Annotated in this window: 97 protein-coding genes, 2 tRNA genes and 1 pseudogene (1 of these 100 running past the window's edge); 60 read left to right on the forward strand and 40 right to left on the reverse strand. The window is 44.8% G+C overall.

Going from position 1 to position 115,343, the window contains the following annotated elements; translation table 11 throughout:
* A pseudogene (locus KIV41_RS20765) lies at positions 1-1,600 on the reverse strand (hypothetical protein); the annotation flags it as partial.
* 402 nt (positions 1,601-2,002) lie between these two features.
* On the opposite strand from KIV41_RS20765, the gene KIV41_RS20770 reads away from it, so the two are divergent.
* The 4 genes from KIV41_RS20770 (at position 2,003) to KIV41_RS20785 (ending at position 6,539) form a co-directional block, all read left to right on the forward strand.
* Positions 2,003-3,313 carry a TolC family outer membrane protein gene (locus KIV41_RS20770; protein WP_038884146.1) on the forward strand — a complete coding sequence of 437 codons (1,311 nt, stop codon included), beginning with the start codon at positions 2,003-2,005 and terminating at the stop codon, positions 3,311-3,313.
* Positions 3,314-3,315: 2 nt separating this feature from the next.
* On the forward strand, positions 3,316-3,930 hold the full coding sequence (locus tag KIV41_RS20775; protein WP_252042056.1) for an OmpA family protein: 615 nt from the start codon (positions 3,316-3,318) through the stop codon (positions 3,928-3,930).
* A gap of 109 nt (positions 3,931-4,039) precedes the next feature.
* Complete coding sequence (locus KIV41_RS20780) at positions 4,040-4,393, forward strand: DUF2750 domain-containing protein (protein WP_045385867.1); 354 nt, start codon at positions 4,040-4,042, stop codon at positions 4,391-4,393.
* 178 nt (positions 4,394-4,571) lie between these two features.
* Positions 4,572-6,539, forward strand: a complete 1,968-nt coding sequence (locus tag KIV41_RS20785; protein ID WP_252042055.1) for a tetratricopeptide repeat-containing diguanylate cyclase — start codon at positions 4,572-4,574, stop codon at positions 6,537-6,539.
* On the opposite strand, the gene queC is transcribed toward KIV41_RS20785, so the two are convergent.
* Both queC and queE read right to left on the reverse strand, forming a co-directional pair.
* Positions 6,496-7,194 carry a 7-cyano-7-deazaguanine synthase QueC gene (queC, locus tag KIV41_RS20790; protein WP_182026899.1) on the reverse strand — a complete coding sequence of 233 codons (699 nt, stop codon included), beginning with the start codon at positions 7,192-7,194 and terminating at the stop codon, positions 6,496-6,498. The two genes, KIV41_RS20785 and queC, sit on opposite strands and share 44 nt — an antisense overlap.
* A 14-nt stretch (positions 7,195-7,208) precedes the next feature.
* A complete protein-coding gene (gene queE, locus KIV41_RS20795) occupies positions 7,209-7,859 on the reverse strand; it encodes a 7-carboxy-7-deazaguanine synthase QueE (RefSeq protein WP_285337672.1) in 651 nt (216 codons plus the stop codon).
* A 165-nt stretch (positions 7,860-8,024) separates the two neighbouring features.
* Between queE and KIV41_RS20800 the strand changes: the two genes are divergently transcribed.
* The gene (locus tag KIV41_RS20800) at positions 8,025-8,834 is read left to right on the forward strand and encodes a Cof-type HAD-IIB family hydrolase (protein ID WP_045385877.1); all 810 of its coding nucleotides are present in this window, start codon (positions 8,025-8,027) and stop codon (positions 8,832-8,834) included.
* Positions 8,835-8,900: 66 nt separating this feature from the next.
* On the opposite strand, the gene KIV41_RS20805 is transcribed toward KIV41_RS20800, so the two are convergent.
* Entirely contained in the window at positions 8,901-10,334 is a 1,434-nt protein-coding gene (locus tag KIV41_RS20805; RefSeq protein ID WP_285337599.1) for a bifunctional NUDIX hydrolase/phosphatase PAP2 family protein, read from the reverse strand.
* 493 nt (positions 10,335-10,827) lie between these two features.
* Between KIV41_RS20805 and KIV41_RS20810 the strand changes: the two genes are divergently transcribed.
* The gene (locus KIV41_RS20810) at positions 10,828-11,691 is read left to right on the forward strand and encodes a universal stress protein (protein ID WP_252042053.1); all 864 of its coding nucleotides are present in this window, start codon (positions 10,828-10,830) and stop codon (positions 11,689-11,691) included.
* Positions 11,692-11,726: 35 nt separating this feature from the next.
* Positions 11,727-12,668 (forward strand): CorA family divalent cation transporter, encoded by a 942-nt coding sequence (locus KIV41_RS20815; RefSeq protein WP_045385885.1) that lies wholly within the window; start codon positions 11,727-11,729, stop codon positions 12,666-12,668.
* Positions 12,669-12,802: 134 nt separating this feature from the next.
* Here KIV41_RS20815 and KIV41_RS20820 read toward each other — a convergent pair whose 3' ends face one another.
* The 8 genes from KIV41_RS20820 to KIV41_RS20855 form a co-directional block, all read right to left on the reverse strand.
* The gene (locus KIV41_RS20820) at positions 12,803-13,279 is read right to left on the reverse strand and encodes a GNAT family N-acetyltransferase (protein WP_285337600.1); all 477 of its coding nucleotides are present in this window, start codon (positions 13,277-13,279) and stop codon (positions 12,803-12,805) included.
* Positions 13,280-13,439: 160 nt separating this feature from the next.
* Positions 13,440-15,320: a propionyl-CoA synthetase gene (locus KIV41_RS20825; protein WP_045488473.1), complete on the reverse strand. Its 1,881-nt coding sequence runs from the start codon at positions 15,318-15,320 to the stop codon at positions 13,440-13,442.
* 61 nt (positions 15,321-15,381) lie between these two features.
* The gene (prpF, locus tag KIV41_RS20830) at positions 15,382-16,569 is read right to left on the reverse strand and encodes a 2-methylaconitate cis-trans isomerase PrpF (RefSeq protein WP_285337601.1); all 1,188 of its coding nucleotides are present in this window, start codon (positions 16,567-16,569) and stop codon (positions 15,382-15,384) included.
* Between the two features lie 23 nt (positions 16,570-16,592).
* Positions 16,593-19,190: a Fe/S-dependent 2-methylisocitrate dehydratase AcnD gene (acnD, locus tag KIV41_RS20835; protein ID WP_285337602.1), complete on the reverse strand. Its 2,598-nt coding sequence runs from the start codon at positions 19,188-19,190 to the stop codon at positions 16,593-16,595.
* Between the two features lie 132 nt (positions 19,191-19,322).
* On the reverse strand, positions 19,323-20,465 hold the full coding sequence (prpC, locus tag KIV41_RS20840) for a 2-methylcitrate synthase (protein ID WP_009704402.1): 1,143 nt from the start codon (positions 20,463-20,465) through the stop codon (positions 19,323-19,325).
* A 119-nt stretch (positions 20,466-20,584) separates the two neighbouring features.
* Complete coding sequence (gene prpB / locus KIV41_RS20845; RefSeq protein ID WP_020197566.1) at positions 20,585-21,481, reverse strand: methylisocitrate lyase; 897 nt, start codon at positions 21,479-21,481, stop codon at positions 20,585-20,587.
* Between the two features lie 95 nt (positions 21,482-21,576).
* A complete protein-coding gene (locus KIV41_RS20850; RefSeq protein ID WP_049536121.1) occupies positions 21,577-22,329 on the reverse strand; it encodes a GntR family transcriptional regulator in 753 nt (250 codons plus the stop codon).
* A gap of 277 nt (positions 22,330-22,606) precedes the next feature.
* Positions 22,607-23,497: a hypothetical protein gene (locus KIV41_RS20855; RefSeq protein ID WP_005426534.1), complete on the reverse strand. Its 891-nt coding sequence runs from the start codon at positions 23,495-23,497 to the stop codon at positions 22,607-22,609.
* Positions 23,498-23,631: 134 nt separating this feature from the next.
* Here KIV41_RS20855 and KIV41_RS20860 point away from each other — a divergent pair, with 134 nt between their 5' ends.
* From KIV41_RS20860 to KIV41_RS20950, 19 genes are all read left to right on the forward strand, one after another.
* Complete coding sequence (locus KIV41_RS20860) at positions 23,632-25,614, forward strand: type VI secretion system Vgr family protein (protein WP_285337603.1); 1,983 nt, start codon at positions 23,632-23,634, stop codon at positions 25,612-25,614.
* Positions 25,614-26,222 carry a hypothetical protein gene (locus KIV41_RS20865; protein WP_252042045.1) on the forward strand — a complete coding sequence of 203 codons (609 nt, stop codon included), beginning with the start codon at positions 25,614-25,616 and terminating at the stop codon, positions 26,220-26,222. Before KIV41_RS20860 ends, KIV41_RS20865 begins: the two co-directional genes overlap by 1 nt.
* The gene (locus KIV41_RS20870) at positions 26,219-26,521 is read left to right on the forward strand and encodes a PAAR domain-containing protein (protein ID WP_005426629.1); all 303 of its coding nucleotides are present in this window, start codon (positions 26,219-26,221) and stop codon (positions 26,519-26,521) included. Before KIV41_RS20865 ends, KIV41_RS20870 begins: the two co-directional genes overlap by 4 nt.
* A gap of 201 nt (positions 26,522-26,722) precedes the next feature.
* On the forward strand, positions 26,723-28,192 hold the full coding sequence (locus KIV41_RS20875) for an ImpA family type VI secretion system protein (protein WP_285337604.1): 1,470 nt from the start codon (positions 26,723-26,725) through the stop codon (positions 28,190-28,192).
* Between the two features lie 33 nt (positions 28,193-28,225).
* The gene (locus KIV41_RS20880; protein ID WP_005426582.1) at positions 28,226-28,747 is read left to right on the forward strand and encodes a type VI secretion system tube protein Hcp; all 522 of its coding nucleotides are present in this window, start codon (positions 28,226-28,228) and stop codon (positions 28,745-28,747) included.
* Between the two features lie 20 nt (positions 28,748-28,767).
* The gene (gene tssB / locus KIV41_RS20885) at positions 28,768-29,271 is read left to right on the forward strand and encodes a type VI secretion system contractile sheath small subunit (RefSeq protein WP_005443648.1); all 504 of its coding nucleotides are present in this window, start codon (positions 28,768-28,770) and stop codon (positions 29,269-29,271) included.
* Positions 29,271-30,749 (forward strand): type VI secretion system contractile sheath large subunit, encoded by a 1,479-nt coding sequence (gene tssC, locus KIV41_RS20890; protein ID WP_005426542.1) that lies wholly within the window; start codon positions 29,271-29,273, stop codon positions 30,747-30,749. The genes tssB and tssC overlap by 1 nt, the downstream gene beginning before the upstream one ends.
* Before the next feature lie 68 nt (positions 30,750-30,817).
* On the forward strand, positions 30,818-32,212 hold the full coding sequence (locus tag KIV41_RS20895) for a type VI secretion system contractile sheath domain-containing protein (protein ID WP_285337605.1): 1,395 nt from the start codon (positions 30,818-30,820) through the stop codon (positions 32,210-32,212).
* Entirely contained in the window at positions 32,212-32,634 is a 423-nt protein-coding gene (gene tssE, locus KIV41_RS20900; RefSeq protein ID WP_005451929.1) for a type VI secretion system baseplate subunit TssE, read from the forward strand. Before KIV41_RS20895 ends, tssE begins: the two co-directional genes overlap by 1 nt.
* Entirely contained in the window at positions 32,627-34,378 is a 1,752-nt protein-coding gene (gene tssF / locus KIV41_RS20905; RefSeq protein WP_285337606.1) for a type VI secretion system baseplate subunit TssF, read from the forward strand. Before tssE ends, tssF begins: the two co-directional genes overlap by 8 nt.
* A 12-nt stretch (positions 34,379-34,390) precedes the next feature.
* Entirely contained in the window at positions 34,391-35,329 is a 939-nt protein-coding gene (locus tag KIV41_RS20910) for a type VI secretion system baseplate subunit TssG (RefSeq protein ID WP_285337607.1), read from the forward strand.
* 57 nt (positions 35,330-35,386) lie between these two features.
* Positions 35,387-37,993 carry a type VI secretion system ATPase TssH gene (gene tssH / locus KIV41_RS20915; RefSeq protein ID WP_285337608.1) on the forward strand — a complete coding sequence of 869 codons (2,607 nt, stop codon included), beginning with the start codon at positions 35,387-35,389 and terminating at the stop codon, positions 37,991-37,993.
* Between the two features lie 12 nt (positions 37,994-38,005).
* Positions 38,006-38,809 carry an ABC transporter substrate-binding protein gene (locus KIV41_RS20920; protein WP_041060152.1) on the forward strand — a complete coding sequence of 268 codons (804 nt, stop codon included), beginning with the start codon at positions 38,006-38,008 and terminating at the stop codon, positions 38,807-38,809.
* Positions 38,810-38,812: 3 nt separating this feature from the next.
* Complete coding sequence (locus KIV41_RS20925) at positions 38,813-39,751, forward strand: type VI secretion system-associated FHA domain protein (protein WP_285337609.1); 939 nt, start codon at positions 38,813-38,815, stop codon at positions 39,749-39,751.
* Positions 39,751-40,233 (forward strand): type VI secretion system lipoprotein TssJ, encoded by a 483-nt coding sequence (gene tssJ, locus KIV41_RS20930; RefSeq protein WP_285337610.1) that lies wholly within the window; start codon positions 39,751-39,753, stop codon positions 40,231-40,233. Before KIV41_RS20925 ends, tssJ begins: the two co-directional genes overlap by 1 nt.
* A gap of 26 nt (positions 40,234-40,259) precedes the next feature.
* Positions 40,260-41,591 (forward strand): type VI secretion system baseplate subunit TssK, encoded by a 1,332-nt coding sequence (gene tssK, locus KIV41_RS20935; RefSeq protein WP_009704391.1) that lies wholly within the window; start codon positions 40,260-40,262, stop codon positions 41,589-41,591.
* Between the two features lie 6 nt (positions 41,592-41,597).
* Positions 41,598-42,851: a type IVB secretion system protein IcmH/DotU gene (icmH, locus tag KIV41_RS20940; RefSeq protein WP_285337611.1), complete on the forward strand. Its 1,254-nt coding sequence runs from the start codon at positions 41,598-41,600 to the stop codon at positions 42,849-42,851.
* Entirely contained in the window at positions 42,848-46,237 is a 3,390-nt protein-coding gene (gene tssM, locus KIV41_RS20945; RefSeq protein ID WP_285337612.1) for a type VI secretion system membrane subunit TssM, read from the forward strand. The genes icmH and tssM overlap by 4 nt, the downstream gene beginning before the upstream one ends.
* Before the next feature lie 2 nt (positions 46,238-46,239).
* Positions 46,240-46,962, forward strand: coding sequence for a protein kinase (locus KIV41_RS20950; protein ID WP_285337613.1), 723 nt, complete (start codon positions 46,240-46,242; stop codon positions 46,960-46,962).
* A 23-nt stretch (positions 46,963-46,985) separates the two neighbouring features.
* On the opposite strand, the gene KIV41_RS20955 is transcribed toward KIV41_RS20950, so the two are convergent.
* Together KIV41_RS20955 and KIV41_RS20960 are read right to left on the reverse strand one after the other, a co-directional pair.
* Positions 46,986-50,156 carry an HD domain-containing phosphohydrolase gene (locus KIV41_RS20955; protein WP_285337614.1) on the reverse strand — a complete coding sequence of 1,057 codons (3,171 nt, stop codon included), beginning with the start codon at positions 50,154-50,156 and terminating at the stop codon, positions 46,986-46,988.
* Between the two features lie 299 nt (positions 50,157-50,455).
* The gene (locus tag KIV41_RS20960) at positions 50,456-52,474 is read right to left on the reverse strand and encodes a methyl-accepting chemotaxis protein (protein ID WP_285337673.1); all 2,019 of its coding nucleotides are present in this window, start codon (positions 52,472-52,474) and stop codon (positions 50,456-50,458) included.
* 149 nt (positions 52,475-52,623) lie between these two features.
* On the opposite strand from KIV41_RS20960, the gene KIV41_RS20965 reads away from it, so the two are divergent.
* A complete protein-coding gene (locus KIV41_RS20965; RefSeq protein ID WP_038884165.1) occupies positions 52,624-53,103 on the forward strand; it encodes a C40 family peptidase in 480 nt (159 codons plus the stop codon).
* A gap of 36 nt (positions 53,104-53,139) precedes the next feature.
* On the opposite strand, the gene KIV41_RS20970 is transcribed toward KIV41_RS20965, so the two are convergent.
* From KIV41_RS20970 to KIV41_RS20980, 3 genes are all read right to left on the reverse strand, one after another.
* On the reverse strand, positions 53,140-53,484 hold the full coding sequence (locus tag KIV41_RS20970; RefSeq protein ID WP_010448125.1) for a DUF3802 family protein: 345 nt from the start codon (positions 53,482-53,484) through the stop codon (positions 53,140-53,142).
* 126 nt (positions 53,485-53,610) lie between these two features.
* Positions 53,611-54,585, reverse strand: coding sequence for a sensor domain-containing diguanylate cyclase (locus KIV41_RS20975; RefSeq protein ID WP_038884166.1), 975 nt, complete (start codon positions 54,583-54,585; stop codon positions 53,611-53,613).
* Positions 54,585-55,556 carry a response regulator gene (locus tag KIV41_RS20980; RefSeq protein WP_010448129.1) on the reverse strand — a complete coding sequence of 324 codons (972 nt, stop codon included), beginning with the start codon at positions 55,554-55,556 and terminating at the stop codon, positions 54,585-54,587. Before KIV41_RS20980 ends, KIV41_RS20975 begins: the two co-directional genes overlap by 1 nt.
* Before the next feature lie 224 nt (positions 55,557-55,780).
* Between KIV41_RS20980 and KIV41_RS20985 the strand changes: the two genes are divergently transcribed.
* On the forward strand, positions 55,781-56,647 hold the full coding sequence (locus KIV41_RS20985; protein WP_285337674.1) for a fructosamine kinase family protein: 867 nt from the start codon (positions 55,781-55,783) through the stop codon (positions 56,645-56,647).
* Positions 56,648-56,912: 265 nt separating this feature from the next.
* On the forward strand, positions 56,913-57,107 hold the full coding sequence (locus KIV41_RS20990; protein ID WP_010448133.1) for a CPXCG motif-containing cysteine-rich protein: 195 nt from the start codon (positions 56,913-56,915) through the stop codon (positions 57,105-57,107).
* 91 nt (positions 57,108-57,198) lie between these two features.
* Here KIV41_RS20990 and KIV41_RS20995 read toward each other — a convergent pair whose 3' ends face one another.
* On the reverse strand, positions 57,199-57,810 hold the full coding sequence (locus KIV41_RS20995) for a riboflavin synthase subunit alpha (RefSeq protein WP_285337615.1): 612 nt from the start codon (positions 57,808-57,810) through the stop codon (positions 57,199-57,201).
* Between the two features lie 281 nt (positions 57,811-58,091).
* On the opposite strand from KIV41_RS20995, the gene KIV41_RS21000 reads away from it, so the two are divergent.
* Positions 58,092-59,462 carry an MATE family efflux transporter gene (locus KIV41_RS21000; RefSeq protein ID WP_285337616.1) on the forward strand — a complete coding sequence of 457 codons (1,371 nt, stop codon included), beginning with the start codon at positions 58,092-58,094 and terminating at the stop codon, positions 59,460-59,462.
* A 105-nt stretch (positions 59,463-59,567) separates the two neighbouring features.
* Positions 59,568-60,584, forward strand: a complete 1,017-nt coding sequence (locus KIV41_RS21005; RefSeq protein WP_285337617.1) for a DUF3080 domain-containing protein — start codon at positions 59,568-59,570, stop codon at positions 60,582-60,584.
* A 7-nt stretch (positions 60,585-60,591) separates the two neighbouring features.
* On the opposite strand, the gene KIV41_RS21010 is transcribed toward KIV41_RS21005, so the two are convergent.
* The gene (locus tag KIV41_RS21010) at positions 60,592-61,434 is read right to left on the reverse strand and encodes a DNA ligase (protein WP_285337618.1); all 843 of its coding nucleotides are present in this window, start codon (positions 61,432-61,434) and stop codon (positions 60,592-60,594) included.
* Positions 61,435-61,751: 317 nt separating this feature from the next.
* Here KIV41_RS21010 and KIV41_RS21015 point away from each other — a divergent pair, with 317 nt between their 5' ends.
* From KIV41_RS21015 to KIV41_RS21090, 16 genes are all read left to right on the forward strand, one after another.
* On the forward strand, positions 61,752-62,072 hold the full coding sequence (locus KIV41_RS21015; RefSeq protein ID WP_005440957.1) for an STAS domain-containing protein: 321 nt from the start codon (positions 61,752-61,754) through the stop codon (positions 62,070-62,072).
* A gap of 28 nt (positions 62,073-62,100) precedes the next feature.
* On the forward strand, positions 62,101-62,949 hold the full coding sequence (locus KIV41_RS21020) for an OmpA family protein (RefSeq protein ID WP_020198006.1): 849 nt from the start codon (positions 62,101-62,103) through the stop codon (positions 62,947-62,949).
* Positions 62,946-65,045, forward strand: coding sequence for an SLBB domain-containing protein (locus tag KIV41_RS21025; RefSeq protein WP_285337619.1), 2,100 nt, complete (start codon positions 62,946-62,948; stop codon positions 65,043-65,045). Before KIV41_RS21020 ends, KIV41_RS21025 begins: the two co-directional genes overlap by 4 nt.
* Positions 65,045-65,734, forward strand: a complete 690-nt coding sequence (locus KIV41_RS21030; RefSeq protein WP_199454181.1) for an AAA family ATPase — start codon at positions 65,045-65,047, stop codon at positions 65,732-65,734. The genes KIV41_RS21025 and KIV41_RS21030 overlap by 1 nt, the downstream gene beginning before the upstream one ends.
* A 12-nt stretch (positions 65,735-65,746) precedes the next feature.
* On the forward strand, positions 65,747-66,130 hold the full coding sequence (locus KIV41_RS21035; protein WP_285337620.1) for an Hpt domain-containing protein: 384 nt from the start codon (positions 65,747-65,749) through the stop codon (positions 66,128-66,130).
* 196 nt (positions 66,131-66,326) lie between these two features.
* Positions 66,327-67,886 (forward strand): sigma-54 dependent transcriptional regulator, encoded by a 1,560-nt coding sequence (locus KIV41_RS21040; protein WP_285337621.1) that lies wholly within the window; start codon positions 66,327-66,329, stop codon positions 67,884-67,886.
* Positions 67,861-68,937 carry a glycosyltransferase family 4 protein gene (locus tag KIV41_RS21045; protein ID WP_285337622.1) on the forward strand — a complete coding sequence of 359 codons (1,077 nt, stop codon included), beginning with the start codon at positions 67,861-67,863 and terminating at the stop codon, positions 68,935-68,937. Before KIV41_RS21040 ends, KIV41_RS21045 begins: the two co-directional genes overlap by 26 nt.
* A gap of 152 nt (positions 68,938-69,089) precedes the next feature.
* Entirely contained in the window at positions 69,090-70,274 is a 1,185-nt protein-coding gene (locus KIV41_RS21050) for a glycosyltransferase (RefSeq protein ID WP_285337623.1), read from the forward strand.
* Between the two features lie 10 nt (positions 70,275-70,284).
* Positions 70,285-71,457, forward strand: a complete 1,173-nt coding sequence (locus tag KIV41_RS21055) for a glycosyltransferase family 4 protein (protein WP_285337624.1) — start codon at positions 70,285-70,287, stop codon at positions 71,455-71,457.
* Positions 71,450-72,871: a lipopolysaccharide biosynthesis protein gene (locus KIV41_RS21060; RefSeq protein ID WP_285337625.1), complete on the forward strand. Its 1,422-nt coding sequence runs from the start codon at positions 71,450-71,452 to the stop codon at positions 72,869-72,871. Before KIV41_RS21055 ends, KIV41_RS21060 begins: the two co-directional genes overlap by 8 nt.
* The gene (locus tag KIV41_RS21065) at positions 72,868-74,253 is read left to right on the forward strand and encodes an O-antigen ligase family protein (RefSeq protein ID WP_041055776.1); all 1,386 of its coding nucleotides are present in this window, start codon (positions 72,868-72,870) and stop codon (positions 74,251-74,253) included. Before KIV41_RS21060 ends, KIV41_RS21065 begins: the two co-directional genes overlap by 4 nt.
* 96 nt (positions 74,254-74,349) lie before the next feature.
* Complete coding sequence (locus KIV41_RS21070; RefSeq protein ID WP_252042018.1) at positions 74,350-75,474, forward strand: glycosyltransferase; 1,125 nt, start codon at positions 74,350-74,352, stop codon at positions 75,472-75,474.
* Positions 75,471-76,898: a chain-length determining protein gene (locus KIV41_RS21075; protein ID WP_252042016.1), complete on the forward strand. Its 1,428-nt coding sequence runs from the start codon at positions 75,471-75,473 to the stop codon at positions 76,896-76,898. Before KIV41_RS21070 ends, KIV41_RS21075 begins: the two co-directional genes overlap by 4 nt.
* A gap of 242 nt (positions 76,899-77,140) precedes the next feature.
* Complete coding sequence (locus KIV41_RS21080) at positions 77,141-78,253, forward strand: glycosyltransferase (protein WP_252042015.1); 1,113 nt, start codon at positions 77,141-77,143, stop codon at positions 78,251-78,253.
* Complete coding sequence (locus KIV41_RS21085; RefSeq protein WP_285337626.1) at positions 78,250-79,458, forward strand: glycosyltransferase family 2 protein; 1,209 nt, start codon at positions 78,250-78,252, stop codon at positions 79,456-79,458. The genes KIV41_RS21080 and KIV41_RS21085 overlap by 4 nt, the downstream gene beginning before the upstream one ends.
* Positions 79,459-79,468: 10 nt before the next feature.
* Entirely contained in the window at positions 79,469-80,107 is a 639-nt protein-coding gene (locus KIV41_RS21090) for a sugar transferase (protein ID WP_045385990.1), read from the forward strand.
* Positions 80,108-80,147: 40 nt separating this feature from the next.
* Here the strand turns inward: KIV41_RS21090 and KIV41_RS21095 are convergent, their stop codons facing one another.
* Positions 80,148-80,534, reverse strand: coding sequence for an ATP-binding protein (locus KIV41_RS21095; protein WP_171356961.1), 387 nt, complete (start codon positions 80,532-80,534; stop codon positions 80,148-80,150).
* A gap of 477 nt (positions 80,535-81,011) precedes the next feature.
* Between KIV41_RS21095 and KIV41_RS21100 the strand changes: the two genes are divergently transcribed.
* The 3 genes from KIV41_RS21100 to KIV41_RS21110 are packed head-to-tail and all read left to right on the forward strand — an operon-like array spanning position 81,012 to position 85,733.
* A complete protein-coding gene (locus KIV41_RS21100; protein WP_045385992.1) occupies positions 81,012-84,143 on the forward strand; it encodes a response regulator in 3,132 nt (1,043 codons plus the stop codon).
* An 11-nt stretch (positions 84,144-84,154) separates the two neighbouring features.
* Positions 84,155-84,640: a hypothetical protein gene (locus KIV41_RS21105; RefSeq protein ID WP_156145162.1), complete on the forward strand. Its 486-nt coding sequence runs from the start codon at positions 84,155-84,157 to the stop codon at positions 84,638-84,640.
* 1 nt (position 84,641) lies between these two features.
* Positions 84,642-85,733, forward strand: a complete 1,092-nt coding sequence (locus KIV41_RS21110) for a porin (RefSeq protein ID WP_285337627.1) — start codon at positions 84,642-84,644, stop codon at positions 85,731-85,733.
* A 62-nt stretch (positions 85,734-85,795) separates the two neighbouring features.
* Here the strand turns inward: KIV41_RS21110 and KIV41_RS21115 are convergent, their stop codons facing one another.
* From KIV41_RS21115 to KIV41_RS21140, 6 genes are all read right to left on the reverse strand, one after another.
* Positions 85,796-86,734, reverse strand: a complete 939-nt coding sequence (locus tag KIV41_RS21115) for a DMT family transporter (RefSeq protein WP_285337628.1) — start codon at positions 86,732-86,734, stop codon at positions 85,796-85,798.
* A 184-nt stretch (positions 86,735-86,918) separates the two neighbouring features.
* A complete protein-coding gene (locus KIV41_RS21120) occupies positions 86,919-87,533 on the reverse strand; it encodes a sugar O-acetyltransferase (RefSeq protein WP_285337629.1) in 615 nt (204 codons plus the stop codon).
* A 247-nt stretch (positions 87,534-87,780) separates the two neighbouring features.
* Positions 87,781-88,110 (reverse strand): hypothetical protein, encoded by a 330-nt coding sequence (locus tag KIV41_RS21125; RefSeq protein ID WP_045385999.1) that lies wholly within the window; start codon positions 88,108-88,110, stop codon positions 87,781-87,783.
* Positions 88,111-88,246: 136 nt separating this feature from the next.
* Positions 88,247-88,795, reverse strand: coding sequence for a class IV adenylate cyclase (cyaB, locus tag KIV41_RS21130; protein ID WP_285337630.1), 549 nt, complete (start codon positions 88,793-88,795; stop codon positions 88,247-88,249).
* 103 nt (positions 88,796-88,898) lie between these two features.
* Entirely contained in the window at positions 88,899-89,333 is a 435-nt protein-coding gene (locus KIV41_RS21135) for a DUF962 domain-containing protein (RefSeq protein ID WP_010448194.1), read from the reverse strand.
* A 261-nt stretch (positions 89,334-89,594) separates the two neighbouring features.
* Entirely contained in the window at positions 89,595-90,077 is a 483-nt protein-coding gene (locus tag KIV41_RS21140; protein ID WP_285337631.1) for a MarR family winged helix-turn-helix transcriptional regulator, read from the reverse strand.
* A 385-nt stretch (positions 90,078-90,462) separates the two neighbouring features.
* Between KIV41_RS21140 and KIV41_RS21145 the strand changes: the two genes are divergently transcribed.
* Positions 90,463-91,368 carry a DMT family transporter gene (locus tag KIV41_RS21145; RefSeq protein WP_285337632.1) on the forward strand — a complete coding sequence of 302 codons (906 nt, stop codon included), beginning with the start codon at positions 90,463-90,465 and terminating at the stop codon, positions 91,366-91,368.
* 75 nt (positions 91,369-91,443) lie between these two features.
* Here KIV41_RS21145 and KIV41_RS21150 read toward each other — a convergent pair whose 3' ends face one another.
* Together KIV41_RS21150 and KIV41_RS21155 are read right to left on the reverse strand one after the other, a co-directional pair.
* On the reverse strand, positions 91,444-91,863 hold the full coding sequence (locus KIV41_RS21150; RefSeq protein ID WP_285337633.1) for a cupin domain-containing protein: 420 nt from the start codon (positions 91,861-91,863) through the stop codon (positions 91,444-91,446).
* Positions 91,864-92,056: 193 nt separating this feature from the next.
* On the reverse strand, positions 92,057-92,617 hold the full coding sequence (locus KIV41_RS21155; RefSeq protein WP_285337634.1) for an HdeD family acid-resistance protein: 561 nt from the start codon (positions 92,615-92,617) through the stop codon (positions 92,057-92,059).
* A gap of 292 nt (positions 92,618-92,909) precedes the next feature.
* Here KIV41_RS21155 and KIV41_RS21160 point away from each other — a divergent pair, with 292 nt between their 5' ends.
* On the forward strand, positions 92,910-94,190 hold the full coding sequence (locus tag KIV41_RS21160; protein WP_285337635.1) for a mechanosensitive ion channel family protein: 1,281 nt from the start codon (positions 92,910-92,912) through the stop codon (positions 94,188-94,190).
* Between the two features lie 43 nt (positions 94,191-94,233).
* On the opposite strand, the gene KIV41_RS21165 is transcribed toward KIV41_RS21160, so the two are convergent.
* Positions 94,234-95,325, reverse strand: a complete 1,092-nt coding sequence (locus KIV41_RS21165; protein ID WP_285337636.1) for a choloylglycine hydrolase family protein — start codon at positions 95,323-95,325, stop codon at positions 94,234-94,236.
* A gap of 228 nt (positions 95,326-95,553) precedes the next feature.
* Between KIV41_RS21165 and KIV41_RS21170 the strand changes: the two genes are divergently transcribed.
* Entirely contained in the window at positions 95,554-96,471 is a 918-nt protein-coding gene (locus tag KIV41_RS21170; RefSeq protein ID WP_071235424.1) for a universal stress protein, read from the forward strand.
* A 73-nt stretch (positions 96,472-96,544) separates the two neighbouring features.
* On the opposite strand, the gene KIV41_RS21175 is transcribed toward KIV41_RS21170, so the two are convergent.
* Both KIV41_RS21175 and KIV41_RS21180 read right to left on the reverse strand, forming a co-directional pair.
* Positions 96,545-98,038, reverse strand: coding sequence for a lytic polysaccharide monooxygenase (locus tag KIV41_RS21175; RefSeq protein ID WP_285337637.1), 1,494 nt, complete (start codon positions 98,036-98,038; stop codon positions 96,545-96,547).
* Positions 98,039-98,501: 463 nt separating this feature from the next.
* Positions 98,502-98,798 (reverse strand): DUF1330 domain-containing protein, encoded by a 297-nt coding sequence (locus KIV41_RS21180; RefSeq protein ID WP_285337638.1) that lies wholly within the window; start codon positions 98,796-98,798, stop codon positions 98,502-98,504.
* Positions 98,799-98,961: 163 nt separating this feature from the next.
* Between KIV41_RS21180 and KIV41_RS21185 the strand changes: the two genes are divergently transcribed.
* From KIV41_RS21185 to KIV41_RS21200, 4 genes are all read left to right on the forward strand, one after another.
* Positions 98,962-99,861, forward strand: coding sequence for a LysR family transcriptional regulator (locus KIV41_RS21185; RefSeq protein ID WP_285337639.1), 900 nt, complete (start codon positions 98,962-98,964; stop codon positions 99,859-99,861).
* A gap of 180 nt (positions 99,862-100,041) precedes the next feature.
* Positions 100,042-100,638, forward strand: coding sequence for a short chain dehydrogenase (locus tag KIV41_RS21190; protein ID WP_285337640.1), 597 nt, complete (start codon positions 100,042-100,044; stop codon positions 100,636-100,638).
* 309 nt (positions 100,639-100,947) lie between these two features.
* Positions 100,948-101,292: a DUF3316 domain-containing protein gene (locus KIV41_RS21195; RefSeq protein WP_285337641.1), complete on the forward strand. Its 345-nt coding sequence runs from the start codon at positions 100,948-100,950 to the stop codon at positions 101,290-101,292.
* A gap of 118 nt (positions 101,293-101,410) precedes the next feature.
* Positions 101,411-103,228 (forward strand): DUF3413 domain-containing protein, encoded by a 1,818-nt coding sequence (locus tag KIV41_RS21200; protein ID WP_285337642.1) that lies wholly within the window; start codon positions 101,411-101,413, stop codon positions 103,226-103,228.
* A gap of 329 nt (positions 103,229-103,557) precedes the next feature.
* Here the strand turns inward: KIV41_RS21200 and KIV41_RS21205 are convergent, their stop codons facing one another.
* Both KIV41_RS21205 and KIV41_RS21210 read right to left on the reverse strand, forming a co-directional pair.
* Positions 103,558-104,532, reverse strand: a complete 975-nt coding sequence (locus KIV41_RS21205; RefSeq protein WP_285337643.1) for a porin — start codon at positions 104,530-104,532, stop codon at positions 103,558-103,560.
* A 169-nt stretch (positions 104,533-104,701) separates the two neighbouring features.
* A complete protein-coding gene (locus KIV41_RS21210; protein WP_270050788.1) occupies positions 104,702-105,622 on the reverse strand; it encodes a LysR family transcriptional regulator in 921 nt (306 codons plus the stop codon).
* Positions 105,623-105,986: 364 nt separating this feature from the next.
* Here KIV41_RS21210 and KIV41_RS21215 point away from each other — a divergent pair, with 364 nt between their 5' ends.
* From KIV41_RS21215 to KIV41_RS21225, 3 genes are all read left to right on the forward strand, one after another.
* On the forward strand, positions 105,987-107,165 hold the full coding sequence (locus KIV41_RS21215) for an efflux RND transporter periplasmic adaptor subunit (RefSeq protein ID WP_285337644.1): 1,179 nt from the start codon (positions 105,987-105,989) through the stop codon (positions 107,163-107,165).
* A 9-nt stretch (positions 107,166-107,174) separates the two neighbouring features.
* Complete coding sequence (locus KIV41_RS21220) at positions 107,175-110,309, forward strand: efflux RND transporter permease subunit (protein WP_285337645.1); 3,135 nt, start codon at positions 107,175-107,177, stop codon at positions 110,307-110,309.
* 183 nt (positions 110,310-110,492) lie between these two features.
* Entirely contained in the window at positions 110,493-111,416 is a 924-nt protein-coding gene (locus tag KIV41_RS21225; protein WP_009705995.1) for a LysR family transcriptional regulator, read from the forward strand.
* A 223-nt stretch (positions 111,417-111,639) separates the two neighbouring features.
* Here KIV41_RS21225 and KIV41_RS21230 read toward each other — a convergent pair.
* The 7 genes from KIV41_RS21230 to KIV41_RS21260 form a co-directional block, all read right to left on the reverse strand.
* Positions 111,640-111,716, reverse strand: a tRNA-Val gene (locus KIV41_RS21230).
* A 46-nt stretch (positions 111,717-111,762) separates the two neighbouring features.
* Positions 111,763-111,839, reverse strand: a tRNA-Val gene (locus KIV41_RS21235).
* Between the two features lie 179 nt (positions 111,840-112,018).
* On the reverse strand, positions 112,019-112,357 hold the full coding sequence (locus KIV41_RS21240; RefSeq protein ID WP_010447842.1) for a hypothetical protein: 339 nt from the start codon (positions 112,355-112,357) through the stop codon (positions 112,019-112,021).
* A 146-nt stretch (positions 112,358-112,503) separates the two neighbouring features.
* Positions 112,504-113,166, reverse strand: coding sequence for a DUF2726 domain-containing protein (locus tag KIV41_RS21245; protein ID WP_010447841.1), 663 nt, complete (start codon positions 113,164-113,166; stop codon positions 112,504-112,506).
* A gap of 184 nt (positions 113,167-113,350) precedes the next feature.
* The gene (maiA, locus tag KIV41_RS21250; RefSeq protein ID WP_285337646.1) at positions 113,351-114,019 is read right to left on the reverse strand and encodes a maleylacetoacetate isomerase; all 669 of its coding nucleotides are present in this window, start codon (positions 114,017-114,019) and stop codon (positions 113,351-113,353) included.
* A 20-nt stretch (positions 114,020-114,039) separates the two neighbouring features.
* A complete protein-coding gene (locus KIV41_RS21255; protein ID WP_285337647.1) occupies positions 114,040-115,077 on the reverse strand; it encodes a fumarylacetoacetate hydrolase family protein in 1,038 nt (345 codons plus the stop codon).
* 9 nt (positions 115,078-115,086) lie between these two features.
* Positions 115,087-115,343, reverse strand: the 3' portion of a protein-coding gene (locus KIV41_RS21260) for a homogentisate 1,2-dioxygenase (RefSeq protein ID WP_285337648.1). Its footprint extends 874 nt past the window's final position; only the last 257 of its 1,131 coding nucleotides appear in the window; its start codon lies off the right edge, out of view; its stop codon occupies positions 115,087-115,089.

Below are 115,343 nucleotides of genomic sequence, written 5' to 3' on the forward strand. Positions count from 1 at the left end.
CCAGGTCAACCACTTTCGCCGTGGTCAGAAGGTTTTCACCAAGCGCTAAAGTAACGGTATCACCGACTTTCACATCGCCGCCTACCGTACCTGACAGCGTTACTTTACCTGTGCTTTCTGCTTCGTTAATGGTGTTGTCATTACCGACCACGATTGGATCGAGGTCGATACTCGCCGTTGGCGCTTCGTTGACTGGAACTGTTACCGCATCTTGGCCTGGCTCTGAAGTATTACCGGCCTGATCCGTAATCGTAGCGACAACGGTCAGCGTTTCACCTTCTGCCGGAACCGGGTATTGCAGCGTGACACCATTATCTAAATCATTTTGTGTGATAACTCGATCTGGCTGACCAGTCACACTGAGCGTATCGCCCACTTCTGCATTAGCCGGCAAGGTAACCAGTACATCGACCAAACCATCCACTTCATTGTATTCAAGCGAGCCATCGTTGTTACTGTCTTCAGTTATCATCACCGTTGGCGCGTCTGGTGCAACCGTATCTGGTGTTTCAACGGTTGGAACTGTTACCGCATCTTGGCCTGGCTCTGAAGTATTGCCAGCCTGATCCGTAATCGTAGCGACAACGGTCAGCGTTTCACCTTCTGCTGGAACCGGGTATTGCAGCGTGACACCATTATCTAAATCATTTTGTGTGATAACTCGATCTGGCTGACCAGTCACACTGAGCGTATCACCCACTTCTGCATTAGCCGGCAAGGTAACCAGTACATCGACCAAACCATCCACTTCATTGTTTTCAAGCGAGCCATCGTTGTTACTGTCTTCAGTTATTACCACCGTTGGCGCGTCTGGTGCGTCCGTATCTGGTACTTCAACGGTTGGAACTGTTACCGCATCTTGGCCTGGCTCTGAAGTATTACCAGCCTGATCCGTAATCGTAGCGACAACGGTCAGCGTTTCACCTTCTGCCGGAACCGGGTATTGCAGTGTGACACCATTATCTAAATCATTTTGTGTGATGACTCGATCTGGCTGACCAGTCACACTGAGCGTATCGCCCACTTGTGCATCAGCGGGTAAAGTAACCAGTACCTCAACCAAACCATCCACTTCATTGTTTTCAAGCGAGCCATCGTTGTTACTGTCTTCAGTTATCACAACCGTTGGAACACTCGGTGCCAGTGTATCTGGGTTACCGCTTGCGGAACTTATAACTTGGTTAAAGTTAAGATATGCTTCGAGCAATGACAGTGTTTGAGTTTGTGACACACCAAGATCTTGAAGGCCAGAGGTTTGAAAATCTGTCGTGGCTAAAATTTCAGATGCACTTCTTTCAAGTGTCGCCGTTAGTTGATAGCTAGAACCATTGGCAGTACCTGCTGCCGTAGCAAACTCTTCGCTGAGTTGGGTTGGATCTTGCCCCGATTCTAGAGTTTCAATAATTTGAGCAATATCGTCGCTGATATCAGTACTTTGTTCATCTTTCACGAGCCCCACTTTCAATTCGCTTTGACTAACTCGCTCTACGATAATCTCACCGTTACGTGGCTGTGATCCTTCGGATAGTATGCGTATGTGGCCATCTAAACCTATTACAACCACTTGCTCTTGATATGAAACTAAAGACGTACGATCCATGATACTATATGACCTTTTGTTTGCGTCAAACTTCTGACCAGTAATACTTAATAGTTATATATTGCCTTAATGGCAGTATTATTAACAGCAAGTTAATAACTATTTTCATTCAATAGGTCACATATTTACCAATGAGCCACCCCCTTTAATATCGTGATGTTAGTTCAAAACTTAGAGTAATTTAATTACTTAAACCTATGGAAATACATGGAAATAATACACAAAAACTATCAGCAGCTTGTTTACCGGAAAGCTCTCGGTAACATTTTATTAATATTCAAACAATTGTATTGTTGCTTATGTAACTCAATGTGCGTTAAATTATTGACACAACGAACGACGCTCAACATAAAGCTCGAAGATCTGAGCATTTACCAATAAAAATCACTTAGGAGCAACGAAGTGAAGTGGACTCCAGCCAAGCTGATTAGCCTCAGCGTGATAGCATCTTTTTCTACAGGTGCGCAAACTTTAGAACAGGCTGTTGCCAATAGCCTTCAAACCAACCCAGATATCAAAGGTGCGTTTAACGAATTCGTTAGCAAAAAATATATAAACGAAGCCGCCACAGGAGCCTACCTGCCGAGTGTTGATCTAGACGCTGGCATAGGTTACGAGCGTGTAGACTCCGCCGACTCTGACCGTGATGTAACTGACTTAACGCGTAAAGAAGCAAGCATTACTTTCACTCAGCTAATTTGGGATGGTTCAGCCACCCTAAATAATATGGATAGAACGGCAGCAGATGCAGAATCTTTACGCTATCAACTGCTGGCGGATGCTCAAGACATGGCATTACAAGTTGCCAAAGTTTATCTTGATTCTGTAAAAGCCTATGAGATCTTAACGCTTTCTGAAAACAATCTTGCTGTACACAAAAAAATCTATCGTGATATCAAGAAGCGTGTCGACTCAGGGATCGGCTCTACCGCAGATTTGACACAGGTTGAGGCTCGTTTAGCTAAAGCGCACGGTAACCTTGCTGCGGCACAGAATAACTTATTTGATGCACATACCATGTTTATGCGCATTGTCGGTCAGTCACCTCAGGGCCTTGTGTTTCCAAGAGCAGATCAGAACTTTATCCCATACACAATAGATGAAGCGGTAGGTAAAGCGTTCGAAGAGCACCCTGTCATCAAGATAGCAAAAGTCGATGTAGACTCTGCCAAATTCCAGTACAAGCAATCTAAAGGTAACTATTACCCGACAGTGTCTGTAGAGGCTTCACAGACATGGCGAGATGATGCTGGAGGCATTGAAGGTGACAGTAATGAGACCAGTGCTATGCTACGCATGCGCTATAACCTGTTTAATGGTGGCAGTGATAGTGCAAATGCAGAGAGCTTTGCATACCAGCTAAACAAAGCAAAAGACTTAAGAGAGAGAGCTTATAAGAATGTAGAGGAAGGCTTAAGACTTTCATGGAGCGCTCTAGATCTAACACTTCAACAAAAAGAGTTTCTGTCAGACCATGTGGATTCTGCAGCTAAAACTGTTATTGCGTATGAAAAACAATATCGCATAGGAAAACGTACCCTCCTTGACGTCCTCAATACCGAGAATGAACTGTTTGAGGCACGAAAAGGTTATCTTGATGCTAAATACGCTGAGCAATACGCAAAATATCGAGTAATGAATGCTACTGGTCAGTTACTCAATGCATTGAGAATTGACACTCCCCAAGAGTGGAAGCAAAAGGTGGAATATTAATTATGCGAAAATTGACTTTTTTACTTAGTCTGATGCCGTTAGCTATTACTCTGCCTACCCATGCCCAGGATGAATACGATTACCAAGCGGTACCAGTCGCGCTCCAGTCGGCTGATTTACAAGATGATGATTCTGACGGTGTAATCAACGCAAGAGACTTGTGCCCAGGAACACCCTTAGAATCTGAATTAGACAACGATGGATGTGGTCAGTACGTTAAGTCATCGGAAAAAATGCAAATACGCGTTCTTTTTGCTAATGATTCAGATGAAATTAACCCTGTCTTTAGAAAACAGATCAGTGACATGGCTAGTTTCCTAAAAGAATACCCATCAACGTCAATTGAACTTCAAGGCTACGCAAGTAAAACTGGAACTAGTCAGCACAACTTTGAATTGTCGCAAAGGAGAGCAAAAAACGTCAGAAATCTTCTTATAAACTTTGGCATTACTCCAGAACGCTTGCGAATTGTCGGCTTTGGTGACACTAAATTAGCTCACCAAGGAAGCGATGAAATTAGCCATGCCATGAATCGAAGAGTGACTGCGACAGTGGTCGGTTACAAAGGTAACGTAAAAAAAGAATGGACAATCTTCACAGCTTTACCGAAAAGCTAACGCTGAAGTGTTGAATAAGTAGGCATCTTTGATTCAAAGACCATTTATCATTGGGGGAAAGTTGAGTTTAGTGTTACCCTTAACATGTTCTAACAATGAGAGTTTTGAAATGAGCAAACTTACATCAGATATCCAAGCAAACTTGGATCTTTTTGTTGCTGAAACAAAAGAAAACCAATTGGTTTGGGGTTTACGTAACGAAGAAGGTTGGCTATCTTGCGATTCAACTGAATTCGAAAACAGCGAAGTTATGCCGTTTTGGTCGTCGAAAGAAGACGCACAAGCGCATAATGTTGAAGAGTGGGCAGATTTTGAAGTCTTAGAAATCCCTCTTGATATCTTTGTTGAAGATTGGCTTCTAACTCTTGCTGAAGATGGTGTTTTAGTTGGTACAAACTGGAATGCCCAACTTGAGGGTAAAGAGATGGAACCTCAAGATCTTGCGAAACTATACGTCGCATAAAGTCCTCTTTGATTGTTAAGCCTCGCAAAGATGCGGGGCTTTTTATTATCTCCTTTTCAGTAACATATTTTCCGCAAGAAAATAATCCCAATCATCAGCTCTACGTCACAAAGCCCCTTATGCAAATGGTATATCATCCCGCCCATAATAATTTAGAAAAAATAAGGTTATATGCACTATGCGCAAGCTTTTTCAATTTCTCGTCTTGCTAGCCATAAGTTCACCTCTGTACGCTAATAATTTACAAAGTATCACCAACTGGCACTCTGTTTATCAGAAAGTAGTGAAAGAAAATAAAGAACACGCCCTAGACATGCTCCAAGACAGATACCATGCCGTCAGCTCATCGACTGAAAAGCTATACATCAGCGGCCTTATACTCGACTATATGTTTATGATGGAGCAACCTTATTTCGGAAACAATCAAACTAATCGTATTAAAGACGCTCAGATTGAGTCAGACTACTTGAATGCAATCGCCAACCGCAAAAAGGGAAAATATGCTCTTTCTGTTGAAAGGTTCACTCATCTGCTCAACGAAGCTAAATCCGATGGTAACATCAACAACAAAAATCTCTTCAACTATCAGTTGTGTTTTACCTTGAATGAGCAAGGTAGATATCACCAAGCCAACTTCTATTGCTCCTCTCTAGAAGCTTCATTAAACGCAGGTAATACAGCCCACCTTCCTTTGGATTTGGCCTATCGAGTCATCGCAAATAACTATGACCACAGAGGTGAGTACCAACAAGCACTTACGAAGTATGCAATGCTGTTGAGCGTTCTCCCTGCAAATAGCGATCCTACAGGGATCTATAACGATGCAGCTTTGGTTATGGTTGAGCTAGGACAATATGATCAAGCAAAAGACTATCTCCGACAGGCACTGACTATGAGAAAGGCAACTGGCTCAGCTCTTGAAGTAGCCCAAGTCGAACATAGCTTAGCCACGCTCTTCAGGCGATTAAATCAATATCAAATGGCGGAAAAACACTACCAGAATGCTTTACTTATCTTACAGGAGGAAAAGTTTTACTATGGCCTAGGATTAAGTTACCTAGGGTTGGGGTTTACATTATTAGAATCTGGTGATGACAACAAAGCACTAACGTACCTTCATAAATCTCTCGAATTAGGCAAGCAGACTCAAAACGTTAGGTTACAACTCGAGAGCCACATTGCACTTGCTAGGGCATACTTGTCACCCAAGACACTTAGCCAAGCCAAAGCTAATGTGACGAGTGCTCTTACTCTTGAGAAACATAACTCAGCACCAGCTTTAAAAGCACAAGCGTTACTTATTAACTCAAAAATTGAGCAGCACAGAGAAAATTTCGAATCCGCGCTATTGTATTATAAACAATACACAAACCTTGAGCTTGCGACGAGAGATTCAAATAATATCAAAGCACTCGAAGCGCTAGATTTAACGAAAAAAGAACTCGAACACGAGCTGAGGCTCGTTGAAGCCCGAAATTCAAAGGAAATCAAAAAACTTGAGTTTGATGAACTGAAATCTCAACAACGAACGTACAATTTCATTGTTGTGTGCCTTTTAGGTTTGGTCAGTATTGTCTCGCTTGCACATAGAGACGCCAAAAGAAAAGCACAATTTGATGACTTAACCGGTGTATTAAACCGAGCATCGGTTATTAATCAAATCAAGACGCAACCAGCAGCGAATAAAAGCGAAAATCAACATGTACTAGCGCTATTTGACCTAGATAAATTCAAAGATATTAATGATATATACGGCCACCCTACTGGTGACAAGGTTTTACGCTATATTTGTGATAGTTTGTCTGCGAAGTTACACAAAGGTGAGTTGATTGGCCGATTAGGGGGAGAAGAATTTATACTTTTACTGACGAACGTCGATGAGGTTGACGTACCTTTCAGAATTAATAGTTTGCATAAAACGATTTCTGAAAAGCACATCTATTCTGAAAGTAACCAAGCGCTCAAAGTTACCGCAAGCATGTCCTATGTATCGACCTCAAAATCGTTGAAAGACTTTGATGAGCTTTATTCAATACTTGATCAAGCCCTGTATCAAGTAAAGAAAACGGGACGAAACTCAGTCATTGATGCCTACAATGAGCCTATTGACCTTCCACCTTCTGCTTTTCAACCAAAGAATGCATAACAGCTTCTTTGTTGTTTAGGTAGTCGTCTAAGCCCGCTTTGCGTAGATCGCAAGACGGGCAATCACCACAACCATCACCGATGATGCCGTTGTAACAAGTTAGTGTGTTTTCACGCACTAGTTGCAACGCGTCATATTGATCGGCCAATGCCCACGTTTCTGCTTTGTTCAACCACATCAATGGAGTCTTAATTTCAAATTGACGATCCATGCCTTTAACCAACGCACTGTTCATTGCTTTTACAAAGTCATCACGGCAATCTGGGTAACCACTAAAGTCTGTTTCACAAACACCAGTAATTACCGTTTCTGCGCCAATTTGGTAAGCGTAGATGCCAGCAAGCGTTAGGAACAAGATGTTTCGGCCAGGAACGAACGAGTTCGGTAAACCGTTTTCTTGTAGCTCATGCGAAACTGGAATGTCATCACGTGTCAGAGAGCTGATAGCAAGTTCATTCAGCAGGCCAACATCCATCACTTTATGTGCAGCGACACCAAGATCTTTTGCGACTTTCTCCGCCACTTCAATCTCTAGCTTATGACGCTGACCGTAGTCAAATGTAATGGCATGTACTTCGTCAAACTCTTTTAATGCTTGAACCAGACATGTTGTAGAATCCTGTCCACCACTGAAAACAACCACTGCTTTTTTCATTTTTCTCTCCGAGCTTAAGCAATACTTAGGTATTTATGAGTTTGAACCGACAGACGCCAGTTGCGAGCAACACAGGTATCAATACACAGTTGGGTAGCACGAGGCTTTTGACTGATAGGCTGAAGTGCGATCACTGTCTTCTCACCGATCTCTGCAGAGGCCAATAACACATCCAGTTGATCGATGTCTTTTTGGGTGCCAACTGGGTGCTTGATTTCATTTGCGCGTTCTAATGCACTTTTAAGCACTGGTAGCTTCCCTTTCATTGCGATCTTAGGTGACACTGTCACCCAGGTTCCTTCTGAAGTCACTACCTCTGAAGTACCACTAGTTTCGATTTGGCATTGGCAACCCATTTCTTTAAATGCAGCCGTCAAAGCACGTAAATCATAAATACATGGTTCACCACCAGTGATCACAATATGCTTCGCATTGAAGCCCTGCTTTTTGTATTCAGCTACGATGTCTTCTGCCGATGCGAAACACCACGTTGGAGAATCTTCTGTTTTCACCAAGATATCACCGATCTGGCGCTGGTCTTCTTCTTCCGCGTACCAAGTCTGTTTCGTATCGCACCAAGAACACCCAACCGGACATTCTTGCAAACGCACAAAAACCGCTGGCACACCAGTGAAAACCCCTTCCCCTTGGATGGTTTCAAACATCTCATTTAGCTTATACAACGTAGAACTCACTCAACTCATTATACTTCGAGGCGAAGACCTTAATGGAGAGGCGCACTCAGGTCAATTTAAACCAAAAATAAATTGTTAAAATAGGTTGTTTTGTAGTTTCATACGCAGGTTCCCAATTTTATAAGGTAAGTAAAGATGTACAAGCTGATCGCCCTAGACATGGACGGTACGTTGCTAAACAGCGACAAAGTAATTTCTGAAGAGAACAAACAAGCAATTGCAAAAGCACGTGAAGCGGGTGTTACCGTTGTCCTTGCTTCTGGCCGCCCTCTAGAAGGAATGCAAGACAAATTAGATGAGTTGAACATCGACTCAGACAAAGACTTTGTCTTGTACTACAACGGCTCAATGGTGAAAAACATTGGTACGAACGAAATCATCCACCAGCAAATCATTGATGGCAAAGCTGCGAAGAAAATTGCACGTAAAGCGCGCGAGCTTGGCGCTTATGTTCACGCATTCAGCCAAGAGCACGGCCTAATCACAGAAGAGAATAACCCTTACACAGACATCGAAGCGAAGATCAACGGTCTTGAAATTACCGAAATGAACTTCGACTCTCTAGAAGATGATCACGCGATCATTAAAACGATGATGGTTGCAGAGCCAAGCAAACTAACTGAAGTTATTGCGACTTTACCTGCGGAATTAAAACAAGAGTTTACGGTAGTGCAAAGCGCGCCTTTCTTCTTAGAGTTTTTGAATCCATCAAGTAACAAAGGCATCGGTGTTTCGGCGATCGCTGAATACTTGGGCATCAAAGCTGAAGAAGTGATTTGTATGGGCGATGCAGAAAACGATCACCATATGCTGGAATACGCGGGCCTCGGTATTGCCATGGCAAATGCGATGGAAGAGACCAAACGCATTGCAAACTATATTGCCGAAAGCAATGATGACCACGGTGTGGCTAAATCAATCGAGAAGTTTGTTCTCAACGCTTAATGATCCACGCCCTCTTCTACCAAAAGGATAGAAGTAAAAAGCCTCGCGTTAATGCGAGGCTTTCTTTTAGGACAAGACCGTTTTTTGCAGAGTCAGCTTTCGTGCGATAGCGACAAAAATTAGCATTAATAATGGGTACTTTAACGTTGCTGTAATTAGAGACCATAACCCACTATAAGCGACTAACTGACTTAGATAGTCCCAAACCTGATTCGCAAACAGCAAAATTAAAATGAGGTACAACATTTGCTGAAATGTGAGTCGAACTTCATTATCTCTAAATGTGATAACAACAGCGGAAGCCGTTACAAGTATGGCTAACCAAGCAGCAAAAACGGGTAGCGGCCAAATTACGGAGATAACAGCCGTAATACAGGTGACCGTCAACCAAACACTCTTCGCGCAAAGTAGCTTATCAACATCAACTTCTGGGTTACTTTCCAACCTTAAAATATGCCAAGCAACCAGTGAACCAAATACAGCACCGATCAACATATCCAATATAAATGCAGTACCTAGATAGAACTTACAGAACATCACCAAAACAGTTAATGTAACTGCACCCATCGTTGTACGATTCATTCCAAAGGACTCAGTTCGTTGGAATATAAACATGCCGACACAGAACCAGACAGCAATAGGAAGGCTCGGGAAACTAAATCCATAGCTCTTAGTTAACTCTGCCATCGGTAAATATACGTGTGGTCTAGGTAGAGAAAAGCCTTGCTGAGCGACTAAGGACATTATCGAAGTAATTGATACTGCAAAGAAAAGTCGGCACACGAACCGACCGTCGAAACGCATCATTACATAGGGAAACAGCAGTAACAGCATGATGGGTGAGGTTAGAAAAGTTACTGCCTTCGCAAAGTTACATGCAGAACTTTCACTCGTATCTGATAAAGAACCAACAAAACTTTGTAAGTTGGTCATCCAATACAACTCAAGTTGACGAAAGCTAGGTGCAGAATCAACCAACTGGCTGACATACACTACGTCTTGGTTGGTAGCTTCTTGGATAAAAGATTTTACCTGTTGCCACTGGCTAGGATATCGATAAAGGCTCGAAGGTAATGATTCAGCCTGCATTAACATCGTAGACGCAACTTCAACTCCAAAATGAGGAGCAAACCAACTCGGCATTTCGTTAGCATCAAGCATGTTGTTTTGAGAAAAAGCAATAATTTCAGAGTCCGATATACAGTCAAAAATGACTGCCGTCTCTGTTCTTCCAAGCTCTTCTCCAACTGTCACTGACAAACCAGCTTCTTCCCATGTTTCTCGCTGGGCAGCGACCTTCGCAGGTTCCCCTGCAATGATGGTTCCGCCAGGTAGGGAAATTCTGTCAGTCAGAATCTCATGAACCAATACGACCTTTTCATCGGCCTTCACGACACAAAGTGCACCTTTTATGGCAGTTGAATCAGAGGCAGCAAATACGCTCCCTGAAACAATAGATGACACCGACAAAAATATGAGAATAAACAAAGATCTCAGCACAAAAAAACCTTAAATAATACAAGCCACGCAGACATATAATGTCTACGCCACAAATATTTTACGACAAAAATTAAGTAACAAGTTGTAGAATTGCTACCTAACGCATATTCACTATAGCAAACATCAGAAACTGATTTTCAATTGACTTAGCTCAGACACTAGACCAACTGAGCGCGAGATTCTGCCAGTATTATCAGAATTATGTCAGAAATTTTGACATGGAAAATATCATTTCTCAACAATGACACACCATCAGATTGCATTGAATTCACGATACGAATGGCAAACAACATCAAACACAAGATTACATATTAGTCACGCACTCATATGATAGTTCAAAGCAACTTTCTTATACTAAGAAAGGCTACACGTTCCGCATCAAGCCTCAATTTTCTATCCTAAACTTGAATAAGTTAAAAAATCGCGCCTCTAGCGTGTTATTTGTAAATGCAGCGGAATTCGCAAAAATCATTGACACAGATAGGAGAAAGTCATGGTAACCGTGGATTTACTTCTGAAAACTTCAATTATTCCATCAAGAAAGGTGCTGCTAAAGACTCTTGTTTACGCCTCTAAAACAAATTCGCCTATCAAGATTTATGGAGAGGATTATCGTAGAAGCGAAGATCACACCTTTTTTGATTTCATTAGTGATAAAGCGCGAGATGCCAAGCGTACAAACGATAGATACTTAAATTGGACTATACAAGTACTTGAAAAAGTTGCTCTTATAGCGAAAGAAGAAGACTTAAAATACGAGCTAGATTTTATACATTTGGACGGACGGAAATGGATCTCACAGCTGATCAGAGAGTCAGGTAATAACAACACGCTCTTTGTTGACGCAAAGAGTATCAATATATCGCACGAGCTGATGTCAGCTTTGATAACCGAGAACAAAAACTTGTTCTTACTCACTGACAAGTCGTGGTCAACATCAACCCTAGTGCTCGGAGCGATAGATCCATTACACAGGGACGACGAAAGCGGCACTATAGACCGGGCAATAATCAAAGCAGGATTGCGTCTTTCTGACACACTGGCACAAAGTTTCAAGCTTGTTTATTGCCAATACGTCGCGGAATATTTGACAGAATTCAGTCGAGAAATATTACAAAGCCAGAAAGAAGGGGTATTGGACTTCCTCAAAGATAAAAACCTCAACTCGGTTCCCTTAACCTTCATCAGAGGAAACCCTGACTTCGCCCTTGTTGAAGCGGTGAAATTACACAAAGGAACGCTGTTAGTGCTTGGTGCATGCCGAAGAAGCAGCGCATCTCGTTACTGGATGGGAAGTACCGTAGATAACCTATTACAATCTCCTCCATGTGATATGCTGCTCGTAGCTGAGCATTAAAAACTACCTCTCCCTCCTATTACAAGGACGCAATTATGAGTTTCATGATCGAACATTGGGACTTTTCGAGTGAAAAACCGATAAAAAAGGAGAACTCAACTGAAGTCATAGAAGCTGATCATTGGTATCACTGTGAAAGAGGTCACCTCGCTATCCGAGGCTGGCTAGAGTTCAACGCAATACCAAGATCGACGATAGAAAACTTGCTTGCAGACGAGAGCCGCCCTTCTTTCCATCAACTGGATGGAGAAAACTTTTTGCTCATCTTACGCGGTGTCAATATGAACGCTAACGCGTCACCAGAAGACATGCTTAGTATCCGAATTCTCTATTACAACGGCGCGTTAATCTCAACACGTAAAACACCATCCAGAGCAATCATGGATATTAGAGAGGCCCTAGTAGAGCAAAAAGGTCCACAGAGTTTAGCTAGTTTGTTAAACCACATGATCGACGGTCTGAATGGGAAAATTGATACCTATTTAGACGTTATTGAAAATACGTTAAATGAGTTCGATGTAAGTGATGAATCAACCTACAAGCATATCTCCGCACAAAAAGCGCTGATGTCTATAAAGCGATTCATACGCCCACAACAATACGCGATTAGAGATCTGATTGAGTCTGAAGCACCGTTGGTAATAACAAGGCCACACCAATATCGATTCGCCCATAACAACATCATTCGAATCAACGAAACAATCGACTTCTTTCTTGGCGAAGTTGAGTTGTTTCAAGAAGAAATCAGACATAGACGAGAGCAGAGAACGAACAAGAATAGCTATCTCTTTACCTTGGTTGCCACCATATTTCTGCCCACCAGTTTTTTAACTGGCTTACTTGGCATCAACATCGGCGGCATGCCTGGTGTTGATTCCACAATGGCATTTACATGGTTTTGCGTGGCTCTTGGTGTAATTTTTGGGCTAGAAGTGATTCTACTAAAGTACTTAGGCTTCACTAGCAAAAACGAGTAACGCCCTGTCATTAACCCTAACTCATTGAAAGTATTACTCAATCGAAATAGCTCTCATACCAAAATGCGTAACTCTATCAGGTGCGAGTGAAATGTATTTGTAGACAGCTATCCGAAACATCGTACTTCCAAACATTACGCTAACGACTTTCTTAGCCAATGAATATGATGCCCAAAACCTTGGTTCTCGTAGAGAGAAATCGCTGTCTGGTTAAAGTCCCAAACCTCAACAAATATCTGTTTCACTCCATAATCAACGAATGTCGCCTCTATCTTCTCAATCAGAGCTTTTGCAGTGCCCTGTTTACGATACTCTGGTAAAACGTAGAGCTCATCAACACTTCCCATCATTACAGGTTTACTAACCGTAGAAATAAGCTCGCAGAAATGCCCAGACACAAAGCCGATGATCTCATCCTTTACTCTAGCGACATACACCAAACATTCAGGGTTATCGAGGTAACGAGCAATGCTCTTTTCTTGTTCGATTTCTTCTGCGGTTTTAAACAGCTCTGGGGATTGGATATGGTGCTCATCATGCAGTTCGAACATCAAATCATTAAGTTGTTCAAGATCGTCAAAAAGCGCTGGTTTGATTACAAAAGTAGACATAGGAAAAGAAGCCAAAAACAGGAATCCATATAGTGTGTGTTTAAACTCGAGATTAGGCAAGCAGGAATGCAAAAGCCTCTTGCCGACAAAGCAAGAGGCTCCGGTGTTTGTGCTTGCTCATAGATAACCTAAGGGCGCACTTAATTAAGATCTTACTTAGCTAGCCACGTTTAAGCACTCGCTCGATTTCGCCTAGACTGGATGGGTCATCAATGGTTGATGGCACCACGTATTGCTCGCCATCGGCTATTTGACGAATGGTTCTTCGCAAAATTTTACCTGAGCGGGTCTTTGGCAAACGGTCAACCACCAGCGCATGTTTAAAGCAAGCCACAGCGCCAATCTCGTTGCGCACTTTACCCACCAACTCACCTTCTAGCGTTAGATCATCAATCTTCACACCATCTTTGAGAACCACAAAGCCTAGTGGTAGCTGACCTTTTAACTCATCGTGGATACCGACTACCGCGCATTCTGCAATCGCTGGGTGACCACCAACGATTTCTTCCATCTCGCCAGTAGACAGACGGTGACCAGCAACGTTAATAACGTCATCAATACGACCCATGATGAACAGATAACCATCTTCATCTAGGTAACCGCCATCTCCCGATACGTAGTAACCCGGAAATTGACTTAGATAACCAGTTTCAAAGCGGTCATGGTTGCGCCAGACAGTCGGTAAACAGCTTGGTGGTAATGGGCGCTTCAAAGCTACAAAACCTTGCTGATTTGCACCCACTGGCATACCCATTTCGTTGAGAATCTCGACCTGATAACCAGGTATCGGCTTGGTCGCAGACCCCGCTTTAACTGGCATTATCTCGATTCCGGTCGGATTGCCCGCGATCGCCCATCCAGTCTCTGTTTGCCACCAGTGGTCAATGACCGGCTTATCTGCTTTGCTTTCGACCCATTCTAGCGTTGGTGGGTCAAGGCGTTCGCCCGCCATAAAGATAGAGTCGAGATTGGACAAGTCGTATTGCTTAATGAACTCGCCTTCTGGGTCTTCTTTCTTAATTGCACGAAAAGCGGTTGGCGCGGAAAAAAGCACGTCCACTTTGTATTCGTCACAAACACGCCAGAATGCCCCCGGATCCGGTGTTCTCACTGGTTTGCCTTCAAATAGAATAGTTGTACAACCATGAATCAGCGGTGCGTACACAATATAGGAGTGACCAACAACCCAGCCCACATCCGATGCTGCCCAGAACACGCCATCTTGAGGGATGTTATAAATTGACGTCATCGAATATTTCATCGCCACGGCATGACCACCATTATCACGCACCACACCTTTTGGTTTCCCTGTTGTGCCAGAGGTATAGAGAATATAAAGAGGATCTGTCGCAAGCACAGGGACACACGCATGAGGCAAAGCTTGCGCGTATTCTTGCTGCCAATCTAAATCACGCTCAAGGTTAAGTTCGGCTTCGCACTGTGGACGTTGAAGAACAAAGACTTTCTCTGGCTTCCAACGGCTGTCCATAATGGCTTTATCAACCATTGGTTTGTATGGAATTACCTTATTGATTTCGATGCCACAAGACGCCGTCATGATGACTTTGGGCTCCGCATCTTCAATTCGAACGGCAAGCTCATTCGGGGCAAAACCACCAAACACGACCGAGTGAATCGCGCCTAATCGAGCACACGCCAGCATCGCCATTGCCGCTTCTGGGATCATCGGCATGTAGATAACCACACGATCGCCTTTGGTTACGCCTTGGTTGGAAAGCATACCCGCGATTTTTGCTACTTGGTCGCGCAAAGCTTGATAGCTGTAAGTTTGTTTTTGACCCGTCACTGGCGAGTCATAAATCAGTGCGGTTTTATCGCCTCTCCCTTGCTCGCAATGATAATCCAACGCGAGCCATGACGTGTTCAACACGCCGTCAGGAAACCAACGTTCAATCCCATGTTCGTCAGCTTGTAAGATGGTGTTTGGCGCTTCAAACCAATCGATGTTTTCAGCTTGAGCACGCCAAAAGTTTTCCGGTTCATTTTGTGCCCAAAGGTATTCTTTTTGATATGCAGACATATTGCTTCCTCCAGTATGTCCTGACATTGCTTCTCTTAAGTATCACTACCATGCAATTGTGCTATTCAAAGACATTGGAGGGAACTCGCACAAAGCCCTCCATCAGTATTCTCGCGCTGCGGCTCATGATGGCTTTCTCAACCACCCAACCTTGTTCTATTTGTTTGGCTTTTGCCCCCACCTTAAGCGTTCCTGATGGATGCCCAAACGTCACTGATTCTTTCTCTCCGCCACCAGCCGCTAAATTGACCAAAGTACCCGAAACGCATGCTGCCGAGGCAATGGCGACCGCTGCGGTACCCATCATGGCGTGGTGAAGTTTGCCCATAGATAACGCTCGGACGAGAATATCGACCTCACCTGCTTCTACGGTTTTACCACTCGACGATAAGTAGGATTTAGGCTGGGAAACAAACGCAATCTTAGGCGTGTGTTGACGTGTTTGAGCCTCTTCGAGCGAATCAATAAGGCCCATTTTTAGCGCGCCATAAGCACGAATGAACTCAAACCTTGCAAGAGCAGATTCATCGTTATTGATGTCATCTTGAAGCTCAGTGCCTTGGTAGCCAAGTGCTTCTGCATCAATGAAGATCGTCGGTATACCAGCGTTGATGAAGGTGGCATTAAATGTCCCAACACCCGGTACGACCAAATCGTCGACTAGATTGCCGGTTGGAAACATGCTGCCTTCGCCATCAGCAGGGTCGACAAAATCAACTTGGATTTCTGCCGCAGGGAACGTCACACCATCAAGCTCAAACGCCCCTGTTTCTTGAACGAAACCATTTACGATTGGCACATGAATCAATATGGTTTTGCCAATATTTACCTGCCATACACGAACGGTAACGATGCCGTTTTGAGGAATACGATCTTCGTCGATCAACCCTGCATGAATGGCGAAAGGGCCGACTGCAGCAGAAAGGTTGCCACAGTTACCACTCCAATCGACAAATGGCTTATCTATTGATACTTGTCCGAACAGGTAATCAACGTCGTGATCGGCTCGCTGACTGCGCGACACAATCACAGTTTTACTGGTGCTGGAAGTCGCGCCGCCCATGCCATCAATTTGTTTGGCATACGGGTCTGGGCTACCAATCACACGAAGTAGCAGTTTATCTCTTGCCTCGCCTGCAACTTGCGCGGGCTGTGGCAAATCTTCAAGGTTGAAGAACACACCTTTACTCGTACCGCCGCGCATGTAAGTCGCCGGGACTTTGATTTGGCTTTGCATCTTGCTATCCATATCTTGCTCCGTTATTGCGCTATCTATTGCGAGAGGAAGTCTTGAGCAAAGCGCTGTAACACACCGCCCGCTTTGTACACGTGAACTTCATCTTCGGTATCGAGTCGACAAGTCACTGGTACATCAACCTTGTCGCCATTAACACGGGTAATCACCAACGCCAAATCAGCACCAGGAGTGATATCGCCGATAACGTCATAAAGCTCAGTACCATCTAATTCGAGCGTATTTCGGTTCACGCCATCTTTAAATTGCAGAGGAAGCACGCCCATACCAACTAAATTGGTACGGTGAATACGCTCAAAACCTTCCGCGACAATCGCTTCTACACCCGCCAAGCGAACGCCTTTCGCCGCCCAATCTCGCGACGATCCTTGACCATAATCCGCACCTGCGACCACGATAAGCGGCTGCTTGCGATTCATGTAAGTCTCAATCGCTTCCCACATGCGTGTCACTTTGCCTTCAGGTTCTACTCTCGCCAGCGATCCTTGCACGACTTCGCCATTTTCCTTGACCATTTCGTTGAAAAGTTTTGGATTAGCGAAAGTGGCACGCTGCGCGGTTAAGTGATCCCCTCGGTGAGTCGCGTATGAGTTAAAGTCTTCTTCTGGGACACCCATCTTCGCGAGGTATTCGCCTGCGGCGCTGCTTGCCAAAATCGCGTTTGATGGCGACAAATGGTCGGTCGTAATGTTATCGCCTAAAACTGCAAGAGGACGCATTGAAGACAGAGTTCGCTCACCAGCTAGTGCTCCCTCCCAGTAGGGAGGTCTTCGGATATACGTACTCATCGGACGCCAATCGTAGAGCGGATTCGGATTGCGAGCCTCATCATTCAGTTTAAACATTTGAATGTAGACTTGATTAAACTGCTCTGGCTTAACGTACTCACCCACCACAGCATCAATTTCTTCATCCGTTGGCCACAAGTCATTGAGATAAACCGGCTTGCCGTCTTTATCTGTACCCAAAGAATCACGTTCGATATCAAAACGAATCGTACCAGCTAACGCGTAAGCAACGACCAAAGGTGGCGATGCTAAAAATGCTTGTTTTGCGTAAGGATGAATTCGACCATCAAAGTTGCGATTCCCCGAAAGTACCGCCGTTGAATACAGATCTCGGTCAATGATTTCTTGTTGGATTTTCGGGTCAAGTGCGCCGCTCATGCCGTTACAGGTTGTACACGCATAAGCCACGATACCAAAACCAAGTTTCTCTAGTTCAGGAAGTAAGCCAGATTCTTCAAGGTAGAGTCGAGCAACTTTAGAACCCGGTGCAAATGAAGACTTCACCCAAGGTTTGCGCACCAATCCAAGCTCATTCGCTTTCTTAGCAACCAGACCGGCTGCCACAACGTTTCTTGGGTTACTGGTGTTGGTACAAGAAGTAATTGCCGCGATGATCACCGCGCCATCCGGAAGTTCGCCTTCTTTCTCTTGCCACTCACCGGAAACACCGCGCTCAGCTAGCTCTGAAGTAGGTAAACGACGATGAGGATTTGATGGTCCAGCCAAATTGCGTCCGACTTGGGACAAATCAAACTCAAGTACGCGCTCGTAAACCGCCGTGTCTAAATCATCCGCCCACAGACCGGTTTGCTTGGCGTACTTCTCTACCAAGTCGACCTGTTGATCATCGCGCCCTGTCAGTTTGAGGTAATTAATGGTCTGCTCATCAATGTAGAACATCCCAGCGGTTGCGCCGTATTCTGGCGTCATGTTTGAGATGGTCGCGCGGTCGCCGATGGTTAGGTCTAGCGCCCCTTCACCAAAGAATTCGAGATAGGATGAAACCACACGTTCATTTCGCAGAAACTCGGTAATCGCTAATACGATATCGGTGGCGGTGATCCCCGGTTGACGCTTACCAGTCAGCTTCACGCCAACAATGTCTGGTAGACGCATCATCGACGGGCGACCAAGCATAACCGTCTCCGCCTCTAAACCGCCGACACCAATCGCAATCACGCCAAGAGAATCAACGTGAGGTGTGTGACTGTCCGTGCCGACACAGGTATCGGGATAAGCAATGCCTTGCTTAACTTGCACAACTGGAGACATCTTCTCCAAGTTGATTTGGTGCATGATGCCGTTACCCGCAGGAATAACGCTGACATTCTCAAACGCCGTTTTACACCATTCAATAAAGTGGAATCGGTCTTCGTTTCTGCGCTCTTCTATCGCGCGGTTTTTCTCAAACGCCTCAGGGTCAAAGCCTGCGTGTTCAACTGCCAGTGAATGGTCAACGATCAATTGCGTTTCAACCACAGGGTTTACTTTCGCTGGGTCACCGCCTTGTTCGGCAATCGCATCACGCAAACCAGCAAGGTCGACTAATGCAGTTTGTCCAAGGATGTCATGACAAACCACACGCGCCGGATACCAAGGAAAATCAAGGTCACGCTTGCGTTCAATCAACTGTTTTAGGCTATCAGTAAGCATATTCGGGTCGCAGCGGCGAACCAACTGCTCAGCTAAAACGCGTGAGGTGTATGGGAGCTTTTCATAGGCTCCTGGAGAAATATCGTTAACTGCTTCTCGGGTATCAAAATAATCGAGTTTGGTTCCCGGGAGCGGCTTACGATATTGAGTATTTATGTTTGTGGTGATGCTCATGGGCTTGCTTCCGCTTTAGTGTACATCTTGTGCCTGAACGCACCGCGATACTGTTTTTGAAATGGATTCGCGGTGAAAGAGACGCCCTCTGTGAATGCCATCAAGACAAAACTCACAAAGAGGCGTCACGCGCTAGCGTTGTTCGATTGGCACCCAGTCTTGATGATCCGGTCCGGTATAATCCGCGCTTGGGCGAATGATTCGGTTGTTCGCACGTTGTTCATACACGTGCGCCGCCCAACCTGTCAGTCGACTCATCACAAAGATTGGTGTAAACAATTTGGTCGGAATGTCCATGAAGTGGTAAGCCGAAGCATGGAAGAAGTCGGCATTACAAAACAGACCTTTCTCACGCTTCATGACTGATTCCACGCGCTCAGAAACCGCGTAAAGATGTGTGTCACCCACCTCTTTCGATAACGCTTCTGACCAACGCTTGATCAGTGCATTACGAGGATCACTTTCGCGATAAATCGCATGCCCAAAGCCCATGATTTTGTCTTTGTTCTCTAGCATTTGCAGAATATTGGCTTCTGCCTCATCTGGCGTTTGCCAATCTTGAATCATCTCCATCGCCGCTTCGTTTGCACCGCCATGAAGTGGCCCACGTAACGTACCGATAGCAGCCGTAATACAAGAATGAAGATCAGAAAGCGTAGAAGCACACACGCGCGCCGCAAATGTTGAGGCATTAAACTCATGCTCTGCATAAAGAATCAAAGAACAGTGCATCACCTTTTTGTGCGTTTCGCTTGGTGCTTTATCAGTAAGAAGTTTTAGGAAGTAGCCGCCTATGCAGTCTTCGCTGTTATCGTGCGTTTTGATTCGTACGCCATCGTGGCTGAAGCGATACCAGTAACAGATTATGGCAGGGAAAAGCGCCAGCATTCGCTCAGTAGCATGGAGCTGTTGCTCAAAGTCCATTTCTTGCTCTAAGTTACCCAACATAGAGCAACCTGTGCGCATAACATCCATCGGGTGAGCATCAGCAGGGATCAGCTCTAACGCTTGCTTAAGCTCCGCTGGTAAGCCACGCAAGCTCAATAGATGTGTCTTGTACGCGTCTAGCTCTTGTTGATTAGGTAAGTGACCGCGTAACAGCAAATGCGCCACTTCTTCAAATTGAGCATGATTTGCCAAGTCCGTAATATCGTAACCACGATACGTTAGACCCGTCCCCGTTTTACCGACAGTGCATAAAGCTGTGCTTCCAGCGCTTTGACCGCGTAGACCTGCGCCACCTATCTCAGCTTTCTTTTCTACAGAATGAGGCATTGTTGAACTCCTTTTCTGTCTGATTTAGCTCTCTTAATGGGCTCTTTTGAATCAGACAATTTTCACGTTATTGGATTAGAGATTCTTTTCTTGGGCTTCCGTTTGTTTCTTTGTTGACCTTATTTACCCTCCGAAAACAGCTTGTCTAACTTATTCTCGTAGTCGTGGTAATTAAGGTGCTCATACAGCTCTTTTCGTGTCTGCATTGAATCAAGCAACGCTTCTTGGTTGCCAACTTCTAGCAAGTGTTTGTAAACCATCTCGGCAGCTTTGTTCATCGCACGGAATGCGCTCAATGGGTACAAAACCATGTCCACTTTGGATTGCGCTAGCTCTTCACAGCCGTATAGTGGCGTTTGTCCAAACTCAGTAATGTTGGCAAGAATTGGAACGTGCTTCCCTGTCGCGTCTTCGAGCGCTGCCGAGAACTGTTGATATTGGTCGAGCTGATTCATTGCTTCTGGGAAGATCATGTCTGCGCCAGCTTCCACACATGCAATCGCACGTTCAATCGCACTGTCCATGCCTTCAACCGCTAACGCATCAGTGCGAGCCATAATGACAAAGCTCTCGTCATTACGTGCATCCACCGCCGCTTTCACTCGGTCGACCATTTCTTGTTGGCTAACAATCGCTTTGTTTGGGCGATGACCACAACGCTTCTGCGCCACTTGGTCTTCCATGTGCACTGCCGCCGCACCGGCTTTTTCCATCGCTTTGATAGTGCGTGCGATGTTAAAAGCTCCACCAAAACCGGTATCGATATCAACCAGTAACGGCAAATCACACGCGTTGGTGATGCGGTCTACATCCACCAAAACATCGTTCAATGTTGTGATGCCAAGATCTGGCAAACCGTAAGATGCGTTAGCGATACCGCCACCCGACAAATAGATAGCTTGGTGACCCAAGTTTTTCGCCATCATGGCGCAGTATGGGTTAATGGTGCCGACGATCTGCAGCGGATTGTTTTGCTCAATGGCGAGTCTGAACTTCGCCCCCGGAGATAAGCTCATAACAATTTCCTTCTAGTCTTGTTTTACCCTTCATACTTGAAGCTGCAGCTTTGTTAACTGCGCCAATTCCCCCTAATTACATAGCGCACCTATGCTCATAGGGCTGAATTGTCTTGTTGCCGCGCCGCAACTCCAATTATTTTGGGTAAAGTTTTGGAATCTGAAATCTGTAATTCGATTAGTTTTCGGCTGCCTGAGATGTGCCTTCTCATCAGCATTTCTGCCAGTTCTTCATCACGGTTGCGAATCGCTTGCAGAATGAATTTGTGCTCGTTGAGTGCTTCATTAGGACGAGATTGCGCACGCGGTGATTGGTAACGATACATGCGCAGCAAGTGATACAGCTCGTCGCAAAGCAAAGAGATAAGCTTGCTGTTTCTGCTCGCTTGAATGATTCGATAGTGGAAATCGAAGTCACCATGCTGGTGGAAGTAAGACGACCCTTCAACTTCATCAATATGTTTGGAATGTGTCGACAATAGCATTTCCAAACTCAGTAATTCTTCTTGAGTGATATAGCGAGCCGCGAGCCTTGCCGCCATACCCTCTAATGCTTCACGGACGGAATACAACTCGATGAGTTTCTCTGGAGAGAAAGTGATAACACGAGCACCAACATGCGGAATGCGCTCAATCAAGCCAAGCCCTTCAAGACGCATCATGGCTTCACGTAAAGGGCCTCTACTCACTTGATATTTCTTGGCTAATTCAGGCTCTGAGATTTTACTGCCAGGTTCAATTTCACCACTCACGATCGCTTCCACTAACGATTCGGTCAGCGATTCAGATTTAGTGTGCTCCTTCTCAGAGACAATCACTTTATGACGAGTTTTCAATTCTGTATTCATATTCAAGGCACTCGTATTTAGAAACCAAAGTGTCAACAATTTGTTAACTTGAATATAAAATAGACGATCAGATTGTCGACAATCAAGCAAATTGTCGACAATTTAGACTAAGGTATAGTGTTATTGAGTGATTTGTGAGTGGAAAAACATTCAGTTCTATAAGAGCAAGCTGAAATTGTCGACAATAAAAATTCAATAAATTCATAAAGTAATAAGAATTAAGGAGCACAACAGCTCCCTAATTGGGTTTAATTTGCTAACAAACGGTCGGATTTGCCTAGTTGACCAGTTTGTAGGTTAAGTCTTTTTCATCCAACAAACCGGATTCAACGAGGTTTCTCTCCAACATCATATCTTGCAGTTGTTTCAGAGAATTGATGTTGCCGTAACTGCGGCGGATCTGGTCAAACGCTTCTTCTAGTTGCGGTAAGTTTTGTGCATTCATCTGATCAGTCGTAGCTTCAGAAGCCGCCAAGAACCACTCCACATCCTTGGTGATTTCTTGCACTTGAATCAGGCTTTCACGCAATTTCGCTTGGTAGTGTTCCACCTCTTTGATGGCAGAAAAGAACTCCGTCCAAGCTTGCATGTTATCGATAGCCGATGTCGAAGACATGGTGGTTTTGTTGAGTTTCACACGGGATTCATTGATCGCCTCTTTAAGCTTGAACAAACGCAAACTGAGTTCATCTGAACGCTTTGGTAACAACTTCACCTCATACTTCACTAGCTTACGAATCGCATGAATGTGTTCATCACGCTTACGCGCAGAAAGCGCCAAGAACTCGTGATCGACTTTACCTACCGAGTTAGTTTTAAGTTGCTTTCGAGCAGATTCAATTTTTTTGTTAAGAAGAGATTTAACCCCTTTCTTTGAGCCTTCTTCCCACGCTTTGCGAGAAGCGGCTTTTAACGCTGCCCCACCTGCGACTTCCAAAAGGGCTGCCCCCTCTTTCGAGCCGGGAAATGGAATCATCCCGATACCAGTCCTTACCCCTTTTTGCGCAATATCCATCGCGACCATTTTCTTGTCACGTTTTACCCAGTTCTTTGCAGATTGGTATTTATTACCGAATTTTCTCGCCCAACTTTTGTGATATGACTTACTGTCCTTTTCTACATTTTGCAAAAATTCTTTCGCCATCTTTTTTGCATTTTGACTCGCCATAAAGAACTCCTTTTCTTTTAATAAATCGAATAGCGAATAAGATCTAATACTGCTATTTTTTGAGTAATTTGATTAATAATAGTATTTATATTTCAAATTTTTATTATTGAAAAGTTCAAGCATAAGGATATGCAATGGCTGATAAATACAGCAGTTCGGCTAGTTTGATGTCTGCAAAAGACTCAAGTAATCAAGAACATATCATAAGTAATGCAACAATAAAGCAAGCCTTGTCAGAGCCCTTTGAAATCAAAGCAATGCTGGTATCCAGTGGCTTTGACATGCAAGATCAACTAGGTCAGTTCCTTACCATAAACCGTTATTTCAACGAATCTGGCAGCAATACACTCAATCGTTCCTACAATGGAGTTGTGACATTGATCCAACATTTAGGAATGGATTCTAATTTGCAGAATCACCAATACGAAATAACGCTTAAACCTTGGTTTTGGTTATTAAAACACTCACATTCTTTCCGGGTTTATCAAAATCAATCCACACAAGAAATTGTCAGTGATATTTTCGATAACGCAGGTTTCAAAGGTAACTATAAAATATCCAGCATGCCTTCGACCAAGCGTGAATATTGTTTGCAATATAATGAATCGGATTTTGACTTCGTTTCTCGCCTGCTCGCTGAAGAAGGCGTTCATTATTATTTTGAGCATGCGAATGGTTCACACACTATGATTTTGCAAGATGCTCAAACCCCTTTTGATAAAGCCAGCACAGCGAAATTTGATATGAAGGAAACGCCGACAGGCTCACTTCCTTTGCTTGAAAATTGGTGCCCTACCGTTGCTTTTCATGGCGCAAGTGTCGAGCTATCAAGCTACGATTATTCGCAGACGAAACTCATCACCAGCGGTAGTAAAACCTCCAGCAATACCATTGCCAACAACACTAAACTTGCCAACACGCGTTACCCGACTTTGGGTATCAGCGGGGACATGACGGATCTCTCTAGTAATCTTGCCAAGCGTCGCATCGAGTATGTTGAGCAAGATTACCAAAGTGTCATTGCCAGCGCAAAACACGATCTCTTCGAGCTCGGTACTTACTTCTCGCTCTCAAGCCATCTAGACAAAGATCAACTTGGTGACTTTTCGGTCATCAGTATGGAAGTGGAATACACTGAAAGTGCACAGAGCAGCACTAGACTGAAAGTAATTCCAAAAGATACCCCTCACTACCCGCAACCTCGCTCAAAACAAGTGGTTCAGGGTTTACAGAGCGCAGTCGTTGCCGGCTCAACCGCAGGTGATATTAATCAGGACGAACAAGGTCGCGTGCGTATTCAGTTCCAATGGGACACAGACGCAAGTGGCGACAAAACCAGTTGTTATGTTCGTGTCGCACAAATGCTTGCGGGAAGTGGTTACGGTGCTCAGTTTGTGCCGCGTACCGGGCAAGAAGTTCTGGTCTCTTTCATTGATGGCGATCCAGACAGACCAATCATCACAGGCAGCGTTTACAACAGCAAAAATGCTCCGCCATACGCAGAAGCCAATACAACAAAGTCTGGCATCAAAACTCAACTTTCCGGACAGAGTAACGAGCTCTACTTCGATGATAAAAAAGACAATGAACTGCTTTACCTTCATGCAGCCAAAGACCTGACGCAAGACGTTGAAAACAACCAAACCGAAACAATCAAGGGCGAGTTGAGCCAGACGGTCACCAAAGCGGTATCAGTGTCGACAGAAGACAACTACTCGCTGAGCGTAACCAAAGCACTCAGCGAAAAAGCCAAGTCGATTTCGATTGAAGCTGACGATTCTATCGAGCTCAAAGTTGGCTCAAGCAAAATAACCCTGTCCTCATCATCCATTGCCATTGAAGCAACCAATATCGACATCAAAGCCAGCAGCGCACTGAATTTGGAAGGGACCAATGTCACCAGCAAAGCCACTTCAGCCAACAAAGTTTCTGGCACCACGACCGCTCTTGAAGCAACCAGTTCAAACAGTATTTCTGGCTTGAGTATTTCCATCAAAGCGGACACCACGCTCTCTGCAGAGGGCTCTTTGAGTGCGGAGTTTAAATCGGGTCTCAAAGCGACATTTGATGGCGGCGTAATGGGTGAAGTAAAAGGCGCAATTGTAAAGGTTAACTAATGAAATATAAGAAGATTCCATACCAAACGGCAGAGCAAATACTACCGAGATTCAAAGCCAGTGACGAGGCTAAAGCGCTACTCAACGAAGAAACCAGCATCAACGATGCAATTCAATCACTCACAGACAAAGAGCTCTACAACGATCTCGTTCAGTTTTTGACTCACGCTCTACCCGTCCGGGAGGCAATCTGGTGGGGAGCGTTATGTTTAAGCCAACGCAATGAGGAATGGTCATCCCTTCAAAAACAAAGTGTCGAAACGTGTATGGCTTGGGTGCGGTCACCCTCCGAAGAATTGCGCCGCAAAGCCGAACATCTCTCTCATCGATTGGAACTTAATTGCGGCCCATCTTGGCTTGCTCAAGCGGTATTTTGGAATGGTTCTGGCAGCATCGTTGCACCAGATATTCCACCCGTTATGCCAGATCCATTTCTGTACGCCAAAGCGACTGCAGGAGCGATCAATCACGCAGCCGCCCTTCCTGAATGGGACAAAACTAAACCTTACTATCAAGCCGCAATCGCCATGGCTCTGGATATCGCTGCAGGCGGTCAAGGTACTTCAGATAGCCAATCACAAACTACATTACAAGGAGAAGTGCGATGACGTTACCTGCCGCTCGTATCACTGACATGCATGTATGCCCAATGCAGACACCAGCAACGCCACCAATTCCTCATGTGGGTGGTCCGGTCACCGGCCCCGGTGCACCAACCGTACTGATCGGTAGCTTACCTGCTGCCACAGTGAGTGATGTTTGTGTATGCGTTGGAACCCCGGATTCTATCGCGATGGGAAGCACGACCGTGCTATTAAGTAATAAACCTGCTGCCCGAATGGGAGACACGACGTCTCATGGTGGCAGCATTGTTGCTGGTATGCCCACAGTTCTTATAGGGGGATAAAACCTCTTTAAAAATCAGTGAATTATATTGACATAATAAATCATCCGACCAATTTTTTAGATCAGCATCGTATTTTTTATTAAATAGTTAATTTTTATCGGCTATTTCTTAAATTCCTCACTAGACTAAAGTTTACAAACTATGAAACCAGAGGAACGGAATTATCTCTGGCTTAATAAAACAATAATTCATGGATTGAATATGGTTGACATTGATAGTCTTTTGGCACCGATCGCAGATGGATCGCCGAGTGGCGTCTATATAAAACTCGATAGAAGTGCCTATCGAGCACTGAGAAACAGTTACAATGCCGCGCAATCATCGTTTCGCCAATTGGTTGAAACTCCTGATGCATCCAGTGATCAAGCACTGCTTGATAGCAATAATGACAACTGGACACAGTTGCGTACTGCGACATACCACGCCCTCACTCAGTCGAGCAAAGACTTGGAGTTACTAGGTTGGTATATCACCAGTCAGTTGTTCACCGACGCACCTTATCGAAATCTTGCCGGCGCAACGCAAGTTCTTTTAAGCACCGTGGAGCAGTTTTGGGACTCGCTCAATCCGTTCCTTCCTGAAGACAAACTAAAAAGCGCAGAAGAGTCTGGCATCGCTAGAGAACGAGCCGAGTTCCGGATGAAACCTCTGCTACAACTTGTCGGCGAAACTCACGATACCACTGCCCTGTATATGCCTTTGCAGTTGATTAGCCTGATTGACGGTATCACCTTTGGCGATTATCTACGCGCAGAGCGCAACGGTTCGCTTGGCGAAATCAAAACAAAAGCGCAAAACCTTTTCAGCGCTGACACGCAAGACATCTTAATGGATTTGGCGCAAACCTATCAGAACCTTGACGCTACAGAACAAGTCATTGAGGAACATTGCCAACCAATTAACGCCACATCAGTAAGTTTCAAATTCATTAAAGAAAACATCGCCGAACTGATAAATGCGATTCGTTACCTCACCGAAGATAGTTTTTCCAAGTGGCCGTTAGACGAAAAATTTAGGCTGCTGAAAGATGAGCAACAAACCGCTGAGTTAAAACTGCTAAGCGTAAGCGCTGTTGAGCCGGCTGATAACATATTGGAATCAGTTGCTCAAACAACGGGTAAAGCGAGTAAAGAAACGAGCCAAACGTCTTCTACTCAGCAAATCGATTCTGTGCCCCCCACTTCAACCACACAGACTCACCCCCTTATCCAAGCGCCTTCCGTTAGCATCGATGCTCAAGTATACAATCGCGACCACGCCTTTCACGAACTTAGAAAGCTCGCCGACTACTTCAAACAAACCGAGCCACATAGCCCTGTTCCGTTCTTGTTAGAGCGCGCGATTCGATGGGGCTATCTAAGCTTGCCAGAACTACTCCAAGAAATGACTGGTGGCAACAACCAAGTGCTCGACCATATCAATCAACTCACAGGAATGGACAATTTAGAACAAACCATTCTGAAGAGAATTCCTGAACCACAATCAGTGCCAGAGTCGGTTCCGACCGTACCACCTGCGACTGAGGTTCAAACTGCCTCTAATGAGGAGTCTCAAAGTGCAACGTCAATTGAAACAACAACGTCAGAGCAAAGCGACACTCCAAATACAACCAACCAACCAGAAGTAAAAACTACTCAATCGTCGAGCGGTATTACCGATTTCGAGTGGTGAAGCAAAAAATGCTAAAAAGCAAAGGAGAACCAAATGGCTTCTATTTACATGAGAATTGATGGCACCACACCAAAAGGTGCTGCAACGGTAGAAAAGATCGGTGGCAAGGATGGATTTTTTGCTATTGATACAGTGAACTGGAGTGCCGTTCGTGGCGTTGGCATCGACGTCGGTAATGCGAACAACGCAGACCAAGGCATGGTCGCGCTAGGTGAAGTGAACATCTCTCGTGGCTGTGATGGTGCGACACCGTACTTAACGACTTTCCTTTACGCGCCAGGTGGTGAAGGCAAAACCATCGAAATCGTGATGACTAAGCCAAACCGTGAAGGTTCTGGTGCAGATCCATACCTAATCCTGACACTGAGCGCAGCACGTATGTCGAGCTACAACATGGGCGCGTCGGATGGTCACCTGCCAAATGAATCATTCAGCCTGACATACACCGAGATTTCGAAAGCGTACTACATCGAAGGCGAAGGCGGCAAAATCGAGAAAGGTCCTGAAGTGGGCTTTGACGCGACGACAGCGAAAGTTACTTCGACAGCTTCTTAATGGAATAAGGAGATACCATTATGGCACTGAACTCCCAACACAAGCGAGTTAGCAAAAACCGTGTAAGTATTACTTACGATGTCGAGACGAATGGCGCAGTAGAAACCAAAGAACTCCCTTTTGTGGTGGGAGTTGTCGGTGATTACTCCGGTCACAAGCAAGACAAAGAAGACGTGGAAGATCGTACTTTCTATAACGTCGACAAAGACAACTTCGATACTGTTATGAAACGTGTCGGCCCTGAGCTATCACTCAAAGTGGACAACGTTTTGGTTGATGACGATAGCCAAATCGAAGCGAGTCTGAAATTCTCATCAATGAAAGATTTCGAGCCTGAAGCCATCGTTGAGCAAGTTGAACCGCTCAAGAAGCTTGTTGAGACTCGTAACCAACTCAAAGTACTGCTTTCAAAAGCGGACCGTTCTCGTGATCTAGAGAAGCTACTCAAGGAAGTGCTGCAAAGTGCAGACACTATCAACGCCCTTTCCGATGAGCTAGGCATCCAGAAAGAAGGAGCAGAATAATGACGACGGAAGTTGAAAACCAACCACAAGCAGAAGCGGCTGAAGCTTCGCTGAGCTTTCTGGATCGTGCAATCGAAGCGACCACGCAAACGCCAGCGGACACAACAAAAGAACTGTTCTCAGTGTTGGCAGAGCAAGCGCTAAGCGGCACAGTAACATGGGACAAGAACGTCACTAAAACGATTGAAAACGCCATCGTAGAGATCGACAAAAAGCTTTCTAAACAGCTATCGAAAGTCATGCAAGAAAATGACTTCCAAAAGCTAGAAGGTTCATGGCGTGGTCTGCAAAAACTGGTTAAAGAGAGCGACTTAGGACGCTCACTAAAAATCAAAATGGTCGACTACACCAAAGACGAACTGCTTGATCAATTTGAAGATGCACCAGCCATCGACCGTAGCCCACTGTTTAACGCGGTATACCAAGGCGAATACGGCACAGCAGGTGGTGAACCATACGGTACCTTCATCGGTGATTACGAGTTCAGTGCAAAAGATGAAGACGTCGCCCTACTTCGTTACATGGGTGAAGTAGCCGCTGCGTGTCACGCTCCGTTCATTGCCGCAGCAAACGCTGAAATGTTTGAGTTCAATGACTTCACTACCTTCGAAGAAGGCAAACCTGTCGCGGCTGGTTTTGATTCTCCGGCTTATGCTGCATGGAACTCGTTCCGTGAAAGTGACGACGCGCGTTACGTAACTCTAACACTACCGCGCACACTAGCTCGCCTTCCTTACGGTGAGAAAGGTCTTGGCACCAAGCTGTTTAGCTACGAAGAATTAAACACTGACCAAGATGGCAACCCGAACCCATCAAGCAATGATGAGTTGGTTTGGTCTAATGCCGCTTACGAGTTAGGTCTGAAAATGACGCAAGCGTTCACTGCGTACGGTTGGTGTACAGCGATTCGCGGTCTGGATAACGGCGGTAAAGTAGAAAACCTACCAAACCTTACGTACAAGACCGAAGCTGGCGACTTGGTTCAGCAATGTCCAACAGAAGTGAACCTAACCGACGAACGCGAGAAAGAGTTAAGTGACCTAGGCTTCTTGCCACTGGTTCACTACAAGAACTCAAACTACGGCGTGTTCATCGGTGGTCAAACAACACAGCAACCGAAGACCTACACAGATCCAGATGCAACAGCAAACGCAGCAATTTCCGCGCGTCTTCCTTACATCATGGCAAGTGGTCGCATCGCTCACTACTTGAAAGTCATGGGCCGCGACAAGCTAGGTTCAAACCTAGAAGCGCCAGACATTCAACGTGAACTTCAACTGTGGATCGATCAATACACCAACGCAGGTGCAATTGGTAATGATCAACGAGCGAAAACACCATTGGCGGAGTCTCGCATTGAAGTGGTTGAACAACCGGGTAAACCGGGCGCGTATTCAGCCGTTGCTCACCTAAGACCTTGGCTACAACTTGAAGAGCTGACTACGTCGGTTCGCATGGTAGCGAAGATCCCAGGTTAAGCATGATAAAGCTTGGTCGAAGTAGGATGCTTCGACCAAGCCAATTCGATTTAGGTCACAAGGATAGTATGAGTAAGATTTATCACTCAGGTTGGCAGACCCAATTTACACAGCTAGACGATAAAGACAGCGACTTTTTACAAGAGGCGCTCTCTTTACTGTCTCAAGTGTCTCGCTCCGCGCTAGACAATCCCGATGCGCTTATCACACATGTTTCGCGCTTGATTGCAGAGATTGACAATAAACTCTCGAAACAGATGGATGAATTACTGCATCATCCAGAATTTGAGGCGCTACAAACCAATTGGCTAGGGCTTCAAGGCTTAGCCACCCTGCCCGTTAATTACCAACGCACTCAACTCAAGCTTCTCAATATGAGTTGGGAAGAAGTGTCTTCCGATGTCAATCAAGCCTACAGCACCAAAACGTCTGAGTTGTACAACAAGATTGGCAACCAAGAGTTAAATACCTTGGGCGGACATCCATTTGGTTGCTTGTTGTTCACACAGCCTGTCGCGGCAGATATGGATTTCGAATCCGACTACGATGATTTGTTCACCGTCGAACTGTTAAGCCGCTTGGGTGAAGCCACGTTATGCCCAATGCTGTTTGCTCCTAATCGTGATTTCTTTGTCGAATCAGGCGCAGACTGGCTTTCTGACATCAACCGAATCGAGAAGATCCTTGCGAGCCCTGATTACCAATCGTGGCAGGCCTTACGCAGTAAGCCCTCTGCGCGTTTTGTTGGTTTAGTGATGCCAGAAATGTGTATGCGTACACGCTATCAAAACGCCAAAGTGGGATTCATCTACAACGAGAAGCAAAACGGGCTTTGGGGCAATGCGGGCTTTGCGTTTGTATCCACCATTATGCGAGAGCATCAACGGGTGAGTTGGTTTGGCTTCTTGAAATCTCGTTGGAACGACAACAACCAAGGTGCCGTGGTCAATCAAAGCCAAAGCGATAGCCATTTTCTGATTCAACCACAAACCAAAGTGACCTTGTTTGGGCAACTGTCGACCTTCTACAGTCGAAGTGGTTTTATCCCTCTTACTAAGAGCCCTTTGAGCGATAAGTTTTACTTCAATGGTAACAATTCGATTTGGCACAACAGCGAGTCTGATAACGAGAAAGTCCTCACTCAAATCCAAACCTCGTTGATGTCTTGCCGAATTGCACATTATCTCAAAGTACAAGTACGCGAAATGATCGGTAGCTTCAAAACAGCGGCTGAGTGTGAGTTGTTCCTCTCCCATTGGGTTGAAAAATTCTCTAGTAACGTGGCGTACGCCAACGAAGAAACCTTATCAAAATACCCATTGAGTTTTGCAAAGATCAGCGTGTGCGACTCCGACCATCATCCGGGCAATTTCGTCTGTACCTTGCGTATCGTCCCACAGTATCAATACGACCATTTCAGTGGCGAAGTGGTGCTGACAACAGAATTGGATGAGGTGGCGTAATGAGCTTTTGGCGTACCTTTGTGCAAACTGCCCCTACCACTCGTCGAGATGATATCGAGGACATCAAATATCACCTGACTCGTCTGTTCGATTCGGAAGCGTCACTGATGAGCATTGACGATCGGTTAACCGAAGTGCAGCGCTCTAACTACCGTTTTGGCATCGAGGATGTGCACCTATTGAGTGCCAGTCTCGACCACCAGCAATTAGCCCTCAAACTAGAAAACTACATTCGACATTTCGAGCCTCGTCTTAGCCAAGTCATGGTTGAACTTGTTGAACGTAAAGCGGGAGAAAACACCATCGCGTTCAATATTGTCGCCAAAGCCAAAACGGCACAGGGCGAAAAAGAGCTGATTTTTGATTCCAAGATTTCATTAAGCGACATGACCACCGATATGAAGGAGGATTTGTATGAGTGATCCTCTACTGCGTTATTACGAGCAAGAGCTGACTTTTGTCCGCCGAGCCCTCGGTCAATTTGGTTCTGAACATCCAGAACACGCACAACGTCTCAATATTCATCAGGGACAAATCGAAGACCCAAGTTTGGCTCGCTTACTGGATGGTGTGGCACTTCTGAATGCCAACGTTGAAAAACGTCTATCTGAGCAAGTCCCTGAAGTTGTCGAAGGACTACTTGGCGTACTCTACCCAAGTTACATTCAAACGGTACCAAGTGTGGCGTATCTAGAAATGAGCACAGATGCCCCTTCCACAGACAGCACGACGCTTCCCAAAGGCACACGCTTTTCTTCCGAGTCACAAGGCAAAACATGTTTATTCACCACAACGGATGAACTCAAAACGACACCATTTGCACTGATTGACACCAAAGCAAGCAGCGCGCCCTTTGACTTCAATCGCCCACAAGGCAGTGAACAAACTACCGCCGTTATTCAGCTCACTCTGTCTACTGGTGATAATGATGTGCACTTCAGTCAATTAGCGTTAGAAGATCTCGACTTCTTCGTTCAAGGTTTCGAGAACAATGCGGACTCCTTGGTTGAACTGCTGCTCAGTGAAGCGCGTGCAATATCGATTTCCGACATCAATGGTGAGAATCACGCTGTCTTGGCTGCCAATCAGCTCAAGAGCCGAATCAGCGATAAGCAGTTTCAGTTTCTGCCACAAAAAGGCAATCAATTTTCTGGCTACCATTTGATGAATGAATTTTTCTTCTTCAAAGAGAAACGTCAGTTCTTCCGTCTTAAAGGCTTTGGTGAAGCCTGTCAGCAACATGATTGCTCCAATGTGGTATTAAACCTTTTCATGCACTCTTTACCGATGGAGTTTATCCGTCTTTTCGACAACCAAGTGTTTAAGCTCAATGTGGTGCCTGCGGTGAACCTCTTCGAGCAAACGGGCGAACCAACCAGCTATGACCAACGTAGCCTGACCATTCCCGTTAATGCCGATGCGCATACCGATAATGAAATTCAAGTGGTCGACATTTTGGATGTGTTTGAGATTACGTCGAGCGGTCAAAAACTGCTGACACCACTGTTTAAAGACAGTTACCAAAGCGACCCACATTGTGATTACTGGCAAAGCCGAAAAGATTCCACAGGTGAACTGCGATTGGCGATCAGCCTGAACGCTAACCAAGAGCTCGAATTCAACAAACTTTATGGCACTCGCCTTCTTTGTACCAATGGCAAACAAGCATGCACCATCAACGGTGAGATGACATGTTTAGAGCCGATCGATTTACCCGGCGATTTTCATTCGCTCTACCCGCCTTCAGCTCCGATAGAACGTGAATCTGACGCCAATATGCACTGGCAATTTATCGGGCTACTGAACAGTAACTTCTCATCTCTGCTGCACTCAGAAGATCCTACTCAACAGCTTAAGCAAATGCTGCAATTGTGTAGCCGCAATCAGTTAGTAAGCGATGAAATTCAGATGATTCAGTCAGTTAAAGTGCGCTCGCAAGTTTCATCGATGCGTATTCTAGGCAAGAACGTCTTCTCTCCGGGCACAGAGATTGAAATCACTCTCGATACGTCTGGTAACTATCTGACTTTCACCGATGTGTTGAATCGCTTCTTCCAACAATTCTGTAGTTTTGATCGCTACATTCAGCTCACAATTCGTCTTTATGGCAAAGATAGTATTGCGAGGCGTTATCCAAAAATCCACGGGAGCCAGCGCTCGATGTAGCGTGGAAGATAGATGATGTCGATGTCACTGATTAACGATTTGAAAGCGAACCCACATGAGTATGACTTTGCTCAAGCAATGCGATTGCTGATGCAAATGGCAAAGCAGTCTGGGCACAAGCTGAAGTTAGAGCTCAAAGCAGAAGCCATGCCCCTTGGTGATGCCGACGATATTCAATATTTTTCGTTCAGTGACCACAGCGCCAAGGTTCGTATTGCGCAGCAAGCACTATCTGGCGCACAAGGGGTTATCCCAAACTACATCTATGAGGAATTGTTGTTTGCACTGCATAACGACGATCACGCACTCAAGGACTTTTTAGACGTATTCAATCAACGCCATTTTGAACTTGCCGCGCAGCTAGAACTCGCTCCTCACCTCTTGGTTCAGAAAGAGCTGGCGAAAGAAAAAACCGATTTACTCAAACAACTGGCGAACCTGAAACACGAACACGGCGCGCTGTTCCAGTATTCACTGTTGTTCGCTCAAGGACATCGTAACTTAGAAACGTTAGAGCAGATCCTTAACGACTACTTCCCTTACCAAATCGATGTGTCGACTAAGAGCCATGAACGTCGTCAGTTACCAGCAAGTTCTCTTACCCGTTTGGGGCAGAAAGACGACTACAACAGCGGAATCGGACAAGGTTTCCTCATTGGCAAAACGTGCATGACTTACAACCAACATTTGGTGGTGAGTATCCAGCCTGCCAACCGCAAAGAGCTGCATCAAATTCATCGAGATACTCAGTTGGCGAGCCACATGCGCCAGCTCATTCAACATTATTTACGAGACGCCACGCCGATTTCTATTTATCTCAACGTTAAGCGTGCGTATCTCGAAAAACCAAGGCTGTCTGCTCAACCAGATCAAGCCGCGAAATTGGGTGAAGTGGATTGCCTCGCCCCCGAACGTAAACCTACAGAGCGGATTCGGATTCTTCTGAAGTAGCTAGGTAGACACCGCGACGACAAAGAAGGTTATCGCGCAAAAGACAAGGATAAGGTTATGACACAAGTAACGCTGACAAATTTAGTCGCCAAGTTATCGCCAGAATTAAAACGTGCATTGGAAGCTTCTGCGGGTGCAGCTATGAACCAAGGCGTTGCTGCCATTGAACCAGAACATTGGCTGCTCACGCTATTGAATCAGCAAGACACGCATTTAAAAACGCTGATTGAAAGTCAGAAGATCAACCAAGATCAACTTGCCAGTGAACTAGCAAATCGCATCGAGCGCTTACCAAAAGTACAAGAAAGTCAACCAACGCTCAGCCATGCACTGACTGAACTTCTAAAAGACGCTTGGATGATTGCCTCCGTTAACTATGAACATGGTGAAATCATCAGCCTGCATCTCGTTCAAGCGCTGTTGCAGCAGAACGTCATGGGCGTATCGAGCAACAATCTCGAATCTCTACAGAACGTGTCGACCGAGTCCCTGCAAGGTTTAATCAACAAAACGCCGGTTAAGCGAGCAACACAACAAAGCACAGGTGAAGCAAATTCAGCCGCAAATACAGCAAGCGCGAACGACGCATTAAGCAAGTACACCATCAACCTGACTCAACAAGCGATTGAAGGCAATATCGACCCGATTTCTGGACGTAATTCTGAAGTGAGAAAAGCCATCGACATTCTTTGTCGTAAACGCCAGAACAACCCTATTTTTGTTGGTGAGCCGGGCGTTGGTAAAACCGCTGTCGTTGAAGGCTTAGCGCTGAGAATCGCAGCAGATGAAGTACCAAGTGCGTTGCAAGGCGTTCAACTCCATTCACTTGATTTAGGTTTGTTACAAGCAGGTGCCAGCGTAAAAGGCGAATTTGAAAATCGCCTGAAAGACGTCATCAATGAAGTAAAAAACAGCGATGTGCCAATCATTGTATTTATTGACGAAGCACATACGCTGATCGGCGCTGGTGGCGCAGCAGGACAAAACGATGCTGCCAACCTATTGAAACCCGCTCTTGCACGTGGTGAGTTCAAAACCATTGCCGCAACAACATGGGCAGAGTACAAAAAGTACTTTGAGAAAGATCCTGCTTTGACTCGCCGTTTCCAAGTCGTCACGGTAGAAGAGCCAAATGAGGAAGATGCCAAACAAATGCTGCGTGGCATTGCGGCTTCATTGCAAAGGCACCACGGCGCTTTTATTACAGAATCCGCCATTGATGCCGCGGTCAACCTATCCATTCGCTACTTGCCCTCTCGTCAATTGCCAGATAAAGCGATCAGCCTGCTCGATACCGCTAGTGCGCGTATTGCATTAACTCAAGGTGCAAAACCAGAAGTGATCGAAGCGTTAGAGCAAACCATTCGTTATCAACAAAACGAACAGTCTGCTTTAGAGAAAGAATTTGATTTGTTCGGCACAGGCGCAGAAGAAATTGCCGAATTGAAGCAAGAAATCACCACCAACCAATCTCAATTAGCGGACTACCAAACACGTTGGGAGCAAGAGATTACATTGGTTGATGAGATTAAAGCGCTTCAACAAAGCATCACAGAAAGTGAAACGCCAGACGAAACTCAGCAAAGCCAGTTGAATACCCTTCTCGACCAATTGCACGAGCTTCAAGGTGAAGAACCGTTAGTTAATGCGATGGTGGATGATGCGACCATTGCTCAAGTCATTTCCGGTTGGACAGGCATTCCCGTCGGCAACATGATGAGTGACGAAATCGCTCGCCTATTGTCACTAGAATCAGAACTGGATAAACGCGTTATCGGTCAAAACGTGGCGAAACAAGAACTGGCAAAAGCGATTCGAATCTCGCGCGCTGGCTTAACTGATAATCGCAAGCCAATCGGCGTGTTCTTGATGTGTGGTCCAAGTGGTGTCGGTAAAACGGAAACCGCCATGGCACTCGCTGAACAGCTTTACGGAGGCAGCAACGATCTCACGGTTATCAACATGACCGAGTTTAAAGAAGAACACAAAATCTCAATGTTACTTGGCTCGCCTGCCGGCTATGTTGGCTTTGGTGAAGGTGGCGTGTTAACCGAGGCGATTCGCCGCAATCCTTATTCTGTCTTGCTTTTGGATGAGATGGAAAAAGCGCATCCGGGCGTTCATGACCTCTTCTATCAAATCTTCGATAAAGGACACATCAAAGACAGCGAAGGTCGCACGGTAGATTTCAAAAACACCTTAATCATCATGACTTCTAACGCCGCTGACCAAGCGATTTGCGATGTGTGTGATGAAAACGCCGAACGCATCAGCAACGATGAACTACTCGAAGCCATTCGTCCCGATCTACAACGTTACTTCAAACCTGCATTCTTAGGGCGTACTACCATCGTGCCTTATTACCCACTCAATGATGATGAGTTGGCGAAGATCACCGAAATCGCGCTAAACCGCATTCGCAAAAAACTGGCAGAACAGTATCAAGCGAGCTTTACGTGGGATGCAGGTTTTGTGGATTTGGTTGTCAGCAAAAACACCGACCCTACGACAGGTGGTCGCGCGGTTGAGCAAATCATTAACCGCTCTTTGATGCCGAAGTTGGCAGAAGAATGCATCGCGCGTCTGAGCGCACAACAACCGATTAGCCAAGTGACGGTGACCGCAGCGTCGACGCAACAGGGCTTTGAACTGGATATTCAGTAGTAACGAATCATGATGTTTAGAAGCGTACATTCACCCCACCTCGTCACCACCTCGATACTTGTTCAAGAGGCGGCGGTCAGCTGTGGGGTGAGCTTTTTCCGCAAAATAACCAAGCTGGTTTCATCGCTGTTTATTTTGCTTGGTGCCCTATTCTCGTTTGAAGCTTGGGCGCAAGTTTGGATTGGTCCTGACCGGTTGCTGCTTGCGACCCACAAATGGGCACCGTACCAAACTCACCAGAATCAAAACATGGATGGGTTTGCGCTTAATCGCGTCAAATGCGCGCTGGGCGAAATGGGACAACCTTACCAACTGACCATGACGGAATGGTCTGACGCACAACTCCACGTGCACAGTGGTCAACAGCATGGCTTTTTCGTCTCGCCGAAAACCAGAGAACACGACAGCTATGCAACGTTGTCAGCTCCTATTACTGAGCAAAAATTGCGTTGGTATTTTGGTCCCGGTGTAGAGCCTAAGCTTGATGATTTGTCAAAGTTGAACCTTAAGTTCTCGGCAGAATTTGGCTCAAGCACATGGTTTTGGCTGAAACGTAATGGATACAACGTCGTTAAGCAGCCACGAGATGCTAAGGTTTTACTAAGGCTTTTAAAACAAAGAGAAATTGACGTCGCACTGGAAGATGAAAGAGTGTTCCACACTGAAATAAGCCAAGCCTCTCTTCCAAGCGATTACTTCTATTCTCAAGTATTCGAAACCAAGCCAATGGGCGTGTATTTCTCTAACCGCTTTTTGGACAAATATTCTGGTTTCTTAACCGCTTTCAACACAGCGTTGGCTAAATGCGAGGGATAACAAGTGGCGATCAGCATACATTTGATTTCTGTACCCTCTGAAGAGGTGGTGACTTCAAGAGTCATCTATCTGCCCGAGTCTGGAGGGCAGTTTGGGCGTTCTGCTTCTTGTGAAGTGGCATTGCCCGATCAATCAAAGCGCATCTCGCGTATTCACGGACAAATTCGTCTCACTGAAACAGGTTATTTGGTGAAGAGTACCGGCAAGAACCCGGCTCGCCTCAACGATAAAGCCATGGTGAGAGACAAAGATTACCCACTCAACGATGGCGACATTTTAAAGATCGAAAGCTATTCGATGTTGGTATCAACACTCACGTCGAGCAAAGCGCCTGTCGAAGAGCAATCCGACGACCTCTTTGCGACCAAGTTCGACCTGCAACTGGAAGACAATGTCGATTTTCTCGATGAAGGAGATATCGTCGAACCCGTGAAATCGGAAGTTCATTACTCTCACCAAAATGTAATGAGCGATGACCCCTTCTCCTCTGACCCGTTTGAAGACATCGACGATAACGAACTGGCGGACCACTTTGAAGTGGATGAAGTGTCGAAACAGCAGCAAGCAATGGAGCGTTCCACGGAGATTGAGTATCTACCGGGCGATCATCATCCATCATCAGAGCTGGAAGCCTCCATCGAAAAGCTGATTACGATTACCGAGAAGAATCAGCAATACCTTCGCAACCCACCGCTTGCACATGATGCTTTGTTTGATGCGTTGGACAAAACACTCGATCAGTTCCTCAATGAATTCGCTCCAAACCAACTAGAGAATCAATTTAGCGAATTTGTGTCTGGCGGACTGTTCAGTAACAAAGACAAGAAGTACTGGAAAATCTATCGCAAACACTTCCAACATCGACAGGACAACGGTGATTTTCGTCGCCAGTTCAAAGCGATGTTTATGGAAAATATGCAAAAGCAAAGCGAGGAAAGCTAATGAAGATTTGGCTTAGTTTACTCACTTTCGCTTTGGTGGGGTGTTCATCTGACCCAACACCGATTGTCACGCAATATCAATTGGTGGTAAGCGCAGAAAAGACGATTAACCCAAGCGTTAACAACAGTACCAACCCTGTGGTAGTGCGCTTGTATCAACTGACCGATGCCCAGCAGTTTAAGCAATTGCCGTTTATCGATTTGTATAACGATGACGTGAGCCTATTAGGCGCAAACTTGGTGTCGAAACAAGTTCTGCCCGTGGTGATGCCAGGGAGCAATAGCAAACAAACCTTAGACATCAACAAGACCACTCAATACATCGGCGTATTGGTGGAATTTGCCGAATATGATGCAAGCACGGCGACGGTAGTGACAACCACGCCTCAGGAAGAAGAACAATATATCCAGTTAAAGATCAGCGGTAACAAAGCAGCATTGCAAACCGTGACACCAGATTCGCCTTGGTGGGATGTCTTTTAACTCGATTCAGTAGATAGGGAAATCTCGTGGACGCATACAAAAAAGTCGTTTGGCAAGAAGGCATGTTCATTGCCCCACAACACTTTCAACAACAAGACAGATACACACAAAACTACGTCAGACAAAACGTCGAAACGCTTGCTGGTTATGCCCCTTACTATGGTGTGACCGACTTGGTGATCAATCACGATCTACTTAAAATTGGCAAGCTTTCCGTCTCTTCTAGCGCGGGTTTGTTCCCAGATGGCACGCATTTCGAACTGAAACGCGAAGTCGCCAGAGATGTGCCGCACGGTACGATTGAGAAAATGGCTTACTTAGCACTGCCCGTCTCTCTGCAAGGCAATAATGATTACGCCAATGATGAATCGGAACAAAGCCGCTATCTCACACGCACCATCAATGTGTTTGATACTTCAACCTCTGAAAACGCTAGCGTTGAGGTGGACGTCGCACAGCTCAATATAGCGATAAAACTCGAAGGCGAAGACACTTCGGGCTTTACCCTGATTCCTTTCGCCAAAGTATTGGAATGCAGCGAAACGGGCGAAGTGATGTTAGACCGCTCCTTTATTCCTGCATGTTTGCATTACGGTGCATCACAGCTATTGGTTGAACGTTTGAAAGAGATTCATGCCCTCACCTCCAATCGCGCCACCAGCTTGCTCAAACGTATTCAAGCCGGACAAGGACAAAAGAGCCCACAGTCGATGATGCAAGATTACCTGTGGCTGCAAACACTCAACACTTGGCTTCCGTGGTTTGATTTGTCTTTGTCGAATCCAAAGTTTCAAACCCATCAGCTTTATTTGGAGCTACGCAAGTTTGAAGCGCAAGTCATGGCATCCACACCCGCAATTCCAGAACCATGCCAACCGTTGGATTTCCATCGTCTGTACGATTGCTTTAATCCGCTTTTTTCAAATCTGCGTAATATGCTCACGCTGGTTCAACAAGACTCGGTGATTGAGTTTGCCTTCGACACTTCGTTGTTTGAACGACGCCGCTTGCTGCGTACATTGGTAAAAGATGGTCACAACCTGTCAGATCGCCGATTCGTTCTCAGTGTCCGCTCCAACATCAGCAGCACCGAGCTTAACGAATTGTTCCCTGCGGCAGCGAAACTCAGCAGCAATAACAAGATTGTCGAGATCGTGCGTAATGCCCTTTCTGGCGTGCAACTTACGCCGCTTCCTGTTGCACCAAGCGAACTAAAGCCGATGCAAGGCACAGCGTATTTTGAAGTGGATACGTCAGACCGCAATTGGTTAGAAATGATTGAAAACCGCGATGCACTTGCGCTGCACGTCGATACACGTGTTGGCGACCTAGAAGTGATGCTGTACGCACTGAGGTAGTAAGTTATGAACTATTTGGATGAAGATACCTTAGTTTGGGACAGCAGCGAAAACGACTTCGTGAGTAAAGACACCGACATGCCAGACGTCAAGTGGCATTCGGTCAACGCTGCGCAAGCCAATATTGGGTTCTTACATCATTTCGATAAAGCCGAGAATCAGCTGATCAACATCAGTTCTGAGTTATTGGCTGTCACGCTCAAGATCAACACTTTACCGGAGCCCGAAGACATCACTACGCTCAGGCATCAACTGGTGGCTTCCATCAATGAAATCAAAACCAAAGGCGCAGAGCTGACCTACCCAGTCGCCGTGATCGACAAGCTCTGTTTCCTGTATGCCGTGGTTTTGGATGAGTTGATTGTCTACACCGATTGGGGTGAGAAACGTGGTTGGGAAAACAAAACCTTACTCAGTGAACTGTTTGGTATGCGCAACGGTGGTGAGCTTTTCTTTACTGTGGCAGAGAAAGCAGCACGCCAACCGCACAAGCTGATCGACTTATTAGAAGTGGTGTATCTGTTCCTCAATATCGGGTTTAAAGGTCAGTACCGCGAAACGGGCAGCGAACAGCTAAAGAGTTTTACCTACCGCTTAGAGCAGATTTTAAGTCAATACCGACAAGCCGGTGGAATCTATTGTCATACTAAGGTTTCGGTACCTAAAACACGTAAGCCAACGCGCAAGAAACGTTACCTTGTCACCACGCTATTTTTCTTAACGGTCATTGGTTTGAGTGTTGCACTCACCTATTTCTGGTACAACAAAACCAAACCACAGCGAGCGCGAGATTTTGTTCAGCTTGGTGAGTACAGCCAGCGCTATATTGAATCTGGTCGTGCGGAAGACATCGTGTATGTCAGCACTGACGACGATTTAAAAGGCAATAAAGTCGCGGTAAATACCACTCAACCACCTCGTCCAGTTCCGAGCCAACCAAAAGCCGTGACGCCACAAGCGAAAACTTCAACGCCAGAGACGACGAGCGCTCTAGTCACAAGCCCTGCAGCGGACACTGATTGGCTGGTGCAACTTGCGACCTTCTCTAACCTTAAAAACGCCGAGAAGTTTATCGCCCAGCTGCCGACATCCAACTATCAACCTGTCGCGGATAACATCAATTCATACGTTCGCGTCATTGTTCGATGTGACAACTCAGAACAAGCGAAAACCATCAATAACTGGTATCGAGAGAATGCCAACGTCAACGGCTTAGTGGTGCATAACAAAAACAAACAAAGCGAGGTTGAGTCACAATGACGCAAGACAACCCAAACACACCAACAAGAAAAAAGGCAATCATTTGGAGCCTTGTTTGCCTTCTGCTTCTGGCAATCTTAGGCGGCTTACTGACTTGGTTTGTTGCATACCCTGATTTCTTATGGACAGGCGTCATCACGACAACCATTGTGGCACTTCTGTCTGCTGGGCTTTGCTTTTGGTTAATCAATCGCAAGGTGAAAAAGAGTCTTGAGCAAGACCAAGAACGTGCACTAATCATCAAACGCTCCAAGTTACTCGCTTTCCACTTCAAGAAAATGCTCGGCGTACAAAAGCGTAAAAAGCGCTTAACCAGCCGTTACGACCAGCCGATTTATCTGTTACTCAGTGATAACCCAAGCAAAGACAAAAGCATCATCACGCAGATGGGTTACGAAGCTTATAAGGTGGATGACTTTGGTAACGACATTGAGTTTCCGATTCTATTTTGGCTCAGTGAACACTCAGTTCTGATTTCCGTCAGCATGGGCGAAGATCAACAACCGCTTTACTTAAAAACACTGTGCCAGTGCCTAAATAAATGGCGTCCGAGACAAGCGATTAACGGCTTGTTGCTCACCACAGAAATTGAACAGTTAGTTGGCAATAGTGAAACCCTTTCACAAAAAGCCGACCAATTGAAATCACAAATCAAAGCATTCAATCGTTCATTTGGTTTGAACCTACCTGTCTACAATGTCTTAACTAACATGGGTCAAGTGAGCGATTTCTGTCAGTTCTTTTCTGCGTTTGATGAAGCTAGACGCAATGAAGTGTTCGGCGCCACCAGCCCAGTGCAAAAACATGGTGGCATTGATGCCGATTGGTTCAATGACGAATACGACCATCTCATTGGTCAGTTAATTTCGAACATGAGCAATGCGTTGGGAGCGCAGCTTAACCAAGATTTCCGCAATGCCATTTGTGGTGCGCCATACCAATTTGGTCTGCTTAAACAGAATTTGTGGCACTTCTTACAGCGTTTGCATCGAGGTGACCAATACACAGATGGGCTCAACTTCCGCGGCTTCTACTTTACCCACAGTGGCAGTGATTTCGCACAGCATGATTTACTGGCTAACGTAGTCAATCAATCCCTCGGCAATGAGCAATATCAACAACACCAACAAATGCCCGTTCAACAAACCTTGTTTGCTCAGCATTTGATGTCTCATGTCGTGCTAAATGAAAACACTTTAGTCGGGGTTAACCGCCATAAAGAGAATTGGTTGTGGTTCAGCCAAACCGCCTACACCCTAATTTGGCTCGGTTTATTGATTGGTACACTGACGATTCTCAAGCTCGACTTCGATTATCAAACCAATCGTGAAGCCAAAGCTGATGGCATGTTAGAGCGTTACAAAGAAGCGATCGCAGCACAGCCATACAGCAAAGAAGATTTGGTGGGCAACATTCCAAACTTGTACTCCATGCATCGCATTTACGCGTTATATCAGGAGCCTGAACCTTGGTATACATTGCCATTCCTACCGAATGCGACCATCAAACCAGAAGTCGAGGCAGCTTACACCAAAGAACTGCAACAAGTGCTGATCCCTTCTATGGCGCACACCATTGAGAGCGACTTGTATGTGTATGTGAACTTGGAAGATCAAGCCAGAACGCTCGAATTGCTGAACGACTATCGACTGCTGTTTGATAAAAATCGTACCAACATTGAAGAGCTCAAAAGCTACTTCCTAGCAAACTTAGAGCACCAAGGCGAAGCGGACAAAACCAATGTAGCTCAGCTCAAAGTGCTGCTCGACGATGTGTTTAACCAGCACTTGGTGGCGACAACTGCCAATCAAGAGCTTGAAGGCCTGGCGAAGCAAGTCATCAATCAATCCAACATCGAGACGCTACTCTACCAACACATTTTGAACGATCATGCGTACGAGAAACGCATCGACGTGCGTAAAGAACTTGGTTCCAACTTCAATCAGATATACCAATTCAAACCTGGCTACGTTGGCTATTTCGTTCCTTATTTGTACACACCGACTGGCTTTAACGAGCTGGATCTTTCGGTGGAATCCCCTCTTCTTATCGAAGCGTTATCCGCTTATGAAGGCATCGCAGGGCAAGCACCAAGCGCGCTAGAGATGCATAGAATCAGCCACGATTTGAAGCGCATGTATCAGAACGATTACATCAATTATTGGCGCGATTTTATTAACAGCATCGAGGTGAAAACCATTTCCGGTTCTGAGCAGTTGAATGCCAGCTTGAACGTGCTCAACAATGCCTCAAACAATCCAATGTCTAAGCTGTTTACCACCATCAGCAACTACACTTCGGTTCTTCTACCTGAGCCAAAAGATGCGAAGAAGAAGACCGATGAAGAGATTGCCGATGCTGCGCAAGACAACGAGAAAAAGGAATCAGCTCGCCAAATCACACTGACGTTTAACGATTTCCACAAACAAGTGACGCCAGATGATCAGGGTAAGAAACCAATAGATTCCGTTCTGGAAGGTTTCGCTAACACGGCTAAATGGCTCGATCAGTTCTACAAATCCAACACGCCAGACAAAGTGGCTTACGAAACGCTATCCGCCGGTTTAAAAGCGCAAAATCCGGTCGCACAGTTGGCGTCACTGACCGATTCCCAGCCAACGCTATCCGGTGAAGTGATTGACTACGTGACAGTGCAAACCAATGAGTTAGTGATGAACTTAGCTCACCAATACCTTAATAGTATGTGGAACAGCGAAGTTTACCAGCCTTATGAAAACACGATCGCGGCTTTCTACCCGTTTAAGAAAAGTGCGAACAGCGACGCAAGCACGGCGGATGTTGCTGCCTTCTTCAAGACAGATGGCACGTTGGACACCTTCTATCAAACCATGCTGAAAGGCTTTTCGACAGAGCAACGAGCGCCGTTTATGTCCGGCTTACTGCCAAATACTGGCTTTGCGTTAGATCCTGCGATTTGGCTGATGTTTGATAAAGCCAAAGACATTCGCTCTGCCCTGTTTTTAGCTGACCCGAAAAACGTTGCAATTCAATTCCAGATGAAACCAACAGAAATGAGCTCGGCGCTGACTGAGTTTTCCATTCGGGCTGAAAAACCGATTTTCACTTATCAACACGGTCCAATGCTGTGGACACAACAAAGCTGGAAAGGTGATTCTGTCGCGCAAGATGCACTAACGGTGCGTCTACAAAAACAAGCAACGCCGATTGCCAATGAGCAGTTTAAAGGCAGTTGGGCATGGTTCCGCTTGATTGAGTCGCGCGTCACTTCAACCTCTTCGCAAAGTACCCAGCTTGAGTTTGATTACAATGGCGACAAGGTTCGCTTAACGATTAAAACTCAAGGTCAGAACAATCCGTTCGTGCCGAATTTCTTTGCGGGCTTTGTGTTACCTGCGAGCATTTAGTGATGAACACGTTCGCCAACCAAACCTTGTTTAGAGCCTGTGGCGTTACTTATGTAGCGCCTTTGAGCGAAAACGTATTTCAATGCGAGCACAAGCTTTATGGCACTGTGGTCATCAAGGTAGCACGCAGTTTAGCTGAGAAACGGGCTTTGATGGCGGAAGCGGACTTTCTATCCAAATACGCGTCGGATTACTGGGCAAACTTTCATGGTTATGGCTCGCAAAACCACGCCGACTGGTTAATGAGTCAATATCTGGAAGGCAAAACACTTAACGCGATAGAACCCGATTTATTACCTCAAGACATAATAACCAAGCTTGAATTCGCTTTGCTCAATCTACACAAAACGGGTTATCTGCATGGCGATATCAAGCCACATAACGTCATCGTGACGCCAAATAACCAAGTTCGGCTTATCGACTTTGGCAGTGTGATTCGTGTTGATGCTAAATACCGAGAGCATTCACATACAACCGTTAGCCGAGCTTATAGTGCGACACGACCTTGTCTGCGTATCGGTCAGGCAAGTAAGAACGATGATTTTTATGCCTTGGCAATGACCTTGCTCAGCTGTCGCGATCAACATCCCTTTGCTGGTCTCTCGTTACAAGAAGCGGCAGAACTGCTACCTACCCCAAGCAACATTGATTTACCAACGCGCTACCGAGTTCTGATACAAAAAGAGTGGCAACGAATGCGCCACTCATCAGATATTAAGATATAGGCTTCAACGCCTACGATAAGTGCTTAATGGCATCGTTCAGAGCTTTGTTTCTCAACGCCATTTGCTCCTAAGTATTTGTTTATGTCGACATGGTCAACTTGCTTGGAAGGTAAAAATGTATTGGCATACTCAAGATAAACACCACTTTCTAGAAACAGTTGGAATAGCTCCATATCCAAGTGTTCATCCAACGCCATTTTGTACATAATGTCGACTGCCACACTGACAGGTTTAGCCTTTTTATATGGCCTATCCGCTGCAGTTAACGCTTCAAATATATCTGCGATAACCAGAATTCTCTCAGGAACTGAAAGATCTTCAGCACTCAGCTTTCTAGGATAGCCAGAACCTTTTAGCGTCTCATGGTGCGTTGATGCATATCGAGGCACATTGCGTAGCTCAGGAGGAAACGGCAGCGCCTCAAGCATCTTTATACCGCTTATCATATGTTCATTAATTTTATAGCGATCTTCAGCTGTCAATGTACCGCGAGAAATAGATAAGTTATAAACCTCACCCATGTTGTATTGGTGTTCTGGAACCTGCATTTTGATCCCATGCTTAGGATCAAACTCTACCGGGCGTATACGATGAATAATATGTTCCGGCTTGTCAGCTAATAGCTTCTCAACAACAGGCAAGTTTGCGCTGTTTTCTTTTTTATTCAGCTCTTCAAACGGAGACAAACCCAGACGGTCATCGAAGTGCCTTAACCAAGTTTGTTGAGCGATCTGTTTGATTCGCTCTACCTTCTCATCACTCATAAACTCACCACCAATGTTTGCCTGAGCGATAAATTCAAAGTCATCGGTTAACTTACGTTTCTTTTCATAAAAGATGTCTCTCGCTTCTTCTTTTGTTAACTCACCAGATAGTATCGTTTTCAAATATTGGATTTCTGCATCACGCCACAATACTTCAAAGCGTGTGCGTATTTCATTGATTCGGTTATAGTTTGCTTCTAACTTGGTGCCTTTATCTACAATATGCTCTGGGGTTGTAATCTTACCGCAGTCATGAAGCCATGCGGCAATTCGAAACTCCCGTCGCTCATCTGCGTTATTGAACTTAAAGTCTTTAAATTTACCGCTAGTACTGGCTTCAGCCGCTTCAGCCAGCATCAAACCAATTTCTGGAACGCGATTACAATGCCCAGCTGTATAAGGCGATTTGTCATCGATAGCCTGAGCAATAAGACGGATAAAGGCTTCAACAAACTCATCCTGTTGTTTCTCATGACGTTGAATTTCCTCAGCCATCTCAACGACCGAGTCTGATAACTCAGATACTTCTTTAATTCGAGTATTTACTGCCATCGAGTTGCCGAAGTTCCTTGCTTTTATCTGTTCTGTGACCTCTCTAAGCTCTGTAATTGGCCGAACAATTGGAGAACCGAACTTCCATGCTAGCGGTATTAACCCCATCATTACCAAGCCGGTGGCTAACGTTGAGGTAACCAACTTGGAAAATACTTGTTCGGTAACTACAGACTGAGGGATTACCACTGCAAAGTATTCAACACTTCTGCCGTTGGTGACCAAAGGTGTCACATACACGTACTTCATTTTACCATTTATCCTAACTGGTATCATGCTGTCGTGTTTTTCACTGTCTTTGGTAATTTCGTATATTTCTGGGTAAGGCACAAAGCTGCCTCGCCATTGGCTCGAATCCAACCATTTTTCATTGAGTGCAACTTTTTGCTCAGCAGTAATCGCTGATAGCGCTTGGTTGACTATCGCTAATACTGAGCCATCTGACTCTTTCATGAAAAGATGGTAACTCGGCTTTTCACTGGTTTTTAGCGTGGTTAATTCAATTGAATTACGAGAATCTAAACTCTTGAGCTCTTCTAAGGTGTGATAGTTATCAATCAGATAATCAATTTGGCCTTTTTGAAGAGCTTCTTTTGCTATGTCTAAGCTAGGCAGCTCTAAAATGTTTAGCGTTGAGTAACGGTCTAATAGCCATCCCTTTAGACCAAAACTGCTTACAACACCAACCTTCTGTTGCTGAAAGCCATCAAGCCCCTTTGGCACATTTTTAATTCCTCGACTTGCAATGGCTAACTCGCCCTCAAACATTGACACACTTTGATATCCCAACCCTTTTGCGCCTTTAGCCACCGAGTGCAAAATGTCGATATCATTTTGAATATATTTGTCTACCAATGTTTTTGAGTCAAAACCATTTATAAACTCTATCTGGAGCCCTGTTTGCTCAGCGACAAGGCGAAGCATATCGACAGAATAGCCATTTGGTTGACCCGCCTGAGCGTAATCATAAGGCCCCCAATCATTTTGGTTTGAAACCATTAGCGAACGGGTATTCATTATAATTTGCTGCTGTTCGGGACTCAGTTTCAATGGCTTAGAGTTGGGAATCTCAACGGGAGCAAACAAGGAAATGTTTGATGCGATAACCTCCCCTTTATCATTGAAAACAAACGACTCAGCACCACTATCTTCACTCATCCCTAGTTCTGAAGGCTTTATTTTTTCGTTTATTGCTGACAGAACAATATCGACACCAATGACGGCTTGTTTACTTCTGACTGAATACGTTTGTCCGGTGATTTTTAAGTGTTGGAACAAGTAAGGAGCAGTTTTGTAGATACCATCCTGAGTTGCCGCATCAAACCATGGTCGTTGAGTTGGAAAGTAGTTACTTGTTTCAGTACTGCTCTTTGTTAATTCAAACTTTTCGGTGAAATACTGTGTTTGCCTCAACCGTAAATCACCTTCACCATTTATCTTAATGATGACCCAACGATCTTCTGGATCAGCATCAATCTTTTCCCTGACAATCGGAGACGACGCTAAATTAATGATTTGATAGAAATCATCTGTTTCAGTTCCAAAATACAGACTGTAAAAAAGAGGGTTATCTTTCAATACTTGTGTGAATATTTGCCTAGTTTCATTTTCGCTAAACTGATGCTGTGTAGCGATCGACACACTTCTAAGTATGCTTGCACTGCTTGCCGCATTAGCATCAACTTGCTGTATATACTCACTCACCTCAGTCGTTGCCATAACGAGTTTGGATAGCACATGCTCTTGAGACATCTGCTTGCCAAAATAGTACTGTAAAGAGATCGCAATAAACGCAGTGACTGCCGTTGCAAACAAAAACAGGCTACCAACGGTAAAACGAATTGAAAACTTACGCGAATGTAATGGTTCAGACTTCATTCTATAGTGCCCTCCGTTGGCATCGATGGAATGTGAGGTCTATGTCGAAACTAGGACATCTTGTATATGTATTTTGTGGTTTCCTAATACAAAACCATTATTCAACGAGTTGCTTTATATATCAACTCAGGCATTTATAAATACGTGTAATTACATTTTGTATATCAAGGAGTTTGCGCAAGGTTGTATTTTGGCCGCAACACGAGTCAGTGGCTATTAGCTTTAGCCCACCTTAATACATGGAAAGTAAAAAGGCAGAGCATTGGCCCTACCTTTAATCTTTGGAAGTTGAATAAGTATTAAATCGTTTGATGCAGCTGATACTTGTGTAACATTGCTTGCTGATGTCCCGCTATTTCTGCAACTTGCTCTGAGTTTTCAACCATAGAATCCAAACGGAGTTTTGTTAACTCACCTTGTTCTGAAATACGGGTTATTGAACGAGAAACATCAGCCGTAGCACGGTCTTGTTCTTCTGTTGCTACGGATATCTGCTCAATTCTCTGCTGAATATGTTTCACGGCTACATTAATATCTGAGAAAACAATTTTAACGTCATCACTCGATTGCAGTGCTCGTGTCATCTCTTCTCGAGAGTCTATGACTGCTCTACGCGAGCCTTCTGCTGCGGCCACTAGCTCTTTCATCATTTCACGAATGTTGGTGGTTTGTTGAGATGTCCCACTGGCCAATTTACGAACTTCATCCGCAACAACAGCAAACCCACGGCCTTGTTCACCTGCACGAGCCGCCTCAATTGCCGCATTGAGAGCCAGCAAATTAGTATTCTCAGCAATACTACTGATAACCTCGACCATCTCATAAATTTTCTTAACTCTCTGATCCAACTCAAGCATAGAGTCTTCATTAGCAGTGAGTGCTTGGGCCAAAGAAGCAAGGCGTTCTCGGTTTTGGTCGACCACCTCAACACCCTTCATCGTACTGTTTGTTGCGGCTTGCGAGTCCTCAAATGAGGCAGCAGTGATTACAGCGATCTCCTTTATTGATGCCTCTAACTGCTTAACGGTAGTAACCATGCATATTAAGGCTTCATTTTGCAAGCTTAAACTCTGATTAGATTGCTCTGCCGCTTCGTAGCTAATTTCTGCTGTTTGATAGAGCGTTTCACAATTGCGCGTAACCAATGCTATAGATTCATGAGTTGAATCTATAACCTGGTTGAGCTTTCTTGCAATATCCTTCATTTCTCTTGGCCCTATTGCGACAGCATTTGAACGTAGGTCGTGCTCAGTTAATAAAGACAACTCATGTGTAATGATGTTCAGCCCTCTATTAACCCACGCTCTTATACCAACCCAAGAAATAACAATGAGACAAGCCAATAAGCTGCAACTCATTACAACTATGAAGCTCGCTTCCTTAATGGTTAGCTGTACGATCCTCTCTCTGTCGTCAATTAAGTTACGTGCGGCTTCAGAGACTTGACTTAATAACGCAATGGTTTGATTAGAAAGCTGTGAGGCTCTCTCAAGGTCAACTTTTTGTTGTTCTGTTTGCTGTAACTTACCAAGAATCCTATGGAGGAGCCCCCCCTCTTCAAAACCAGCTTGTACCATCTCATAGGGTGCGCTTAAGCTCGTAAACTCAGAGATTTCAGGGTGCCAAGCCTTAAAGTCATCATACGCAAGATGAATACCCGCAATTCGATTCCTCAGCTCTCGATACTCTTGCTCAGCTTCTTCCAACTCTGTTTGCATCATCATTAACAGGAATGTGCTTTCCATCGAACTTGCGGAAGCAATAAAACGATTTGCTGCATCGGCGGATTCCGAATTATCAATACTAAGAAATGAACTAATTCGATTCATTTCTGGGCCAATTGAGCTTAAACCATATCGAAACTCACTCAATTCACTGTTAATCTCAGCTTGAATCTGGATTACAGATGCTTGTGTGGAAAGAACGACTGTCGTTATGCTGTGTAAGTCATCTAAATTCTCAGCAAGCATCTGAGAGAGATGGAAATCAACTCCTGAAGTTTTATTGACCAATTCGTTGGTCTGAGAGGCCAGTTCAATCAGTTGAGCTCTTATCAAGCTAAGCTGATTGGGCTCCGTTACTTGCATACCGACGTTGAGTAACTTGATTTGTTCCAAGACATTTTTTGTTAGCGCAGCATTAGCCATCGCCATGGGCAGCGCTTTTGTGGAAAGATCATCAAACTCGACCCCAACTCGCTCCATTCCTTTGAAACTTGACGCAGATAAAGCTATAACAAGAGCAAGTATAGTGACGAATGTAATAGTGATGGTTTGTATCAGTGACAATGAAATACTTGAATGTTTGCGGCTTGTCATAATGTCCACGCTTTACTCTAGTTAGGGCTCAGTTATCACTCTTGGATTGTCACGAAAATGAGACTTAAGTGTGATTTTTAGCCCATCTTATTGAGCGCTTATGACGGTAAGATTTCATTAATAAGACAATAGGATTAAATGCAGACAGGATGCGATATATAAAATTTTCGTTATTATTCAGCCTATTACTAGTAGGCTGCTCGTCTAGCCCAGGCAATAGCCCTACAACTGACCAGCGCTTAAGTTCGGCACAATTGCTCTCCGATACTCCGGCATTAAATGACTTCTATGTCGAATGGCAAGGCACACCATATCGTTATGGCGGAAATCAGAAAAATGGTATTGATTGCTCCGCCTTTGTGCAAAAAGCTTTTGTTGAGGCATACCAATTAACACTACCTCGAACAACTAAGGAACAATCAAAACAAGGTATAAAACTGGATTGGCAAGATGCGAGAAAAGGCGATCTCGTCTTCTTTAAGACGAAGAGGACAACGTACCACGTAGGCATCTACCTCGGAGATATGCAGTTTATGCACGCATCTACATCCAAAGGTGTGATTATATCAAGGTTAGATAACCCCTACTGGTCATCTAAATTTTGGCAAGTAAGAAGAGTCACCCTGTAACTCTTCTTCTATTAAAAGGACTCAGTGCGACCCAAACTAATCGTATGTCGCGACAGCGGTATCAAATAGGTTCTTAACTAAGGCAATGTATTCGTCAAGGAAGGTAATCTGTTCGTTTGTCGCTTTTCTATGCCAAACGCCCGCAAGCACTTCGCTTAGGTCTTCGACTACAGCATCAGCCTCTTTTAGAAGCTTAAAGCGAACACTTGAGTGAAGCTCAGGGTTCTGTTCAAAGATCGCCATGATGTTGGAGGCAACCATGTCGGTTACTACATCTTCAATGCTTTCTGAACCTGTGTCGCCGGTTCCTGAAGTAAAAATATCGAGGTTTAGCGACAAGTGCTCAATTAGAGCCAGATATCCATCGGTTTCTACAACCACTTCTATTCTCCGTTTGGTGCTGGCTTTCACTGTGGAAAGCGAATAGTTTCAATACTAAGACATGCCAAAAAAATTTCATTAACTAATTTCATATATATCAAAATTAGTCAATTAACTGGACGAATATCAACCAATTTTATGCATTTCTTGTTGACTGCATGTTTGGTTTCGCCCGCCTTCTTTTGCACGATATAGTGCTGAATCGGCAGACTTCAGCCATTGAGTATGACTATCAAACTGAGATTTATACTCGCAAACGCCAAGACTTATCGTGTAGTTAATCAAAAACTCTTCAACTTTTACGATTTCTTGCTCAATTCGCTTTCTCAAACGCTCTGCAAAGTACTTTGCTTGCTCCTCACTTGTGTTGGGTAATAGTACAGTAAACTCCTCACCACCAAAGCGACCACAAATGTCACTCCCTCTCGCTGTGCGTTTCAGCAAGTTAGCGGTTCGACGGATCACCTCGTCCCCCGTATGGTGTCCGTATGTGTCATTCACTTTCTTAAAATGGTCGATATCAAAAATAACCAAAGAACATGGGGTTTCCATGCATTTAAGTCTAGCGAACTCTTCTTTAAAAGCTTGTTCCCAAAACGCTCGATTAAATAGCCCTGTAAGCCCATCTTTTCTACTGATTTCAGAAAGATGCAAGTTCGTCTCTTTTAAATGGATTCGGTTACGTGCCGTTTCAGAAACATCATTAACTTGTATAGCGATATGATTTATCTCGCCGGAAAGCGAATGCAACGGTGTTATTACGATATCTTGATACATGTAATTACTGCCGTTAGAAACAGGGGAGAAATTCTGAAACTTGAAAAGATAAGGTCGATTCTCCCAACTAGAAAAAGAACGTGTTTCTAGATCCGCTGCGGTTTTGATTTTCGTTTCTAACCACGTTCTCGGTAGGTCTTCAAAATGGTCAAAGAGACAACGTCCCAAAATGTTCTGTGACAATACCCCACTGTATGACTGCATAAAGCCATTCCAGACACACACCTTATACTCTCGGTCAATCACCACCAATCCTGAATCCATCGTATCAAGAATTTGAGTAACCCAGTGAAAGTCAGCAATATCTAACGTAATCTCAGACATCAAATTAGCTCCATGATTTCATATATGATTTCCACAGACGACTTGTCGATTAAGAAAAGGACCTCACACTCAAAATCAAGGGACTCAGCCATGTAAGTGTATTCAATGGTAAAGAGCTCGCCAGCCTCTTCGCTCTCTTCTTTAAAAGGGGAAACAGTGTCAATAATGGCTGGTTGGCGTAAGGAGAATTGTTTGTCTAGTTGGCTCCCCAAAGAAGTGAGGAAAGAAGATACCAAAAGGTTTGCGATGTTTAAGATAATTTCATTCGACGGCGTAAACTCCAGTAAATATCCTAACTTTTCGCCAATGAGATTGATGTCCTTACCGCGCAAACAAACCAGCGCTTCACCATGAACACCACCACCAACGAAACGCTGAGAGACCGCCACAGATCGTTCTCTACCCAAAACATCCACCAATGTCATGTGCAGCTCACCGTATGACAACGGACCGACGTGAGGAACTGGCAATTGTATAAACTCACTCAGGTGGTCAGCCATAATTGCTGCACCTTTCCCTAAGGCGATATTGGCAACTTCACGGAATTTTGCGATTGGAGACAGTGTTGCTGACTTTGTTTGCTCACTTGTACTTGCTGGGCTCATTAACGCATAGTGAAGCCCTAAACGAGTAAACAAAGGCACAATTTCTTGCTCAGAAAACGGTTTTTCCACGAAATCAAGCGCGCCTAACTCAAGACACCTATGCTTTGCTTCTTGCTGTACGTCACCAGAAATGACGACCACTTTTGTTTCATAGGTACTCACTGGCAATGATTCGAGTAGTTCAAAGCCATCCATTACTGGCATAGTCAAATCTAAGAACAAAACGTCTATGTTTTGTTCCATCATAATTTGAAGCGCCTCGTAACCATCCTGAGCTTCGAGCAATTGCAGCGATGGCTCTTGCAAAATAGAACGAATAACCAACTTTCGTGCTACTGCCGAGTCGTCACATATGAGTATTTTCATATCACCTATGGAACTAAAGTCAAAAAAAGAATAATACTCGTTGTATAAAGACACCGCCATATGGTAGTGACGTAAATCAGTCACTTATAAGAGACTTGATTCACACTTATGCAATTTATTAACATTTCCAACATATTTTGTTGCCGAAGTTTGCTCTATTACCCGTCAATCCTTCGCCACTTCATCTAAACTATTGGAGGTTAAGTGGATTAGCGGAGTTTTCTATGTGGCAAGCAATAGCTCAACAGCTTTCTGACACCTTACTATTCGAATATCAAATCGCAGAAAAAACGAGGCTTTCAGGTGGCGACATTAGTGAAAGCTATATGATTAACGATGGTGAGCAACGTTACTTCGTAAAGATAAACGAGCGTAATTTCTTCACTAAGTTCGAGCTCGAAGCAGAGAGTCTTCACTTACTCAGAGAAACTTCCACCGTTTTTGTGCCTGAAGTAGTTTTGGTGGGAACAACCAAAACGCACTCATTCATCATCCTAAATTACCTCCCTACAAAACCGCTTGAGGATTCATCAAACAGTTTCAAGTTCGGCCAGCAATTAGCGCAGTTACACTTGTGGGGAGAACAAAAAGAATTTGGCTTTGACAACGACAATTACATTGGTTCAACCCTTCAACCAAACCAATGGCACAAGAAATGGTGCACTTTCTTTGCTGAACAACGAATCGGCTGGCAACTTCAATTACTTAAAGAAAAAGGCATTGAGCTAGTCGATATAGATGATTTTATTGACGTGGTAAAACGCCTCTTAGCCAACCACTCACCTGAGCCTTCACTTCTCCATGGCGATTTGTGGAATGGCAATGCTGCCCTCACCCCTTTTGGTCCAATCTGCTACGATCCGGCAAGTTATTGGGGTGATAGAGAGTGTGACATCGCGATGACTGAATTATTTGGTGGCTTTACACACGAATTTTATCAAGGTTATGAGTCTGTCTCCCCTCTACCACTTGGCTATAGCGAACGAAAAGACATTTATAATCTTTATCATATACTTAATCATTGCAACTTATTTGGCGGACATTATTTAGAACAAGCTCAAGTGCTAATAAATAAGATCGTCTCATATTGAACATTCGTTGCATATTTAGCATGTAAATCATTTCATTTTGTAAAATTTCGACGCATATCACCACCATATAATCCCCCCAAGCTCAACCGTGAGTTTGGGGTCAACTTTTCCACTTATTTCGACTCAATTAGCAACAAGAACACCTAATATTCTTAGTAACTCGGCTTACGTTGTATCTCTGACTCAAAGAGAAAAGCGAGTAAACAAGGGCTGTATTTTCTCTAACACAAAGTATTAAAAGCCCTGCAATACTAGGAGTTTTTGTATGCAAAATTACACAGAAAGACATGTTAAATGCCCCCACTGCGGGCACTCTATTGGCATCACTCTCGATGCAAGTAACGGTAACCAAGAGTTTTATGATGACTGTCCGGCTTGCTGCCATGCCATCCACCTCAACATGAAAGTTGATGAGCTCGAGCAGAAAGTCGAATTATTCATCGATGACAACTACGAGTAGAAACTCATCCCCCAATAGAAAATAAGAAAAGGAGCCTTAAGTGCTCCTTTATTATTTTCGTTGTTGAAGTGAGTTGGCTATTGCAAGCAGACTAAAGCTGCTTCGCTGCTAGTACGCGCTCTACTGTGTCAACAATCGCTTGCGTTTGCGGGTCGAATTCTACGTTGATGTTTTCACCGACTTGGCGACGACCGAACAATGTTCTTTCTAATGTCTCTGGAATTAAGTGAACAGAGAAACGGTTGTCTTCGACTTCACCAATGGTCAGTGAGCATCCATCTAAGCCAATGTAGCCTTTCGCTAGCACATATTTCATAGAATCTTGTGGCAGCGTAAACCAAATCGTACGGTTATTTGGCGTATCAATCACTTCCGAAACTTCAGCCATCAAGCTGATGTGCCCCGACATACTGTGGCCACCAATCTCATCGCCAAACTTGGCGGCGCGTTCAATATTCACGCTATCGCCCTCTGCCAACTCACCAAGATTGGTCAACGCTAGCGTCGCCTGCATTAAGTCAAAGCTGATCTGGGTCCCTTCTATTTTGGTTACGGTGAGGCAGCAACCGTTGTGCGCGACAGACGCGCCAATCTCTAGACCTTCATTTAAAGCGCCTTCAAGCTCCACAACATGAGTTTGAAAACGATCTTTCTTGTCGATATGAACGACTTTAGCCGTACCTTGAACGATTCCTGTAAACATTCTTTTTACCTATTTGTTAGAAGCGACTGATAGCCAAGACAAACGTTCCAAGACGATTTTTACAATCGTCTATCAATTAACCAAAATTCCACATCTTGTGGGTATGGTATCTGAGCATACAATTGTTTATCATCTGCGCGGAGTTCCTCCGAGGCATTTTTTCACCTTATAGTGACTAAAATCAACCATCAGATCAGTTCATCACATCTTTTGTCCTCGAGCGCTCTATATCTTTTCAAACAATTTCTTTTACAACTTATTGTTCCGCTCTGGAGTATTTCGTGCATCGCTATAAAGAAGAAGCATCGAGCCTTATTAAATTAGCAACCCCTGTGTTGATCGCTTCTGTCGCGCAAACGGGGATGGGCTTTGTGGATACCGTGATGGCAGGTGGCGTCAGCGCTACCGATATGGCTGCCGTATCTGTGGCTGCAAGTATTTGGCTTCCATCAATTCTATTTGGTGTAGGCCTATTGATGGCACTTGTGCCAGTAGTCGCTCAACTAAATGGTTCTGGCCGACGCGTTAAAATCCCATTTGAGATCCAGCAAGGTATCGTACTGGCCCTGCTTATCAGTATTCCTATCATCGGCGTGTTGTTCCAAACTCAGTTCATTCTTGGGTTTATGGATGTCGAAACCGCGATGACAGAGAAGACAGTAGGTTATATCCATGCCGTGATCTTCGCTGTGCCAGCCTTTTTGCTATTCCAAACCTTGCGCAGCTTTACTGATGGGATGTCCCTTACAAAACCAGCAATGGTGATTGGCTTTATTGGCTTGATGCTGAATATCCCTCTTAACTGGATTTTCGTTTACGGTAAATTCGGTGCTCCTGCTTTAGGCGGGGTTGGTTGTGGCGTTGCAACAGCAATCGTGTACTGGGTAATGTTTGGCTTATTGCTGCTTTACGTGACAACCTCAGCGCGCCTAAAGAGCATTAATCTATTTGGTGAGTTCCACAAACCTCAACTTAAGGCGCAAGTTCGTTTGTTCAAACTGGGCTTCCCTGTCGCTGCGGCGTTGTTCTTTGAAGTGACGTTGTTTGCAGTGGTGGCGCTTTTGGTTTCTCCGTTGGGCTCAATCATTGTCGCGGCGCACCAAGTTGCGATTAACTTCTCTTCACTTGTTTTCATGTTACCAATGAGTGTAGGTGCAGCAGTGAGTATTCGTGTAGGCCATCGCTTGGGCGAAGAGAACGTAGGCGGTGCACGTGTCGCTTCGCGTGTCGGTGTGATGGTTGGTCTTGCACTCGCAGTAATGACAGCAATCTTAACCGTGCTGTTCCGAGAACAAATTGCGTTGCTTTACACCAACAACCCAGAAGTAATTGAGCTTGCGATGGTGTTGTTGCTGTTTGCTGCGATTTACCAATGTACAGACGCGGTTCAAGTTATTGCGGCAGGTGCGCTGCGCGGTTACAAAGACATGCGCGCGATCTTCAACCGTACCTTCATTGCATACTGGTTACTTGGTCTGCCAATCGGCTACGTATTGGGTCGTACAGACTGGATTGTTGAACCTATGGGCGCACAAGGCTTCTGGCTCGGCTTTATCATTGGTCTATCGTCGGCTGCATTCCTACTAGGTATTCGCTTGCGTTGGATGCACCGCCAAGACCCTGAAGTGCAATTGAATTTCTCTCAGCAGTAATTCAAACTTCAACTATCAAATTTGAAAGCCAGCAAACGCTGGCTTTTTTGATCTCTCCCGCGCGTCACAAAGTATACTTATCTAAGTGATTAAAAAGGAAATGCTGTGAGAAGTTCACTTGTTGCTGCGGCGCTTTTATTATCGACAAGCTTACTCACTGGGTGTAACGAATGGTTTAACCCAGAGAAAGCGGTATTCGAAAAATACAATCAGCGCTTGGCTAATGTGTTAGACACATCAGAATCTGATCTAGAGGCTTCTCCTGCTGTCACTGTTCCTGAGAAAAGAGAACTCTTTCAAGAACTCCCTCGCCTATCACTTGGCTTACTAGAGAGCTATCAATTGCGTCAATGTGGCCTGTTCAACTTGCTCGCAGAAAAGAACTCGCAACTGGGTAAAGTCCAAGACGCCTTTTATGATTTCGACTATCAAACCAATCTGCTCAGAACGCTCAACGGTTGTTTGAATGATTACCCATTGAGTAACGAAGAAAGCACAAAACTTAACGGTTTGTACGATCAGAAATGGCATCACCTCACCGTACATCTCGACAACATGTTGCTGACTAGCGATGCCATGCGCAAGCAATTAACCGGGTCTGAATGGTTGCCGATGGAGAGCAAAGACCAAGTTGCCCACGTACGAGACGCTTTCCTTGCTTTGGATGAAATCTACCAAACGCCCTATCGCACTCTTTCTCGCTTACCCGACGTAACCATAGTGAACTATCAAGAAGAGATTGAAAAAACACGTCTCGTTGGACGACTGTATTACACCTTGATTGATGCGACCCATTGGCTAGAACAAACCACACAAATGCTCGAAGCAAACCAAGACAAAATTATTTGTGGTGCAAACCGAGACACCACGCAGTTTCGCTATTTGAGAAACGTATTTCAGTCGATTTATGTCGGTGAGGTTCAACCTTACATGGCGTTTGTTGACAGTACATATCAGCAGCTCGATGGCGGGATTAACTTAGTCGAACAAAGAATGGCCGCACATGGTGCAAATTACGGCATTGAAAAAGCACATGACCAATTTCGACAAAAGACATTGGAGCATGTGCAATTCTGGAAAGACTTATTTAAACGCTGCGGTGTGAGTGTTGGCAATCAATAGCTTCCGTTTATTGAGAAACTCGCTCTCTTAAGAATCGAGCAAATCGTGGTTTTCCATTATGGGTATAGCCGTTAAAGCGAAATGTGATTGTTGAGCCGATTCGTGGCGGCGACTTTCTTACGTCATCGGTAAAGCCACTGCCAATGTAGAACTCTGTGCCATTGCCCAAACGCACCAGCAGCGCTCCCATCATTCCCAGTAAACGTCCGGTCCCTGGCTTGTAACCGACCACTAAGGCTTCTGCATCTTCAAAGCGTTTGAGCTTGAGTAAATCACTGCCTCTTCCTGCCTGATAACGGCTTGATACCTTTCTCAACATGACACCTTCACCGTCAGATTGCGAAATTTGGTCGAGTTGTTCGAACAAATGTTTCTCATCTTGAATTGCACGATGCTCAACGTACTTAATGTGAGGCGCGTCAATCGCAAACACCAAGTCCTGAATGTTGTAGTACCGTTTTCTATAATCACCCGCCGAATACGGCATATCAAACAGCATAAAATCGATTCTTTGCCATGCACTGTCTATCGGTGTTCTGTCTAAAACCGTCTGCTGAACCAGATGGAAGTTACCTCGCCCTGCCCATAATTCGCCGTCTAAAGGGTAATCAGGTAACACTCGGATAAACCAATCTGGCGCGTAAATGCGATTACCATTTCGTGTCACTAGATGTTGTCCCGTCCAGTACGCCCGAATGCCGTCAAGCTTTTCGCTATACCAGTATTGGGATACGTCTATTCCGTCTTGATAGGAATCGGCAAGTGAAACAGGTGGTAGTAAGTTGGGATCAGCTTGAGGCTGGGCGGAAGCTATTACAGCGAGGGCAATCAATGTCATTCTTAATGGCATGCGGGAACCTTGTACGAAAAAGCACCTCTATTGAACCGTACCTCTCTTTAAACGCCTAACCCACATTTTACGTTCTACGACTCAACGCAATGCTCATAAGCAAATGAATGCAACTACATACATAAAGATCAGATCGAATTAGCATTTATAAACCCCTAAAACGATTCACTTTTTTGATTCTCATATTGAGAAAAACCAGATTCTCAATATGAAACATCGTTCTACACTTATTTAACACCCTGTAGTTAAAGGCTTTTTTATTTGGCACATTCCCTGCTCTATCCAAATCAGGAAATCGAATAAATGGAGAAAGCATCATGGAACTACGTAAACTTGAAACCACCCCAAACACGCTAACTATCGAATTTTTTGGTGACCTAGATGCAAAAGGCTGCCGTCAAGCACAACATCAAATTGATGAGGTGATTCACAGTGACGATCACAAGGAAGTAGAAATCAACCTGCAACACGTCCAATTTCTTGATTCTTCAGGGATTGGTGCCATTGTTTATCTATATAAGCGCCTAGTTGAACGTGAGCGTAGCATGATTATTGAAAACGTATCAGGACAGCCATTGGAGATCATGAGCCTGTTACGCATCAATCACGCTATCCCGGTCAATTCAAAAGGTCATTAAAAAAATACCAGTTAATACGGAGGTTGGCATGGTGAATCTTTTACGACAAAGTGTGTTTTGTAGTCTCGTTGTCGGCATGTTTGGTTGCTCAACGTTTAACTACCCTGATCATGGTAAGGGTGGCATGGCAGAAAGCTACCAAGATATTTCTATCGAGAATTATCAGTTTTCACCAGTGATGCCCGACGAGCCTCTTGGCCCTGAGCACGGTTTACGTTTCGATTGGCAGTTAACTAAGCTGCACTTGGATGCTTTGATTCAAGAAGGCGCACGCTGGTGTTTTCCTGCTGCTGTTGTGCAGGCACTTGAGAAACAAAACCGTATCGCTCGTGAGTTGGAAGGCGGATTGCTCCTTGATGCAGCCAACGACATCGTGATTCAGCGCCGACGCCTAAACCAGCTTGAGCAACAACTCGATTACGTATTATCGCAAACTACGTGTAAACCACCACAAGACATAGAAGCATTGCGCAGTGACCTAAACATCGTTGCAGACATCTATGACCTACTGAACGTAGATAATCAATTCGCTGTCGACTCTGCGGAGATCAACCCAAAATACATGGGACATCTTGCTGAGGCAGCTTACATTCTTCGTGACCATCCATCTTTGTCTCTGGTCGTAACCGGACATGCAGACGCAACGGGCACACCGGAATATAACCAAAAATTGGCTCAAGACCGAGCAGAGCAAGTTAAGCGTTACTTGAACGTATTCGGCATCACCTCTGACCGTGTGCAAACCAAATCTGTGGGCGAAACACTGCCTCTTTACGAAGGGCAAACACCAGCAGTTCGTTTGACTAATCGCCGCGTAAGCATTGAAGTACTGAACGCCAATTCAGACACAAGCGCAGAAATGGGAGGCACACTATGAGAATCCTCAAAGCCATTACCACCCTACTGATGCTATGCTTAATCACCATAAATACAGCTTGGGCAGCGGAAGATGACGTGGTTAAAGTCGGCGACTTGGTACAAATCAACCTACCCGGTGAAGTATCTCTGAATAAAGGTTTTCAAGTTGATAAACGTGGTCGCATCAATCTGCCAGAAATCGGGCCGGTTTTTGTTGCGGGTTACAATGAGACTCAGCTTCAAAATGTCATCACCGATAACCTTAAAACTGTGTTTCGCGATGTAAGTAACGCCCGTGTGTTCATCAAACAACAACAACTTTTGATTTCAGTACAGGGTTACGTGGTTAAGCCGGGGGAATACACGCTTCCATCTGGCTCCAATATTCAAATGTTCCTTTATGAAGCAGGCGGTCTACGTGCCGGTGCTCAGCTTGATAAAATCATCGTAAAGCGTGGCAACAAGAACATTGAGTTCGACTACAAACGCTTTCTCGATACTGGTGACGATTCAAAACTGCCAACTCTAGAATCATTAGACGTACTTTTCGTCCCTGCTTCACCATTGGTGGGTAACATTGAACAAGAATTCGATGCAGCGAAACTGGCAAACTCAGGCGACAGTGCCGATTCTGCTCGCGCAATTAAAGTATTTGGTGAAGTAAACGCACCAGGCTCATTTACCTACAAACCTAACACGACACTTGTCGATGTGGTCATGCGCGCTGGCGGTGTGACTCGTTACGCTAGTGTGGAACAAATCCGCGTTATCACCAACAACACACCGATTATGTTTAACCTAAAGCGCTACCTTGATACAGGCGACCAGAGCTTGCTGCCAGAGATCCTTCCGGGTGCAACCATCTTTGTGCCAAAGCAGGAAGAAGAAATCAAAGCCGGCGCGAACGTGGTTTACGTGATGGGTGAAGTGGCTCACCCTGGTGCTTACGAAGGCAAAAAAGGCGCGAGCTTTATGGACATTCTTGCTAACGCAGGTGGTCCAACACGTTTTGCAGAATCTCGCCAAATCCGCGTAATCAAAGCAGATGGTGGCGTCATCAATTTCGACTTAACTGCTCACACCGAAGGGTTGTCTAAGCAAAAAGTACCGACAGTTGGCCCGGGTGACGCTATCTTCGTCCCTGAAAAAACCGACATGAATGAAAAGTCATGGCTAAAGGTTGCACCAAGTCGTGCGGTCGCTGTGATGGGTGAAGTGGTTCGTCCCGGTCGTATCGAATGGTCAGACGAAATGGACTTGATCGATTTGATTGCTCATGTGGGCGGTCCTACTCGCCGTGCGGACACCAGTAAGATTGAAATCTCTAACAACGGTAAAGTGACCAAGTTTGATTTGGATAAATACATCCTACAAGGCTCACCACATTCTAAATTGCCAAGGGTTTCCGCAGGCACAGTGGTTCGTGTTCATGCGTTACCAGACGATCCATCAGACAACAAATCACAATGGGTCAGCCAAAGCTCTGATGCATCAATTTACGTGTTCGGTCAGATCAACGCGCCGGGTCGTTACCGCTTTACCAAAGAGATGCATTTCTTAGATATTTTGTCTGCGGCTGATGGCCCTACCAAAGATGCCGACATTCATAACATCCGAGTGACGCATCGTGGTTTAGGTTACGCAAAAGTAAGCAAACTTAACCTGTCGCTTTACTTTGAAACTGGCGATGAATCGATTCTGCCAGATGTGCGTCCTGGCGATACCATCTACATTCCAGAGAAAGACAAGAACTGGCTTGATCGCTCTAAAGAATCCACAGTTCGCGTACTGGGTGAAGTACATGCACCGGGTCGCTATGTCTTCAATGACAACATGACCATTCTTGACCTGCTTGCTGAAGCTGGTGGACCGAGTGACAGCGCTTACGTTGAGAAGATCAGTGTGGTTAACATGTCTTGCTGCCAAGGTCAGGCGCGTGTGTTTAACTTGGTTGAATTCAGCAAAACCGCCAACATTTACGACCTGCCTGTGATTCGTGCCGGTGATACGATTTACGTTCCGCACAAAGACGAAAGTTTTGCCGAGAAAGCCCGTGCTGGTTTGCGTGACTTGCTACAAATCACCACCACCATAGTGTTAATAGGAGCGCTGTAATGACTATTCCTGCAACACATGCTGAGATTGAGCAAATCTATCTTCAAAGTGAACTCAAGGGCTACAGGTCAATTAGTGTGGTGGCTTGTCAGTCTGAAGATGGGGTTACGTCTGTGGCATCTGCACTGGCAGAACGTTTGATTCTTGCGGGTCATAAAACACTTTATGTCGACCTGAACCTGTTCAAGCCCGCTTACAGCACGGTTCATGCTTTTGAAGAAGACCCGGAAGAAGTTGGCCAACTGATTTCTCGTGAAGAAGACCACCAGACGCTGGTTGGGTTGACCGTCCCTTCCCTTGCGAGCACACAACTCGCCTATCGCGATCCAACCATGTTGCGAAAGGCAGTCGATACGTGGCTTGAGCAATACGACCGAGTGGTAATTGATACATCACCGCTACTGAGCATGAACCGCAGCAACATTCCTGCCCAAGTCGTTGCAGGCGTTTGCGATACTTGTGTACTGGTTGCCAGTTACGGCTCAACGACTACGAGCCAAATCGACCAAGCTAAAAAGCTATTAGAAACCAGTAATGCCAATCTGCTAGGCGCTGTACTCAACATGAAGCACAACGCAGGTTTAAAAGACGAACTGATTCGTCAGGTGAAAAAACTGCGCTTTTTGCCAGAGAAGCTGAAAGCGAAAATATCGAAACAAATAAAGAACAGCGAATTATTTACCTTATAGGGAGCGCGCACTATGAATACTCAAGCAGATGTAACGTTGGAGCAAGAATTGGTCGACGAGTTGATTCTTCAGCAAATGATCAAAGACACCTGTGCGGAAATCATGCCTACCTTAATCGAGCACTATATTGAGGAATCTCGCGAGCGCGTCGAAAAGATTCAGCAGGCACTCAACAGCCAAGACAAAGAAGCGATGGAGTTTGAAGTCCACACGCTTGGCAGCTCTGCACTTGCCTTGGGTAATCGCACTCTATCGCGTCACGCTCGTACCATCGAGAAATACTGTGTTGAAGGTGATACAAAGCAAGCCTTTGAGCTTTGCCAATCGCTACCAGAGCTAGCTGAGCTGTCTTTAAATGCTCTAAACGACAGAAAAGAGCAAGGATTTGAAGGCTAGCCATAAATTTATGAGATTTAATTAACTAAAAAATAAAGAATTTTCTGCAATCCTCACAGCGTGTGCTAATACTTAAATATAAAATTTCTCAAAATGAGAATTGAAAAAAGCCATCAGCTTGAGGGACTATACCTAAGTAATCTCGAGCCGACTTAAAGTATTAAAACAACGAATTGAAGAAAGTTGGGAAAGGACTATGAGACCAAGGGTGTTACTGGTAGAAGACTCTACTTCACTAGCCATACTTTATAAGCAGTACGTCAAGGATGAGCCTTACGATATCTTCCATGTAGAAACGGGACGTGAGGCAATTCAATTTATTGAGCGCAGCAAACCGCAACTTATCATTCTCGACCTCAAACTCCCGGACATGTCGGGCGAAGACGTGTTGGATTGGATTAACGAACACGAGATCCCTACCTCCGTTATCATCGCAACGGCGCATGGAAGTGTTGATCTCGCAGTCAATCTTATCCAGAAAGGCGCGGAAGACTTCCTAGAGAAGCCAATCAATGCTGACCGTTTAAAAACCTCAGTCGCTCTTCATTTAAAACGCGCGAAATTAGAAAATCTCGTCGAAAACATTCAATCGACCTTCGATCGCCACAACTACCATGGTTTTATTGGCTCTAGCCTACCGATGCAAGCGGTATACAAAACCATTGATGCGGTAGCCCCAACCTCTGCAAGCGTGTTTATCGTTGGTGAAAGTGGTACGGGTAAAGAAGTGTGTGCAGAAGCCGTTCACAGACAAAGTGATCGCAGAGACAAACCTTTCATTGCCATTAACTGTGGCGCTATCCCACGCGATTTGATGGAAAGTGAAATTTTCGGTCACGTAAAAGGCGCGTTTACCGGCGCAACCACCGACCGTAAAGGTGCTGCAACGCTAGCCCACGGCGGCACACTATTCCTAGACGAACTGTGTGAAATGGAACTTGAGATGCAGAAAAAACTTCTACGTTTTCTGCAAACCGGAACCTACACCCCGCTTGGCGGCACCAAAGAGATGAAGGTGGATGTACGGATTATCTGTGCAACCAACCGAGATCCATTAACCGAAGTGGAAGAAGGCCGTTTCCGTGAAGACTTGTACTATCGTGTGCACGTTGTGCCAATCGATATGCCGCCACTCCGCGAACGTGGTAGTGACATTATCACGCTAGCTAAGCATTTCTTAAACACATACGCGAAGCAGGATAAGAAGAAGTTCAGCAATATCGATAGCGAAGCCCAACATGTGATTAAGCACTATGACTGGCCAGGCAATGTACGTCAGTTGCAAAACATCATTCGTAATATTGTCGTTTTGAATGACGATGACAAAGTGACGCTGGCACACCTACCCGCTCAACTGACTCGCAAACCGTCAAAAGCACGCACTGTCACACCACCTCATATTGAAAGTGCTCAAGTAGCCAACGTAAATCCAGCCACCACAGCAACGCCAGTGCAAGCACAGCCATTAGAAAGTGCACCTGTAGAAACATCCGCGCAACCGGAGTTCTCCTCAACTATGGTTGCGAACGAAGCGCCTCCAGCAAGTCCTGCGGCACAAGTGTCATCACCTTACTTCAATTCCGATGGCACCATTCGTCCAATGTGGAAAGTTGAGCGAGAGGCGATTCAAAACGCCATTGCATATTGTGATGGTAACGTGCTTAACGCGGCGGTGATGTTGGAGCTTAGCCCTTCCACCGTATATCGCAAAAAACAAGCGTGGGAAGCAGATGAAGCTAATCTCGAACAATCTTGAGATCCCAGTCGTTGGCGAAGTTTGGATTCTGCTGGATAGCCGCATTTATGGTGGTATTGAAAGCCATGTCGTCGAACTCGCCACTGGGTTGCAGTCCTTTCATGTGAACGTGCGAGTTGTGTTGGTGGTGGAATACGATCCACCAGCACCACTTATCGACAAATTAAACCAAGCTCAAATCCCTGTGAGTTATTTGTGGCACCTGTGCCCAAAGTCAGAACGGTCGAAAACCATTCCAGTCAAACAAATTACTGGCGCGGTTGCTGAGCATCAACCCAGCGTTATTCACACCCATGGATACAAAGCGGCACTGTTAGCCAGAAGCGCAAAGCTATTCACTCGTAATTTTCCCCGTTTAATCTCCACCTACCACGCCGGTGAAACACCAACGGGCAAAGTTTGGGCGTACGACTGGCTGGACCGATATTCCGCACGGATCTCTGATCACAGCTTTGCGGTAAGCCAGGCCATTCAAGACAAGCTCCCCACTCAATCAGAATTGCTCAATAACTTTGTTACGATTCCCGAACAGCATTGCCGCTACAAAGAAATCGCATTTGTTGGTCGTCTAAGCCATGAGAAAGGCGCAGACCGCTTCATCGATATTGCCCGTCAAGTTCCTGATATCGAGTTCTCTATTTATGGTGACGGCCCCGAAAAACCGAGACTCGTAGAAAGCGCACCTACCAACGTGATATTTCACGGTCATCAAAGTGACATGGATGCTGTTTGGCGCAATATCAGCGTTCTCGTCATTTCATCGCGCTATGAGGGCTTGCCAATGGCGGCGTTAGAGGCGATGGCCCGTGGTATCGTCGTGATAACCCTCGACGTTGGTCGTCTTCCTGATTTAATCCAAGATGGTCAGAATGGATTCCTCGCTCACGACATTCTTGCTCTAACCGATAAGCTTTATCTTTGGCTGGGAATAGACCACAACAAACAATATCTAATGCGAAATAAAGCGATTGAGACCATCAAAGCACACTATTCATCTCGCAGCATCATTCCTATTCTGATTGAACGCTACCAAATTGAGAATCATACTTGATGCATATCCGTTCTCAATTTGAGAAGTTTCGTATCTGATTTTTACACCCACTGCATTTCCCATTTAAAAACAGACACTTAAATCAATGGCATATTTTGGCATCTCGGTTGCAATAGCTAATCCAAACAGATTGGCTAACCGAGGTAACGACTATGACTACTCCAAAACGCATTCTTTACGTTCATTATGGTGATAACTGGATTCGCGGCAGCGAAGTAGTACTGCTTGACCTCATCACAAATATTGACCGAGACCAGTACCACCCGATTGTTTGGTCAAACTGCAAGCCTTTGATTGAGAAGTGCCAAACCTTAGGTATCGAATCGGAACATTCGAGTTTCAGCCTTGTTGGAGGTTGGAATACGCCTCGTTGGGACATCAGCGGTTGGAACGATTTGATCAAACAAGGAACTGCGTTGATTGAAAAGCATAACATTGACCTTGTCCACGTAAACAGCGGCGGCCCATGCCAATGGATGTGCCTAGCTGCTCGTATGAATCACATCCCTTTGGTAACGCAACTTCACTGCCACTACACCTTACGTGACCGCTTCTCACTGGGTCTGCACCTTTCTCCAAAGTTGATTTGTGTGAGTAAAGACGTGGGGCACGAGATTCTCAAAGATGGCTACCCAGAAGAACATCTTCATGTCGTTCATAATGGCGTGTCGCTGGAAAGTCACGATGCACCTATCGACGTCAAAGATCGTCTGGGCATTCCTCACCAAGCATTTACCTTTATTTCGGTTGGATCTCTCATTAAACGCAAAGGCTTTGACCGCTTAATCCAAGCCATGCGTATGCACAACTACCATCAACATAATCCACATTTGGTGATTGTTGGTGATGGTGAAGAACGTGTCGCGTTGAAGCAGTTAGCTGTTGATTTGGGTGTGGAGGATCGTGTGCATTTTGTTGGGGAACAACACAACGCCGGAGACTGGATGAAAGGTAATGTAGATGCCTTCATCAGTGGAGCTTACGAAGAGGCATTTGGTCTTGTTCTTGGTGAGGCGGCACTAGCGAAGTTACCAATCATCGCACCAAAAACAGGTGGCATCCCGGAATTGTTTGAGCACAACCACAGTGCCCTATTGTTCGCCAATCACGGTATGGCAAGTCTGTTAAATGCGATTCAGCAGATGATTCAAGATGCGCCGCTACGAAACAAGTTAGCTGAGAATGCGCATCAACACGCGAATCAGCATCTGACAGTTTCTGCCTCAGTCAAAGCGATTGAAGACATCTACCGCAATGAACTGACGCAGAAAGAACTGACACCTATGCCCGTCAGCCACTGCATGAAACCAATTTCGCGCTGGTTAAACATCAACTAAGGAGCTCACCATGAAACGTGTATTGATGTTTGACGCCATCCCAATGCAAGGCGGTTCGAAAATTGCCAATGCTGAGTTGATTAAACAGTGTGACCAACGTGACGTAATTAGCTATGTCGCGACGACAAATCCAGAGCACTGGACTGCCGCATTCGGCTCAAACCCTCGCGTACAGGTATTGAAAATCAAGCGTTCTCCAATCACGTCTCATCATGGTATCGCTTATTGGTTGATGAACTGTTTTTACCTAGTGCAGTTGATTTTGGTGACGTTCAAACTTCCAAAACTCGATTGGTTTATGGGTTTGTCTTCACCAAACAACGACATGCCTTTGTACCTGCTTCGTCTGTTCAATCGCAAACCTATCGTGCAAATGGTGCATGGCCCGGTTGGCGTGTCTCGCTCGTCTGGCTACTGCTTAGTAAAAGCGTCTGCGATTCATTATTTATCGAATACACGTGCCTCTATGATTGATGCGCTTGCTGCCTATCTAAAGATGCCAAAACCGGCGGTAGAGCGTTTTTGGACAACCTTAAACACCTCTTCTTTTGTGAACGGCTTGTCTTCAGAACGCGCACCAAAGCAAGCGAACCCAATTTCTAATCGAGTGTTCTGGGCTGCCAGCCTATTGAAATGGAAGAACGTTGATCTGTTGCTCGACGCGATGAAGTTGGATGAGTCAGCGAACCTAAACGCGACCATCTGTTACATCAAACCTAACATCGAAGGCGTTGAATGCTCACAGCCAGATTTCACTCAGGCAAATATTGAGTGGCACGAATCACCAGACAACCTTGACGAGCTAAGAGCACAGTGTGGTGTGTTTGTGTCGACCAGTGAGAACGAACCGTTTGGGTTATCAATTTTAGAGGCGTTAGCCGCTGGTATGTGTGTCGTGATTCCACATGACGACAGCTATTGGGATCGAGTGTTAACCCATGGCAAGAACTGTATTAAATACACACCAAAAGACGCCGCTTCTCTCCACAATGCCATTCGACTTTTAAACGAAGCACCTTGGCTGAAAGTCACCATGGGGATGGAGGCACTGAACGTTGCGAGTTTATACACCGCAGAACGTTGTTACTTCGATATTACCCAACAGCTTTGTACTGACCCGAATAATAAAGCTCAAGACAGCGCAAAGAAGCGCGACAACGTCAAAGGATATGACCATGTCTAAAGCCATGACCAATATGTCACTGTTCGCCATTGCGTTGGTGATCAACAAAAGCATCAGCTTAATTATGCTGCCAGTGCTTCCTCAGTTTCTCTCGCCAGAGCAAATGGGCAAACTTGAGTTACTAACTTCTTTCGGTGTTGTCACTGCCCTACTTGCAAGCATGGCAATGCACGAAGCGCTGTACCGCTTTGTTGGTGTAGAGAAAGACAGCGAGAAGAAAGTGACCATGCTTAACCAGATCTACTCGCTTTCTGTTTGGATCGCAGCGGCGATTGGCTTGGTTTTATTGTTTGCGATTCTAGTTGCCCCGATTCCTAGTCCGTTTTCTCAATTTGAATTCATCGTGCTGATGTTGGCAATTATCTTGGAAGGTGCGATTGGTATCGGTACTGCTTGGCTGCGCATGCAAGATGATAAAGCGAAAACCCTGCTAAGCGTGATGGTGACCACCACCGTGCTTCAAGTTGTATTTATTGTCGCCGCTTTGATGATTCACCCACACGTCATTTCTGTCTTGCTTGGTGGTCTACTGGCTGCCGTTATCCAATTTACCTGGCTGCACATTATCAATAAATACAGAGTTGTCATGCCTGACGTTGCGATCGCAAAGCAACATCTGCATTACTGCATCCCTGTCATGATGTCTGCGCTGGTTGCTTTTTGCTTGAATGGCGCCGAGCGTTGGTTCATTGGTGCGAACGCTTCACTAGCAACACTTGGTGTTTACGCGATTGCAGTGAAGTTTGCCATTGGCATGTGTATTTTGGTTCAGCCATTCGGTATGTGGTGGATGCCACGTCGCTTCGCCTATCTAGAGCGTAATCGTGGTAAAGAAGCCGTTAGAATTTCTCACTTCGGCATGATCTATATTGCAGCACTCACGGTTCTAGTCGCGACCCTTGCCTTCATTATGATCAGCCAGTTTTTACCAGAAACGTATCAAGAAGCCGCGCTTTACACATGGTTCCTTCTGCCAATCGCCATGATCAAAGAATGGAGCGAGCTACTGAATATCGCCATTCTCTATAAACGTCGTACTCGTTGGTTGCTGGGAATCAACGTCGTTGCCGCTGGCGTCGCAATTACTCTTCTATTTGCGCTCTCTTCTCTTGGTATTTATGGCGTATTCATCGCGCTTTACTACGCGCAACTAGCCAAACTGGCGATGACGTTCGTGATTGGACAACAGTGTATGCAGCTTCCTTTCCACCTAAGTTTGATGGTCGCATTACAAATCATCTCAGGAGTGGCACTGTTCCTGCTTTACTCTACTCAATCCATCGGAAGCGCGATCGTGATTTGCATTTTGACATGCACACTGCTTGCAGGCATCGCCTTCCGATACATGTCTAAGGAAACACGTAGCAATCTTGTGATGAGATTAAGAACGGAAGCGAAAAGAGTGACGTTATGAATGCCACGGATGTGAGACCAACCCAAATCATCGCTGCGATAACCATTACTGTGGTTATCGCTTTAGCGTGGTTGGTGATGCCGCATCCGATTTTGATTGTCGCAATTTGTTTTGCTCCGCTTGCCATCTTGTTTGTGCTCAACCAAACCTTTTGGCTTGTGACTCTGTTCGTCATCTTCTCTTTCTTTCGAATTCACGAAGCGTTTCCCGTCATCTACAACTTCAAAATCCCGCTGTTGTTGTCTTTGGGCGCACTTGGCGCGTTATCTTTTCATCTATTGATCAGTCGTCAGCTATCGGTCTTCTGGCACCCTTCTTTAAAGTGGCTGTTCATCTTCTGGGCGTTGGTCATCATCGGTATTGTGTTCGCCTCAGCACGCGACATCGCGATTACCGTGTTCAAGAATACGTATTGGAAGATCATTGTGATGACACTGGCGATCACTTGGCTTATCACCACACCCAAACAGCTGGCGCAAATGTCAAAAGCGATTATCGTTGCTGGGCTGTTGGTCGGACTCGTTGCGCTCTATAACGCCACTAACGGCATTGATATTGTGGAAGGAACGCGTGTGTCGATTGGCCGTTCGTTCGGCTCAGTATTAGGCGACCCCAATGACTTGGCGTTGGTTTTGATGTTTCCGCTCGCCTTTACGGTGAGCCAATTGGTCGAGAAACGATCGTCCATGTGGCTGCGAGGGTTTGCGCTGCTCACTTGTATCATTCTGTTTATGTCGATCCTTGAAACACAAAGCCGCGGTGGTCTATTGGGAGCGCTTTCAGTCTTCGCGTATTTCGCGTTCAAACACATTAAGAGTAAAGCATTGGTGGTCTTCCTAGGCTTAGTCGCGGCTTTGATTCTGTATGCGGTCGCTGGGATCTCTGGGCGAGCATCGGGCGGCGCAGCGGAAGCCGGTATTGATGCCTCTGCAATGGGACGTTTGTACGCTTGGGAAGCGGCTTTCAAAATGGCACTCGACAACCCAATAACTGGCGTTGGTTTAGAGAACTTCTACTACAACTACTTCTTCTATAGCCCGCATTGGGATGGCATTAACCATGCGGTGCACAGTACTTGGTTTGGTGTACTGGCTGAAACCGGTTTTGTTGGTTTAGCGGTTTTCATTACTCTGATTGTTTCTCTGGTAAAAACGTCATTGAGTTCCATTTCACTTCTGACTGAAAAGTCCCACTTCACCCTATCTGTAGGTGCAAACGCCGTATTGAGCGGACTTATTGGCACCATAGTCTCAGGGACCTTCCTCACCCAAGGCTTCACTTGGCCGATTTACATACTCGCCGCGCTAACCATAGTGATAAATCGCATCGTTCAAACTGATTGTCAAAATGAGAAATCTTCACCCTCTCAAATTAAGAAATAACCTAACTAATTGTTTTAATGAAATTTAATTCTTTGGCATACATCGTGATACATCTTTGAGTAACAACAACGAATCAATTGGCTCAAGGAGAGAACGATGACAGATATCGTAGTATTTGGAGAAGACTTCGGCGGCTTGCCATCTTCCACTCAACATCTGATAAAACACCTAGCTAACAACCATCGTATTCTTTGGGTCAACTCGATCGGCTTAAGACAACCAAAGCTCACACCGAAAGACGCTAAACGCCTCGTCACCAAACTGACCAGTTCGGTCAAACAACAAGACAAGGTCCAAACGCCTTTCGGTCGTGAAGAAGACGCAAACATCCACACCATTACTCTGTTGACGATTCCCGCTCCCAAATCGAAATGGGCACGTAGCGTAGCGACGAAAATGATGAAACATCAACTGAACAAAAAGTTGAATGAGCTTGGCTTTCAACGTGCCGTTTTTTGGACATCACTGCCCACCGCTGTTGATATTTGCCGCGAAATGAGCACCAAAGGCATTGTTTACTACTGTGGTGATGACTTTGGCGCGCTAGCAGGTGTGGATCACCAAACCGTTTTGGAACATGAAGCAGACTTGATTGATAACGCAGACCTTATTCTGGCTGCGAGTGACAAACTTGCCGCTGAGTTTCCACAAGAGAAAACCGTTACCCTACCGCATGGGGTGGATTTCAGTTTGTTCTCAGAGCCAGCGGCGAAAGCGCAAGATATGCCAAACAATGGTCGTAAGGTCCTTGGTTTTTACGGCAGCCTATCAGAATGGTTAGATTACCGTTTGATAGAACAAGTGGCCGATCAAGCGCAAGATTGGGACTTGGTCTTTATTGGTCCAAATGAATTTCCTCACAACCCGTTGCCACAACGAAGCAACGTCCATTACCTAGGACCTCGAGCACATCAAGATTTACCTAGCTACTCACAGCATTGGGATGCGAGCTGGCTGCCATTCGTCGATAACGCGCAAATTCAAGCCTGTAATCCGCTTAAACTGTTGGAATACCTCGCAACAGGTACACCAGTCATCAGTACGGCTTTCCCAGCACTTAAGCCTTACCAACACATGTTGCATGTTGTGGCGGACGTAGATGATGTTTGTGCTAGCCTCAATCATTTACTCCCACCACCAGAAGGATCACTCTCGATCATCCAACAACAAAGTTGGCAATCAAGAGCACGTCAAGTTGAGCAATTAGTGAGGGCGTTATGAACGATTTAAGAGACAACATCACCCTATTACTGCACGGTGCGTGGCGACGTCGTTACCTGATTGTCATTCCTATGTTGGTGTTACCAATCTTAGGGTTTGTCGTCAGTAAAATGATGCCAACAAAATATGTAGCGCACACGAGCATGTTGATTCAAGAAACAGCGAAAATGAACCCGTTCCTTGAGGACCTTGCCGTCTCGACCATGCTGAAAGACCGTTTGAGTGCATTAAGCACCCTACTGAAAAGCCGTCATGTGCTGTATTCGGTTGCTCAGGAGCAAGGCTTGATTGACAATACCATGGGCCCGAAAGAGCAAGAGTTCATCATTAAAGAACTTGCCAATCGCCTCACGGTGCAACAGCTTGGCAAAGATTTTATTCAAATCCAGTTAACCAGTGGTAAATCGGAAGGAATGGAAGAAATACTTGGTTCCGTCAGCGACCATTTTGTTGAACAGTTGCTTGCGCCAGAGCGCTCTTCGATTAAAGACTCAAGCCACTTTCTAACTATTCACATAGACAAACGCCGCGAAGAATTGGATAAAGCCGAGCAAGCTTTTGCGGAGTACAAAAACGCCTACTCGCACGCGACACCAGAGATGCAAGCGCAAAGCCTGACTCGTTTAGCGAGCCTAAAGCAAACATTGGCGGAGAAAGAAGCGGAGCTTGCAGGTGTAAAACGCAGCTTGGGTAGCTTAGACCAGCAGCTTTCGAAGACCAACCCAGTGATCGGTAAGATTGAGGAGCAAATCATCGAGATCCGCAGTGAACTAACCCTACTTCGTGCCAAGTACACAGAAGCGCACAGTATGGTTCAAGGTAAGCTGCGCGAGCTAAATCGCTTGGAGCAAGAGCGTTCGGTTCTACTCAACTCAAAACAACCAGAGATGAACAGTAATCAGCTTTGGGATATCGCCAGTACAGCAACAGTAAGCAACATTGGTGATGCGCAACCTCTGCTTGTTTCTCAGCTTCATCAATTGCAAATCATGCGCGGTCGATACGAGTCGCTTCAGGAAGAAACCATTAGCTTGCAAAGTATGATTCAGGAGCTAGAAGTCAATGCAAACCGCTTTGGTAGTACCGCAACTGAAATCAACCGTCTAGCTCGCGACGTGACAGTAAAACGCGAGTTGTATGACGAACTGGTTGAACGTTATGAAATGGCACAGCTCACCGGATCTTTAGGTGTGTTTGAGGAAAACAAACGTGTGAAAGTCATTGATGAACCTTACACACCAACGATTCCTGCCAACCTGCCAGCGTTTGTATTTGTCATTTTAGGATTCATTGGCGGAGCAGGTTTAGGGATCGGTTTGGCAACCATTGTTGAACTGGCTGACAACTCCATTCGCTCTCGTAAAACACTCGAGAAACACCTTGGGGTGCCAGTGATTACGACCATTCCTAAAGTGGCTTTCTAAGATTAGGATTCATAACAGCAACTCCCGCCAATAACACAACGTAAAGCACTCCATTTTTGAGTGCTTTTTCTTTCATTCCCTCTCTCTTCTGAAGACTAATTTTGAATTTCAAATTGAGAAACATAGCTTCTCATTTTGACCCCGCCTCCAAAATCACTGTTAACCACTTGTTTTATAGCAATTTATTTTCTGGCACGCACCCTGCTACCTCTTCTAAAGATAACCACGTCGAGGGCTCAGGAATGAAAAACTCAGAGACTAAAAACTCAAGCAATAATGGCAACGTGATCGTTCACATCGTTCAGCATCTTGCTCCAGGCGGGTTGGAAACTTTGGTGCTTGAGATGCTTCGCTTTGCCAAAGCCGAAGACTCCGTGTTTGTTATCAGCCTAGAGGGAAACAAACAAACTGCGCAAAATCATTGGGAGAAGTTGGCGGACTTTAAAGACCAACTCCACTTTCTAAACAAGCCGTCTGGTCTGCATCTATCAACCTTCAAGGTTTTGAAAGCAAAATTAAAACAACTGAATGCAAACGTCGTCCATACACATCACATTGGGCCGTTACTATACGGTGGCACTGCAGCTCGTTTGAATGGGATCAAAACCTTGATCCACACTGAGCATGATGCGTGGCATTTAAACAATAAAAAGGCCGCGAGACTGCAATCGACGCTTCTCAAAGTGCTTCATCCTCAAGTCGTAGCAGACGCAGACTTTGTCGCTGACCAAATCACGAATAAGTTGGGATATCAGCGCGTAAGCACCATCCATAATGGAATCGACTGCGAGAAATTCACCGATGGCAATCCACAAAAAGCGCGTGAGTTTTTCGCTCTTCCTACAGACAAGTTCATTGTAGGTACAGCAGGTCGCTTGGAAACGGTGAAAGGACAAGAGATCCTCATCAAAGCCTTTTCTCACCTGCCAAAAAACACCCATCTTGCGCTTGCTGGTTGCGGTAGCCAAAGAGGCATTCTAGAAGCACAAGTTCGCACACTCGGGTTAGAAGACCGAGTAACTTTCCTCGGATTAGTAAGCGACATGCCTCGTTTTTATCAGAGCCTAAACGTGTTTTGCCTGCCTTCGCTTCAAGAAGGGTTCCCTCTATCCACACTAGAAGCACAGGCTTGTGGCGTACCCTGCATTGCAAGCGATGTTGGCGCAGTAAAAGAAACACTGTGCCCACAAATTGGAGCGCTCGTTGAACCGAACAAAGTACCAATGTTGGCAGATGCGCTATCGCAGCAATTATCACAAACACCCCAATCACCGAGAGCACACATTCTTAAGCATTTCGACATTCGCAATATGGTGAACCGCTATGCGACATTGGCTCAGGGAGAGAACGCATGATTGATCTACTATGGACAGCTGGTTTTGTTTTCTCTGCGCTACTGATTATCTATCATCACGTAGGTTATCCTTTGGTTTTGAATTGGTTATCGGCACGCAGAGAGCAACGAAAAGCGAAAAAGAATGCAAGAAAACAAAAAGCAAAAGAGCGCTGCTACAAGGCCTCAAAGCGTGACTGCACACTGCCAAGTGTCACGGTGATCGTTCCTGCTTACAATGAGGAACAATGGATAGCAGAAAAAATCCGTAACCTAGCAAGCCTAGACTATCCTAGAGATAAACTGGCCGTCGTCATTGCTTGCGATGGCTGTACAGATAACACCGCAGCGATTGCACAAGATACGATTCAAGAAGCGATTTGCGCAGATACTCTGTTCATTGTTCATGACCATGAGGTAAACCGCGGTAAAGTCGGATTAATCAACATGGAAATGGAGAGCGTCACTTCAGATATTACTGCATTAAGTGATGTGTCTGCCCTCGTCTCTTGCGACTCGCTCTCATTGGCCAGTCAGCATTATCAAAATGAGAAAGTGGGTGTGGTGAACGCAACCTATCAAATCATGGCGACACAAAACCAAGGCGAAGCAGCTTACTGGCAATATCAATCGAACGTGAAGTACAAAGAGTCATTGATCGGCTCAACCATTGGTTCTCACGGCGCATTCTATACCTTCAGAACCAAACTGTTTTCGCCATTAGAGCCTGAGATCATTAACGATGACTTCATTTTGCCAATGCGCATTGTGCTTCAAGGTTATGACTCCGTCTATGAACCAAGAATGTTAGCCATCGAACTGGAAGAAAGCGCAGACAGTTCGGACTTCAAACGTCGCCTACGTATCTCGGCAGGTAACATGCAGCAGTTCTTGAAATTGAAAAAACTGCTATTGCCCCGTTATCGTGGCACTGCATTTGCATTTCTATCTGGAAAGGTACTGCGTCTTGCGACACCTTACCTAATGATTATGTGTTTGGTGAGTTCATTACTGCTGATTCACTACCCAGCGTTTCAATTTCTGATGCTGGCGCAACTGGCAGTCTACTCAGTTGCTCTCATCACTTACTTAGTACCAGTATTAAATTTGTTTAAGCCATTTAAGTTAATCAATTACTTGGTGGTTGGACACATAGCGAACTTCGCAGGCGGACTACGCTACCTCCTTGGAATGGAAAACGGACGCTGGAAGCGCATTAATCAATAAGGAAAGCATCATGAAAACTTCACGCTACGACTCAAATATTCATCTAGCAAAACGCGCTTTCGATGTGGTTGTTTCACTGCTCATCTTGCTCGTCACCTTGCCAATTATGCCTTTGATTGCTTTAGCAATTGTAATCAACTCAAAAGGCCCTGTGATTTATCGTCAGCTTCGTGTTGGTCGCTGTACACCGGAAAAAATGGACCTGTTTGAAATTATGAAATTTCGAACCATGTATGTAGACGCAGAACAACGCTCTGGTGCGGTATGGGCTTCTGAGAACGACCCACGTGTCACTCCGGTTGGACGCTTCCTACGTAAGACTCGCTTGGATGAGCTTCCACAACTATTCAATGTACTAAAAGGTGAAATGTCTTTGATTGGTCCTCGTCCGGAGCGCCCTGCTTTTTATCAAAAACTGGAAGACGAAATCCCTTATTTTGTTGAACGCACATACGGCGTGCTACCTGGCATCACAGGTCTAGCACAAGTAAACCAAGGTTATGACTCTTGTATTGAAGATGTTCGTCGCAAGGTGGGGTTCGACCACAGTTACGCACTGAGCTTGAGTTCTTTCTACTCGTGGATTTCCATGGACATTGCAATCATGAGCAAAACACTAGTGGTGATGATCGACGGTCGCGGTCAGTAAACGATAGAAGCTTGCCTGATCAGAAAGAATGAAATAATCGTTACTCTTGCCATTGGCGACGCATATTCTCTATCGTCGCTGATGGCACACCATGAATGCTCTGATATTCACCTCGGCAAACCTGCACTTCCACTTCAATCTGCTTTTTCTCACAATACTTTAGATACCGTTTCATCTCCCAATGGCGCACAAACGTATTACTGACAATCACAGTCTTTCCTTTGCTCAGCCATTTCCGGGTTTGCTGAAAACACCACTCGTGCGCATCAGCCAGTTTTGTGCCATCAAAATGGTATTCGCCAATTTCATTCTCAAAATACATGTCAGCTTCAAAATGTTTTGCTTTGAGCTGTTTGGACAATTTCTTGGCAAGTGTCGTCTTACCAGAGCCCGGTAAACCACGAATTAGAAGAAGTTTTGCGGTCATATTCTTAGATTCAACTTGTACAAACTTGGTTCGGGACGTATTTAACACCAACTGCAATTAGCGGGGAAGTAGCTTTTGTTCAATTCACTCAACATGAGTCTTTCTATACTCCAGTGACGTCAACATGCAGGGGGCTAAATGCTGTCGCTGATTCAAGTTCAAGGAAGAACTTGCTTCAATGACATGCTCCCGAACGGCGAGTTGCCTTGATTCGCATGCTTCGTTAGTAATTTTCGATTTAGAGCAACTAGATCTTCAAATTGTTGCCTCGTCTTCAAACCAAGTCATTCTCGCTGAACCAAGCAACTCTAGGTTACTTGAGTATATGCTAGTCAGCAGTCAGTACATAATTCTATTCAAGAAAACGCTAGTTCACACCAAGGTGTGATTTGGGTTCTATTATCTTGTTGTAATCATGCACATTATTAAGACTAAACTACACTTTTTATATCAACCAGTTTTATATGGATATAAACAGTGGTAACAGCGATTTCTTGGAACAACTTTTCTGTTAAGCAGAAACTCATTTGCTTAGTCCTATTGCCAATATGTATGTTGCTTGTACTTGCCGTTCAACAAGTACTAAGCCTCTCTGAGCAAGCCAATACATTACAGCGAGCAGAGCTGTTCTCAAAGTATGTCGATAAGATGTCAGAGATTTACCAAATCACTCAGGACAGTAATGCCGCCTCTCCTATAGCCGACATTCAGTTCCGAATATCAGAACTATCTACAATTACTCCAACCCTGTTTAATAGCACACACGTTGATGCGAAAGATGCGCTAGCCGATTTAAAAGAAAGTACTACATCGTTGGTTAAAACGACCATCTCGGAAGACAAGCTTGATTTAGGTGAGTGGGTATCTGACGCCTACAAACAACTCTTAATTCAGTTAGAGAAAGTCCCATTCACTAATGCAACACCGGAAATCAAAGACCATTTAACTGCTCTCACACAACTCGAATGGTTATTATTTTGGTCTAATGAAGAGAACAGACTTAGCCAAATCCTTGTCCAAAGTGCACAACAAGGTGAGTACGACAAAGAAATTCGTAGCACTATTATTTCGCTCATACAGAACCAACAACTATTTTTAGAGCGATTCCTTAATCTGAATGCTAACCAAGAACAGGTCTCCCTTCTTCTCGATACCTTTACCAGTGATGCCTTTGTGCAAAGCCAGGATTTTCGCAGTTACCTATTAAATCGTAGTGATCTTGATGAGCTCTCTTCCCTTGAAATTGAAACAGGACTACAAGCACTAAAAACAAGGTTGGAGCTCCTCATCGACGTTGATACGACAATTAAAGTACAGTTAACCCATGATGTAGAAAGTGCAATCAGAAAAGCAGAACGAGAGCAGTTGATTTTCATTTTTATCATCGGGTTAATGACATTATTAGTCATTTATTCGGTGTTAAAGCTTAGTCAGAAAGTGACTCAAGATCTTAAACTTGTCCTAAAGTTTCTAAAAAGAGAGGACTCAAAGCAAGATGACAGTCTCAAACAGATAGTAAAAGGAAAAGACGAGCTCAGCCAATTTGCGAAAGAAGTTCAACGCCTGAGCTACGAGCGGCAGGAAGCAAGTATCAAACTCAAGCAAGCGAAGGAAGACGCAGAGCAAGCAAAAGATGATGCGATACAAGCAAGTAAGGCCAAAAGTAGCTTCCTTGCCAATATGTCACACGAAATCCGAACACCATTAAACGGCGTGATTGGTATTTCCGAAGTACTCTCTGAAACGCCTCTCACCGCAACACAGCTCGATTACGTTGACACCATTGAAACCTCTTCACATCTACTTCTCAGCTTAATCAATGACATACTGGACTTCTCCAAGATTGAGTCAGGCATGTTACTCATCAGCCCACACTCTACCTGTATCCGTGAATCCATATACGACATTGCATCAATAGTTTCTCCCAAAGCTAAAGAAAAAGGTATCGACTTAAGCGTTTCGATCAGCCCTAACACACCATATCGTGTGATGTTAGACGATCATCGACTTCGTCAAGTTGTCATGAATTTTATGTCTAATGCGGTCAAGTTTACTGAAAAAGGCCGAGTTCAATTGGCGATAGAAACAAAGGAAGTTAACTCATCTAGAGCTTTTATTGAACTATCGGTCTCAGACTCTGGTATTGGGATTGATGAAGAACAACAAAAAAATATTTTCGAGCCATTCGCTCAAGAAGACGATTCAACCACGCGTCAATTTGGAGGAACCGGACTTGGATTAGCTATTAGCACACAGCTAGTCGAGTTGATGGGAGGCAAAATTCAGTTAGATTCCCAAAAAGGCATTGGTAGCCGCTTTTACTTTCAATTGGAAGTGGCTGTTAAACAGCAATACTTCAAACCTAACACTAGCGAGAAGCCAAACATACCAGTAACGCTCCTCTGTGATGACTCACATTTCGGCGAAAGATTAATTCATGAACTGAGGTTTTACCATATTGAATGTTCTGCAAAACACTACCGTTGTGCCGATAAACCTGCCGCAGATAAGCTGCCAACTGGCGGGGTATTAATATACGTAGAAAGTGAACCTAACTGCGCCAGTGCTCAAACTGACTACTTCCAGCAATTAGAAGCTTGTGATATTCATGTGTGTCTAATAAAACACCTCCAAAGCCAACAATTTGATTTTGGCAGAAATATCAGCGCGATTATCACTCAACCATTACTTGGCCAGCGTCTAACTAAAGCTCTGCAAGTGTGTATGAATCGACCAAGTCACCTTGTGGATGAGCAATTACTGGATACCGCGATGCACTCGACAAAAATTCTCATTGTCGATGACAACAGTGTGAACCAAAAGATCGCTGGGTTACACGTTAACAAAGCGGGCTTTGAGTTCGACCTCGCAAATGATGGCCAAGAAGCCGTAAGTATGTATCAGTCCAACGCATATAGTTTGATACTAATGGATTGCATGATGCCAGTAATGGATGGCTTCGAGGCGACAAAGAGGATCAGAGAATTAGAAAAGCAAACCAATAGGCCTTATGTTCCTATAGTTGCGCTTACTGCCAGTGTCGTCGATGACGACATCCAAAAATGTTATGACGTTGGTATGAATGATTATGTTCCAAAGCCTTTCAAGGCCAATGTGCTCAAAGAGAAAATTGTTCAAGCAATCTCCGTTGCAATGGAGGCACATCTCAAGAATCCGCCTCCTCTAGTTGACTCCGAACCTCTGCCTGATGAACCACTATCTACCTTACCTCAAAAGCACGAACGCATTTTGCTTGTCGAAGACAACACTGTTAATCAAAAGGTCGCCTCTTTGCTGCTAAGTAAAGCGGGCTACCAATTTGAAATCGCAGAAAATGGGCAAGTTGCTGTAGACATGTTTCAACAAGATAGAGGATTCGACATTATCTTGATGGATTGCATGATGCCAATAAAAGATGGATTTGAGGCAACCCGAGAAATTCGAAAGTTTGAACAAGACTCTGGCCTCTCTAAAACACCAATCATTGCACTGACAGCAAGTGTGGTGGACGACGATATTCAACGCTGTTTTGATTCAGGTATGGACGCATACGTACCGAAGCCAATACGTAAAGAAAAGCTAATTCACCAAATTGAAAGCATCATTTAGCGAATAAGGTAATGGTTATGGATATCCATATCTTAGAGAAGAATAGAAGAATACTTAAAGTGCTGTTGAATATACTTGTCTCACTCGCTGTACTTCTTTCTTTTGATAGTAAAGCGCTCGCCGCGGACAGCTACGCAATTTTTTCCCTAAACTCGGAGTTTAGTGAACTGAGCATTACGAAAGCCCGCAAGTTATATCGAGGAAAAACAAAACGGCTACAAGGGCATCGCGTTGAACTTGCAGATTGGCCAGATACGTCATCTGAGCGTTCTGAGTTTTATCGTTATTTGCTCAACAAGAACATTGCACAAATGAACGCGCATTGGGCCAGCTTATCGTTTTCAGGCAAAGCACGCCCACCGAAAGTCATTGATAACTCAAACATAGACACGCTTTTAGAATGGATGAAAGAAAAGCCAAATCGCATTGGTTACGCCCCTGTCAGTAGCCTCCCATCAAATGCACAAATCCTCTACGTAGTAAGTTCGGAGAAATAATATGAAGAAAACACTGATTGCATTATTTGTTTCTTGTATCACGGCTCCAAGTTACTCAGCGCTCGAGATTACTGACAACCTAACGCTTAGCGGTTTTGGCTCGACTTCGTGGGCGTCATCTGACAATGAAATGCCACTTCTCGTGAATCGATTTATTAACGACAAGAACTGCTACGATTGTGACACCACGTTCGGCCTGCAACTCGACTTCTATTACGATGCCTTTAAAGCCTCTGCTCAAGTGGTCAAAAGACCTCAAGATCACTGGAGTAACCCTCAATTAGAATGGGCTTATATTGCTTACACGTATGAGAACGTCGAGTTTCGTGGGGGACGACTAAGAATGCCCCTATTCTTAGCATCTGAGTATTACTCTGTCGGCCATGCATTTACACCAGCTCGCCCGCCTAATGAAGTCTATGACAGTATTCTTGGAATTACCGCATACAATGGGCTCTCAGTTCTTTGGAATCACGATATAAATGAAAGCCTCACTTTAACAACAACACCATTTATCGGATTTAAAGACGACAGCAGTGTTGATTATAACGAAACCACTGAACTAAAGTTCACGACCAATGACATGTACGGCATTAACCTAGTCCTTAGTGGTGATTATTACCGCTGGAACTTTAGCTATCTTGATGCAAATTACGACCAAGAAACCCTCCTTACCAATGTGGTTCAGAATATTCCTGGTATTGGTGCTGTCACTCTAGATAAGTTGATCATTAAAGACCCAGATCAGAGAATTCAGCTATTTTCACTCGGGGCCGTGTATGAGCTAGATGCCCTCACCTTAACTGTCGAAGGTCAAACCAACGATATTGCCTCTGCGTGGTATATACAAGGTTCTTACAACCTCAACGAGTTCACGCCCTACGCGACGTATGGCCAACAATTTGATGACCAAGAGCACAAAGATGGTGACAGCTATTTATTAGGTGTGAGATACGATCTCCACTACAACGTGTCACTTAATGCAGAATGGCAACACTTCAAAGCCTATCGCAGTGCCTCTGGTGCGTTTGTTGATACTCCTGAAGACGATGACGCAAACATGTACACCATTATGGTGAACTTCGTCTTTTAGGCACTTGGCAGGTCGAACTTTTTCGACCTGCCCGTTATACATGACTTGCCTGTTTCTTTTCGCTACTTGCTACGATTAATCACCACCACAGACGCAATGGTCAGCACCATGCCAATCGCGTGATACCAAGTGAATGCTTCGCCTAGTATGACAATCGCGCACAGCGCCGTCATAGCAGGACCGACATTACTGACTAAGCTTAAGTGCGCAGGATGCAAACGAGCCATTGCTGCTGCGATCAAATAGGAAGGAATGACGGTACAGAACAAACCTAATAGTACGCCAACAATGATCAGTTCTTTCCCCATGGTGTGCAATTCCAACTCACTGAATGACAAATGAATAAGAATAGCGACACCCGCGCTCCCCATTCCAATGCTGGTAAAGATGGTGCTGCCTAACTTGGCGATGCAGCCTTTGCTCAGCACCAGATACACCGCAAAAACAAACGCCGACAAAATCGCTAACCCACCGCCAAACCAGATTTGTTCACCGTATTGGGAAAGATCATGCGCGACAATCAAGCCCACACCAACATACCCCAGCATTACCGCAATCAAAACATTGCGCGTCGGGGCTTGTCTTTCCTTAAACCACATAATCAGAACAACAAAAGTAGGGAAAAGAAAAATCAATAACCGCTCTAACTGCGCTGAAATATAGTTAAGCGCTGTGATATCTAAATAGCTTGCGAGATAGTACCCCAACACACCAATGGCGGCTGCTTTCACTCCATGCCGCTTTACTTGTGCTCGCTGCTCACACCTGCGCAACATCCAAAAGAGAATACAAAGATAGATAGGCAGCGAACTGATGGCTCGGAGCGTCATGATGCTGACTGCATCACCGCCATATTGATACGCCATTTTGACGAAAATAGGTTTAATCGAGAACAACAGAGTGCCTGCAAGTGCGAACATTACGCCTAATGTGATTGCACTCACCGCTCGCTTTTGAGGCTGATTTTCAGCATGGGGGCTGGGTTCAGATGCCGTATTCATTTTCTCTCCTTGATGATGTTTTCATGTTCAAACAAGGCTACGAGATAGAATACGACTCAGGCTGCATCTACTCGCAGCCAGGCACAACTCAACCTACCGACTGCTTGGCAAAGGGAGGAGGAGCCACCAGAGGTTAGTTGTGCGTAGGATCATTCTAGTTTCCTAGTAAAGTAGAGAGTTTAGGCTAACCGTTGAATATATTTTGTTCAAGCTTACGGTCTTTAAAATAGTACTCTTTATCGTGTTGTCCGACCTCTCGTAGTACTCGACACGGATTACCAACCGCAACAACGTTGGCTGGAATATCCTTTGTCACCACACTACCAGCACCAATCACCGAGTTTTCACCAATCGTCACGCCCGGCAATACCACAGAGTTGGCCCCGATCCAGACGTTATTGCCAACATGAATAGGGATATTAAACTGCGCCACGTCGCGCCTTAGATCCGGGTCAATTGGGTGCCCTGCGGTCGCGATAGTGACATTCGGCCCAATCATTACGTGGTCACCGATATAGATATGGGTGTCATCAACTAACGTTAGATTGAAATTGGCATAAACATTATCACCAAGGTGAGTATGACAGCCCCAGTTCGCTCTCAATGGTGGCTCGATATAGCAATTCTTCCCAACTGATGCGAACAGGCGATGCATAATCTCAACGCGTTTTTCACCTTCTGACAGGCGTGTCTGGTTATAGTCATATAAAGTCTCTAGACATTCGGTTTGCATTGCCGCCAACTCTTCGTCATCACAAAAGTACACTTGCTGGCTGTGTAGCATGGCTTTCTTATCCATTATCTTTCCTATAGAGGGATGTTCTTTGGGGAAATCTAGCAAAGAGCCAATAACAAAATCTTGGCAAAAATCATGAAAGTAGCACCGTATCGCAGTCAGAGATGAATAATGCCATCAGGTACACAGTTTGACGCGATACAAACGCACCTTGTTTAGACGCACAATGGCAAGAAAGTACAGGAATGAGATACAAGATACGAAGCATACGAGTAAAAAAGCCGCACCCCTCGAATATTGCAGCACCTTATCAACCAGACTTATTTTTTTGATTTCGGTTTTCTAATCGTGCTTTGAATTTCTTATTTCGGCGTTTTAATGCACGGAAAAATTTAGATTCTTCGTGATACCAGCCAATCACGCTGATCGGAAAGCCCACCAACATCATGATAAACAGGTCGGCTGGAAGCTGCTCCGTGATATCTCTGATGGTTTGCAGCTCGCCAAAGACGAACAACCCAATGACTTTGCCAACCAGCAATGCACAGCAGATCATCAAGAAAGACTTCACAATGTAGTGCCATTTGCCTTTCTTTCGCTCTTCTCGCCAATACACGTATTTGTGTTCGCGGTTGTACATTGCCCCTCCGAATCCGTGACATTGTCACTAGCTACTTGCATCTTTTAAGAACGTAGACACAGCGCTTTCACACTACTCTAATCATAGTGCCCTTGGAGGAAGTTACTTGTCAGACCAATAAGAAATGACGTGGATTTTACTCAGTTTGCCACATCTGCTTATATGAACGGCGCTCCTTGTGCGACTCGTCCAAACCAAATCGTGCAGCAAGTGCTTCCAACTCTTGCTTATAACTAGCAAGCGCACTTTCGTCATCCGTCATAATGGCGAACTCGGCAAAATGTCCAATGCCTTCTAGATGGTCGAGAGTAATATGGAACGAACCAATAAAGTAAATGCTACGCACTTTTTTGGTCTGAAGAATCACTTCGTACCCCATGTTTTCCAGCATACTTTTCGCGGCATGAGACTTAGTGATATCGGTGGCTTCGCAGCGATCTTTTTCTGGGCCTTTTACAATCCAAAGTTTGATGCCTGAAGGTTCGATCTCTCGAATCACAAGGCTTTTCCCTTCGTCACTGAGTTTTCGCTCTGGCGTGTCGTAGAAGCAATCAGACTCTTGATTGTCTTCAAACATGACTTCATGCTCTAAACCACCCAGCACAGCTAAAAAAGCTTGTTTATCTTCTACGCGGTATTTCAATTCGACTTCAAACTGACCTTGAAAGTGCTGCTCTGCACTCATGTGACGACCTCGCTACTGCTCTACACCTCATACCTCTGGGCGTTTCAAAGCAGCAGGATGGTAACACAGCCTAGATGGCGAATCTGATAAACAGACCTTTCTTTTAATGTTTGCGGAAAACCCAAATAGGACCAATTAATAGAAACTGAAGATCTTCAAAAAAGGAGGGTTTCTTCCCTTCTATCTTGTGTCCGATAAACTGGAATATCCAAAGGACACCAAATAACAGCATTGAGATGTGGAGTACTGGCCAACCAAGGATGTCCATCGACCATATCAAGCCAATACATGCGACGGTGTAGCCAATCATCATCATGAAAACGCTTAGGGAAAGTCGGAAATAAAAGATCCAAGCGGGTACCGCCGCCAACCATACCCAATTGAGATTGAATCCAAACAAAGGAATCTGCGGAATCGACCAAATCAGCCCCACAACAGACAGAAAGATACCAGGGACCGCAACTTTATGAATTTTCTGGTTGATAGGGTTTTGATGGCTTTCACCGTAGGCTTCTAACCATTCAGAGAGTGCACGCATAACTTCACCTTTAACATCGCCATAACATTTATATAGTCGGTGCGAGTTAAAGGTGCGAGTTTTTGTTTGTTGATATTAGCGATAAGCGAAGTATCTGTGACCAAGAACAAACTATCTTACTGATATCAAAATGAAATACGCTGAGCTTATATTAATTTGGCGACCACTCGATCATATGAGTGTTCACATAAACGTACCGACAAACTGCTCTAGCTCTTCAATGTACATGATTCATCCCAATCCTAAACCTTTAGAGCTTAGTTACTCATATTGAGGCAGTAACAGCTTTAACGCCTGATTAACCTGCCCTCTTTCATCGCTGGTCAGCGAACCCATCAATTCATGTTGCGCCTGTAAATGCTGCTCAATAAGCGCATCGATCAACTCAAAACCTTTTGAAGTAAGTTGAACAGCGACACTGCGGCGATCTTCTTTACTGTGCTCCCGATCGATCAAGCCTTTCTTTTCTAGCTTATCGAGTCGGTTGGTCATCGCACCAGAAGTCAGCATCATCGATGAGATTAACTCCGATGGAGTTAAGCGATAAGGCTCACCGCTACGACGCAACGTTGCTAATACATCGAACTCACCCATTTTGAGATCATAACGCTTATGAACTTCGGCAACGTGGTTTTCCATATGCTTGGCAATCCGCATTAGACGTCCCATGATCGCCATCGGCTCGGTATCGAGATCAGGCTTTTCCTTAGCCCACTGAGTTACCACTCTATCAATTGCGTCCATTTATCCTTTCATCTCCAAGACATTTTGATTGACGAAGTTATTTTAACATATACCCAAGTAACCTCGATATGCTAGGTTCAGCGAGAATGACTTGGTTTGTAGACGCGGCGGCGATTTAAAGGTCTAGTGGATCTAAATCAAGAATCGGCAACAAAGTATACAAGCCAAGGCAACTCGCCCTTTGGGAGCGTGTCATTGCCCCGATTACTGCGTCAAACAACTTGGAAAGAGCTGGCTATTACGCTGCGTTGTTTTCCTTGAACTCGGGACAATGACAACGCTCTGAATCCTGCATCTTGAAGTCACTTGGGTATATAGATACTTTACAAGAAGCAATAACGAGCGTACCTTTACAATAAATTATCTCAACGTAAAGATATTTAACATGAACATTTTACTCGCGATGATTCCGGCGTTCTTCTGGGGAACCACGTACGCCGTGACACAGTTTACTTTGCCAGACTGGCCGCCAGTGTTACTTGGTGCACTACGAGCATTGCCAGCTGGTCTATTACTACTTGCTATCAAACCTTCATTACCAAAGAAACAAGATTGGAAGATCTTGCTTGTGCTTGGCACGATTAATATCGCCCTCTTTTTCGGTCTCATTTTCGTGATGGCGTTGACCTTACCTTCTGCAATCTCTGGTGTGGGTATGATTTCAGTGCCTGTCTTTGCCATGCTATTTGGTTGGGTGGTTTACAAGCGCCAACCGAGTCTTATTCAAGGGATCAGTGGTGCCACCCTTATCGCGCTGGCTTGGTTCTTGTTCGACCCAAGCTCGATTACGCTAAACCCGATCGGTTTAGTGGCAATGTTGTCTGCCATTATGTGTATTGTAATTGGCAGCAGCGTAACTAAGTCTCTAGGTTCAAGAATGCACTGGTGGACGGTACTCACTTGGCAACTAATTTTAGGCGGCGTGATTTTATCTATCGCGGCAGGAGTACTAGCAAGCATTAACCCTGAGCCATACGTTCAAGCTGTCCAAAACATCTCATTAAGAAACGTAAGTGGGTTGCTGTGGGTAATCGTACTCAACACGGCACTTGGCTACGGCATGTACGTATGGTTGTTGCAACGTATGTCAGTTGTTGACTTCACGTTTGGTGGCATTGCCAACCCTGTTGCAGGCATTGTATCTGGTCTGATTTTGATGGGTGAAAGCTTCACACCTATTCAATACAGCCTAATGATCGGCATGATTACCATGTCGCTTGTGCCTCAATTGGTTCTGTCATTTAAAGAAAAGCGCAATACCAACCACGCTAAAGCTTGTGAATCCAAATAACGCAGAACGTTAGCAGAACTTCCCATTCAGATAGAAAGCCCGAGTAGATACTCGGGCTTTTTGTTGTTTCGCAACTCACTTCACCGTTATCGGTTCATTTTTCACCCCAGCGTAAAACACGATGATCTCGGCGGGGTCATCACCTGTGTTTGCCCCAAAGTGCCACTGTTCAACGACTTCAGCAATCGCATCGCCAGCTTTAAGTATGATCTTTTCTCCACTTTTCTTGGTGACCGTGATTTCCCCTTTCAGCACAATACCTGCATTAATGACTGGGTGCTGATGCATTGGCAACTGCACACCTTTTGGTACGGTGATTTTTACGATAGTGACTTCAGGCTGCCCTTGCGGATAACTGGGTAATTCTGCGCCATCCCAGCTGGTTGTTGTTTTTAACATCACTTCCGCTTCAACTGAATCTGGCAAATGATTGTCTGCCCACGCAGAGCCAAGCGTCAAAGCAAGTGCTATCGTTGCTGTTTGAATTGGTTTCAAAGTCCTCTCCCTGCTTATTGATAACCTTTGATTAAACAGTAAGAGAGATTTGAATATGAGCCTGATTTGAAGGACAAATGTGTGAGGGAAACCGTGGTTTTGCTTGTACCCAGTTTTACTTAGCCATAAAAAATGCCCACCGAACCGGCAGGCACTGTGTACTATTTAACCTCGAGATGCTAGATAACGCTCATTAAGAGAGCTTCTTCATTTGCATCCCCATAAAGATAAAGCTAATGCCTTCAATCAATAATGAGATGCCAACAAAAGTGCCCAACAATGTAGTCGAGAACGCAGGATCATCGAGCAGTATAAAGAAGTAGCCACCAATCAGAACCGAAATCACGCCACTGAACACGATTACATTGCTGCTTGGTAAACTTCGATTGCTTAAGCCGAAGAACACACGGGTTAAGCCATTAAGAATCATCACGATCACCATCAACATCGTAATGGTTACCAAACCTGCCAGCGGCTTAAACAGAATGAACAAGCCACCTACAATATACAGCACAGCACTTAAAACGTACCAAAGCTTCTCTTTCCACACGTTAATAGAAAATGTGTGGTATGCCTGAACCAAACCACTGAACAACAGTACCGCACCCACGATGGTCGAGATCGTTACGCCCGCAAGTACCGGCAAGCTCATAGCACCAATGCCCATTAATGAGATAATAACACCAACGATAACAAAGTATTTCCAGCCTTTAGACAAAAAAGTAGGCTGTTGTGATTGATTAGAATTTTCCATTGAATGCCTCTTGAATTAAACGCGAGCCGCCTTTTCAGTCTAGTCTAATAAAACATTGAGAGTTCACAGACTTAGCAGAAAAACGTGTCCCGTTTTCATAATTTGATGTTAAACCTGTATCACATCTTCACCTATACGCTATTTTTGAATAATAAGTTTCAAGATTGCTGGATTAAACCAGTGCAAAACATAGAGATGGAGAGTAGGATTAGCGGCTTTCTAACGCCTGTTGCCTGACTTCTCCGCAGAAGTTCTCACTTCTTCATTCAGGCTACATTTTGAGGATGACATTTTGCTCGATCATCACATTCGCACCTTTATTGCAGACAAACTCAGTTCCGTGGGCATCAATAGCGACCCTTATGGCGTCGAGCTCACGACCGTTTTTATTCTTGCGAGCTTAACCGCTGCAGCGATCAGTTACCTGATAGTTCATCATCTGATCGTTCGGTCGGTGAACAATGTTCTGCAAAAAGCCAATAAACCGCTCGCTGAAAGTTTGGCGAAATATGATGTCTTAGAAAAACTCTCTCTGCTGATCCCAATCATGGTGTTGGATGTCTTTATCCCTCTCGCCGTTGGTCATTACGACTGGTTAGCCAACATCTTTGACCGGATTCTTAGTATCTCTATTTTGGTCATTTTTATTTGGATGATCTTTGCCTTGCTTGATGCATTAAATGACATTGCGACATTTAAAGGCATCACAAGAAGAATGCCGATCAAAAGCTTCGTCCAACTGATTAAGCTGTTCACCTTCTTCGTTGGTGTCGTGGTTTCCATGTCGATTTTCGCAAACGAATCACCAGTAATTTTCCTCTCCGGTTTGGGTGTTGCGACGGGCTTCGTCATGTTGGTGTTTAAGGACACGATATTGGGGTTTGTTGCAGGTATTCAGCTATCTGCAAACCGCATGATCAGCCTGAACGATTGGATTCAAATGGACTCTTATGGCGCGAACGGCACAGTAGAAGAAATCTCACTCACTACAGTAAAAGTTCGAAACTTCGACAACACAGTGAGTATGCTTCCAGCTTATGCCCTAGTGCAAAATGCCTTTATTAACTGGCAAGGCATGTCAGATTCTGGTGGTCGCCGTATCAAACGTTCCGTGAATGTCGATGTCACATCGATTCGCTTCTTATCTGATGAAGAAATTGAAAAGCTAAAAAGTATCCGAATCCTTCGCCAGTACATTTATGAGAAATCGCGTGAAATCAACGATTACAATGAAGAAATGAGTGAAGAGCCAGCCTTTGGCAACCTACGCCAAATGACCAACTTGGGTATGTTCCGCGCTTACATTAATGCTTACCTGAAAGCGAACAAAGACATTCATCAGTACATGCTGATCATGGTGAGACAGTTAGAGCCGACACCAGAAGGTATTCCATTACAGGTTTATGCGTTTACCAACAATACTGACTGGGCTTACTATGAAGGCGTACAAGCGGATCTGTTCGATCATATCTATTCCATCATGCCACTATTTGGTCTGCGTCCATACCAAATGTTAACGAGCAACGATGCTACCCACCTAACACGAACCAACAGCACCTCATCATTCAGCTGAGCATTTAAAATATGGGGGCCGCTAAGCCCCCATTCGGGAATGTTTAGAGTTCCACATTCTCTATCGTGAATGAGCCATTATCGAGTTTGCGTTTTAACTCTTGCTTTTGGTTAAAGTCGATTTTAGTCAAATCAACTTTCTTAATCCTGCTGTCGTGCATCGTTTTGTAGTAAAGCGCTCCATTACCTTGGTCAATGACCGAAGTCCATTGCGTAGCACTTGGCAAATCAGGGATATGCTCTCGATATTCAGAACTAAACTCAGTACCAATCGGAATATCAAAGTTGTTCAGTATATGGAATGCTTGCGATACCGCCTCTTGCGAGGTTTTAGATTCTGGCGCTGTATTAACAAAGAATGCCGCACGAACAAAACGCGATGGTGGTGTGATATCTCCCGGCAAACCTAAAAAGCCAGAACCAATACCAAAAGATCTCGCTTCTACACCACCAAACTTAGTCGGTGCACTGGTGCCCGGTTGAAGGTGAATATAGTTGTTCAAGTTCGTTACTTGCCATGGGAAGGCTGGCGAGTTGGTCAGTACCCCCACTTCGTTATCGTAGATGTGCACCTGACCACCATCCATAATCTCAATCACGATGTTGTTACCCGCTTTGTCGGTAACACGCCAATGTCCAGTTGGTGATGGTTGCCCTTTTTCATCAATGTAAACAGGAACAATATCGATGTTTTTCATTGCGGTTTTGACTTCATCAACCGTCTTGAATTGCGATAACATCCAACGAACAAAATCCATGTCAGCAATACTGTTTGTGCGATCTTTTGGATTGTACGCCTTTAGCGATCCGTATCCTTTAAAGTAGAACAAACCTGCCGTTAACCCTTCTTCGTTCACGCCTTCACCAATAAAACGGTCATCACTCACCGAAATACCAACAAACCCGTATTTGCTCTTCCAGCTTAACCCTTGTTTTTGGTCTGGCATGGTTGAAGTAAACGAGTAATCTCGAGGAGCAACGATCAGTTTGCTGTTTAGATCGCTCTCACCCCACTCAATCGTTCGAGCGTGAATATGGTCGTTTGTAGTAGTAGAAAGAGAGATGCCAGTACAAGCACTTGCTGGCGCGATAATGCTGGCTGAAAGTGCCATAGCTAGGAGGGTTTTCTTTATCATTTTTAGATCCACCAAGGAGGGGTAATAATTCGCGATTGTATTCCTTTTTAAACAACTTACAATCAAAAACATATTAAATTAGTAGAGTATACCCAAGTGACTTCAAGATGCAGGATTCAGAAGTCACTTGGGTATATAAGCAAGTTTTGATTTACCCCAAAATAAAACACACTTTTCGTATGGAATTATGTGTAATGACGCACCACACTTATGAAAAAGGAGGTCGTTATGAGTAAATTTCAGAATATTTTGTTCGTTAGCCACGGATTGGCCAGCCAAAACAACTCGCTGGATCAAGCCCTCAAACTCTCCCAGCTTCACAACGCCAAAATCAGTGGCCTAATTACTTGCCCTGCGCTCCCGTCTAGCATGAGTGAATATAAGGAGACTTACCAAACATCTTTAGTAAACACCGTTAACGCTGAGCTTTCATCAATCGGTCAAGACCTTAACTCATTTCCAATCGATATCGAAAGCAATACAAAACCCGCGGTGAGTGTTATTCAACATGTATTAAGTGGTAACCACGATTTGGTTTTTAAAGAAGCTGAACCAGCATCTGACGACCAAAAAGGCTTTAAAGCACTTGATATGAAGTTGCTACGCAAATGTCCTTGCCCCGTTTGGATAAGCCGAAGACACAGCAAACAGATGGCAGACCAAAAAGTCGCAGTCGCTATAGAGCCAGATGTCGAGAATAATGAAGAAATGGAACTCGCCATTGAGCTTCTTAGAACGGCACGATCCATCGCTGATACATGCAACGGGACATTAGAAATTATCTCCTGTTGGGATTTCCTAATGGAGAGTTATTTACGACATCATATTTGGATACACGTTGATGACCAAATACTTGATAAACAAGTTCAAGCGATGAAAGGAGAACATCAGAAGAAGCTTAATGAGTTAATTGAAAAGTCTGGAATTTCTGGAGATATCAAAGTGCACCACTTACATGGTTCAGCTGAAGAACTTATACCCCGTTGGGTAGACAACGAAGACGTTGATACATTGGTGATGGGAACCATTGCACGCTCAGGTATTCAAGGGCTCGTTATTGGTAACACTGCAGAAAATATCCTTCAATCAATCCGATGCTCTTTAGTTGCGCTCAAGCCAGAAGGGTTTGTATCTCCAATTAAATAACGTTACACCTTTTATCAGGCCACCTTCAATCCATGATTAAAGTGGCCTGATTTATTAGCATACAGTTCAGGTCTTAATTCGCCGGACGCCAAACACCCCACTGGTCTTTTTGGTAAGTCGTTTGTGGATCATCACCACCTTGAATCCACCACTGAGCTTTCCATTTTCCACCAGCGTAAGACACCACTTCACCACCTAGATACGTTTTTGCTGCATCCCATTCGTCGCCACTTGGGTCTGGTGTTGGTTCTGGATCTACACCGCCTTCGTCTGCAATCACTTCAAATGTGAATGTCTCTTTACGTTCACTGTTGACCGCATTGGCAACAAATGAAAGTGTTTCATTTTGAGTGATAGCGGTCGTGTCCACCACGATAGACGCCGTACCATTGTTTTGAATACTCACTGCCGTACCTTGAGTCTGAGTAAGGTTAGCCGCTTCACTGGTGGCTATCACAACTTTGTCGCCAGCGTTTACGACCTTATCACTCTTAACCAGCTCGTAGAGTTCACCAGTTAGAGGCTCAACCGTACCATCGTCCCCATCAATTACTGAGATCACACCCGATGCACGGCTATCTTTTGAGTTGAAGAAGTTACGTGAAGGATCGTTTTGGAAGTACATGTAGTGAGACATCTCTTCATGCCAATCACCAATGAATACCGCTCCATCTTTGAACTCAGCATGCCATCCGTTGATCTCTGATGCCAACAGACGCTGCCAGTCATTGATGTTGGATGAATTCACTTCAATATCAAAGCTACGGGCAACATCGCCGTACTTATTGATGATGTCATACTTAACCGTGTCACCCAGATCAGGACCGATGAAATCAACGGGAATATACAAGTCACCTTTTACAAGATCAGGTTGCGGTGTTGGCTCTGGTGGAGGCGTTTCACCACCCACAATAGTAATGTCTGAACAGTTGTAGAAACCTTCACCCGCAGCATCATCACGCTGCCAACGTACAAATAGAATTGCGTCACCCGAACGGTCAGAAGGAATGGTAACGTTCATACGGTACTTACCACCTTCAACAGGAACATTGCCCTCTTTCTGAATAAGCTCTAGGTCACCCCACGCGAGCGCTTTGCTCAGATCTGCGCCAGGTTTGGTTAGGTAAAATTCCCAGAATGAGGGGTTGTGTGGTGCAGTGGCGTTGAATACAAACTCAAATGAACCCGTGTTGAGCTCTGTTCGAGTCCAAGCTGTATGTGGTGCACCCATGCCCTTTTTCTGAGGGTCATTTGCAAAACACAATGTGCCGTCAGGGATCGCCGCTTTTACTGCTGCGATATTGTTGTAGTCAGTAATGTTCTTGGCGTATTCATTACGCTGAACAAACGGGTAAGTACCCGAGATTTCTTTTGCTTGAGCACAAGCTGCATTTGGTGGATTACCCGACCAAATTCCGCCTTGTTCATAACATGTATTTTGTCGAGCACTCGGAAACTCTGACCAACCGTGAGCATTTGCTGCTGTTGGTAGGCCAGATAGCATCGCCATACCCACTGCTGCTTTAAGAATGTTATTATTTGCCTTCACTTTTTCACTCTCTTCCATTTATTGTACAAATAAGATCTAACAGACGTTTTATATCCGCCATCACCTATTGCGCGTTTATAGTTTTAATCAGAAAACAGTAAAAAATAATATACGTAAGTTCTATCAATGAAAGTTTGACGATTATCGATATGAACAAACATCACAAATTTAAATAAAACGACAATTTCATAACACACTGACAAAAAGCTAACAAATAACAACATTTACAATCACTTAAATACTAATCACAAAAGAAATTTAGTATAAAATTAGAGCAAATAGCTTAATAAAAAACACCATTTATTAAAATTAAATATAACTGGTTATTTTGTGACTCGGTTTCCAAGAATGATGATGTGAATAATTAGAGATTAATAAATAAACGAACGCTAATATTTTCTATAAAAATACCAACCATTAATTCATTATAAATTTAATATAATATCAATATTAGCGCTGTCTATTTTATCTACTTGCTTATTTAAACAGCAGGCACAGGGATAATTTTCAGATCTCTCATCGCTTTTTCGTCACGCAGTTTTCTCAGTGGTGCGTATTCAGGAGAGTCATGCCAGGCGTGCGCCGCTTCTAAAGATGGCCAGTGTTGAATGACACAAACATCTGCACCCAAGTCACCATGTAATGTCGTTGGTGATTTGTTAATCGCAATCGTCTGACCACCATTGATTTGAGTGGTTTCAGAAACACGCTCAGCATACTCACTGAAAGCTTCCATATCCTGAATTTTAAACTGTATATAAAGGTAAGTTGGTGTCATGTTGAATGCCTATTTGTTTGATTGAGTCAGTAAGTCTCACCATACGCCTCTCGATTTGTAACGGTAGATCTCAACACGTTGAATCAGTTATAACTAGAAGTTGAATCTGTTCCATGCTTTAACGCATTACACCAAAAAAGCTCGAATTGAAGGATCACGACTTATGCTTCCGACTCAACTTCCTTTGTTTATTGCGGCTGCTCAAGAAGGTAGCTTTTCTGCGGCTGGGCGCAAACTAGGGATCTCTGCAGCGGCAGTGAGTAAAGGCATCGCCGCTTTGGAGAAACAAACAGGGGTGAGACTTTTCCATCGCAACACACGTCAGTTTTCATTAACAGAAGATGGCGCCAGTCTTTATCAACGCGTCTCACCGTTACTATCAGAAATTGAACAAAGTATCGATGGTCTGTCTGAGCAGAATAAAAACCCTGCCGGCAAACTTAAAGTCAATTTGCCTGACAGCTTTGGGCGCAAGTTTGTTATGCCGCATATCGCCGAGTTTCTGAACTTGTATCCAGAGATCGAGCTAGATTTGGTCTTGAGTGATCGCATCTTAGACGTTGTCGATGAAGGATTCGATGTGAGTGTTGGCAATCAGATAAACGAAGATAGCCGCTTGGTGGCAAGGACGATTTATCAAATGCAAAGCGGCATATTTGCGAGCAAAGAATATGTTGAAACGTTTGGCCTCCCGCGTAGTGTGGAAGATCTTCATCAACACAACTGCATCGTTTATCGCCCTCTTTCGTCGGGTCGATCCTACACTTGGCCATTGAAGGACACCCACGGAGAGCACGTTCAATTCATTCCAAAAGGTAACCTTAGCCTATCAAACATTAGCGCCGCCAAAATTGCAGTAATGCAACATCTAGGCATCGCATTCATGGGAAGATGGCATGTAGAAGAAGAGTTAGAACAAGGCAGCGTTGTACCCATCTTAGAATCGTATTGGGTCGAGCCTAAGCCCGTTTGGATTTACTACTCATCTAGAGATAACTTGCCCAAGCGTACACGCCTTTTCATCGACTTTATGGTTGAGAAACTCAAGTCTTACCCCTCTTAAACCAGAGAAGCACTGGTTATGCATTACGTTATCGCCTAGCTAACCACAAGTGGTTTGAATGAAAACGGGTTTACAATCAGTTTCAACTTTTAGTTACAAGTAAAACAACCTTTACCTCTCTACACGAACAAATCTCTTTATCCAATAATGTGACTACACAACGGAAACGGAGATAGAAAAATGAAAAGAGTACTCGTTCTTGGCTCAACTGGTTTAATTGGTCGTCAATTTGAAACGCTACTAAAAGATAAAGCAGAAGTAATTGGTGCATCGTTCAATCACCCAGAAAATCCGGTAGATTTATCTAAGCCCGAATCGCTTAAAGCGCTCTTTGAGAAAGTCGGTAAAGTTGATGCCATCTTCTGTACCGCAGGCGTAGCAAACTTGGCTCCGTGGGCCGACGCGCCGGACTCTAAATGGGAATTCGGTATCAACAACAAAATGATGGGACAAATCAATACCATTCGTTTTGGTGAGAAATACGTGAATGACAACGGTGTCATTGTACTTACTACTGGTATTTTGGCTCAGCACCCATTCCAAGGCAGTGGCATCGTTACCACCGTAAATGCAGCAGTAGAAGCGGCCATAAAAGCGGCGGTCACCGAGATTGATCGAATTCGAATCAACGCAGTGTCTCCTGGATGGGTCGCAGAAACCATGGTTGCAATGGGTATGGATCCTGAACCGGGCATGCCAGCTATCGAAGTTGCTCAGCACTATGTAAACCTGTTGGAATACAGTGCAACCGGCGAGATCATCACTGCCGTTAAATAACCAATCACAACATCTAACCCTGTTTTTTAAAAGCGATGGCCTTATCGAGGTCATCGCTTTTTTTGCATTCTAAGCCTACATCACAACCAACACATTTTTGATGCTTTTGTGGACAATTGTTTTTGCCTAATCCCCTAATTTAAATGAGGTTTTCTCAAGTCTAGAATCGGGACAATTTCACCACAATGAATGGAAAACATAGTGATTCACGTCACAAAAACCTCATGGCACAATCTCTTCCGTCAAGTAAAGAAACAGGGATTCGTTAGACACTTTACCGTTTAATTAAATATTACTTTAGGTGACACTATGAGAAAGCTAATGACTCTAACTTCTCTTATGCTCGCAAGTTTTTCTGCCTTTGCAGGTATCCACACTGAGCATGGTACACAGAGAATTGTAACGGATAACTTCGCCGATAAATCATCCGCTTACGAAGCAAGCTTTGATCTTATCAACGAGATTCAAGACATGTCTCAAACCGAATTGCGCCGTGAACTGAGCATTATTGGTCATGGATTCGCACGCGACATCCGTTTAGACAACACTTACGTAACGGTAGAAGAATATTCAGAGCAACGTGACGAAGTAAAATACCGTGCGATCGTGAATGTCTTCTACAACTATCGTGCAAGCGACTCTGGCAACAACTAAGCTCAATTCCGCACGTTTTTGATAACTTCTCCACCCTCTCTTACGGTGGAGAGGTTGTTTTCATCTGGGAAACTTCCCGTCTTCTCATCACTCTCGTGACACAACACTTCTAAAAACTATGTTCAAACAAACTGCGAATAATATCGCGTGGTTGATGGCTTTCTTTGCCTGTTTTTCCATCTATTTATCCATCGTTTGCTATCCGTTTCTTTTTTCAAACTCATTTTCTGAACCACTTACCACCCTTCAATTGTATTATTTGGTCGCAACCCAATACGCTTGGCTTGGCCTGATTGCACTGCCATTTTTACTTTGCTGCCTGTTGCTCTCTTTCTTGCCATCACATCTATTCAAAGGCGTGGTGATCCTCGTTGCCATCGCACTCTTAGTCATGCTGAGTGTCGACATTTTGGTTTTTCAGCAGTACAAGCTCCACATCAACGCCTTACTTATCCGCATCTTCTTTGAAGGTGGAAAAGAGGTATTTGAAATATCTTGGATGACCTGGTTGATTTTCGTTGGAGAGATCGCGCTACTCATTTCAGGGTTAATGATGACGGTTTGGTTAAGCGGCAAGCTTGCGTCGAGCCGTCTGAAATATCTGTTGTTCAGTGTTTGGTTTGTCCTATTGCTCACTACGCAATTCATCCATGCCTATAAGAACGCCCTCTATGACGATGAGGTAAGCCAATTCACGAATAACTGGCCTCTCTATTATCCACTCACTGCGCGTAAATTTATCTACAAACATGATTTGGTGGATCAAACCATCGCGGCTCAGAACCGAGTTGAACTGAAGGCCGTCAAAAGTGGAGCTCTCAATTACCCCCTCGCGCCATTATCAGTCTCTTCCAAAGAAACAAAGCCGAATGTCCTGTTTATCTTGATTGACGCTTGGCGTTACAGTGATGCAACCGCCGAAATCATGCCCAATATCACGCAATTTGCGGAGCAAACCATCAACTTTTCTGCACACATGAGTGGCGGCAACTCAACGCAGGCCGGCGTTTTCAGCTTGTTTTATAGCTTACCCGCCACGTACTGGAACAGCTTTTACGCAAGCCAAAAATCGCCTGTGTTTATGGATGCATTACAAGGCCAAGGGTATCGCATGGGTGTCTTTGGTTCTGCTTCACTCACCAGCCCTCCTTTGTCACGCACCGTTTTCAAAAACGTTGAAAACCTGACGCTTAAGCGCGATGGCAAAACGCAGGTAGAGCGAGACCAAGAAATCACCGATGAGTTTATTCAATTTAAGAACCAAGCGAGTGACTACCCGTACTTTGGATTTCTGTTCTATGATGCAGCCCATGGAACCAGCTTTCCTGAGCCTGAATTTGCTAAGTTCACGCCTTATTGGGAGCGTGTCGACCACATCAAACTTAACAATGACTTCGATGCCACGCTTTATCACAATCGTTATAAGAACTCGCTGTATTATATCGACAGTTTGATTGCGCAAGTGCTGGATAACGTGGATTTAGACAACACTATCGTTGTAATCACTTCCGATCACGGTGAAGAGTTCAACGACCATCAGATGAACTACTGGGGTCATACTGGCAACTACAGTGCGACTCAGGTTCACGTTCCGCTTTACGTGTATATGCCAAAGAAAGCGCCTCAAACAATCCGTTATCGAACCACTCATTTCGATGTTGTTCCTACACTCATGAATCAGCTCTTTGACGTGACGACGAGCCCCGAATCTTACAGTGTCGGTCATAACCTGTTTAACGAAAACGCATCTCGTGATTGGTTCATTGCTGGCAGTTATTACAACTACGCGCTAGTCGGAAGAGAGAACATGCTTGTGGTTAACCCGGGCGGGCATTCGCAACTGCTTCGAAATGATTTACACATCGATCATTCGGGTCGAGTTCCGGTCGAAACCATGCAGAGAGCACTCGATGAAATGTCCCGTTTCTATTATTGAGTTGCCGGCTACTACTTCGCCTCGCTTTATGCGGGGCTTTTTTATATCGAGCAGAAACGGGAATATTTGGGTAACAAATAATAACAAGTGCAAGTTACAAGCAAAAAAAAGCAGCAAATAATTTGCTGCAAAACATTAAGAAATACAAATATACGTAAATGTTAACCTTCCTAGCAGTGGATTAGCTAACGGAAAGAATAATAAATCAAACCATGAATTCACTCACGATTTATATTATCCATTCATTATGGTAAAAATAGCCGCCAGAAATAACAGATACAAAAAAAGCCGATGAAGTTATCTTCATCGGCTTGTATGTTAATCAGTGATTAGAATGAGTAACGAGCAGCAACGGCAAATACGTCGTCTTCGTTTTCAACATCATTGATTTTGTATTCTGCTAGCGCTTTAAAGTTTTCTGTTAAGTTGTACTCCGCGCCGATAGATACGTAATCTACCGTGTCAACGTCATTACGCTCTAGGTTGTTGTAACCTACCAACGCAAGGAAATCATCCGTCACTTTGTACGTTGCAACGGCTTCAATACCAGTGTAATCCGCGTTTACATCAGAACCATCTTTTGCCCAGTTTTCACCATCACTGTACAGCGCCGCTACGTAGAATGCATCGTACTCGTAAGAGATCGCAGAAGTGAATAACTCAGCGTCGTTACCACCTGTAAGTGTTTCACCTTCGTTGTAACCTAGAGCCACTTTAAAGCCAAACGGAAGTTGGTAATCCGCGGCTATACCGTATGAGTTCGAGTCAGTCGACACTTCGTCGTTTTCTGCTTGGTAGCTTGCATGAACGTTTAAGCCAGCAATGCTTGCCGTTGCTTTGAAGACAGAGTCTGAACGGCCTGTGCCAAATACGTCTGCACTTACGCCTGCCGCTTCGTTACCAAACTCAGGGAAGATATCAGTGTAATCAGAAACCAGCGTCACAGCACCGTATTGGCGACCGTAGCTGAACGTCGCGTAATCTGTCGCAACACCCACATAGCCTTTACGTACATCAAACTCATCATCTTCAACACCGTTAACGTCACGACGGTTTGATTTAAACTCAAGCTCATAAAGACCAAACGCGTAAAGATCATCATTAATTTTAGATTCGCCGCTTAGGCCAACACGTACGTAACTGTTATCGCCATCTACGTCTTTATCATCAGAGAAGTAATACATACCCTGCATACGGCCATGAACATCTAATGTTGTTGTATCGTTAGAGAATACTTCTGCTGCTGATGCACCATTCGCTACAATAAGAGAAAGAATTGCGAAGGCTGTTTTATTCATTTTCATTTAATTACCACTACTTGTTTGTTAATAAGCGGTGACAATTATGCTCAAATTATTATTTTATATTAGCGACAATTTTACTATTTAAAATGGTTATTTTTGAACGAATAACTTCCATGTTAAACATTTACAAATAAAATTATTACTATATTCTAATAAACAAACTAGAACATTATAGGTAGCTTTCCCAAATAGCAGGTTTACCAATCACCTCTTGAACCATGTCAATAAAGAGCTTACCAAGAGGCTGCTGATCACGATGAGAGTACATCGCATAAACTTCGCCAGAATCGGGTAATTTATAATCTGGTAATAAACGAATTAACCCTTGTTCATCAATGTGCTTTTGCAAATAAAACTGGCCAATTAACGCATAGCCTAAGCCAGATTTTACAGAATCGATAATTGACTCGGCTTCGTTGACTAAGTATTGTCCTCTCATAGTAAACGTTTTTGTTTCATCCGAATCTAAACTCGTCGGGATGCGTAATTTATCAGCAATAAAGCTTTCGTTTGAATATACAATTGATGGCAGTTTAATCAAGTCTTCTGGTGTTTCTGGCATACCATACGTCTCAATAAAATCTCTTGAAGCGACTAATGCCAACTTATTGGAGGCAAGCTTTCTGACGATCATATTGGAATCGCGAATTTGACCAATTCGAAATACCACATCATAACCCTCACTGATCACATCAACCCGATTATCATCCAAAACCAATTCAACACTGATTTCAGGGTATTTCTTGATGAACAATTCAATAGCACGATTGATGTAAGTTCGACCAAAAAACGTTGAGCTAGAAATCTTCAGATGCCCACGAGGCTCATCATGAAACGTTTCAGCTATCTTCTTGGTTTCATTAAGAACTTCCCTCACCTTTTTGGCTTGCTTTACCATCTCTGCACCTGCACTTGTCAAAGACAGAGAGCGTGTTGAGCGGTTTAACAAACGCAATCCTAAATCATCTTCCAATCTTTTAATTTGCTTAGACAGCGCGGAGCGATCAATGTGGTTCCTATCCGCTGCCTTGGCAAACGTACCAAATTCCGCAACGTCCAATAACAACTCAAGCTGTGTAGCAAGATCCATCCAACTCCCTCTCCTAATATTGTGATGAAGAGCCGATTTTACAAAATCCATCAATAATTATTATGGTTATTTTTGCACTAATGAAATGATAAAAATGCATCATTTGGCTATTTAAACTTTGATTTAACTGTGTTTTATCGACGCATTTTCTCTATTACAAAATGATATAAACCATTTCGAACTAATATATATATCAACAACATTCGCAGGGTTTATATTTCTAAGTTTCTAAAATTAAAAAGAATTTAGTTTACATTGATTGATTCGTGCATTTTTTTCAATTCTATATGTTTTATCTATGCACTTATTCTCCACAATTCCTCTCAGTAGAATCGCCTCCTCAAATTTTTGACGAGGATTGATTATGTTAAAAAAAGCAGTGGTTACAGGAATTAGCCTAGCGGTATTGTCCGCTTGCAGCTCTGATGACAAACCAGCAACACAACAAGCTCCTGCGTTTGTCCCTGTAGACGTGGCGACCGTAGCATATGAACCGGTTCAATCGTGGTTTACCTTTACGACGCGACTTGAAGCGCCTCAAGAGGTTTCTCTTATGCCACGAGTATCGGGCGTGATTGAAACCATTGAATTTGAAGATGGAGAAGCCGTACAAAAAGGCGACCTACTCGCAACACTCGATGCAAGAACCTTTGAAGCAGAAGTCGCACGCCTTGAAGCGCAATTACTGAGCGCGAAAGCCTCCCTAGAACAAGCGAATAGTGACTTGCGCCGTGCATCAAAATTGGTGGAGCGTCGAGCCATCTCCCAAGAGCAAGCGGAATCTCGCTCGACATCGGTTAAACAACGAAAATCGGAAGTATTGGCACTTCAGGCTCAGTTGAAATCTGCCAAGCTTGATCTTGAGTTCACACAAATCTACGCACCTATTAGTGGCACCATCTCGAATGCGTTTATCACTGAAGGCAACAACGTAACGGCGAACCAAAGCATCATCAGTAACATTGTTTCGAATGACAAAGTTTACGCTTATTTCAACGTTGATGAACGTACATGGAACCGCAATTTCTCTGACACCACAGCGGCGAGCGAGACGCCGGCTCGCCTGCAGTTAACAGGCAAAGAGCAGCGCCCTTACTTTGGTTACATCGATTTTATCAACAATACGATCGATCCAAATACAGGCACATTACAGGTTCGCGCTGTGTTTAATGCTAATAATCGACCGCTACGAGTTGGTTCTTTTGGTCGCGTGCAAATCACCACCAGCTTGCCAAAAGAAGAAGTGTTGATCCCAGAACGTGCTATCGGTACTGACCTAGAAAACCGCTTTGTTCTGACCATGAACAAGGACCATGTTCTGCAATATCAGCAAGTAGAAGTCGGTGAGCGTTACGGCAAGTACCGCGCTATTACACAAGGTTTGGATTCAGACGACATCATTGCCGTCAATGGCCCTGCAAAGGTCGGCCCTAGCACTCAAATTCAACCAAGAAACGTCGAGCTCGACCTGACGTCTGTGCCGTTGATCTTGGCGTCCGCCCCTTCAAAAACCACTCAACCTATGACAAATGCACAAGAGTAAGGCGATTCAATGAAGTTTGCGCATTTTTTCATCCAGAGACCGATCTTCGCATCGATGCTCTCTCTACTCATATTGATTGTTGGAAGCATTTCTTTGTTCCAACTCCCAGTGAGTGAATACCCAGAAGTCGTGCCGCCTACGGTTGTTGTAACCGCGAACTACCCAGGTGCGAACCCAAAGATCATCGCAGAGACGGTAGCAACGCCGTTGGAGCAAGAGATAAACGGCACGGAAAATATGCTCTACATGTTTTCTCAAGCCACCAGTGATGGTCGAATGACACTAACGGTCACTTTCGCGCTTGGCACTGATCTCGATAAGGCTCAGGTTCAGGTTCAAAACCGCGTGAACAGCGCCCTACCGCGTTTGCCTCAAACCGTACAACGCTTAGGTGTAGTAGCAGAAAAAGCATCACCAGATCTGACCATGGTGGTACACATTTATTCTCCGGATAACAGCCGAGAAGTCAGTTACCTTGCGAACTATTCGAACCTTTACATCAAAGACGATATCGCTCGCCTTGGCGGTGTGGGTGACGTTCAGTTGTTTGGTGGCGGCGAGTACTCAATGCGCTTATGGCTCGATCCAGACGCATTAGCCTCTCGCAACTTAACAGCAATGGACGTGGTCAATGCGGTAAGACAGCAAAACCAACAAGTCGCAGCAGGCTCACTTGGTGCACAACCTTCCACTATCGACAATCAATTCCAAGTGTTGCTCAACGTGAAAGGTCGCTTGGAGAACATTGACGAATTTAACGACATCATTGTTCAAGTCGGTGATAACGGTGCTTTAACTCGTTTGAAAGACGTAGCTCGTATTGAACTCGGTCAAAACACCTATGCTCTGCGTGCACTGCTAAACGGCAACTCTGCTGTAGCCATGCCTATTTTCCAACGTCCGGGCGCTAACGCGATTGAACTATCAAATGAAGTTCGTGACACCATGGCGGAGCTATCGAAGAAGTTCCCTCAAGGCGTGTCTTACGAGATTGCTTATGATCCAACCGTCTTCGTACGCGGTTCAATCAATGCCGTAATCAGCACCTTGCTTGAAGCGATTGTATTGGTGGTTATCGTCGTAACCTTGTTCTTACAGACATGGCGAGCATCCATCATCCCAATCATTGCCGTACCGGTTTCTCTTGTTGGTACTTTCGCTGTGATGCAAATGCTTGGCGTCTCAATCAACACTCTATCCTTGTTCGGTTTGGTATTAGCGATCGGTATTGTTGTGGATGACGCGATCGTTGTGGTCGAGAACGTAGAGCGGAACATTCACAATGGCTTAAAACCGCTGGAAGCGACCAAAAAAGCCATGGAAGAAGTGACCGGCCCCATCATCGCTATTGCTTTGGTGCTGTGTGCGGTATTCATCCCTACGACGTTTATTACTGGTTTGTCTGGTCAGTTCTACAAACAGTTTGCCTTGACGATCACGATTTCAACCATCATTTCGGCAATCAACTCTCTGACCCTTTCTCCAGCCTTGTCTGCCTTACTATTGAAAGAAAAAGGTGCAAAACCCGATCGTTTAACGCGTATTTTGGACGCCGTGTTTGGCAAGTTCCTGTTCAAGCCGTTTAACAAGCTGTTTGATTATGGTTCAAACCGATATGAAGCTTTGGTGAAGAAACTGGTTCGTTTCAGCGCGATTGTCGTTACTGCCTACCTCGTTCTGCTTGGTGGTACAGGCTCGCTGTTTAACGCCGTACCTGGTGGTTTTATTCCACAACAAGACAAACAGTATTTGGTTGCCATCGCTCAATTACCTGATGCCGCGAGCTTAGATCGAACGGAAGAAGTGATTCGAGAGATGGAGACGCTTGCTCTGGCGACGCCTGGTGTTTCACAGACCATTTCCTTCCCGGGGTTGTCTGTAAATGGCTTCACCAATAGCCCAAACAGCGGCATTGTTTTTGTTACGTTGGATGCATTTGAAAACCGAACAGATCCAAGTTTAGGTGCCAATGCCATTGTCGCAGCATTGAACCAGAAATTTGCCGTGATCGATGAAGCGTTCGTCGCTATTTTCCCACCACCGCCAATTCAAGGTTTAGGCTCGACAGGTGGCTTCAAATTGCAGATTGAAGACCGTGGTAATAAAGGCTTCGACCAGTTGTTCCAGCAGTTGAACCTAGTGATTCAAGAAGCAAGCAAACGCCCAGAGCTCATGGGGCTTTACTCAACGTTCCGTATTCAGGTGCCTCAAATGGATATCAACGTTGACCGTGAGCAAGCCATGTTACAAGGCATTCCATTGGAAGAAGTCTTCAACGCACTGCAAGTTTACTTAGGTTCATTGTATGTCAACGACTTCAATATGTTTGGTCGTACATACCAAGTAAATGCGCAAGCCGATATTGATTACCGTCTCGACCCTGAACAAATCTTGTCTTACAAAGTAAGAAGTGCATCAGGCAAGATGGTCCCACTTGGCGCTGTACTTGAGATTACGCCAACCATTGGTCCAGATCGTGTGATGCATTACAACGGCTACCCAAGTGCCGAGCTTAATGGCAGCCCAGCCTTCGGTTACAGCTCGGACGAAGCGCAAAAAGCCATAGAAGATGTGCTAGCAGCGAACTTGTCAGAAGGAATGGTGTATGAGTGGACTGACGTTACGTACCAACAAATTTTGGCGGGCAATACCATGGTTTATATTTTCCCATTGGTTGTCTTGTTGGTGTTCATGGTGCTTGCTGCGCAGTACGAGAGCTTGAAGTTGCCATTGGCGATCATCTTAATTGTCCCGATGACGATCTTCTCTGCTCTTGGCGGTGTGTGGCTGGTTGGAGGCGATAACAACATCTTCACCCAGATCGCATTGATTGTGTTGGTCGCGCTCGCATGTAAGAACGCCATTCTCATGGTCGAGTTTGCCAACGAGTTGAAAGGCAGTGGTAAAGATCATTTGTCTGCGATTTTGGAAGCGTGTCGCTTGCGTTTGCGTCCAATCTTAATGACCTCTATCGCCTTCACGGCAGGCGTTGTTCCTCTTGTGTTAGGCAGTGGAGCCGGTGCCGAGATGCGTCAAGCGATGGGTATTGCTGTGTTCTCCGGCATGGTGGGTGTTACCTTCTTCGGTTTGCTACTCACCCCAGTGTTTTACATGCTCGTCAGTAAAGGTCGAAAACAGAGTTAACGCTTTAGTTCACCACGAAATAGAAAAAGGAACCGATATTGCTCGGTTCCTTTTTACTTATGACTTTATCGATAAGTTTCATTGCGTTAACTGATACCAATAAGCCTGACGAAACAAATCGGACTAGACATTCACCTAAACAAGGCTTTATAACGTGAATCCAACGACTCAAGGAGCACACCATTGGATTTAGCAAACAAACTCGAACTGCTGCTAGAAGTATCCAAAGCGGGATCATTTGCCAAAGCGGCTGATCGCATGAACATGGACCGTTCTGTTCTGTCCAAACATATCAAGCAGCTTGAAGAATACCTTGGCGTTCGTCTGGTAAACCGCACCACTCGCTCTCTTTCCATGACTCAAATTGGCTTACAGGTGATTGAGAAAGCCGAGCAAATCTCGACACTATTAGACGAGACGAAGCAACTGACCTCTTCATTCCAAACGGATTTGAGTGGCAACCTAAAGATCTCAAGTTCGACTATGTTTGGGCGCCAATATTTGCAGCCTGCTATTCAGCGCTTTTTGGAGCAGTTTCCTAAAGCATCGATTGAGCTTCTCTTAGATGATCATCATGTTGACGTAGTCGGCAACAACTTCGATATTGCGTTTCGAATTGGTCCGATGCGCGACTCTACCCTCGTCGCGAAAAGACTGGCAGAGAACAAAGTCGCCATTGTGGCGTCTCAATCTTTTATTGAAAAACATGGTGAACCGAAAACCCCTCAAGCGCTGTCTTTATTGCCTTCCATTGTGTATGCCAACGGAAACTTTAACGCAGACAAATTGAAGTTCATTTCTAAAACAGAGCCAGACCAGTTGGATGTGTATTCAATGACGAGCGCTTACCGCGTCAATGAGCCTGAATTGATCATAGAAAGCGCAAAAGCTGGGCTCGGCTACGCGCAGATTGGTCAGTTCATGGTGCATGAAGAGTTGGAATCAATGGGGTTAGTTCAGCTATTGGCGGATTACGATATCCCAACACATGGCGATATTTACGCGATGTACACCCATAGACAGCATTCACCTTTGCTCAAAGAGTTTATCGACATCGTCCAAGATGTCATCGGCACGCCAGCGAACTGGGAAGCTTATTTTCGTTAATGGTTTTCAGCAACGAATTGGCATATCAAAAAGAGGTTCGTTGGTTTCCCGAGCCTAGCTAATGCAACTGCCTTAACGCAAGATTAATAAGGCAATCCCGCTTTTCATATGTATTAGTGGGATTTATCGAATTCTGAGAGAGAAACGTACATAGAGTAAGAGTTAGATACAACAAAGCCCGCTAAGTTAGCGGGCTTTGCGTTTGTTCACGAAGAACTAAATTTGGTGGGTCCGGGCGAACTCGAATCGCCGACCCCTACCATGTCAAGGTAGTACTCTAACCAACTGAGCTACGGACCCAAATTTAATGTTCAGCATACTTTGGTTTTAGTATGGCTTTAAGGAGTGGTGGGTCCGGGCGAACTCGAATCGCCGACCCCTACCATGTCAAGGTAGTACTCTAACCAACTGAGCTACGGACCCATTCCTTAAGAACGAGAAGGATATTAGCTATATCCTATGAGGGGTGCAAGTATAAATTAACTAACTTTGAATCGTTTGGCGAAAATCTAAACTCAACGCCCGTTTTCAGACGATTTTATCGTCAAAGCCACGCCTGACTGGGCGTAAAAGTGTGATCTACTTAACTTTTGTGTTTTAGATTAATTATCATAAGGCACTTCATTCAGCATCCAAATCTGCAGAACTTGCGACACATTTGGACAGTAGCCAAACAGAATCTGATATTTCGGTTCAAACGGTTCACCAATGTATGTCGTGCGGATCAGTTCGCCAGTTTTAAGATCAACTTGTGTACTCACCCGCCCCTTAAAGTTCTGGAAAATCGCAAACTGCTCGCTGTGGTAAACCATCTGCTCACGATAAAACAAGAAGTGGTCTTGCGGTGTGTCTATCAGTTGGCATTCAAGTGGTTTGAGTGACTGCTGAGCGTTGCTACTGAATGCGAGTAGCAGTGCAGAAAGAATCCATCCATATCGCATAACACGTCCCTATTCTTCTTTCTTTATCAAAGTATAGGAGCTATCGGAGCCACTGTTGCAAAGAGCGGTTCTTATAGCCTTACATAAACAAAAAGGCTTCGACCTATGAGTCGAAGCCTCTCTTAAAAGCGACATGCTAACAGCATCTATTCACTTTCTGTATCAAACACCACATTATAGTTTTCGGTGTAAGTACAGTTTGGTTGACGACTACAAGTAAAGAATCGTCTCCCTTTAAAATCTCCTTGGCTTGCCGTTCTAATGATCATCGGGCTGCCACATTTCTTACAAAAACGTATTTCTTTATCAGGCTCAATCAAATCAATATGCGCGGCCAATAAGCGGCGTAAACGGCCGACTTGGTAGCTGTGTTTTACCGATGCGCCAATCAAAGGTAAATTCGCCGATTTGCATACATGCATCAGCAACTTTTGGCGCTCGACTTTGCCTTTATGGAGTTGCTGACCATTGTCCAGTTCAATGATCACTCTTGGCTCTAACGTTCTCGGATCGCAGATAACGTAATCAAAGTAACTACGTGAGATTCTGTTACTCGCAACGAAAAACTGTTTCTTGTTTTTAATGTCCTTTGGAACAACGACGTTGGACATATTAACCTTGGCAAGTACGACTCCATGCTCACCTACCGCAGCTCGCAATGCATTGAAAAACGCGCTTTCTGGCCCTTTCAATACTGGCCCTTTAGAACGATACGGGTAATCTTTCGTATCATCCTGCTTCACAACATACTTTTGAATAATAAAGAAGAAAACAACCAGAAGAACAACAATGATAAAGATGTTGGTCATAGATAAAGTGCGCCCAAAACAAACAGTTACTCAAAGCCTAATGGGAAAACTACAGCAGAGCAACAAAACTGATAAAAATTGCGGGGTGATAATAACAGTAGCGGGCGATTTGCGTTAATCAAACAAGAATATAAACGGGCTCAACTGGAGCCCGTTTGTTAATCGTTAAGGTACAGAGAAAGCGTTAGCTGTTTGCGTCAGTTTGATTCTCTGGCATGGCATCAATAAACGCTGGCAGTTGATTACACGCCGCTACAATCGAATTGATCACAGGATAAGGTGTCATGTCCACGCCAAATCGCAACGCGTTGTACACTTGCGGTACTAAGCAAATATCAATAACAGAGGGAACGTCAGTCACACTGTAGGTACAGTTTCCATGTTGTTGTCGATACTGAGTTAGCTTCTCTTCCAATGCCGTAAAGCCTTGATTTACCCAATGATGAATCCATTCGATTTTTGTCTCTTGGTCACAAGACATCGCCCCTTCTAGATACTGCAACACGCGCAAGTTGTTAAGAGGGTGAATTTCCATCGCGATATCTTGGGCCATTGCTAATACTTGGTATCTCAGCGGCGATTGCTCTGGAATCACAGGTACTTGAGGATACTGCTCATCGAGATACTGAATGATGGCAAGAGACTGATTTAACTTAACATCACCATCCACCAGCACTGGCACGAGTTCAGAAGCGTTTAACTCATGATATTCCGCGCTGTGCTGCTCGCCGCCATTACGTACCAAATGAACCGATTTTGAATCGTAACCCAAGGCTTTCAAGTTTAAACAAATGCGAACTCGATAAGCCGCCGAAGAACGCCAGTAGCCATAGAGGGTGATGTTATCGCTCATCGCTTCCTTACCTCTCACTGTTAGTGTTTTAGGTATTGGCTGACTTGCTGATCAATCGCGCCAAAGATCGAGTTACCATCTGCGTCAAACATCTCTAGCTTGATTGCGTCACCAAACGACATAAACCTTGTCGATGGCTTACCATCACAAATGGTTTCAATCATTCGCACCTCTGCAATACACGAGTAGCCCACACCACCTTCTTCGATAGAGGTACCATGCTCGGTGCCCTGCTTGTTCGATACCGTACCAGAACCAATGATCGCCCCAGCAGAAAGTGGACGGGTTTTGCTTGCATGGACAATCAAATCAGCGAAGTCAAACGTCATATCAACGCCAGCATTCGGGCAGCCAAACGGCTTGTGATTGTAGGTTGAGACAAGCGGCAGATGCACTTTATTCTCATACCATGCATCGCCAAGTTCATCTGGTGTTACCGCAACGGGAGAGAACGCCGATGACGGTTTTGATTGGAAGAAGCCAAAACCTTTGGCGAGCTCTGCTGGGATCAAACCGCGTAACGAAACATCATTGACCAACATGATGAGACGAATCGATTCTTGCGCTTCGGCAATGCTTGCTCCCATCGGAACATCACCTGTGATAACCGCGACTTCTCCTTCGAAATCGATACCCCATTCATCACTGGCAAATTCAATGTTGTCACAAGGGCCAATAAACGCATCCGAACCACCTTGATACATAAGCGGATCAGCCCAAAAGCTTTCCGGCATTTCTGCACCGCGCGCTTTACGCACTAGCTCGACGTGATTGACGTACGCACTTCCGTCTGCCCATTGATATGCACGAGGCAGTGGTGACTCTAGATAGTGGGATTCAAACTCTTCGCATCCCGATACGTCACCGCTATTTAATGCGCTATAAAGCTCTTCAAGTTGTGGCGCAACTCTGTCCCAATTATCCAATGCCACTTGCATGGTTGGCGCGAGGTGCATTGCATGGAAAATTTCGGTTGCAGGTACGCATATTGTTAGGTCTTTGCTCACGACCATCAACAGGCCATCGCGAGTACCATTTTTCTTGGTTGCTAATTTCATCCTTGCCCCTTACTTCTCTTGCCAGCTATAGACGTATTCTTTGTTTTCAACCTTATCGAGTTCATCAGAGAACTCGAGCGCGTGGCGTGTATCAATCATCACTGCCACTTCATCGGTAAACTTCTTCTTGTATTCCTGACCAGCTTTGAACGCTTTCGGGTGAGGGCCGTGTGTGAAGCCCGCCGGATGGAAAGTCACCATACCAGCTTCAATGTTGTCACGGCTGAAAAAGTCCCCCGCGTGGTAGAACAAGACTTCATCATAAT

The sequence above is a fragment of the Vibrio sp. D401a genome (genome assembly GCF_030248515.1).
Taxonomy (GTDB): Bacteria; Pseudomonadota; Gammaproteobacteria; order Enterobacterales; family Vibrionaceae; genus Vibrio; species Vibrio rotiferianus.

Excerpts from the sequence above, each read along its gene's own strand:
- tssF (WP_285337606.1), top strand. The coding sequence starts at position 32,627 with ATGAGTGATCCTCTACTGCGTTATTACGAGCAAGAGCTGACTTTTGTC.
- prpB (WP_020197566.1), bottom strand. The coding sequence starts at position 21,481 with ATGAGCTTATCTCCGGGGGCGAAGTTCAGACTCGCCATTGAGCAAAAC.
- KIV41_RS21075 (WP_252042016.1), top strand. The coding sequence starts at position 75,471 with ATGAACGATTTAAGAGACAACATCACCCTATTACTGCACGGTGCGTGG.
- KIV41_RS20865 (WP_252042045.1), top strand. The coding sequence starts at position 25,614 with ATGAAATATAAGAAGATTCCATACCAAACGGCAGAGCAAATACTACCG.
- KIV41_RS21200 (WP_285337642.1), top strand. The coding sequence starts at position 101,411 with ATGTTCAAACAAACTGCGAATAATATCGCGTGGTTGATGGCTTTCTTT.
- KIV41_RS20815 (WP_045385885.1), top strand. The coding sequence starts at position 11,727 with ATGAGTTTCATGATCGAACATTGGGACTTTTCGAGTGAAAAACCGATA.
- tssH (WP_285337608.1), top strand. The coding sequence starts at position 35,387 with ATGACACAAGTAACGCTGACAAATTTAGTCGCCAAGTTATCGCCAGAA.
- KIV41_RS21035 (WP_285337620.1), top strand. The coding sequence starts at position 65,747 with ATGAATACTCAAGCAGATGTAACGTTGGAGCAAGAATTGGTCGACGAG.
- KIV41_RS21060 (WP_285337625.1), top strand. The coding sequence starts at position 71,450 with ATGTCTAAAGCCATGACCAATATGTCACTGTTCGCCATTGCGTTGGTG.
- KIV41_RS21120 (WP_285337629.1), bottom strand. The coding sequence starts at position 87,533 with ATGGATAAGAAAGCCATGCTACACAGCCAGCAAGTGTACTTTTGTGAT.
- KIV41_RS21165 (WP_285337636.1), bottom strand. The coding sequence starts at position 95,325 with ATGATAAAGAAAACCCTCCTAGCTATGGCACTTTCAGCCAGCATTATC.
- KIV41_RS20975 (WP_038884166.1), bottom strand. The coding sequence starts at position 54,585 with ATGTCTGAGATTACGTTAGATATTGCTGACTTTCACTGGGTTACTCAA.
- KIV41_RS20800 (WP_045385877.1), top strand. The coding sequence starts at position 8,025 with ATGTACAAGCTGATCGCCCTAGACATGGACGGTACGTTGCTAAACAGC.
- KIV41_RS20960 (WP_285337673.1), bottom strand. The coding sequence starts at position 52,474 with ATGACAAGCCGCAAACATTCAAGTATTTCATTGTCACTGATACAAACC.
- tssJ (WP_285337610.1), top strand. The coding sequence starts at position 39,751 with ATGAAGATTTGGCTTAGTTTACTCACTTTCGCTTTGGTGGGGTGTTCA.
- KIV41_RS21040 (WP_285337621.1), top strand. The coding sequence starts at position 66,327 with ATGAGACCAAGGGTGTTACTGGTAGAAGACTCTACTTCACTAGCCATA.
- KIV41_RS21055 (WP_285337624.1), top strand. The coding sequence starts at position 70,285 with ATGAAACGTGTATTGATGTTTGACGCCATCCCAATGCAAGGCGGTTCG.
- KIV41_RS20965 (WP_038884165.1), top strand. The coding sequence starts at position 52,624 with ATGCGATATATAAAATTTTCGTTATTATTCAGCCTATTACTAGTAGGC.
- KIV41_RS21220 (WP_285337645.1), top strand. The coding sequence starts at position 107,175 with ATGAAGTTTGCGCATTTTTTCATCCAGAGACCGATCTTCGCATCGATG.
- KIV41_RS20895 (WP_285337605.1), top strand. The coding sequence starts at position 30,818 with ATGAGTAAGATTTATCACTCAGGTTGGCAGACCCAATTTACACAGCTA.
- KIV41_RS21025 (WP_285337619.1), top strand. The coding sequence starts at position 62,946 with ATGAGAATCCTCAAAGCCATTACCACCCTACTGATGCTATGCTTAATC.
- KIV41_RS21155 (WP_285337634.1), bottom strand. The coding sequence starts at position 92,617 with ATGGAAAATTCTAATCAATCACAACAGCCTACTTTTTTGTCTAAAGGC.
- KIV41_RS20995 (WP_285337615.1), bottom strand. The coding sequence starts at position 57,810 with ATGTTTACAGGAATCGTTCAAGGTACGGCTAAAGTCGTTCATATCGAC.
- KIV41_RS20870 (WP_005426629.1), top strand. The coding sequence starts at position 26,219 with ATGACGTTACCTGCCGCTCGTATCACTGACATGCATGTATGCCCAATG.
- KIV41_RS21125 (WP_045385999.1), bottom strand. The coding sequence starts at position 88,110 with ATGTACAACCGCGAACACAAATACGTGTATTGGCGAGAAGAGCGAAAG.
- KIV41_RS21050 (WP_285337623.1), top strand. The coding sequence starts at position 69,090 with ATGACTACTCCAAAACGCATTCTTTACGTTCATTATGGTGATAACTGG.
- KIV41_RS20810 (WP_252042053.1), top strand. The coding sequence starts at position 10,828 with ATGGTAACCGTGGATTTACTTCTGAAAACTTCAATTATTCCATCAAGA.
- KIV41_RS21065 (WP_041055776.1), top strand. The coding sequence starts at position 72,868 with ATGAATGCCACGGATGTGAGACCAACCCAAATCATCGCTGCGATAACC.
- KIV41_RS21245 (WP_010447841.1), bottom strand. The coding sequence starts at position 113,166 with ATGACCAACATCTTTATCATTGTTGTTCTTCTGGTTGTTTTCTTCTTT.
- KIV41_RS20820 (WP_285337600.1), bottom strand. The coding sequence starts at position 13,279 with ATGTCTACTTTTGTAATCAAACCAGCGCTTTTTGACGATCTTGAACAA.
- KIV41_RS21195 (WP_285337641.1), top strand. The coding sequence starts at position 100,948 with ATGAGAAAGCTAATGACTCTAACTTCTCTTATGCTCGCAAGTTTTTCT.
- KIV41_RS21175 (WP_285337637.1), bottom strand. The coding sequence starts at position 98,038 with ATGGAAGAGAGTGAAAAAGTGAAGGCAAATAATAACATTCTTAAAGCA.
- KIV41_RS20775 (WP_252042056.1), top strand. The coding sequence starts at position 3,316 with ATGCGAAAATTGACTTTTTTACTTAGTCTGATGCCGTTAGCTATTACT.
- KIV41_RS21115 (WP_285337628.1), bottom strand. The coding sequence starts at position 86,734 with ATGAATACGGCATCTGAACCCAGCCCCCATGCTGAAAATCAGCCTCAA.
- queC (WP_182026899.1), bottom strand. The coding sequence starts at position 7,194 with ATGAAAAAAGCAGTGGTTGTTTTCAGTGGTGGACAGGATTCTACAACA.
- maiA (WP_285337646.1), bottom strand. The coding sequence starts at position 114,019 with ATGAGCGATAACATCACCCTCTATGGCTACTGGCGTTCTTCGGCGGCT.
- KIV41_RS21090 (WP_045385990.1), top strand. The coding sequence starts at position 79,469 with ATGAAAACTTCACGCTACGACTCAAATATTCATCTAGCAAAACGCGCT.
- KIV41_RS20850 (WP_049536121.1), bottom strand. The coding sequence starts at position 22,329 with ATGAATACAGAATTGAAAACTCGTCATAAAGTGATTGTCTCTGAGAAG.
- KIV41_RS21210 (WP_270050788.1), bottom strand. The coding sequence starts at position 105,622 with ATGGATCTTGCTACACAGCTTGAGTTGTTATTGGACGTTGCGGAATTT.
- KIV41_RS21020 (WP_020198006.1), top strand. The coding sequence starts at position 62,101 with ATGGTGAATCTTTTACGACAAAGTGTGTTTTGTAGTCTCGTTGTCGGC.
- KIV41_RS21190 (WP_285337640.1), top strand. The coding sequence starts at position 100,042 with ATGAAAAGAGTACTCGTTCTTGGCTCAACTGGTTTAATTGGTCGTCAA.
- KIV41_RS21140 (WP_285337631.1), bottom strand. The coding sequence starts at position 90,077 with ATGGACGCAATTGATAGAGTGGTAACTCAGTGGGCTAAGGAAAAGCCT.
- acnD (WP_285337602.1), bottom strand. The coding sequence starts at position 19,190 with ATGAGCATCACCACAAACATAAATACTCAATATCGTAAGCCGCTCCCG.
- KIV41_RS21105 (WP_156145162.1), top strand. The coding sequence starts at position 84,155 with ATGGTTATGGATATCCATATCTTAGAGAAGAATAGAAGAATACTTAAA.
- KIV41_RS21015 (WP_005440957.1), top strand. The coding sequence starts at position 61,752 with ATGGAACTACGTAAACTTGAAACCACCCCAAACACGCTAACTATCGAA.
- KIV41_RS21095 (WP_171356961.1), bottom strand. The coding sequence starts at position 80,534 with ATGACCGCAAAACTTCTTCTAATTCGTGGTTTACCGGGCTCTGGTAAG.
- cyaB (WP_285337630.1), bottom strand. The coding sequence starts at position 88,795 with ATGAGTGCAGAGCAGCACTTTCAAGGTCAGTTTGAAGTCGAATTGAAA.
- KIV41_RS20860 (WP_285337603.1), top strand. The coding sequence starts at position 23,632 with ATGGCTGATAAATACAGCAGTTCGGCTAGTTTGATGTCTGCAAAAGAC.
- KIV41_RS20990 (WP_010448133.1), top strand. The coding sequence starts at position 56,913 with ATGCAAAATTACACAGAAAGACATGTTAAATGCCCCCACTGCGGGCAC.
- KIV41_RS21045 (WP_285337622.1), top strand. The coding sequence starts at position 67,861 with ATGAAGCTAATCTCGAACAATCTTGAGATCCCAGTCGTTGGCGAAGTT.
- KIV41_RS20950 (WP_285337613.1), top strand. The coding sequence starts at position 46,240 with ATGAACACGTTCGCCAACCAAACCTTGTTTAGAGCCTGTGGCGTTACT.
- KIV41_RS21085 (WP_285337626.1), top strand. The coding sequence starts at position 78,250 with ATGATTGATCTACTATGGACAGCTGGTTTTGTTTTCTCTGCGCTACTG.
- KIV41_RS21145 (WP_285337632.1), top strand. The coding sequence starts at position 90,463 with ATGAACATTTTACTCGCGATGATTCCGGCGTTCTTCTGGGGAACCACG.
- KIV41_RS20825 (WP_045488473.1), bottom strand. The coding sequence starts at position 15,320 with ATGTCTGCATATCAAAAAGAATACCTTTGGGCACAAAATGAACCGGAA.
- tssB (WP_005443648.1), top strand. The coding sequence starts at position 28,768 with ATGGCACTGAACTCCCAACACAAGCGAGTTAGCAAAAACCGTGTAAGT.
- tssM (WP_285337612.1), top strand. The coding sequence starts at position 42,848 with ATGACGCAAGACAACCCAAACACACCAACAAGAAAAAAGGCAATCATT.
- tssC (WP_005426542.1), top strand. The coding sequence starts at position 29,271 with ATGACGACGGAAGTTGAAAACCAACCACAAGCAGAAGCGGCTGAAGCT.
- KIV41_RS21010 (WP_285337618.1), bottom strand. The coding sequence starts at position 61,434 with ATGCCATTAAGAATGACATTGATTGCCCTCGCTGTAATAGCTTCCGCC.
- prpC (WP_009704402.1), bottom strand. The coding sequence starts at position 20,465 with ATGCCTCATTCTGTAGAAAAGAAAGCTGAGATAGGTGGCGCAGGTCTA.
- KIV41_RS21080 (WP_252042015.1), top strand. The coding sequence starts at position 77,141 with ATGAAAAACTCAGAGACTAAAAACTCAAGCAATAATGGCAACGTGATC.
- KIV41_RS21170 (WP_071235424.1), top strand. The coding sequence starts at position 95,554 with ATGAGTAAATTTCAGAATATTTTGTTCGTTAGCCACGGATTGGCCAGC.
- KIV41_RS20980 (WP_010448129.1), bottom strand. The coding sequence starts at position 55,556 with ATGAAAATACTCATATGTGACGACTCGGCAGTAGCACGAAAGTTGGTT.
- KIV41_RS20785 (WP_252042055.1), top strand. The coding sequence starts at position 4,572 with ATGCGCAAGCTTTTTCAATTTCTCGTCTTGCTAGCCATAAGTTCACCT.
- KIV41_RS20920 (WP_041060152.1), top strand. The coding sequence starts at position 38,006 with ATGTTTAGAAGCGTACATTCACCCCACCTCGTCACCACCTCGATACTT.
- KIV41_RS20875 (WP_285337604.1), top strand. The coding sequence starts at position 26,723 with ATGGTTGACATTGATAGTCTTTTGGCACCGATCGCAGATGGATCGCCG.
- KIV41_RS20955 (WP_285337614.1), bottom strand. The coding sequence starts at position 50,156 with ATGAAGTCTGAACCATTACATTCGCGTAAGTTTTCAATTCGTTTTACC.
- KIV41_RS20855 (WP_005426534.1), bottom strand. The coding sequence starts at position 23,497 with ATGGCGAGTCAAAATGCAAAAAAGATGGCGAAAGAATTTTTGCAAAAT.
- icmH (WP_285337611.1), top strand. The coding sequence starts at position 41,598 with ATGAACTATTTGGATGAAGATACCTTAGTTTGGGACAGCAGCGAAAAC.
- KIV41_RS20910 (WP_285337607.1), top strand. The coding sequence starts at position 34,391 with ATGATGTCGATGTCACTGATTAACGATTTGAAAGCGAACCCACATGAG.
- KIV41_RS21110 (WP_285337627.1), top strand. The coding sequence starts at position 84,642 with ATGAAGAAAACACTGATTGCATTATTTGTTTCTTGTATCACGGCTCCA.
- KIV41_RS21205 (WP_285337643.1), bottom strand. The coding sequence starts at position 104,532 with ATGAAAATGAATAAAACAGCCTTCGCAATTCTTTCTCTTATTGTAGCG.
- prpF (WP_285337601.1), bottom strand. The coding sequence starts at position 16,569 with ATGGATAGCAAGATGCAAAGCCAAATCAAAGTCCCGGCGACTTACATG.
- KIV41_RS21255 (WP_285337647.1), bottom strand. The coding sequence starts at position 115,077 with ATGAAATTAGCAACCAAGAAAAATGGTACTCGCGATGGCCTGTTGATG.
- KIV41_RS20780 (WP_045385867.1), top strand. The coding sequence starts at position 4,040 with ATGAGCAAACTTACATCAGATATCCAAGCAAACTTGGATCTTTTTGTT.
- KIV41_RS21185 (WP_285337639.1), top strand. The coding sequence starts at position 98,962 with ATGCTTCCGACTCAACTTCCTTTGTTTATTGCGGCTGCTCAAGAAGGT.
- KIV41_RS21030 (WP_199454181.1), top strand. The coding sequence starts at position 65,045 with ATGACTATTCCTGCAACACATGCTGAGATTGAGCAAATCTATCTTCAA.
- KIV41_RS21240 (WP_010447842.1), bottom strand. The coding sequence starts at position 112,357 with ATGCGATATGGATGGATTCTTTCTGCACTGCTACTCGCATTCAGTAGC.
- KIV41_RS21180 (WP_285337638.1), bottom strand. The coding sequence starts at position 98,798 with ATGACACCAACTTACCTTTATATACAGTTTAAAATTCAGGATATGGAA.
- KIV41_RS21135 (WP_010448194.1), bottom strand. The coding sequence starts at position 89,333 with ATGCGTGCACTCTCTGAATGGTTAGAAGCCTACGGTGAAAGCCATCAA.
- KIV41_RS21215 (WP_285337644.1), top strand. The coding sequence starts at position 105,987 with ATGTTAAAAAAAGCAGTGGTTACAGGAATTAGCCTAGCGGTATTGTCC.
- KIV41_RS21070 (WP_252042018.1), top strand. The coding sequence starts at position 74,350 with ATGACAGATATCGTAGTATTTGGAGAAGACTTCGGCGGCTTGCCATCT.
- queE (WP_285337672.1), bottom strand. The coding sequence starts at position 7,859 with ATGTTTGAAACCATCCAAGGGGAAGGGGTTTTCACTGGTGTGCCAGCG.
- KIV41_RS20985 (WP_285337674.1), top strand. The coding sequence starts at position 55,781 with ATGTGGCAAGCAATAGCTCAACAGCTTTCTGACACCTTACTATTCGAA.
- tssE (WP_005451929.1), top strand. The coding sequence starts at position 32,212 with ATGAGCTTTTGGCGTACCTTTGTGCAAACTGCCCCTACCACTCGTCGA.
- KIV41_RS20880 (WP_005426582.1), top strand. The coding sequence starts at position 28,226 with ATGGCTTCTATTTACATGAGAATTGATGGCACCACACCAAAAGGTGCT.